The sequence below is a fragment of the Mesobacillus maritimus genome, from assembly GCF_019749255.1.
In the GTDB taxonomy this organism is placed as follows: domain Bacteria; phylum Bacillota; class Bacilli; order Bacillales; family Cytobacillaceae; genus Mesobacillus_B; species Mesobacillus_B maritimus_A.
This window is the reverse complement of the sequence record NZ_JACWFH010000001.1, coordinates 1-115,343: the sequence shown is the minus strand read 5'-3', so window position 1 is coordinate 115,343 and position 115,343 is coordinate 1. Positions and strand designations below refer to the sequence as shown.

Here is a 115,343-nt window from a genome sequence, read left to right as displayed (position 1 = left end):
CCAGTTTAGAGGGTCTTAGAGAACAAAGGTTCCACCATTTATTACGAAAGTGTGAACAATCTCACTGAAAAATCGTGACGATTTTTCAACAAGTGCGCTGCAACACGGATTTTCCACTATACGAATGTTATTATTATGAACAAGAAAGATAAATGGACTAAAGGATGGATGAGCATGCCTCAACTAAAAAAAGCAACACATTCCATTGAAATAAAAGAATTACTAAAATTTGCAGATAGAACAATACAGGCTAAGAAAGGGACTTACCTTTTCCAAGAAGGAATGGAGGCAAATGAGCTATACCTCATTCTTTCAGGAAAAGTCCAAATTAGTAAAGTAACGCAAGACGGACGTGAACTCGCCCTCCGTATTTGTGGAGAAAATGACATTTGTGGTGAGCTTACTTTATTTACAGAGTCTCCAAAGTACTTACTAAGTGCCCTCCTACTCGAGGACGCTGAAATCGTCAGCATAAAAAAAGAAGTTTTGGAAAAAGAGATCTTTCAAAACCCCTCACTCGCTTTCGAATTTATGAAATGGATGAGTGATCATTTCCGTAAAACACAAACAAAATTTCGAGATCTTGTTCTTAATGGTAAAAAAGGAGCGCTGTTTTCAACCTTAATTCGAATGACAAACAGTTACGGTATCCATCAAAAGGATGGGATTTTAATTGACCTTCCTCTAACCAACCAAGAACTTGCAAACTTTTGTGGAACATCACGCGAAAGCACAAATCGAATACTCAATGATCTAAAACGCGAACAAATCATTTCTATTAAAAAAGGGAAAATTATTGTTCATGATTTAGAGTTTTTAAAAACCGAAATTGGCTGTGAAAATTGCCCGGCTGTCTTTTGTAGCATTGAATAGGAGTGGAGCCCTTATAACGGTTCCACTCTTTTTCTTTCGTTTTACAAAGTACGATTATTTAAAAAGGGGAACCTGCAGTAGTTGCATTTCCCCTTTTACTTATGATTCTTGTCTTGCTTTTTGTTTTCTCATTGATTTTGGAATATACACACAGAACGGTTCGCTCTCAAGGTAATCCCCTGTCATGGCGTAAGCTCTAGAGCGTGATCCTCCACATACGTATCTAAATTCACATTGACCACATTTGCCTTTATATTCATCAGGATTTCTCAACGATTTAAAGATTGGTGATTCACGATAGATTTCAGCAAGTGGTGTTTCTCTCACATTTCCTGCTTTAACTGGAAGCAACCCACTTGGATACACATCGCCAATATGTGAAATAAACACAAATCCATTGCCATCATTTACCCCTTTAGGGGCTCGTCCCAATCCATCAATAGACCCTGTTAAACCTTGCTGTGTTAAAGCATCAAGATATTTAATATCTTCAGGCTGCTCTTTTGCCTCACGCATTTTATTTTGAATGACAACACGACGATAATGTTGTGCTGCAGTTGTTTTAATATCAAATTTCACTTTTTTACTTAGTTCATATAACCAAATAAATACTTTTTCGTGTTCAGCAGGAGTAATCATATCCTTTTCCTGCCCTCTTCCGGTCGGAACTAGGAAGAACACACTCCATAACACACAGTCCAACTCTTCAATCAGTTTTGCCATTTCATCTAGATAATCATAATTATATCTAGAGATAACCGTATTGATTTGAATTGGAATTTCTAACTCATGTAAATACTTAATTCTTTCCATCGTCAAATCAAATGATCCTGCCGTACCACGAAAATGGTCATGAATCTCAGCAGTTGGACCATCAAGACTAAACGCCCATCTGGAAAGTCCTACATCCTTTGCCTTCTCAATGGCTTCCTTCGTTACATTTGGAGTAGCACTCGGAGTCATGGAAACACGAACCCCTTTTTCTACCGCATATGCAGCAATATCAAAAACGTCTTCTCTCATTAGAGGGTCCCCACCGGTAAAAACAAGCATAGGATTATTCATTTCATATATTTGATCGATTAACGCTTTTCCTTCTTCAAAGCTTAGCTCCCTAGGGTCACGTCTATATTGAGCCTCTGCACGGCAGTGTAGACACTTTAACTGGCAGGCCCTTGTTAATTCCCATATGACAATAAACGGATCTTGATTAAAATCTCTTGAAAACATCTCTTATGGCCCCCTATAGATTATCTTTTATAAGGTAAAGTATAAATAACTTCTCCATAGTGTTAAGTGAGGTTCCTCACAGTAAAAAAACACCTTTTGACAGTTTTGTGAAGTCTTCGCTCAACTTTGTAATGTTGTACTGTAATGAAAGAATCCTTCTGGTCATTTTAATTCAAATAAAAAGAATCAGGGACAAACGTTCCTGATCCATTTTATAAAGAATTATTTAATTTTCACTTCAGCGTTTTTACGCTGATAATAGTACCAGTTAATTGCAATGGATAAGACATAAATAGCGACGAAAATATATAAAGCATTAATCGGTGTTCCAAAGTTGTCAGTAGACCAGCCAAATAACTTTGGAATTAGGAATGATCCGTAAGCAGCAAAGGCAGCGGTAATCCCTAAAACTGGTGCTGATTCTTTTGCTGAGAAAATATTAGGAATCATTTGGAACGTGGATCCTGAGCCCATACCTGCGGCGATAAACAAGAGTAGGAATGCAGTAAGGAATCCCGCAAAGTTCGCTGCATTGGTAAAGTAGATTACAACTAATGCACCTATAGACATAATAGATAAGGTAATAGACGTTACTAAAACGCCGCCGAATTTATCAGATAGCCAACCACCTACTGGTCGAGCAGCTGCCGCTAAGAATGCTCCAATCCAAGCAAGACTGATATATTCAGGAAAAAGATTCTTTAAGACTAACGGGAAGGCCGCACTATAACCAATAAATGATCCGAAAGTAGCAACATACAAAACAGTCATAACCCAAGTATGCTTTCTTTTCAAAACAACAAATTGCTGCGATACAGATTGCTTTGCACCCGGTAAATTATCCATTCCAAAGTAAGCAGCAACAGTCAAAATGACAATTGGGATAACCCATACAAAAGCAGCATTTTGAAGCCATACTTGCGTTCCATCAGGTAGTATTTGACCATCGGTGTTCCCACCGATAAAAGCAAATGTGCTACTTGCAACGACTAATGGAGTGACGAACTGAACTACTGAAACTCCCATATTTCCTAAACCGCCATTAATTCCTAATGCAGTCCCTTTTGCAGCCTTTGGAAAGAACATCGAAATATTTGAAGTAGAAGAAGAAAAGTTTCCTCCACCTAGCCCACATAGAGCTGCAAGTAACGCCATCACCCAAAAAGGTGTTTCAGGATTTTGTACAGCAAAACCAATTCCAAGTGCTGGTACCAGAAGGATACCCGTTGCAAAGACCGTCCAGTTACGGCCACCAAATGCTCCTGTTCCAAATGTATAAACAAATCGAAGCGTTGCTCCCACCAAACCCGGAAGCGCAGCTAAAGTAAACAACTGCTCCTGTGAAAAAGCAAAACCAATATCATTTAAACGAATTGCAACAACTGACCATATTTGCCAAATAATAAAAGCCATCATCAAGGACGGGACTGAAATCCAAAGATTTCGTTGAGCGTGTGCTTTGCCCTCCGCTTCCCAGAATCCTTTATCCTCTGGGTTCCATGTAGTGATTCTAGCCATTTTAATATACCCCCTGTAGGTTTCATATAAACATCATTTCTGTGATTGAAATCATATTAACATGGGGCATATTCATTTGGAGCACACCTCGGTAACAGTACACAATTTTGTAACAAGTGTCGACAAAATTTAGCCACAAATTTACCTTACTTAAATAAAAAAAACGCCTGAACATTCGTTCAGACGTTTAGCCTATATTGTAGATTAATCCCTAACCCCAAGTGCAATTTTAGCGTAACGTGACATCATATCTTTTGACCAAGGTGGGTTGAAAACGATATTCACTTCTGTATCCTTCACTTCAGGAAGGTCGGACATTGCGTGTTTTACTTGGTCAACAATTGTTCCTGCTAGTGGACATCCCATTGAAGTCAATGTCATCGTAACAGTCAATAAGCCCTCTTCATTTATCTCAACATCATACACGAGGCCAAGATTAACAATATCCACTCCAAGTTCAGGGTCAACTACCATTTCTAATGCACCCATGATGCTATCTTTCAGATCCTGATCCAAAACGACTCACTCCTTTTAATACTTCTGTCCCTAATATCTTAACAGTTTTTTCATCCTTTTACAGCCTTTTCACTTTCACAGCCTCTTTTATAAATTGATATGGGAATTACTCTTCTCTCAAAAAACCTGAAAACCGCTATATGAACCTGTTTCATTTGGCTAATTCAGCTAAGTGATTTAGACTTAAGATATATGTTTGCCCTAAGTAATAAAAAAGATAACTTAATTTCATTCGAAGAAAGTTGTTCCAAATGATTTTTCAAAGAAAAAAATGTAAAATGGAGTGCATAAGTTTTTCACCACAAATCATGTCCTCTTATTATACATACAATACACCTTACACCTATAGAATAATGACAAAAGCTAAAAAAAGGAGCTCTTATGACTGAAAAACATTTAATTGCCTTAGACTTAGATGGAACATTACTTACAGACAACAAAAAGATATCCGAAAAAAATAAACGCGTTTTACAAAAAGCCCGTGAGGAAGGGCATATTGTTATGATTGCAACTGGACGGCCTTTTCGCTCTAGTGAAATGTATTACCGTGAATTAGGACTTGATACCCCTATTGTAAATTTTAATGGAGCTTTTGTGCATCATCCAAAAAATCATCAATGGGGTGTACACCATTCCCCGCTCTCAATTGATGTTGCAAAAGATATTGTGGAAGCATTAGACTCTTTTAAATTTCATAACATCATCGCGGAAGTAATCGATGATGTTTACTTTCACTATCATGACGAGAAGCTCATTGATATTTTTAATCTCGGTGAACCTTCCATCACAACAGGGGATTTACGAAAATTCCTGACACAATCGCCAACGAGTATGCTCATTCATACCGAAGAAGATCAGCTTGCTAAAATTCGCAGCCACTTATCTGATGTCCATGCTGAGGTCATTGATCATCGTAGTTGGGCTGCTCCGTTTCACGTTATTGAAATTGTTAAATATGGTTTAAACAAAGCTGTTGGGTTGAAGAAAGCCGCTGACTACTTTAATATTCCGTCTAGTCGCATTATCGCCTTTGGTGATGAGGATAATGACCTTGACATGCTAGAATATGCTGGAAAAGGGATTGCGATGGGAAATGGGATTTCTGCGGTGAAAAATATCGCCAATGAAGTCACTCTTACAAATGAAGAAGATGGTGTCGGTGTTTACTTAAACGATTATTTAAACCTTAAAACCATTTAGAAATTATACATGCATTAATAGGAAAATGACTGTTGTACTAATCCCGGATGTCTAGAGCATACTAAAAAGGAAGCAGGATTCCTTTGCCTGTTTCGTAGCTTGCTCAGATATTGAATGGAGGGGTAAACAATGGGAAGATCGAGTAAATCTAAACGATTTGTCAAGCAAGGAGTAGACACCGTCTCTAAGCATGACGAGCGCATCCCGTACCATACCACTTACGCTGAAGCTGAGGCAAGGAAGATGTCCAATAACCACGATAGTTCCGTGGGAGGGATTTAATTATGGGGAATCGCCTCTTTAAGGAAGCGAAGAAGGCTGTAGCAATGGCACAAAACGATGGTTCCAATCAAGAAGCAATCCATCGCGCTGAGAATGCCCTTTCTTCAGCTTTTGCCAACTCCACCCTTGCTGAAAAAGAACAGCTGCACCAATATCAAGACGAGCTAGATAATCTTAAAGGACAATAAAGAAGAAAAAGGCTGACACTTTCATGTGTCAGCTTTTTTCTTCTACGATGTTAAATAGGATTGTTAAGGTCCATTTATGGAACTCACTCCAGTTACGTGGAATAGTAATAATCTTTAGTAAAACTTCTCCAAGACAACTGAATAATTATGAACAATCTTTTCGTTTTCTCGTTCATATAGATTCAAAATTAACGTACCGTTCTGTGGTAAATGATCATCTGGTATTTTTAATTCAAGTACAAATGTGTTCCATTCGGATGTATCTTTCGAGACGACTTTTTTCGTTTCTTGAATTTGTTGATGATGCCCATCTTCGACTGTATAGTAAAATGTCCCATTCTTCGGTTTTGCTTGACCTTGTACTCGATAGGAGCCATTTTCCCCACTGACCTCTATCTTTTTAAATACAGGGTTCTCAGCTGGAACTGTTACCGTTCTTGTTGTTGACAGCGGTTCGGATGCCACATGGTTAATTCTAACCGCCTTAAGTCCTGCAGATACTTGGTACTCTCCATCGGATAAACCATGATCCTTCCATGTCTCTTGCCAAGATATTTCTTTCCCTGGTTGAAGGTTGATCGTTTTAATTGCTTGTGCAAAAGATTTCCCTTTAGAGAATTGATACTTCTGTTGATTCTCCTGATTATGAACCATGATTTCATAAATTTGCGAACTTGGAAATTCTAAACTTATTGGAGTTTTCGTATCATTTCTTAGCACAAGCTCAAAAGTAATATTCTCTGCAGTTGCGATTGCATCCATATAGAAGATTACCCCTTCAGTATTTAGCTTTTCTTCTCCATGAGCGGCTGTTATTGGAATTAATACTAGTAAAATAAGAATAAAAATAAGAGAATGATTCTTCATGATTTCACCTCAATTCCTTTTTATACTATGATAGAATCTGCCAACTTAGTCCTTTCGAAAAAACCCTAATATCCCAGAGGTTTCAACGATATTCGTAAAAGCATGTGGATCAACATCATTGATGACTCTTTGTAAATCAAATAACTCATAACGGGTTATGACAATAAACATCATATCTTTCTCTTCTTCTGTGTAGCCCCCCTTTGCCGGGACCATCGTAATTCCTCTCGTTAATTTACTGTGAATAGCTTTCTTAAGTTCATTTGCCTTCTTTGTCACAATCATTGCGGTTAATTTCTCATGTCTTGTATGAATTGCGTCTATCACACGAGTCGATACATAAAGTTGAACCAATGTATACAAAGCTTTTTCCCATCCATATATAAAACCAGCAGTAATGATTATGATGCTGTTTAAAGTAAAAAAATAGGTGCCGACTGGACGATCATTTGTCCTTGAAAGAATCATTGCAACTATATCCATTCCTCCCGTCGAGGCCCCCCACTTCAATGTCAACCCTACCCCAACCGCCGCAATCACTCCGCCAAACACAGCATTTAAAAGAATATCTTGTGAAACGTGAATAATAGGCAACAGTTCAAGAAAAAGTGTTGAGAGCAATACAGAAATAAAGCTATAGATTGTAAAGGATCTGCCTACCTTTTTCCAACCAAGAATAATAACAGGAACATTTAAGAGAAAGAGCAAAATACCTGTTGAAAGTTCAAATGGAGTAAATTCATGTAAAATGCTAGACAATAATTGGGCAATTCCTGTAAACCCACTGGCATAAACATTGGCGGGGATTAAAAAGAAGTTCATTGCCATTGCATTTAAAAGTGCTCCGATAAGGACAATAAAGAGCTTTTTAGTATGTAACCAGATCATTTCTATCCTCCTAACCTCTAAGTCCTTATAAGGACAGTTCGCTTTATGTTAGGTTTCCCCTATTTTGTCTAATATCAGTACTTATAATTGTTTTTTTCAAATTTAACCATTAAACTAAAAGCATAAAGCGAGAGTCCATCTGTTGTTAATCCAAGGACAAGATGGTGAAGGTCTGTCGTTTGAATCAGAAAATAAGTTAGTAAGAAGGTGAATTCTTATGGAAGTGAAAATATTAGCAGATAGCGCTTGTGACTTGCCGCTAGAGTTCTACAAAGAAAACAATGTGGCTTTAATCCCATTGAAAGTACTTATAGATGAAGATGAATTTGAAGATTTAAGAACCATTAAACCAATTGAAGTTTATGATAGTATACGTGCGGGGAATCATCCAAAAACATCACAACCTTCCCAATTGGAATTTAGAAACGCTTTTGTTGAACTAGCAAAAAATAAGCAACAAGGGATCTACATAGCGTTTACATCAGAATTATCCGGTACCTATCAAACCGCTGTTATGATTCATGATCAAGTAAAAGAAGAATATCCAGATCTGGATTTAACGATCATTGATACAAAATGCGCATCCCTTGGGGTTGGCTTATGTGTGATGGAAGCTGCCCGTCTGGCAAAAAACAATGCTTCAAAGGAAGAAATCATTCAAGATGTAAAATTCAGAAGTAGCCACATGGAGCATTTATTTACAGTTGAGGATTTAGATTATCTTGCAAAGGGTGGACGTCTTTCAAAAGCGTCTGCATTTCTGGGCGGACTGCTCAATATTAAACCACTCTTAAATGTTGAGAACGGAAAACTTGTGCCAATTGAGAAAATACGTGGCAAAAAGAAGCTTCTTAACCGGATCATTGAAGTGATGAAGGAAAGAGGAACCAATTTTGAGTCCCAAGTAATCGGCATAAGTCATGCCGATGATTTAACCACCGCAAATGAAATGAAAGAAAAATTCATGCAAGAATTTCATCCTAGAGAGGTTATCATTACGTCCGTAGGAGCAGCGATTGGTTCTCATACTGGTCCAGGAACTACAGCATTCTTTTTCTTAAATAAATTGCCATCATAAATTGTTTAGGGCCACCTTTTGGTAGGCCCTTTTTGAATACTTCTTATATAAAAATGACAAGCTAATCTAGAATACAAAATGGAAGGAGATACATTATGCCCCATACTTCAGATAACGATAAAAAAGCGCAAGACCACAATGCCCTCCGCCATGAAAAAAATATGTTAGCTGAAAAAAATCGTAAAGCAGGTAAACATCAGTACTCAAAAAAGACTGATCATTTATAAGAAATAGTCCCTACAGATAGCAACATCAATGAAGGATTTGTCTAAAAAACAAGCGGCCACGTTCGAGGCCGCTTGTTTGCTTATTTTTTATATGTCCAACCTTCCTCCTGGTAGACCTTTCCATCCCTCATCAATCGGCCTAATGCTCTCTTGAAAGAAGACTTGCTCATACCAAATCGCACATTTATATCCTCAGCCATACTTTTATCACCATATGGCATTGCACCATTTCGTGAATCTAGATACTCTAGGATTTTGGTAGCATCTTCGTCAAGTGCCTCTTGTTTCCTTGGTAAAAGAGAGATATTTACGGTTCCATCTTCTTTTACATCAATAATTCTTCCTTCCACTTTTTCCCCGACCCTTGGTTCTTTACTTCTTTGCGATTCATGGATAAACCCTTTAAACCCTTCAGCTGTAATCATCCAACTACCAACTCTCGCAGTTCGATAAATATGCCCATGGACATTTTTATTAAAGTCACTTCTAGTAGCAGAATGAGAAATTTCCTGAATCACTTGATCGCTGGCCATTCGTGCATAGATAAGAAAACTTCGGTTCACTCGCAAGGTTATATAGAGCATATCTCCCTTTTGAGGCCAAACGGACTCCAACACAGGCAGATCATCTTTTCCTAGTAAGACGTCCTTGTTAATCCCTATATCTAAAAATACACCCGTATCTTGTTTCACATCCACGACAGATACCCAGGCATACTCCCCAACTGTAACATGTGGCTTCATCGTAGTTGCTGCAAGTCTCCCTCTCGAATCAACATATAAAAAAACCTCAACCCGTTCTTCTTCCTTGAATTCACGATTTGTATCATTATCATTATGATGAAGTAGAACATCTTCTTCTCCATCTGTTAAAAAGTAGCCAAAATCTGCGATACGCGCCACCGTTAATTCTACTATACGACCTGTATTTTCTTGTAGAGTCATAATCATCCTCCTGTACCTGTATGTAAATAGTATTATTCGGAAAAGTTGTTTGAACTGATTAAGTTTACTATAATAAAGCCAGAATGAAAAATGTTTTCGGAGGTTGAGTAAGTAATGTCTAAAGAGAGTTCATTTGATATTGTATCCAAAGTTGACCTATCTGAAGTCACAAATGCAATTAATATTGCTATGAAAGAAATTAGTACACGCTATGATTTTAAAGGCAGCAAAAGTGACATAAGCCTTGATAAGGAAGAACTCGTACTGATTTCAGACGATGAGTACAAACTTGAGCAACTAAAAGATGTCTTGCTTGGAAAGTTAATCAAACGTGGAGTTCCTGTAAAAAATCTTGATTATGGGAAAATTGAAGGCGCTTCAGGTGGTACCGTTAGACAAAGAGCGAAACTCGTATCAGGTATCGATAAGGAAAATGCCAAAAAAATTACTGCGATTATTAAAAACAGTGGGGTAAAAGTCAAAAGCCAAGTCCAAGATGACCAGGTTCGAGTCACTGGAAAAAGTAGAGATGATCTACAAAAGATTATTTCCTTAGTCAAAGAAGCAGATCTGACTGTTGACGTACAGTTCATGAACTACCGTTAATTGACTAACAAATCTAACCAACCTATGAAACAGTCCAAGTCGGGCTGTTTTTTTCATATATTACCACGTTTTTTCCTCCCTCTTTTAATGAACATTAGTAAAATGACCACTTAATAAGGAGTGACAATATGGCTAATAAACAAAACAACAATGAATTTCCTCCCCAACATCAAAACCACCCACCTGGTACTGAAGATGCGATGCATCCAGACCCTATTTCTGTTGATCCAAACTATACAGGGTCAGGAAAATTAAAAAACAAAGTTGCGCTCATTACCGGTGGTGACAGCGGAATCGGGAAAGCAGTCGCCATTTACTTTGCTAAAGAAGGCGCCGATATTGCCATTGTTTATTTGGAAGAAAACGAAGATGCCATGGATACCAAACAATTGATTGAGCAAGAAGGTCAAAAATGCCTTCTCATTCCTGGAGACATTGGCAATGAAAGCTTCAGTACAGACTGCGTGAATCAAACGGTGAAAGAACTTGGCAAACTTGACATCCTTGTTAATAATGCGGCAGAACAACATCCTCAGAAGAGTATCTTAGATATCTCCGCGGACCAGCTTGAAAAGACCTTCCGCACAAATATTTTTTCAATGTTTTATTTAACGAAAGCCGCTTTGCCTCATTTCAAAAAAGGAAGTTCGATTATCAATACATCCTCCATTACAGCCTATAAGGGAAATGAGCAGTTAATTGATTATTCTTCGACCAAAGGGGCGATTGTTTCGTTTACTAGGTCTTTAGCAATGTCACTAGCGAAACAGGAAATCCGTGTGAATAGCGTGGCCCCAGGACCAATATGGACACCATTAATTCCTTCAACTTTTTCGGCGGATCAGGTTGCAAGCTTTGGCTCAACTACACCATTAGGAAGAGCTGGACAACCATTTGAGCTTGCTCCTGCCTATGTGTATTTGGCGAGTGATGATTCTACCTACGTAAGTGGCCAAACCATCCACGTTAATGGAGGTACAATCGTTAACGGTTAAAAGAAAACGGTTGGACCAAATGCCTTATGCATTTAGTCCAACCGTTTGTCATTAGGAGTTGGTTGTTCCTCTATTAGCCCTTTTCTTTAGTAGGATGATAAATAGTATAAATAAAACTACAACAACCAACATCGCAGTTAGATAGGCGATGTTTATCCCTGCTTTTTCAGAAAGTACATAAATCTCTGCTTCCTCTCTATCCAGTACTAGATTGTACGCACCCTCGTTACTTCGAACTAAATCGCCCGCAAGCAGACCACGTAATTCCATGTCATCCTTTAAATCCTCAGCAGGAATACTTACATTTTTGGTTCCAGAGGTATTATTTATGGCAATCACTGAAATTTCATCTTCATATTCCCGTTTAAAAACAGCCATTCCATCTTGCTCATGCAATAATTCAAATGATCCTCTAGCAAGTGAAAGATTTTTCTCACGTACCTCTCCTAATTGTGTAAGATAATCAACTAACTCCTTATCAGTCAGAAAGTTCATTTGCCCAAAATTCTCTGGAGTTTCTCCTCCATCTAGCGCAATCTCACTTCCATAGAAAACGATAGGGATTCCTGGTGTGGTGTATAAATAAGTTAACGCCATCTTCCACCTTGCTCCTGGGTGTTCATTTAAAACAACGGTATCCCTTGTAAATCTCGACGTATCATGGTTATCCATAAATTTCGTAACTAAAGCAGGGTTTTGAAAAAGATTCTCCTTTTCTTCAAGGGCTGAAAATAATCCAGCCATTGACTGATCAGGCTGTGCAAATGCTGCTCTTAAAGGTTCATTCGATGGATAATCAAGAAACCCATCCAGCCCTAAATCTTCATACTCTACGATGGATGTAAAATCATTAGACCTTACTTCTCCGAGTAGATAAACATCTTCTTTCACACCTTTGACTTCTTCAGAAAATTCCTTCAAAAAGTCGGCAGGTACTTGATGGACATGGTTCACTCGATAACCATCAATCTTTCCTTCTACAATCCACCATTTAGCTGCATCTAAAAGATATTGCCTAACTTCTCGATTTTCATGATTTAACTCTGGTAAACCCTTTAACCAAGAATCCCCAAACTCTTCCTGATTATCGCCATTCTTGATGTCAGTTTCTTTTTGAAACCAATCCGATTTTGATGAATCACTTAACCACGGGTGATTCGGACCTACTTGATTGACGACTATATCAAGCATTATCTTCATATCGCGATTATGAACTTCATCTACCAATCTCTTGAATGTTTCCATTGTTCCAAAATGCTCTTCTGGCTTGGTAAAATCATGGGTCCAGTATCCATGGTAACCTTTGCTCACGTTATCAAAGACAGGGGATAATAGGATAGTGGTAAACCCCATATCCTTTATGTAATCCAACTGTTTGATGATTCCTTCAAAATCCCCACCATGATAGGCCTGTGAATCTTTTGTGTTTACTTCATAATCATTGGTATTATCACCATTATTAAAGCGGTCAACCAAAATGGAGTAAATTGTTTCATCCTGCCACTTACGCTCTTCATTTTCCACTGCTGCTGCAGGAAAGGCATAAAATAAAAGTAAGGACATGGTCATGAAAACAAGAATAATCTTTTTCATCCTGCTTCCTCCTCTAAAATTTCAGGCAAAAAAACGAGTACTTACATCTACCCTATATTAGAGTATCCCTTGTCCCCTAAGACGTCAAATAAGATCTCTACATAAAACAAAATAACCTATTATAAATACTCATATTAAAAAACCCCGTAATGTTTACGGGGGGTATAGTCATTAATCCACTATATTAACATTATAATCTTTAAACCAGATATGAATTTGAGCAATATGGGCGAGCAGCTGTGGTCCAGTCATCAACTGACCAAACCAAGGTGCCTTGAAGCTAGACCCATTTGTTTCGATCATTTCTTTTAATTGATCTCGCTCAAAGAATTCATGCAATGCACTATTAGAGTCTTCCAAATAACCTGTTAACATGTTTTTAACGGCGTCAGTATAAATTGGATTGTGGGTTTTAGGATAAGGACTTTTTTTCCTATATAAAATTTCATTTGGTAAGAGCCCTTCTAAAGCTTTACGAAGGATCCCTTTTTCTCTGTCTCCATGCATCTTCATCTCCCATGGAATGTTCCATACATACTCTACTAGGCGATGGTCAGCGAATGGAACACGTACCTCAAGGCTAGCTCCCATACTCATCCGGTCCTTACGGTCAAGCAAGGTCGTCATAAACCAAATGATATTCAAATAAAACAGTTCTCGCCTACGAGCTTCCTCCCTTGATTCTCCTTGGAGACTTGGCACCTCAGCAATGGTTTCATTGTATTTTTCCATCATATATTCTTTGAGGTTGAGCTTTTTCTGCCACTCGCTCCTAAGCAGACCTTGTCTAGCTTCTACCGATCTCATCCATGGAAAACCTGGGCGGTTAAGATCCTCTTCACGGCGGAACCATGGGTAGCCGCCAAAGATTTCATCCGCACATTCGCCGGACAATCCCACCGTAAAATCCTTCTTAATTTCCTTACAAAACCATAACAGCGAAGAATCAATATCCGCCATTCCAGGTAAGTCACGATAATGTACGGCATCTACAAGATAATCTGCAAGGTCCTGCTGGGAGATGACACAGTTATGATGGACCGTATTAAAAGCATCAGACATTTTCTTGATAAAAGCTCCGTCAGAGTTTGGTTGGAATTCATTAGCCTTAAAGTGCTCATCATTTCCCTCATAATCTACTGAATACGTATGGAGCTTCCCTTTTCCGTCTTTTGCATATTCATTAGCGGCAATAGCCGTTATTGCACTCGAATCTAAGCCACCGGATAAGAATGTAGTTAGAGGCACATCAGACACAAGCTGCCTTTTTACTGCATCTGTAAACAGAAAGCGAACTTTTTCAGCGGTTTCCTCGAGGTTATCCTGGTGAGCTTCACTCTTAACGTTCCAATACCTCCAAATCTTTAATCCATCTTTAGAAAATGTCAGCGAATGAGCGGGGCGAAGTTCTTTAATGCCTTTAAATACGCCACTTCCAGGTGTTCGTGACGGTCCAAGTCCAAATAATTCACTTAACCCCTCTCGATTAACCTCAGCTCGGATTCCTGGATTCGCGAGGATTGCCTTTAACTCGGATCCAAATAAAAGACCGCCCGTTGTTTCAGTATAGAATAACGGTTTTACACCTAAACGATCCCTTCCAATAAATAATTTCTCCTCTGTTTCATCCCAAACCGCGAATGCAAATATCCCATTTAAGTATTCAACACAATTTTCTTTCCATTCCATATATGCAGTTAATAAAACTTCTGTATCAGAATGACCCTTAAAGGAATATCCTATTAATGAAAGCGTTTTTCGTAGATCTTCTGTATTATAAAGCTCACCGTTGTAACAAATGGTAAAACGCTGATCGCCTTTCAATCGGGTCATCGGTTGCTTTCCACCTTCTGGGTCAACCACCACTAGACGTTTATGCCCAAAAGCAACGTGGGTATCAAGCCAAACATTCGTATCGTCCGGCCCCCTTTGAGCTAAAGATTCCGCCATCTTCGTTATCGTCTTCTGCTCATTTCTTAAATTTTTCCTATAATCGATCCATCCTGTTATTCCACACATCTAGCATCCATCCTTTCGTAGCGGAACATCAAAATTTGGGCTATGGTTAATAGTATGCAAGAAGCTACTATATGGTTAACGTCCATACAATCTCTGTGAAACTGTAAGGCCCGCTTCTCCCTGAATCAAATGGAGACATCCAAAATGACTGTTTTCGTAAAGAAGGTTCTTTACCCATTATTAAAAGGCTACCTAATAGTGAAACAAGGCTTCATTTAGCACTTTTGTATCAAGAGAAGAAAAGTTTGAAAAATGAGCTTCAAAATAGACGAGATAATTCTTCACAATGGTTATATTTTTTAATAAAACTGTCTAGAAAGGATGGTGAATAGCTAAATACGGAGGACAATGATGAACCAACAACAGAGATTAAAGCTAATTGAAAAGCAACAACGAGCTTATGAAACCGGTACTATTGAGTTTATCAACCAACAGTGGGTTTTTTTTGATGAAGAAACCGAAGAAGCTTCCCTGCTTGACCATTATCTTCATCAGGAAATAGATGTTTTGCGAAGCAAAGTATGGAACAAAGGGTTTTTGATAGAAGGTGCCCGAATTCAGTGTGGCAAAGAAATTTTTGAACTTAAAGACCGTGAAACCATAAGGATTAGAAAGCAATTGATTTATTCTCTCGAAAGGCTGTTAGATGAACTACAAGATGAAGCTTTTTTTTACTTTTTAACGACGCTTAACTCCCTCCAATTTTCGATACATGATTGTATTTACTGCTATAACCATCTGAACTTTTTAAATACAAATGAATCAGCTGGAGGAGTTAATTTTTTAATTTTTGATAACGAAGAGGAAATTTGCAGCATTCAGCATCACTTCGACTATGGAACAACGCGAAATGATCGCTTCGAATTCACGCTTAACAGTGGAAAACGGACTGTCATTGAGAAAATTTCTTGATGCTAAGAAAGAGCCTAAGATGGCTCTTTCTTTTGCTTTCTGGTTAGATATAAATCTCCCGATTAGCAAACACTTCAAATTCTTGCGAAACAAGAGGTTTTTGGATGAAGTAGCCCTGCGCGTAATCACATCGCAGATCCCGAAGAATATCTGCTTGCTCCCTTGTCTCTACTCCCTCAGCAATAATATCCACTTCAAGCCCCTCACCCATTGTAATTATTGCTTTTACTATGGCCTTATCTGTAGGGATTGCCTGGATATTTTTTATAAAGGAACGGTCAATCTTCAGTGAGTTAATTGGAAGCCTACGAAGATAGCTTAAGGACGAATAGCCAGTGCCAAAGTCATCGATTGAAATTCTTACCCCTGTTTTTTGTAGCGCTTTCAACAATCTTATACTAGTATTCAGCTTTTGGATCATCGCACTTTCCGTAAGTTCGAGGGTTAAGTAGGTAGAATTTAATCTTGATTGTTTAATGGCTAATCGAACTTCCTGAAAAAATGCAGGGTTTTGTAGTTGTTTTCCAGATACATTTACCGATACACCTAGATGGCGCATCCCCTTTTGTTGCCATTTCTTCGTCTGTCGGCAGGCTTCATTCAAAACCCATAAGCCAATTTCATCAATCAGACCTATTTCTTCAGCTAGAGGAATGAACTCAGCTGGTGACACTAGTCCTAGTTGGGGATGGTTCCAACGGAGAAGCGCCTCATTAGCATTAATATGACCAGTTTCTAAATCCATTAATGGCTGATAACAGAGGAAAAACTCATTTCTCTTCAGTGCCTTCCGCAAGGAATTTTCAAGTTCAAATCGTGATAAGATTTTCCTTTTCATTTCAGCTTCATAGAAGGTAATTTTGTTGCCACCAAGTTGCTTGGATTTATTCATTGCTGTATCTGCATTTCTTAATAGAGAGTGTTCATCAAGTCCATCCTTAGGGTAAATGCTTATTCCGATACTAGCCGTAAGCATAACCTCTTGATCTCCATATACGAAGGGGTCAGCCATTCGCTCCAGGATGATTGTTGCCAATTTCAGCACCTCGTGAGGATTGGTGATAGTTGTAATCAGCAGAGAAAATTTATCTCCCGTAAACCTACCCAGATAGGACTCTTTTGGAATATTCCTTTTCAATCTTAATGCCAGTTGTTTAAGAATAAAATCGCCCGCGGCATAGCCTAGACTCTCAATAATATACTTAAACTGATCCACATCGATAATCAATAATGCAAACACAAACTGACTTTTAGGAGTAGCTAATCCTATTAATTGTTTAAGATGTTCCGCGAACTTTATTTTGTTTGCTAATCCTGTTTCTAAATCATAGTAGGCAAACTTAAAGATTTTCTCGTCTAACAACGTAAAGGAAAGAAGTGTCTTTTCTTCAACAATACTCTTTGGCAGATTTCCCCCTTCAGGTTCCATTTGGATGATGATAGCTGAAGGAAAGTGTTGGTTTAGTAATTTAGTTACAGTTAGATTATGACATTCATTTCTAGAGGAGATTTGGATTAAAAGGTTGGGGACATCCATCAAACCATGCTCTTTTAGAAAAGATTCCAACTGTACATCATGCTCATATACGCAAGAAAATGTCTTCGCCATGATAATCTCCATTTTCATGTAATTTCCCCAATATCCCTATCTCTTAAATTACCATATTTTCATCGAAGTAATTAGCCTATATAAAAAAAAAGAAACGCTGACAAGTAAGTAGCAGCGTTTCTTTTTGTGATATTAAAATAAATCCGTTCCAAGGGGCAGAGAGAACCCTAGATAAAGGACAAGCAATAGCGCAATAATGAATTGAATCCATAACCCCTTTGTAGGTGCCCCTTTAGCTGTACGTCCTAAAATCATTTCAATCATAGCAATGACCCATAGGCCAACTGCCACTTTTACAATATAAAGGAAACTAATAGTAGTTAGGCTGAAGATTAGGCCCAAACCGGTAGCAAGAATCAAAATGTATAAGACTCTTAAAATCATCTTTAACACTTTGAAGCCTTTTTCTTTTCCACTTTTGTGTAACCCTAATGCAACAAAAAACAAAATAAGGGCTAAAAACCATGTGGTCATATGAGCATGTACCATAGAAAGTTGCCTCCTATATATAAAAATTCTTCATTATCATATCACAGAAGGCAGGAAAAGCCTAAAAATATGTTAGTAGAGCCACATTTTGTCTCACAATGAACATGAATCTACCATGATCCTCCCATCATTCACCGATGGTATTTTCTAATGTGCCGATTCCTTCAATCGTGATTTCCACTTTATCTCCAGCTTGTAAGAAGCGTGGGGGCTTATATCCTGACCCTACTCCTGCTGGTGTACCGGTTGAGATAATATCTCCCGGCTCTAGGGTCATTCCCTTGGATAATTCTGAGATAATTGTTTCTACTGAGAAGATAAAATGCTCTGTATTTGAGGACTGTCTGACTTCCCCATTTACCTTAGTGACAATATCCAACTGATTTGGATTTGCAACTGCTGACGCCTGCACAATGCATGGACCGATTGGACAAGATTCATCTAAACTTTTCCCAATAAAGTATTGCTTATGCTTAAACTGTAAATCCCTTGCAGTAATATCATTGATGATGGTATAGCCGAAAATATGGTCAAGGGCCTCTTCTTTTTTTATCCCTTTTCCTTGTTTACCTATGACAATCGCAAGTTCTCCTTCATAATCAAGACTGTCCGTCACTTCACTATGTAATGGAACCATTTTTCCATGACCCGTTACAGTTGTAGGAGCTTTTGTAAACACTAAAATATCTTCAGGAATATCGTCTTTGCTTCCACCAAGTTCAAGTGCATGGTCCACATAGTTTTTTCCTACACAAAAGATATTCTTGCTAGGTCTTGGAATAGGAGCAAGTAGCTCTACAGAATGTAAAGGAATATATAGATCCTCTGGTGCGGCATTCAACACAGTTTGTACATAATCAATAAATCGTGCTCCTGATGAGATACCGCTAACCAGACTTTCCGGGCAGTTGTTTGTACCGAAAAGCTTTTGTTCAGCCAGTGATAAAGGAAGCACATTCTCCTCCGTTTCATCCAGTAAACCTACAAATATTCCATTCACATCTTTTGCCGTTACGAATTTCATAAAAATATCGACTCCTCCCGTTGGATTATGACAAATTAAAAACAAGCTTCAAGAGAAGCTTGTTTTCTAGTTTACAAACCTTCCTGATTTCCCAACCGATTCCCAGTATTCATTCCGAAGCTGTACTTTTTGTATCTTTCCTGAAGCCGTTTTTGGAAGCTCGTTCACAAACGTAACACCAGTAATCGCCTTGAAATGGGCAAGTTTTTCTCTTGAGAATTGAATCAACTCTTGTTCCGTCACAGTCTTTCCTTCTCTTACGACTACATAAGCATGAGGGGTTTCTCCCCATTTTTCATGAGGGACAGCAATAACAGCTGCTTCTAGAACAGAAGGATGTTCATATAAAGCCCCTTCTACCTCAATAGAAGAGATATTCTCCCCACCTGAAATAATGACGTCTTTTTTTCGATCTACAATTTCAATATTGCCGAATTCATCAACATTAGCCATATCCCCAGTATGAAGCCACCCCGCCTGTATGGCCTGCATTGTAGCTTCATCATTTTTCCAATAGCCCTTCATGACCCCATTGCTTCTAACGACAACTTCACCGATTTCTTTCCCATTATGAGCGACCTCAGTTCCTAACTCATTCAGGACCTTTACTTCCGACCCAATCATTTGAATACCAGCTTTCGCCTTCATGCGATACTGCTCATTTAATGGCAAATCTTTTAAATGAGATCTAATGGTTGAAACCAAACTTAGCGGCGAGGATTCAGTCATCCCATATACTTGGATGAATTCCCACCCAAGCTCTTTCTCAACTCTTGTTACGAAAGCTGGAGGCGGTGCTGAGCCTGCAATGACTACGCGAATATTTTGGCTGAACTCAGGGACATTTTTCTCATAGTATTGAAGAAGAGAATTCAATACAGTTGGTGCCATGTGCATAATGGTCACTCCCTGTGTTTCAATAGCGTTAAATATCGCTTCTGGTGATGCCTTTCTTAAACAAACCTGTGTCGCCCCATTAGCAGTGTAATAGAATGGTGAGCCCCAACCATTCACATGAAACATAGGTAAGACATGGACTAACACATCCTCATCAGAAACGCGTAAATGGTGCATCGAACTTAAAGCATGTAGATAGTTGTTCCGATGAGTAAGCATGACCCCTTTTGGATTTCCTGTTGTCCCACTAGTGTATAGGAGACTACAAACATCCTGTTCATTTATATCTTCACGATTAAAGCGACTAGGGGAATGACTGCTTAACCATTTATCATAGTCGATTTCACCACAGTTTCCATCATGATAATGAACAATGATTTTTTCAACATGCTTCAATTTGTCTTTAATCGGGCTTATCAGATGATACAATTCCTGATCTACAAATAAAATTTTCGATTCGCTGTGATTCAGGATAAATAAATAGTCATCTGGTTTTAACCGAATATTTAATGGAACCATAATCGCTCCCAGCTGAAATACACCGTAAAATCCTTCGAGCATTTCAACTGTATTAGGAGCTAGATAAGCAACACGATCCCCCTTCTTAACGCCCAAATCTCTAAGACCATCCGAAAGACAGTTAACTCTGGCATTAAGTTCCTGGTATGTAAACACCCTGTTGTCACAAATAATGGCTTTCTTCTCTCCATAAAGTGAAACGGCACGATCTAAAAATTGTGTTAAGATCAACGGAACATCCATTCTAAACCCCTCCCTTATTGGTAGCGCTTTAATACAGAAAATTCTAATAATATAGTAACATATTAATCGATGATTTAGTATTCATTTCTTTTAAAATAGGCATTTTAATCACACCAACTTGGAAGCGACATAGGATATAAAAGAAATATATTTGCATAAGGGTGTTGTCGTATGCCAGCAATTGTTGGAGCAGTTCAGGTCATTTCAATTGGAAGTAGTGGCGTTTTTAATATTGGAGATGCTTATAAAATTATGCCTGTTTCTACGGCAAAAACATTTTCGGGAGCAGGTTCATTTAATACGGGGGATGCTATAACCCTTTATAATAACAGGAGCTCAACCAACACGTTTGACCAAGACGGTGTTGATCAAGGGAATTATTTTAATGCATGATAAGCAGGTGAGAAGATGGCCAATTACTACATTCAACAATCAATTAATATAAATATGCTTCGTATTGATGGAATAAGCAATTCTTCCGTCTTGCAAATAGGGAGCGCTGGAATCATCAAACCAGCCTCTTATCTTTATAATACCGGAGGCTTTACAGGACCAGCTCCACAGGCCGGTAGTGTGGCAACTCAAGAGGGATCGCCACCAGCACCTGTCGTACCACTCCAATCACCTACCGCAACATAGAAAAGCGGAAGCGCCCTGTTCAGCGGCGTATGGCCTGGAGCACTCCAACCGAGATATAGGAAACACGAAGAGCGGTAGCGCATTCGTGCTTGACGCAATCGTTGCGGCGGAGAGCGAAGGACACTAGCCGCTAGGGCGCTGGAGCTAGAAAAATTGAAAAGCGGAGGTGCCCTGGCCAGAGGCGTAATGCCTGGAGCACTCCAACTAATTAAGTATTGAGGTGAGTGCTTGTGAATGCTGAATTCTATCAATATATGAAAGAACTACACATCTTCATTGAATCTCAAGCAAAAAAGATAAAGAAATTAGAAAGTAGTGTAACTGAGTTACAACAAGAGGTAGCGAACTTAAAAGCTAGGCCACCTGTCCAAGTGGGAAACATCGAATATAAATTCGACCAATTAAAGGTAGAGACTCTTGATGGTACTTTAAATATTGGCTTAAACCCTTCCGATTTGGAAGGTATCACTGATTTTACAGTGGACAACAAAAACATCCAAACCCCAAATAACTCTTCGCCCAAAAAACTATTTAAACGAAGCATGGAAATTGAAAATGAGGTAAGGGATTACCTAGAAAGTCAACTTCCAGAGATTTATCAAGAAACTAAAGACAAACTCCAGATGACTATTGATGACGCTTATTATCAATTCATAAGAGAAGATATTCTTAAGCAACTTCCAAACCGGGTGCAAACCCATCTGAGCAATTTAAAAGATGGAGAAAGAGAAACTGACGAACATACAAAACAAATAGTTGTTGAGAATATGAAAAAGGAAATTCAGCAAGGAGTTTACTTATTTTTAGAGCAAGTCCACAAACAAACAGGGGGAGGAAACAAATGAACTTTCATGTCTATAACAGAGATATTTCGGTAGGCGCCATAAAAGTTAGTGCTGTAGCCAGTTCATCGCTTTTCCTCGTAGGTGATGCCGAGACCATTCAACTAGCTTCGACTTTTGATACTCCACCAGAGTCACTGATTATCGGCCCATTTGTTCCACTTGCTCCGGAGTCGGGGTCTAGGTAGGTATGTTGCAACGCACCGCATCAGTTAACAATGTAGAAATGGATAGTCTTGCGATAGCATCTGTCTTCCAAATTGGAGATTCAAACTTAATCCAGGGATTTTCTCGGGCTATAGCCGTGCAAAGAGAGGTAGAGCTATTCTTTGATAATGAAGGAAATTTTGCTAATTACCCAATTTTTTCTGAGCCACTCCCACTGATTCCCATCTCGGAAACAATCAATATGTCTCGCCAGAACATCAATCCATTTATTAAAGTGGGGAATATTGATATTATCGGGGTTTCTTCTTCATCCATTGTACATTTAGGAAACACCAACCATGTTACCTTGGAAACACGAGTCAAACATATTCGTCAGTTGTCTCCAAAAAAATAAACAAATTCACCCAGTTTTGCATAATGTACTAAGAGCCTAATTAAAGAAGGGTGTTTTTCAAATGCCAGCGATCATTGGTCCTGTACAAATTGTCAACGTGGGAGGGGGAACAGTCCAGTTCGGTGACTCCCTTTTTATTTCACCTAAAAGCAATTCTAAAACGAACTCAGGGCAAGGTGCCGGAAACACTGGCGGTTTTATTGTAGCAAATAATGGCCTAAACGCTAGTAATGTCGTCGATAGTAATCTAATTGACCAGCCAAATATTGGGAATAATTAATTGCTTACAAAAGAAGTGAAGCACCTGATAAAAATCTCCTGAGAAATAAAAAGCGGGTCCAGTAAAAAATCACTGGACCCTGCTTTTTTTGTTTTATCTACTCTTCCAATTTTAATAGATGCCCACCGTCGAAAAAGAATAAATAACGTTCCTCAACTGGTCTCTTCCAAATTTCTTCAAGTGCTTTTCCATAAAGGCTCAACTGAAGTCGGTAACGTTCTTCAAGAATTGGCTTTGCTTGTTCAAAACCACCTTTAAAGCGAGTCGTAATGGCATCTGTCTTAAAGTCAAGCAAGACTGTTCCTTGTGCATCCTCGAATACACAGTCAATAACCCCCTGGACAAAAATAGGCTCTTCTGGGCCATCCCAATGAGGATATACCTGTTTTGCTGAAAGCGATAAATAGAACGGAACTTCTCTATTTACTTTTTCAGAACGAGCGAGACGCTTGCCAATCTCGGTGTCAAAAAAGGCAAGAATCCATTGAAGCTCTATCGCCTCTCGCTGCTCTGGGTACAAAAGTTCTGAAGCTACCATCTCATCCAACTGCTGCCTTAAAGAAGCCTCCGTTACAGGTTTACTAAGATCAATATGTTGCATCACCATATGCATTGCTGTTCCTTTTTCTGCCGGAGTCAATTGTTTCTCTTGCATAAACCTTGGTCGATTCATGATTGGTTTAGAAAACTTTCGAACAAGTTCTGTGCCACTTTCTGCATCACGTACCTCATGATTCCTCTTCAACTCCGAAACAGACTGTTTAGATCGATGAGTGGCGGCATCTAGGTATTCGTATTCCCAAGTTAACCGATTGAAGATTTCATTCGCATATGGCGAATTCTGTTCGACTGGTTGCCCTTCGCGAACTTTCTCCATTCGGGTCTCTTGTTCTACTTTTTCTTCCTCCAAAAAGGTTGCAACTTCCTCGGCCTGATGAATATGGATTCTCCATCTTGATGGATGCCCTGCTAATTTTTCAGGGACCATTATGTTCCTTATTTTAGAAAACAAGCTCTGGAACACAGTGGATTCCTGGTGCCGAATTAAAGAAGGACCAATCCAGTCAAGGTACCGATTTGCGGAGGCGCGTAGGTGTTCTTCAAGAAGCCAATCAGGATGATTTGCTACCTCAGACCAATTATCAACCGTTTTTTCAGCATCCTTTACAGAAGCAATTAAATAGAGCCTTTCCTTCGCTCTTGTCAAAGCAACATAGAGAACACGCATCTCCTCAGCTAACATCTCCATTTTTTTCTTGCGCTTAAACGCTAGCTGCGGTAATGATGGATAAGATATTCGCTTTTCTGGGTTCACATACTTGGAAGCGAAGCCGAACTCCTTATCAAGCATATACTGCTTTTTTAAATCCATTGTATTAAACTGACGGGCTAGTCCTGCAACAAAGACGATTGGAAACTCCAAACCTTTACTGCTATGAATGGTCATGATCCGGACAACATCCTCCTGCTCTCCAATAGCCCCAGCAGCACCTAGGTCATCCCCGCGGTCACGCATTCGTTCAATAAAACGTAAGAATCGAAAAACCCCTCTAAAGGACGTAGCTTCATACTGTCTCGCTCGATCATACAAGGCTCTTAAATTTGCCTGTCGTTGCTTGCCAGCCGGCATCCCTCCGACAAAATCAAAAAATTGCGTTTCACGGAACAATTGCCAGATCAACTCCGACACAGAACCCATTCTTGCATTCGTCCGCCATTTCTTTAAGTTATCAAAAAATGGCCGAACCTTTGCGTAAAGCTCCTCATGCTCAGGTGTTGGTTTCCTACGACAAAAAGTAGTAAGAGCTTCAAAGAACGTGCCCTTTTTATCGGCAATGCGAACCTTCGCAAGTTCTTCTTCGTTTAAGCCGACAATCGGGGAACGAAGTACAGCCGCTAGTGGAATATCCTGGAACGGGTTGTCAATCACTTTAAGCAACGAAAGCATAATCGCCACTTCGGTTGCGTCAAAATATCCTGTTGAAAGATTCGCATAAACAGGAATCCCCTGTTGCTTAAATTCTTCCATAATCTGTGGTGCCCATGTCATCGACCGGAGAAGAATCACTACATCCCGATAATTTGCTGGCCTTTCACTTTTCGTTTTAGGGTTGTATACTCCTTGACGTTCTGTTACGAGTGCTTTGATTTGCTTAGCAATCAGCCTAGCTTCAAGTTGAGATTGTTCAAGGTCCTCGATATCATAGGTATCCTCACTCACTTCATTGCTACTGGACTCCTCTGACACCTTTCCTTCCGAATCAATCAACATCAATTCGACTGGATAGGATGCTTCTTCCGGATAAGAAGCTCCTTTAACTAACTCTGCACTCTGATCATAGTGAATTTCCCCAACCTGAACGCCCATGATCTGTTTAAAAAGATAATTGGTTCCATCAAGAACTTCGCCACGACTGCGAAAATTTCGCGACAAGTCAATCTTTAACCCAGTATTTTCCCCATCCTCAGTAAACCTGTTATATTTACTTAAAAACAAATTTGGCTCGGCAAGACGGAACCGGTAGATGGATTGCTTCACATCTCCAACCATGAATAAGTTCCCATTTTCCTCACCATCAGTGGTGACTAAATGAAGAATCGCTTCCTGAACCATATTGGTATCTTGATATTCATCGACAAGTACCTCATTAAATTTCCTACGATACGCCATGCCGGCTTCAGAAGGAATGAACCGCTGCTCGGCTTCTTTTCCCTGAGATAGGATATCAAGGGTATAATGCTCTAAATCGGAAAAATCAACAATTCCTTTTTCCTGTTTAACTAGGTCAAATCTCTTATTAAACTCTTTTACAAGCTCAGTTAAGGTGACAATGACTGGTTTCATTTCAATCATATCTTTTAAGAAACTTTCAGGTCGACGTGTGAATAGCTCCGCTTTTAAATCAAGCACCACTTTCTTTGCTTTATCACGCAGCTTGCTTGCTTTATCAATTAAATCCTTATCATATTGTTTCGGACTACACGGTTTTGCACGTTTAAAATCAACCAATTGAATAGCATCTGACAGTGCATTCCATGATTCCTTTTGTGCTGTCAGCAGTGTCTCGATGATATGCAAATCCTGCTCGAAATTTTCAGCCCTTGGGGCAGGTCCCTCCGGCATCCTCGTTATCTCTAACCCTTGCTCCAGCATTTTTTTTGCTCCTTGAAGCTGAAGTTCAATATCAAACAAGAGCGATTTCATAAATGGTAAAGCTTCAATCGGCATCTCCTGATGAATATCATACATCGCAACAATACAGTTTAAGTACTCTTCAGGCGAAGGGTTCGACTTTGCAAAATCATAGAGATCGAGAATAATATCCTTTAGGGCTTCATCACTTCGGTCATTGGTAAAGGTATCGACTAACCTAAAAAACGACTGGTTTTCAGGTTTTCCATATTCCTCTTCAAATAAATCATCGATGACTTCATCTCTCAACAACTGTCCTTCTGTTGTATCAGCAATCCGGAACCCTGGATCAATATCAATCATATAATAGTATTTGCGAATGACCTCTAGGCAGAATGAGTGTAGAGTTGAGATACTTGCTTTGTTTAGCAAGCTTAATTGCTTTCTAAGATGAATAGAATCTGGTTCCTCGTCTATTGCTTTCTCAAGTGCTTCCCCGATTCGATGGCGCATTTCTGCCGCCGACGCATTCGTAAAGGTAACAACTAAAAGCTCGTCCACATCAATCGGTTGGGCTTGAGAAGTAATTTTCTTGATAATCCGTTCAACCAAGACCGCTGTTTTACCTGAACCTGCAGCGGCAGCAACAAGGATGTCTTGACCACTGGCCATAATCGCCTTCCATTGATCATCTGTCCAGGTGGCACCTTCAGGCTTTGGTGGAATATTCATTTTAGTCAAGATTCATCCCCTCCCTCTTCATTTCTTCAAAGATATCTTCCTTTTTCTTTGGTGCAAGCTTTCTGAACTCGTTTGAATCTAACGAACGATCAAACTGGCACACCGACTTAAAGGGGCAAAATGTACATGGTAGACGGTCCTTTAATTTATAAGGATCAATATCGACAACCCCACTAATGATTCCATTCCCTGTCTCAACATATTTATTCCGGATAAAGTCCCTTAGATTTTCAAAGTCATCACGGCTTGCTACCTTCGATGCTTTTGTTAGACTTCCATCCTTCTTAAAACCTGCAGAAATGATTTGTGAATTTACGCCACTATCAAGAGTCCGGTCCATCATTTGAATCACATGTTCATCTGATAGCAAAAGTCCATTCATTTTAAACTGCTTTAAAATTTCCTCTTCAGTTTCATCAAGTGTGAGCATTTTTGATGAATTAATCATGGGATTGTGAACATGGAAATAAAGAACACCAGCAGGGTCTGCCTGCTTTCCGACAAGCTGGGAGGAGTGGCTGATAATAATATCAAGATACGTGAGCATTTGCAATGCAAGCCCATAATAGACTTCCGTTAGGTTTAGCTCTTTTTCACTAGACTTGTAATCTAGTACTCTTAAATAAATACCATTTGAGTCCTCCGCCTTATCGACTCGGTCAATCCTACCCATTAATTCCATCTGTGTCCCATTCTTTAACGTAAAACCTAGTGGAGGGAGTGTTCCTTTTTTCCCAAAACTAAGTTCAAGCCCAATAGGAGAAAAACCACTTGCCTTTGCATGATCACTCATGATAATCGAAGCTCGGCTAATAATGTTTTGTAGCTTTTGCTTTATATATTGATGTCTGTTCGAACTTAACAGAATTTCATTTTGTAGTTTAGGAGCAAGTGTATCGACAGCATCCTTCGCAAGACGTTGCACTTGTTCCATCGTTAAGCTAGCCCAAGATATATTTTCCTTCATAATCGTTTCTGCGATATGCTTTAGAGCTGCGTGAAATAGGTCTCCTATATCTGGTGCTTCTAATCGGAAAATTTGTCTGTCACGTAGTTTAAGTCCATGTTGAGCGTAATGGGAGAAAGCGCAGCTATTAAAAAGCTCCATTCTTGAGACACTTGCCTCAATTTCCTCTCCATATAGCTCCTGACTAATCTGTTCGGAAAGCTGTTGGGTCGTATTTTCATAAAACAAACTAGATAATACTTTCCTAGCACGATCTCGCCATTTAGGATGTTTCATATAATAGTCGTATACATCCCACCAGAAATCATAGACAGGGTAGTTACGCTTTTTCAACTGAAGTTGGCTTGCCAAATAGCTTAGTGCCGTATTCTCACCGGACGTGTACTCTAACTGCTCCAGTTCAGGTAATTCTGAAGGATCAGCAGTAAAATAGTGCTTAGGGTGATTCGGAAATAAATCACTGAATCGCTTTATATAAGTAGAAGGAATCAATGACTTTCCTTCTTCGTTTGCGATTGGGTAGCTAACATACAACAATTCCGAAGGCGTCGTAAATGCCTTATATGCAAAGAAGTTTTCATCCAGCAAACGCTGTTTACTTGGAGGAGCTAATGTTAATCCTTCAAGATGAAGGGCTTCTCGATCATCATCAGCTAAAATTCCTTCATCAGGTAATTTTGACGGCAATACCCCTTCGTTTACTCCAATGACAAAAGCAGCCTTAATTTCCGCAAGCCTTGATTTTTCAAGATTGGCTACGACCACTTGATCAATGGCCGGTGGAATTAAGGAAAAGGTTAACGATTCAAATCCTGCATCTAAAATTCCCATAAACTGTCGCGGCGTTACTTCTTCGTCTCCCATAATCTCGACAAACTGATCAAGAAGGTCAACAACTGCATTCCAGGCTTGGTCGTGCTCCCTAGCTTCAACAAGTCTTCCCTTGGATTCAGCTGCTACCCGCCACTCTTCCAATTTAGTTGGAATATTGAGTTCTTCGATGTAGAGATACACTGCTTCACAAAGCTTACGCCCATTATTAGCCCTTTTTAGACGCCTGGCCATTCGCTGAAGTGGTGCGGTTACCATGGATCGTAGATCATTTAATAGCTGTTCTGTTTCCTGCTCAGAATCTGTCTGTGAGGTTGATGAAAACTCTAATCCACGTATTCTTCGGTAGATCCAACGATCCTTCCTTGTCCACTTTTCTCCTTGAATTCCATAAGCGAGAACATAGTTTTCGAGTAGGTCCATTTGTTCTCGTGATTGATGAATGTCTGCTCCTACTGGAAATAATAAATCCGTTTTAATTGCTCTAAAGACAGGCTCATAACGCCAATTTCCAAGAACCGTTTCAAGACTGGAGCGAATCAGTTCGATCATTGGGTGGTTTAACATTGTTCTCTTTTGATCGATAAAATATGGAATCTTGTAATCTGTAAATACGGTTTCTAAAATATCGCGATAATCATGTTCATTTCTCATCAGAACAGCAATATCTCGATACCTAAAATCTTGTTCTCTTGTAAGTGCCTGAATTTTCCGGGCTACTCCTTCAACCTCAGCTCGACGATTTGCAGCCTCGGCAATATGAATATCTGAGTCTCCAAAGAACTTCTTCGTTGGTCGTGAATCAAATTCAGCTTCAAGATGTTTCAATGATTCGCTATTCCAGCGCTGTTGACTCCTAAGTATGACATCCTCTTCCTGTTCAAATCGTTTTCCTTGGATGATTTCATGAATGCTTCTGTATGTTTCCCCTGTCATTCTAAAAAGGTCAAGTTCTGCTGGACCATTCTGTTTGAAGGATTGATGAAGGGGCAGTGTAATCGTCACTCGTTTAGCTGTTTTCATTAACTGTTCTATGATTAAAAGTTCAAGTGGTGTGAACGAATAAAACCCATCAATATAAATTTCCGCGTTACTCAAATAATCTGAAGAAGGCACTTTTTCAGCTAGCAATCGAAAATAATCCTCTGAGTCAAGGTATTTTCCAAATAATTCTTCCTCAAATTGACGATAGATCAGCTCAAGGTCATGTAGCTTTTCCGAAAGTACTTTTTCCCCAATTTCTTCTCCATGTTTTGAGACAAGGTCCTCTGGTTTAACAGCATATCGCTTGAATTCAATCAGCATTTGTTCCAATTGCTGTATAAAACCATTTTTATCAGCTGTTCTTTGGAAGATTTTCAACTGGTCTTTTTTATCCTCAATAATCTTTCTAATCATCATACTAGTTCCAACACTTGTAAGATGATACCGGGTAAATCCTCCTGTATCCTGAAGGATTCTCCAAGCAAGTCGAGGGAAACTATAAACCTGAGCTCGAATCATTCCCCCAAGTCCAGGGGAAGTGGATAAACGATATTCCGACAAAAATGACATTTGCTCAGGGACAAGATAAATAATCGGGTCCCCAGCTGGGTTCGTCGTCAACCTTTCACGAATTTCCTCTAGACAGAACTCAGTTTTCCCGCTGCCCGACCGTCCTAATACTATACGAACAGACATCTTTGTTCCTCCCATCCTCAAGCGTAAATCTCTTATCTGATGATAACATAACAATCATCATTTATTGCTCAATAATTATTTCCAAAACAACCTTCATAACCTAACTAAATTGCATAATGTATCTTGGGTGATCTTTATGAATTCGATTGTATTAATCCGGACTACTTTTACGCTCATTACCATCATCTCTATCTTGGTAGCAAGTAATATTTATACTTTGATTCCCATTTATGATGAAGTGGCTGTAAGACTCGACATCTCATCAAGTGATGTTGTGATTGCCGGAAGCTTGTTTACCCTTTTTTATGCTGGTGGTCTCCTCTCCTTTGGTCCCATCTCCGATTATATGGGGAGAAAAAACATCCTTGTCTTCGGCTTGCTCGCTTCTGCGTTCACAACGCTTGCTGTAGGAGTTTCAACAGATGTTTTCAGCCTCTGGCTTACCCGCTCGATCCAAGGCTTTACCCTCGCATCATTCGCTTCGGTGGTGTTTACCTATTCTTTCGACCTATTCCCACTGAAGCAGCGAACCCTATTGGTCGTCCTAATTAATACCGGTTTCTTAATCGCAGGAATCTTCGGGCAGCTAATAAGCTCTGTCCTTACACAACTATTCTCATGGAATAGTGTGTTTTTCTTTTTTTCAATCTGTTACTTGTTACTATTTGCGGTAGCCTTTTTTCTGCTTACCGATTCACCCAAGCCAAAGAAAGAACACGAACCACTCTTGTTTGAATTCTTATCTCTCCTTAAAGATTCAAGGCTAATGAAATGCTACCTGGTTGCTTCAACGTTACTTTTTTCGGTTATTGCTTTTTATGATGCTCTTGGCCGGTTTTTCCCTGGTCCAAGTAACGAATTATTCATGATCCGTACTGCAGGCTTAATTGGTGCATCCTTGTCCCTTTTGACCGGAAAGCTTATTGGTAGGATAGGTGAAATAAAAACACTTGCACTTGGATTAGTGATCGGAGTGATTAGTTTTGTTGCTATGCTTTTTTTCAATTCTGTTATTGGGCTCACCACTTTATCCATTTGTTTCATTTCATCTATCTCCTTAGCCATCCCAACCGTGATTACGTTAGTGGGATCTTATGGAGGCAAGCGACGTTCCAAAGCACTATCGCTCTATTCTTTTATTCTACTTATCGGGGCAAGTTTCGCGCCAACAATTGCGGCTTTGTTTGATTTTACCTATATGCTGCTCGGATTAACTTTCCTATTTATCATCAATCTAGGAATCTGTTATAGATTACATGTTGAAAAGAATTAGCAGAGCAAAAAATAATTGCGATAAAATAGAAAAAGTGGGAGGCTACTTTTTCTGCCCCCCACATGAATTAAAAAGATACGTCCATTTCATCCAATGGCCAATATCGTAAGTTTACCTTTCCGACTACCTGGTCAATCGAAATAAGCCCAAAATGTCGACTATCCCAACTACCACGTCGGTTATCTCCCAATACAAATAACTTTCCCTCAGGTATTATTTGCTTGCCTGCTATTTCTTCGAGGGTAAAATCACCGGTCAAGGTGCCACCGAGTGCCTTTGGTCGATACTTCTCTAAAAATGGTTCTTCTACTTGTTTCCCATTAATATACAATTTATCATCGTGATAACTGATTTCATCTCCAGGAAGACCAATGATTCTTTTTACGTAATCTTCCTTTTCATTTGCATGAAAGACAATAACATCAAACCGCTGGAGGTCGCCCGCTTCGAAACCAATTTTATTCACTACCACCTTGTTCCCTTCCTCAAGGGTTGGCAGCATTGATTCCCCTTCCACTACATAGTTCGAAAAGAAGAAAATACGTATAAAAACGAAAATGATGATTCCTAGACCCAAAGCCTTCAGCCACTCGACCCCTTCTTTTCGTAATTCAGCTTTCATCTTGTATCTACCACCTTTTCGCAAAAGCTTTTCCGTACAGGAGATTTGCACAATTGTGACTATTTACCATTATGGTCTTTCTTCGTACTCATATTCATTCTTACTTCAATAATTTTCCCAACATACCAAAGAATAAAAATAATCACTAGCACAATAGCCGTCCGTAGTGGCTGCGTAAATAATGACCGAATGTCATGCCCCACAAAACTAATGGTAAAAATCATTACCATTTTTCCAGACATAACAGCAAGCATATACTGCGCCAAGCTAATTTTAGAAAGACCGGCCACAATATTTACAATCGCAGATGGTGTAAATGGGAAACATAGCAGTAAGAATAGTGGACCAAACCCATGTCTCTCAACCCAATTCATTCCTTTTCTTACCTGCTTATGCTTCTGCAAGAAACTCAGTAACCGCTTTTGACCATACTTTCTAAAAAGCAAAAAGACAATGATTGCACCAGCACAAGCCCCTATCCAGGAAAATAGAAATCCAAACCATAGGCCAAACGCGTTAGCATTTGCCATGACGAACAATACGAGCGGTAAAAATGGCAGGAAAGCCTCTATCATTGGAAGAAGAATACCTGGAATTGGTCCTAATGCACGGTACTCACCAATCAAATCCATTATATTCTCTAATGTGAACCATTCCTTCAGAACCTCAAACTCCATTGAAATCTCCTTTATCTATGCTAACATGGGCACTTAACCATATTCCCTTATACTCTATTTTACACCTAGATGATTTAATGAAAAAGAATCCAGCCTTAATTAGCTAAAAATTCATTTAATGCCCTCTTATTTTCTTCTAGGTCAATCGCTAAAACAGCTCCCGCACCACTTATTCGTTGGTTTTGGTAAGAGTTTTCAACTGGTATCCTAAGTGTATTGATGCTACGTCCCTCTTCTGAAAGGAAGCCCCTCGCCATATACAGAATATCACCTGTATCCATATTGGTATTTATATAAGGAATAACTACACCGATAAGTTTTGGTAGCTTCGGAATGGTTTGAACACTAGCTAATTGCTTTCCTAATTCCTTTACCACCTTTTGTTGCCTCTCAACTCTTCCAAAATCACCAACTGCATCTTGACGAAATCGGACATATCCTAAGAGATGTTCTCCATCCAGCGCTTGAATTCCTGGTTCGAGTGTAACCCCAATATTCTTTGACATACTTTTCTCTACTTCTATTTCAACGCCTTGTGGAAAGGCAGTATCAATCAAGCGAACAAATCCTTGAAAATCAATAATTGCATAATATTGTAGATCAATGTCAAAGTTTTCTTTAATGGTTTTTCTCACTAATTCTGGGCCCCCAGAAGCAAAAGCGGAATTGATTTTATTGTTCCCGTGTCCAGGAATACTGATATACGTGTCTCTCATAATAGAAGCTAGCTTATACGTGCCTTTATCTGGATTATAGCTAGCAATCATAATGGTATCCGCCCGAGAGTTTTCTTCTCCCCTCGCGTCACTTCCTAATATAAGGATATTTGTGTACCCATTTTCATCTCTGTTTCCGTGGAATGTGTAGTCTATCTTCGACTCACCAGTTTCTTCTTGAGAGCCTTCCAACCCTGCCTGAAATTGAAAATAACTATAGACCGCGATCAAACCAAACAGGAGGAGCAAACGAACGAACCATCTTCTTTTTTTATGATGCTTTTTTCTATGCCGGTCAGCCCTCAATACAATTCCCCCCTGCTTTTTCCTATTAATACAAGTCATTCGCTTCGTTTTCTTTTTTTCCTTCCTTCGGCCAATAATTCCCTTGATCTCAACTTAGTTTTATATAAAAAGCAAATTTCATTCCTCATTAACATGAATAACTCAAAAAACCGCAAAGATTCCTCCTTTGCGGTTAATATTTTTTATTTCCAGTTTAAATATTCTACAAACTAAAAAACTAAACCTAAAGCACTTTTATTCTTATGATTGCCAAATTATGAAAATAGGCTTGATAAAACCCATACCAATAAGGTAGTATATAAAAAGAACAAACGTTCCCTTTTATAAAAAGGAGTTAACGAAAATGACAAGAATTCCCGAGAAGGATCGAGATATCCTTGAGCAAGCTATTTATCTTCCAATGGTCCTAACAATATTAGAGCGGGACCTACAAATAATTGAAAAAAGTGCGTTCAAACTAAAAAGACCTTATTTAGATTTAGTTGAAGAAACAATGAAAGTGATTCAAATAAACCTGGCTGAGGTCAAGCGCTATATGAAACAAAACAAGCTCAAAGTCGAAAAGCTAAAACAAGACGAAGCTTTTACTATGTATTTGTTCCTCTACCAAGGTTACGAAGAACAACATAATTATTTCAATCCTCGTATACGGAACAAGGTGCAAGAGTTGATGACCTATTATTTGTTCAAGCGGCATTTAGCAAACTGAAAGATGACCCTTGCAACTTAATCATCAAATCGATATCGTTCATTCACCATCATTGAAAATCTGTCATCAGAATGCCGTCTACCGTAAATAATATAGGCAGCCTTGCGCTCGTTTTCCCTCATTTTCTGTAATACTTTCGTTCTTAGCTCAGACGTTCTCAATAGCTGCTTTTCAAACGATATATAGGAAATCGGAAGCACATACGTTTCCTTATTACGGAATGTTACCTTTGTGCTATAAGCATCGTGACGTCGATGGTCTACAACATGTTCGTGAGAAACCCAGATACAGCTTGATTTAGTTGGCGACTTAGTAGGCAGCAAAAAAACCGAGTTAGAAGGGTCAATGGCGATGGGGGCTTTGTGAGTGACTCTGGTTAGTCTACGAGTTACTTTTTTACTGGCATTATAATCGGAGAGGTTGTATTCACACCCTCTCTTCACCAATTCTGTTGGTCTAAGTGGTGATATGTAAGTGTTTTCAAATTCAATAATTTTTGAATACGTTTTATTGCCAACCTCATACGGTAAAATCATCATAGTGAAAGGATTAATTTCATACTCATCTACTAGCTCTTTTTCATCAATAACCAAGCTAATCATCTCCTTATCTGGGTATTTACCCAAGATAAATCATACCATTGATTTTTTCGTTGAAAATAGCTATCTTCCAAAGTTCTAAATTTATACATAATTACCACTATAAAATTTTCTAAAAATTTAAATAATTTAGTTGATTATCTCCTCGGAAATCCATATAATAAAAAAAAGGTCAAAGAGGTGAAATCAGTGAAGGAGAAATCGTATTCTGAAATCATGAAGGCCAGTGTAATGAAAAGAATTAAGGCAAAGGAAACTTTTGTACAGGATTTATACGTTGATATGCTCATTTCTGAAATTCAGCTCAAGAACCAAAAAGAAAAACTTCTTATGAAAATTGACAAAGCAATTGATGATCGAAACCGCACGCTTTTTTTCACTCTTACGGAAGAGTTAAAGGCACTTGATAAACAATTCGGCACATAATGATCTAAAGAAATCCCCCGCACGCACATGCGGGGGTATCTTTCTTTTATGGCTCTTTTTCTTACGAAACAGGATGCTCTTATATGCAAAAAATGTTCCATGAAGATTCATGGAACATTTTTTAAGCTAATCATTAATTTCTGGTGCCGGTATTCCCTCACTTGCCTCATTATTTCGCTGACTGATTTGATACTCTTCTATCCGGGAAATTCGCTCGAGCATCGTTGGATGCCCATATCTAAACACCTTTACAAGAAAAGGAGGGTTTACCTGACTTAGTCCGGCTTTCGTTAGCTCCTGGAATGTTGCAATAGCTGCCTCCGGTTGTTCGGTCATCTCGATTGCATAACGATCTGCCCGTGTCTCTTGATAACGCGACACAAAATTCGATAAAGGACTTGCCGTAAATGCTAGCAACGACAAAATCATTAAGAACAAAGGAAAGGCACGGATATCGTGAATTCCACTAACCTTAAATTCTGTTCCCCATTTTCTAATTGCCCAATTCATTATTCTGCTTGTGAGATATAACCCCACTAACGATAGCAGCAAATAACCTGCAATGCCGATATAGATATGCTTTTCAACGTAATGGGCCATTTCATGAGCCATGATAAATAATATCTGGTCATCATTTAACTTATTTAACGTGGTATCCCAAAGAACAATTCTAGAATTAGATCCAATTCCCGTAACATAAGCATTCAGTGCATTCGTTTTTTCAGCCATATTTACTTCAAATACATGTTCAGCTGGAATTCCGGCTTGACTAGCAAGGTCCAATATTTTTGCTTCTAATTCCTTATTTTTCAAAGGATAAAAGTCATTATATAGCGGGTCAATGACCACTGGTTGAACAAACATAAGAAACAGAGAAAATGGAACAGTTAGTAACCAAGCAAAAATCCACCAAAAACGCTTGCTCTTGTTGATTAACCAATAGAGTACACTGACAATAACCAGCATCATCGCAAAGTTAACCCAAAAGTCAATGAGTTCATCTTTCATCCAAGAACCAAAACTTTGAGTAGATATATTATAGGTTCTCGATAAATGATAGCTAAGATAACTTAATGGAAAAGTAGCCAAATAAGCAAACAGTGACAACCAGAATATATAAATGGCTCCCTGACCTAATTTATTTTTGGTCGTTTCGCCTGCCCATTTATGGAAAGCCTTCGATAACCCAACAAGTAAAATTAAAAAGTAAATGAGCCACTCTAATGGTGTCGATAAGAAAAACAACAGATTCCGGATTTGTGAGTATTCCGTACTTAGCATAAGCTCCCTACTATTCAAAAAGGTTGCCGGATCTGCACTTGAACCTTGAAATTCAAACGGTAAGCTTGAATCTGCTAAATAAAAAAGATACCAATACATCAGAAGCCCGTAAATTACGTAGGCTAGTACGGCAATGAAGCCCATTTTTCTCGCCACAGTCATCCCCCCTTTTTCGTACAACCTCTACATAACTAGTTTAGTCTTATAGGGATAAAATAGAACAAGCTTTTGTTCGTCAATTTTAACATAACCCGCGGGTGACATTTTTAGGCTTTGCGTTGAACGTTTATGACGGTTGTACTGGCATTAGCTGCGGGTATTTATTACGGCCTTTATTTTACCGTTTCTAGAGGTTCCCTCTTTCTCGTATGTAGAACAACTAAAAAAAGGCATCTAGAAATGATTTCTAGATGCCTTTTTAGGTACATTATTTACTTGCTGTCTTTTGGCTAGTAATAAATTGCTTATCAATTAAGTTTGTAAAGTCAGGTTGTTCTTTCAAGAATTTTAACGCGTAAGAAGAATCTGCAAATGCCTGAACGGCTTCTTGGTCAACTTCATACGTAAACCCAATTCTATCCCAAGCAAGATCAACTACTTCTTTTTCAAGACCCTGACCTGTTGTCTCTTCAATATCTTTCAGAGTAATCTCTTTCGCTTCCTCTGGGTTGTCTTGAATGAATTGAACAGCTTCTTTATGAGCATCAATGATATTTTGAACCAACGCAGGGTTCTCTTTAGCAAGCTTACCTGATGTAACCATTACAGACGCTGGTAAAGTTTCACCAAAGCTAACCTCGTTCCAAGGAATTACGACTTCTGCACCTGTTTCATTTTGAATAACTGCCGCCCAAGGTTCTGGTGCTACAGCGATATCCACTTTACCTGCTTGAAGCAATGCAGAATAAGTTGCTGGATTCCCTGTCATGTGCTTCATTGTACCTCCAATTCGCTCAGAAGTAATGCCACTTTCTTGAAGATAGGTTTCATATTGAACATCATGTGTGCAGCCCACTGCTGGTGTAACAAACACCTTTCCAGCGAAGTCCTCTGCTGAGTTAATTTCCACACCTTCTCTTGCCAAAACAACCGTTCCACCAGTAGATGCACCAGCGATAATTTTCACATCTGCACCTGTTGAATAGTTATTCATTGCCGGTCCTGGACCAACTAAACCAGCATCAACGTCCCCTGTTTTTAAAGCCGTCATGAAAGCTCCACCATCAGCAAATGTGCGATACTCAACTGTGGTCCCATCGCCAAGTTGTTTCTCATAAAGTGCTTGATCCTTCGCTACCATTGCCGGAACATGGTTGATATTAGGAAAATATCCGATTACAATCTTTTCTTTGCTCCCATTTGAACTTTCTTCGTTTGCCGCACCACATCCGGCTAGCAACCCAGCAAATAATATAAGTAAAGCAAAGCTCAATAATCCTCTTTTCATGTCTCTTCTCTCCTTTATAAAAAAATTAAGATTCCAATCCCCAACGTTTCAATACCGTCTTTTCTACTCGTTGGAAAATAAGTTGGTCAACAATATAACCAATAATTCCAATGATGATCATTACACCAATTACAAGAGCCATATTTCCAAAATCAGAAGCAAATCGAAGCGTATAGCCAAGTCCTGGACCGGTGCTTAATAATTCCCCAGCCATTAACGCCCTCCAACAAAAAGCCCAAGCGAGTCTGGCACCCGTCACTACGTGAGGAATAGATGCTGGAAAGATAACACGAACAAATAAATCCCAACCTCTTGAGCCCATTGTCTGTGCTGCTTTTATATAAAGAGGATGAACATTCTTTATTCCTGACCGCATGTTCAGTGTCATTACAAAGGTTCCTCCTAAAACAACTACGAAGATAACAGAAGTTTCGTTCATTCCGAACCACATAATCGCTAAAGGAAGCCAAACAATACTTGGTACAGCCTGCAACGCAAGAATAACCGTTCCAATCGTCTCATCCGCCGTTTTGCTTTTTGCTAAAAGAACACCTAAAGCAGATCCAATGAGCAAGGATAAAGCAAGACCTACTCCTAGTCTTTTAAAGCTAGCTACTAAATCGTAAATCAATGTTTTATCTTCAAATCCTGTAACTAATGCGTCCAATACCATCGTCGGTGAAGGAAGAATAATAGGAAGCCAAAGTTCCAGTCGGGAACCGATTTCCCAAAAGGCAATAATCGAAGTGAAAAATATTATTCTCTTAAGTGTTGGATGCATTGGCCAATTCCTCGCTTACTACTTTATCGATTTCCTTTTTTAGGTAGCCCATAATGTGCTCTTCAATTTCGAGCATTTCCTTCTTGTACTGTTCTCTAGGGCGTGGTAAATCCACTTGAATATCTTGCAGGATTGTTCCTGGCTTAGTTCCCATCACAATGATACGGTCTGAGAGTTTAATAGATTCTGAGATACTATGAGTAACAAACAAAATCGTTTTCTTTGTTTCGGTCCAAATCGTTTCAAGTTGACCATGCAGTCGCGAACGAGTTTGTTCATCGAGTGCCCCAAAGGGTTCATCCATTAGCAAGGTGTCAGGGTTCATCGCTAGCGCTCTGGCTATTGCCACCCGTTGTTGCATTCCCCCTGATAGCTCATGAGGGTAATGATGGAGATAGTTGCTAAGCTGAACCATTTGTAAGTATTTTTTTGCTTGGTCCTCAGCTTGTTTTTTCGACATTTCCTTTTTAAGAGGAAATGTTACATTTTCCATTACATTGAGCCAAGGAAATAAGGCAGCTTGTTGAAACACCATGCCTCGGTCTTTTCCTGGCTTTGTGATCTTCTGATTATTAACAACGATTTCTCCACTTGTTGCCTTGGTAAGCCCTGCTACGATTGAGAGTAAAGTTGACTTTCCACAACCAGAGGGACCTAAAATGGAAACAAACTCACCTTTTTCAACCTTTAAATTAATGTCTGTAAGGACATTTAATGGATTGTTGTCTTTATCTAAATATTGTTTTTGGATATCTGTTATTTCAATAAACATATTAAATCCGCCCTATCCTTATAAATCATATTAGTTTACTCGGAAATATATTCTCAATTATACTGTATTCTCTTTGCTTGTCAACATTTCTTGTTTTTTATTTCTTATATTTATAGAATAGCTGTTAATCTCCGTTTTAAGTTGATTACAAGAAAACAGGCCCCTCATTAGGAAGCCTGCATTTAAAAGAATAATGAATATGCACTTAAGACAGCAATCGAACCCATCACGACCACAATGACATTTGCTCCTAGAAAAGCAACAGCAAAGGCTGCCAATGCCCCAATAACTCCATACCAGATATCCTCTTGTATGTACAATACAGCAGGGAATATCAATGCACCGAGAGTAGCGTAAGGAACGTTTTTGAGTACTCCCTGAAGAAAAGGGGGAAGTTCTTTCCCTCTAAACATGATAAAAGGCAGCATTCTAGGAATGAAGGTGACCACTCCCATGCCGATAATCATCATAACAATCTCCTTACTCAACACCAGTCACCTTCCCTTTCTTCTTGATCAATTCAACCAACTCCACCAATACAGCAGATAGTAATGTTGCTGCCACAATGGCCCATCCAGTTGATAACCATTCAGTCATTGTAAAAACTGTATTAAAGCAGGCTGCTAATGCGGCAAGGAAAACAACCTTCACACCTTGTTTCATCGAAGGAACTAATAAGCCAATAAACATCGCATAAAGAGCAATTGACATGCTTTGCTGCAATGTCTCAGGAAGACCTGCACCAATTGCAAACCCTATTCCCGAGCCCATCACCCAGCTAGCATAGGAAATCAAATTCAGTCCAAACATATAACCAGTGGTAAGCTTACCAGGTTGGGTGGCAGCGACCGAAAATGTTTCATCGGTTATTCCAAACGAGTAAACAATCCGATTGAATACCCGGTCTAATTCCACCTTTTCATTTAAAGAAGCAGCCATTAGGAAATGCCGTATATTTACAATAAAAGTAGTGAGAATGATTTCAAGAATTCCTGTACCTAAAGCAATCAAACTTAATGACATATACTGAGAAGCCCCCGCGAAAACAATCATGCTCATCATGACAGTCTCTCCGATACTCAATCCAGTCGTTTTTGCCAGTAATCCGAATGTTAGTGCAATGGGAACATAACCGATTGCAATGCTAATCCCAGCCTGCAGACCTTTCTTAAACTCAGTCCCTTGATTCATAGACATTACATTTTCCACCTAAATCCCACCTTCCCTAAAAAATACAATATCTATTATACAAAGTTTTAAAAGTTTTATATATTAAAATTTTATAACCTACCTCACTTCATCCCCCAAAATAAAAAGCACATGGGCTCCCCCATGTACTTTTTAAATCAAGACGGCCCGGTCATTGTTCATCTTTTCACCGCGGATTCTTTGGAACTCATTTAGAAGCTTTTCAACCGTTAACTCTTGTTTGGCCGCTTCATCGACTTCAAATATGATTTGTCCTTTATCCATCATGATCAGTCGGTTTCCTAATTCTAACGCTTGCTGCATATTATGGGTAACCATTAAAGTCGTTAACCCATACTGACTAACAATTTCTTTTGTTAATTGAGTAACAAGCTCCGCTCTTGACGGATCAAGTGCCGCTGTATGTTCATCAAGAAGGAGGATTTTCGGTTCAGTAAAGGTTGCCATTAATAGCGAAAGCGCCTGTCTTTCACCACCGGAAAGGAGACCAACCTTTGCGTGCAAACGATTCTCAAGTCCAAGGTGAAGCGTTTCGAGCTTTTCCTTGAAGAAATCTCGTCGCTTCCGATTTACCCCTAACCCCAATCCTCGACTTTTCACTCGGCCGTAGGCGATGGCTAGGTTTTCTTCAATTGTCATCGAAGGAGCCGTACCAGCCATGGGGTCCTGAAATACTCTTCCGATAAAAGAAGAACGCTTATGCTCCGATAACTCGGTCAGATTTTTTCCATCGATGTTAACCGTTCCAAGATCCGGAGTTAGCTTACCAGAAATTACACTCATCACCGTTGATTTTCCGGCCCCGTTACTTCCAATCACAGTGACGAAATCACCGGGGGACATATTGAGATTTATATGGTTGATAGCAACTTTTTCATCAGGTGTTCCTTCATTAAATACCTTATAAATCTGATTTAACTGCAGCAAGGTTCTGCCCCCTTCCTTCAGCGTCAGCTTGTTTCATCGCTTTAAGTCGTTTCCGTTTTCTCTGCTTTTCTTTTTGGCGGTCAATCACTTTCGGCAGAATCAATGCGCAAATAACAATCAATGCCGTAATTAACTTCATATCTCCGGTCTCAAGGAATTCAACTCTAAGAGCCATTGTAACAATGATTCGATATAGAATCGCACCACCAATAACCGCTGCTGTTGCGCGAATAATATTCTTCGCTCCAAATACAGCTTCACCGATAATGACGGATGCAAGACCAATGACAATCATCCCAATTCCCATTCCGACATCACTGAAGCCATTATATTGGGCAACTAATGCTCCAGAAAACGCAACAAGTGCATTTGACAAGCCTAGGCCAAAGATTTTATAAAAGTCTGTGTCTACTGAAAAACTACGAACCATTGTTTCATTGTCTCCAGTCGCACGTAAAGCAAGACCTAATTCTGTTTTCAAAAACCAGTCCATTCCTACTTTAACAATAAAAGCTAGGATGACCATGAGAAATAAAATTGCCCAAGTTTTTGGAATAAAACCACCAATGCCAATAGCAGACAATCCTGTTTGGATCGCATCATCAATCTTTAATTGCTTCCAAAACTCTGTAATCTTTGTAATCACTGTTTCTTCAGACAATAAGGAGACATTTGATTTCCCCATAATTCGAAGATTGATGGAATATAAGGCAATCATCATCAAAATACCGGATAATAGCGCGTTAATTTTCCCCTTAGTATGGAGAAGTCCGGTAAAACAACCTGCTAAGAATCCTGCGACAATAGCAGCGATTGTGGCAATAAAAGGATTGAATCCGTTGACGATCATGACTGCAGCAACAGCACCACCCGTTACAAAGCTCCCGTCAACGGTTAAGTCTGGAAAATCAAGTATACGAAAAGACAAGTATACGCCCAATGCCATAAGGGCGTATAATGCACCTGCCTCTAAAGACCCAAAAATTGCAGTAGGCATAGTCAACTTCCTTTCTTGAGTGCTTAAACCTGTCCGAGGTTATAAACGTTCTTTCCTGGCTGTGGTCGGACAGGACAGGAAAGCACCAATCTTATTCAAGGTATTCAGCCAGGCTATCCCACTCTTCTTTCAATTCAATGCTCATTTCTTCGGCAGCTTTTTTATTGATGACAAGTTTCAAGTTTTGTGGGTATTGAACTGGGAGTTCAGAAGGTTGTTTTTCCCCTTTTAAAATCTGCGCCGCCATAACGCCTGCCTCATAACCAATGTCAGCATAGTCAAAGCCATAAGCTGCAAATCCACCTTTAGCAACTGAATCTAGTTCCCCAACAAACAGTGGAATGTCATTTTCATTTGCTACTAGAATGACAGAATCAAGACCAGAAACTACAGTATTATCCGTAATGATATAGATAACATCTGCCTTACCAACTAATGACTCAGTGGCTTGCTTCACTTCAGCCGTAGTTGAAACAGTTGCCTCTACGAATTTGAGGTCCGTATTTTTTCCTGCTTCCTTTACCATCTCGATTTGAGCGATAGAGTTCTGTTCACCAGAGTTATAGACTAATCCAACGGTCTTCCCCTCAAATTGCTCGTCTATAAACTTCACTGTATTAGGGATCGCTTCTGGGTGATTATCAAGTGTTCCCGTTACATTTCCTTCAGTGTTTTCCATTGATTTAACTAATTCAGCTCCAATTGCATCTGTAACTGAAGTGAACACGATTGGAATATCCTTAGTAGCATTTAATGCACTTTGTGCACTTGGAGTTGAGTTTGCGAAGATTAAATCGACTCCATCGCCTACAAAGTTTTGAGCAATTGGTGCGTTATTATTTGCATCTCCCTGCGCATTTTGTACATCATATTCCACTTCAAGGCCTTCTTCCGCCAATGCCTTTTTGAAGCCTTCAAAAGCAGCATCCAGGGAAGGGTGCTCAGCAATTTGGGTTACACCCACTTTAAACGTATTTTCTTTCTCTTTTTCTCCACCAGTGGATGAATCTGAGCCAGCATCTTCACTCCCACAACCAGCTAATAATAAGGCGCTAGTGATTCCTATTGCAGCCATCCATTTCTTTTTCTTCATCATTTTATTTCCCCCCTGTTTTTATTATTCTCTTTATTGCTTTTATGCTTTTATTTGTTAAATTATAATATTATCCTAATCTAGTTTTCAAGTAATTTTCAATAATTTTAGAAAATTTAAACTAGAAAAACTCTTTCTTAACAAAGAACCGTGAAACTTAGAGATGTATAAAACAATGGAGTTGATTTTCGTTCCAGGCGGCTTCGCTTACCGCGGGCGTGCCGTGGAAAGCGCCGCCTTCCACTCCAATCAACGACGTAAAAATCTAAAATTCACTTACATAAAGCATAATAAAAAAGTAGGCAGACTTTAATGATTATCTGCCTACTTTGAAGTGTATTTATTTAACTTGAAGGACTTGGTCTTTCAGTGATCTTCGAAGGATCTTCCCTGTCGTGTTTTTAGGTAGCTCTTCTAGGAAATCAATCGAGCTTGGTACTTTATACTTTGCTAAATGCTCTCGGCAGAATTCAAGCAACTGTTCAGCCGTTAAAGTTGGATTCTTGCTAACAACAAAAGCACGTACAGCTTCACCGAAGTTTGGATCAGGAACGCCTACGACAGCAACCTCGACCACATCCGGGTGCTCATATAGAACTTCCTCCACCTCACGCGGATAAACATTGTAACCGCCAACAAGAACAATGTCCTTTTTACGATCAACAATATAGAAATAGCCTTCCTCATCCATTTTAGCAAGGTCACCAGTGTACAGCCAGCCGTCTTTAATGGTCGCAGCTGTTTCCTCGGGCATTTTATAGTATCCTTTCATTACATTCGGTCCTCTAACGATTAGCTCGCCAACTTCTCCAGGAGGGAGCTCTTCCCCAAGTTCATTGACGACCTTATTCTCTACATGAATAATCGACTGTCCGATTGAACCAGCCTTTCTTGGACGGTCTAAAGGGTTAAAGCATGTTACTGGTGAAGCTTCTGATAGACCATATCCCTCTGAGACTAGAACATTAAACTTTCTTTCGAAGCCTTCAAGTAATGCCACTGGCATTGCGGCCCCACCTGAATTACATAAGCGTAACGACTTTAGATCTTCAGCTTTCCCTTCAGGGTACTGGAGGAGGAAGTTAAACATTGTTGGTACACCCGCAAAAACAGTCGCTTCATACTTCTTAGTAAGACGGAATATTTCAGCTGGTGAAAATTTCGGAACAATTAATATTGTTGCACCGTTCATCAATGGTGCATTTAAGGCGACCGTCAAACAGAAGACATGAAACATCGGCAGAGTAGCAATTACCCGGTCATTTTCATTCATTTTTAAATAATCGGCTACATCTCTTGCGTTGCTGTACAGGTTGCGGTGGGTTAGCATGGCACCCTTAGGTTTGCCTGTTGTTCCTGAGGTATAAAGTATAATAGCAACATCTTCCTCATTTAGCTCCACAGGTGCAAAGTCAAGTGTTCCAGACGCGATAATTTGATTAAATGTCTTTAGCTTTGGAAAAACGGATAGTTTAGAAATATCAATGCTATTGGCCTCTGTTTGACCTGATTCACAGATGATATAATTTTCGACTGCCGGTAAATGCTCATGCAACTTCTCTACCAACTGTACCATCAGATCAAGTCCGACAACGGTTTTTACATCTCCATTGCGGAGGATATAACCAATTTCATCGGCTGTATAAATTGGGTTTACTGGAATCACGGTTGCTCCCAACCGTAGCGCCCCGTACAATCCGATGACAAAATGTGGGGAGTTTCCTAAGATAAGTGCAACATGATCCCCTTTTTTTATTCCTAGTTGTGATAGACCTGATGCAAATTTGGTCACTGCAGCATCTAATTCCGCGTATGTACTAGCCTGATCCATAAAATAATACGCTGGCTTTTCTCCTAAACGTGCTGCAGTTTGATGAAGTTGAGTCGATAAATTCATTCTTCCATCCCCCTATTCGTATTTTCCCCTTTAGAAAGCGCTATCAATTTTCTAAATATATTATATTGAAAGAAAATTATACTTTCAAGAGAAAACTCCCAAAATTTAAAAAACAAGGGTGAAGGAACGAAAGAGGCTATTTTTTTGTATTTTCAATAAGAAACACGATGCAAATGTAAGCATCGTGTTGGTATTTGTTAATAGATTAACTCCAGAAAATCTTCTTTTGAAATATTACCGAAATAGTGTTGGATATTGACTTCAGCTAATGCATGCTCTAATGAAGCTCTTTCATACTTAACGCCCGTTAGTAATTTCTCAATCTCCGTCACATCCCCAACACCAAAAAAGTCCCCATAAATTTTGCAATTTTCGATTATCCCTTTATTCACTTCAAACCGAACATCCACTTGTCCAACCGGGAAGCGGTGAGAATGCTGGATGTTAAATTTAGGAGATCGTCCATAGTTCCACTCCCATGTCTGATACTTTTCCTTAGAAAGTTGATGTATTTTCTCCCAATCTTCATCGGTTAATTTATACTCAGGAATTTCGTCCATGCCTGGGAAGATATATTTTAGTATGAGACTCTTAAATTCCTCAATAGTCATCTTGTTTTCCATGAACTCTGAAATATTTGCAACACGGCTGCGAATTGATTTTATGCCTTTTGATTCGATTTTATCTTTTCTCACCTTAAGAGCAGAGACCACATGATCAATTTCTGAATCAAACATCAACGTACCATGGCTAAACATTCTTCCCTTTGTTGAATATTGTGCATTCCCTGATATCTTTCTGCCTTCCGCCATCAGATCATTTCGACCACTCAGCTCAGCATTAACCCCCATTTTCTTCAGAGCTTCAACCACTGGTTCCGTGAATTTTTTAAAGTTGTGAAAGCTATCACCGTCATCTTTCGTGATAAAGCTGAAATTCAAATTCCCTAAATCATGGTACACAGCTCCGCCACCTGAGACCCTTCTTACCACATGAATTCCATTTTTCTCGACATAGTCTGTATTGATTTCTTCAATGGTATTTTGGTTTTTCCCGATAATGATTGAAGGTTCGTTTATATAAAATAAAAGATATGTTTCGTTTATATCTAGGTTTTTTACTGCGTATTCCTCGATTGCAAGGTTTATTCGTGGGTCGGTAATCCCTTTATTATCAATAAATAACATACTACTATCTCCTTTTTTAAGGCTCTTTTCTCAAACATTGTTGCCTTCAGAGCTTAAATAAACCTTTAATGACCTGTTTTGCATTGAAGATTAAGATTAGCTTTAGCGTATGAGAAAAGAGCTGCAACCTTAGTTATGAATAAAATAGCTTTTCTTGCGTTAAAATCGACTTTAGAATTTTAACAAACAGCTTTACGAAAGCTGCCTTTTTACAGCGTAATCGTTAGACCTTCCTTCGCTAACTGAGTTGGTCCACTATATTTTTGGATCGCTTCCTCCACTAGCTGATTAAGCTGACCATAATGTGGTAAATGGGTAAGCACTAGTTGTTTTACACTTGCCGCTTGTGCAAAATGACCAGCATCAAAACTATTCATATGCCCAGCCCCTTTGCCACTCTGATTTCCGTAAAAGTTACATTCACATACTAGCAAATCTGCATCTTTCCCAAACGATACCAGTTCATCCTTATAAGCTGTATCTGCCGTGTAAACGAGGACCCTTCCTTCTACTTCAATCCTCATTGCAAAGCATGGCACAGGATGGACTGTTCGAAGAAACGTAACTTTAAATGGACCTACTTCCAAGGGTTGGTCCGGATTATAGGCTATTCCTCTTGTGATATTTTTATATGTAAGTTTTGCGAACTCCCTTTGGTCTAAATTATGTCCGTATATTGGAAGCTCTGGCGGTTTGGTGCCTAAGAACCCTTTGATTAAACGAGCATGATAAAGCACTCCTATATCAGCATTATGGTCAGGATGGTAATGTGAAAGCAAAAGCGCGTCTAGTTCTTCTGGTTGGATAAAGTTCTGGAGTTTAGATAAAACTCCACTTCCACAATCAATCAATACATTGAATCCATTATGTTCTAAAAGGTAACCTGAACTCGCTTCATTCTTATTTGGATAGCCACCCCAACATCCGATGACGGTCAGCTTCATTGTGATTCCTCCTAAGTCAATAGTCCATTTTCAACTATACTTCATTTTGCCCATTTTTTCATATTTTACGTTTTGTTATAAAACAACTATTGACACAAAGTAAACTGTTATAATACAATGAAACCAACTTAATAAATAAACACAAAAAACAAATGGGGGTTATCAGAATGCTAGAGAATGTCGTTGAGTTTTTCCGTAATTTGCCAGCTAAAAAGTGCGTGGAATGTGGAAATGAGATAGATGAACAGCATGAATGCTATGGTAGCAAATGTGATAACTGCATGGACCCTGGAAAACACTAAAAAGAATTTACTGAATCTTAAAATTAAACTTTCATCAAAAGAAGCCAGCCGCTTAAACGGCTGGCTTCTTTCTTATTTCAACATTCACTTTTTATTATGAAAGTTTCTTTAACACAATAGTAGCTAACGCATCTATGAACTCTGGCTGAGCATTCGGCATCTCAGGACGATAATAACTTGCACCTATTTCTTCAGTCACAACCTTGCATTCATAATCATTGTCATATAACACCTCTAAATGTTCCGCAACAAACCCTGCGGGAACATAAACAAACGCCTTATAGCCATGCTCCTCATAGAGACTTCTTGTTAGATCCTGTACATCTGGTCCAAGCCAAGGTTCTGGTGTTTGACCAGCACTTTGCCAACCTACTGCAAAGTTTTTAACTTTAGCACCTTCAGCAATTAAATCAGCTGTTTTTTGAAGCTGATCTGGATACGGATCTCCAGACTGAAGGATTTTTTCAGGAAGACTGTGAGCGGACACGATAAGGACAGCCTTTTCTCTTTCATCAGATGGCATGCTAGCAAATGTTTCACTTACACGGTCCACCCAATATTGAATAAACTTAGGCTCATCATACCAACTTTCAACTGAAACAATATTAAGACCACCTAGTTCAGCCGCTGCCGCTTGAGCTCTTCCATTATAAGATTTAACGCTAAAGGTAGAGAAATGCGGTGCTAGTACGATGCTTACTGCTTCCTCAATCCCATCCTCATGCATTTGTTTTACTGCATCTTCAACAAATGGTTCAATATGTTTCAATCCAAGATATGCTTTGAATTCGTATTGATCTTGGATGGCATTTAAATGCTCCTCTAGCTTCTCTGCTTGACTACTTGTAATCTGAGCAAGCGGAGAAATCCCACCAATTGCTTCATATCTTCTTTTAAGATCTTCAAGCAACTCGTCAGATGGTTTCCGCCCATGACGAATATGTGTATAGTATCTTTCTATATCTTCTTCTTTATATGGAGTACCATAGGCCATGACAAGCAAACCCATTTTCTTTTTGGACATTATTGCACCTCTTTTGACTGTATATATACTGTAAAATGGAAACACCTGGGACTATAGAAAGGTTATTGACATTGAAGAAGTGTCAACAGTCATGTTCTATCCTCCAGGTGCTTTTAGCTACAAATACTATTTTGCCAAAATATCGGCTAACTTTCCATTATCTTAACTTCCACGATAAATAAAAAGTTTTACCCTTTTAATTTATCGGCAGAATATTCATGAATGAAACTTGTTAACCTTTTTAATGTTGCCGGATCTACTGATGGGAATACTCCATGACCTAAGTTAAAAATGTAACCCGGCTGCTCCATCCCTTGATCAAGGATTGCTTTTGCTCTCTCTTCAATAAACTCCCAAGGTGAAAGAAGAATAGCAGGATCTAGATTTCCTTGAATGGTTTTATGAATCCCACTATCACGTGCTTCTTTTATTTGCATCCGCCAGTCAAGGCCAACTACATCAAGTGGTAGGTCATGCCATTCTTTAGCTAAATGACTTGCTCCAACTCCAAACATGATTAGTGGAACATTCTCTTCTTTTAATTCCGAGAAAATTCGGTGCATGATTGGCTTAATATAATAACGGTAGTCTTGTACATTTAAAGCACCTACCCATGAATCGAAAATTTGAATAGCGCTTGCTCCTGCTTTAATCTGTGACTTTACATAGGTGATGACTACATCTGCTAGCTTGTCCATTAAAGCAAACCAAGCTTTAGGCTCAGAGTACATAAAGGCTTTCGTTTTATTGTAGTTCTTAGAAGGCCCTCCTTCAATCATATAGCTAGCAAGAGTAAAAGGAGCCCCGGAAAAGCCGATTAATGGTACAGAAAGCTGCTCTTCTGTAAGAAGTTTAATCGTTTCCATTACATAAGGGACATCCTCTTCGGGGTTAATTTCACCAAGCTTTTCAACATCAGCTAAAGATTGAATAGGATTAGAGATGACAGGTCCAATTCCTGACTTAATTTCAACGTCAACGCCTATTGCTGGAAGCGGCGTCATAATATCTTTATAAAGGATGGCTGCGTCTACATTGTATTGCTCAACAGGTAATCTTGTTACATATGCACAGAGCTCAGGTTGATGAGTAATTTCAAATAAAGAATACTTTTCCTTTATCGCTCTATATTCTGGTTGGGAACGACCTGCTTGGCGCATGAACCATACTGGGACATGATCTGTTTTTTCTCCCTTAGCTGCTTTTAAAAATGTGTCGTTAGTTATTCTCGTCATTTGAAGCGTTCCACCTTTCAGGGACATCTATTTCTATCTTTTATTATTGGGATTATCTATAAAAAAACCCCTTTTAGGGCTATTTACACTATATCGGTTTTAACTATGTAGTGGATAGGCAAAGGTGTGAAATGTCACAAAATAGACAATTTTGTCAGTTGAAAACCCATTTAATGCCTTTTTGCATCGATACAAACATAGTTATAATATAAGAAAAGTTAAGCGAATAAGGGGTGATCATTTGAATTTTTATATAACGTCCGGAACGATTGATTATTTAACAAAGCTAAAAAACAAGTATCTTAATGAAAACATGTTGTTATTAACAGGGTCTGAAGATGATTTTCAAGCTGTTATCCTTCACGAGACAAAACATAAGACCGTATTTAATCACCCTCGTAAATATGAGGTCATTGACTCTATTGGTTCATTTGAAAAAGCCACTTATGTGGTGATGAACAATATTCCCGTCACTGATGAAGGAAAACCATTGTTCGAATATCAATTTAAAAATCGACAACGAAAGATTGAACATCAACCTGGCTTTGTTGCCATTCGATTGTTACGTCCTCTATCCTCAAATACCTATGTCATTTTAACATTATGGGAAAACAAACGAGCCTATGAGAACTGGAAGTCATCAGACTCTTTTCTTGAAAGCCATAAGAAGCAGACCAAAAGCAATGAGGCAAAATCTATAGCTATTTTTGCTGGACTATCTTATCTCACAACGTATAGTATAGCCGAAGTAGATTAACGTTTCAAAGAGGAGGTCCTCTCTCTTAGTCATTAAGGCTCTTTTCTATTCCATATAGTAAAAATCAGCTTACCTATACAGGCAAGCTGATTTTTTTATTATTCTTAAACTTTCTTGACAAAGCCTCATAAATGTAAATCCAACTAACCGTCCAAACTACTCCGATAGCAAACCCTGCCATAACATCCGATGGGTAATGAACATTGAGTGCCACTCTGCTTGCGCCATAAAAGAAGATGATGAGAAATGCCCCTAGTCCAATTACAAACCTACTTAAACCTGACTGAAAAGTTTTCATTAAATAATAGGCAGTCAAGGAATATAAAATGAAACCAATCATGGCATTTCCACTCGGGAAGCTAAGAGTAGTAACTTCCACAAGATGTTCAGAGGCTGGCCTTGGTCTGTTATGCCAATCTTTTAGAAAAGAATTTACAATATAACCTGATAGCAATGCAAACACAAAAACTCCAATCGCTAAATAATCTTTTCTTTTAAATCCTAACCAAATTAAAACCATCACTGCCACAATAGCAAAACCCTTAGTAGACCCTAATAGCGAAAAAACATCCAACCATCCTCCCCCAATGGTCTTCTTCACTACATCACTTATCGGTTTATCTAAGGGGATTGGACCTTCAGTGGGGATGCTAGATGAAAGGTATAGATAGGCTAGGACTGCCGCGATTCCGGCGACCAATCGTTTACTATGTATGTTTCCCATAAGTTCCTCCTTTTATAAATTGGTTCTATGAATCTTTTATTTTATCAATTACACACTTTTTTATGTTATTAAATTCTATAAATAAATCAACACAAAAATGTTATAATTGTTTAAATTAATAGACAACTTCGAAGGGAGAGATTGAATTTTGAAAGAAACATTGTTTAATAAGCTCGAAGGCTCATTTAATGAAATGGTTGATATCAGAAGACATTTGCACCAACACCCTGAGTTGTCCTTTCAGGAAGTTCAAACAGCTCACTACATCAAATCCTATTATGAGAAGCTAGGAATTGAAGTTCGAGGGAATGTAGGTGGAAATGGTGTGGTTGCTAAGGTTTATGGTGCCAAGCCAGGGAAAACCATTGCCCTCCGCGCGGACTTTGACGCTTTGCCTATTCAAGAAGAAAACGATGTCCCTTATAAATCTCTTGTACCGGGGGTTATGCATGCTTGCGGCCATGATGGACATACCGCGACCCTTCTTGTTTTAGCGAAAGCTTTGCATGAAATGAAAGAAGAACTATCAGGTACATATGTTTTCATTCATCAACATGCAGAAGAGTACGCCCCTGGTGGTGCGAAGGCGATGATTGAGGACGGATGTCTTGATGGAGTCGACCTTATTTATGGAACACATTTATGGGCAACCGTCCCAACAGGAACCGTTCATTATCGAGTCGGCCCATTTATGGCAGCAGCTGATCGGTTTGAAGTAACGTTTCAGGGAAAGGGCGGCCACGGTGCTCAGCCTCATACAACAAAAGACACGATTGTTGCTGCCTCGCAATTCGTCGTGAATCTTCAGCAGATTGTCAGCCGCAGAATAAAGCCGATTGACCCCGCCGTTGTAAGTGTCGGTTCATTTGTAGCTGAAAATGCTTTTAATGTCATTGCAGATAAGGTAAAACTTATCGGGACTGCAAGAACTTTCAGTGAAGAAAGTCGCAACTTAATTGAAGAAGAATTAGAAAAAGTGATAAAAGGCACCTGCTTTGCAAATGACTGCACCTATGAATATACCTATTTCCGCGGATATCCAGCAGTTGTTAATCATCCTGCCGAAACCGAAACAGTAATTACGTCTGCTTCAGAAGTACCTGACGTTGAAAAAGTGGAAGAAATGGAACCAGACATGGCTGGTGAAGATTTTTCTTATTATCTTCAGCATGTTAAAGGGAGCTTCTTCTTTACAGGGGCACAACCGGAAGGTGTCACCCAGGCCTATCCCCATCATCATCCAAGGTTTGAGATGAATGAAAAAGCCATGCTAATCGCTGCAAAAACACTAGGAACAGTCGCACTAAATTCTCAAAATTGAATATTTTCGTTAGAATGTTTACGTAAAAAAAGTTCCAATATGCTGATTGGAACTTTTTTATTCGTTCTCTAGTGACCTTCTTTCGTTAAACAACTGGAGGTGTCTTAAGTAGCCTTAGACGATAAGCATTCTTAGCAGTTTCTCCAAGTTGATCAAGAAGATTGTAGTTTGCATACGCACCTACAACGGCTCCAATTCCTGGAATCAGCTGAGCCATTTTAACCAAATCGATGTAATCCCGGTACTCTTGCTGGAAATCTTTCCAATCCATCTCTAATAAATCCTTCTTCCGTGTTTCCCAATTATCAATAATGGATAGTGTTTCCTGACGTTTTTGGTCGCTTGAAAAGGCAAGCTTAAAAACGTGAAGAATAAATAATCTTTCCTCATAATCTGCGGGATCATATCCATATATCGAGGCTGCTTCAAAAAGAAATTTCATTTTTATCGTTAATAACAACGGGAAATCAGCTAACCCCAGAAACAACCCACCAGCTCCGGTACCAGCCCCCTCCACAGTCGCTGTCTTACGGTAGGTAGAAAGCTTCTCACTTAACAACTCATCCTTTTGTTGCAAGGATAGCCCCGCCCCTTGGTTCTTCTTCGTTGTATAATTCGAACCTGTTAACGTTGCTTTTACCATATTTTTAATGGAATCCGTCATGACTTGATGTACTTTTTCAGGGATCATCTCATTGACTTTCAATTGTACCCTCTTTGAGGCCCTTGCCAACATATTCGATTTTTTCTTTAACTTTCGCTGCCATTCCATCAATTCATCATATATTTTAAGTTCGTATTCATTCATTCGCTTCCCCTCCATATTTATCCATACGAATAAAAGAGTAGATAGTTTCAAGTTAAAAAAATCCTTTTCAGCATTGACACTCTGGCTGAAAAGGATACTCATTATACTTGTCTTCTTTTTTTACTATAGATATGGACGAAAGCTAACGTAAAGAACATTCCAAGAATCACAGTGGATCCAGCAGTTAATAGATCTTGTTTTACTAAAATGACCAATCCAAAGACTACTGTCTGAATGAACATAATCATTGTTAACAGCTTTGTAAACGCCATTTCCTTTATAGCCGCTCCTACTGGATAGAGATCCAACCAAAGTTTATGTTGGTGATGATTCCATAACGGTAAAAGTTGAAAACCAGTTAGGTATAAAAATAGCAAAGCTAAGATGGTTTGCCCTGGTCCATACGTCAGAAAATAAATTCCAAGTGCACCAATTACCGTTAGTCTTAAGAATAACCCAAAGTAATCTCCTGAGCGAAAGAAAGTCCTTAGGTAAATATGGGAAAATGTATTCTTTTGACTAAAAGCAATATTCCCCAAAAAGATATCCAACCACTTTCTTCGTTTCACTCGATCCTTTAACTTAGGCACATCTGTAAACAAATTGGCTATTCGGTAAAAGGCTCCCATTCGTTTTTCTTCTTGTTCAATTAAGTGTTCCCATTTTAAGCCCTTGTCTTTCGCCTGGCGATTGTAAAATATAGCATAAAGGACCAACAGTACAGCTGGAACACCTATAAGGATGAACGATGCTTCTGAAAACAATAAATATAACATCACACCATTCACAAAAAATCGAACCACAGAGTCCACCTTATGTGTTGATGAATCAATGTCGTATTCCACTTTCCTGCGAATAAAAAGGTTTATTCCTTTTAAAATGACCAGCACAACCAGAAATGGAATAAAAAGACGAAAGCTTGTCCCAGTTACCTTTACATACATAGGCATAAACACAGCCAAGAAAATGAGCAGCAAATAGGATTGCAACACAAGGCTCAACATCATCCCACGCTTAAAATAATCCCCTAATTTTGTTTCAAGGGGCAATAGAAAGATTTTATCAGCCTCGGACAAGAAGGTTAAGGTTGGGCTATAAGTAAGCATGAATGCAAGAACCACAGCCATAATAATCGCAGCTGGAAACTCAGGATCAAGGGTCTTAATCCACTCTTGATAGTAAAACCCCGCTGTTCCCAGTAAAAATAAAAAGACAACGACTAGATGACCATTAAAAATATAGCGAAGGTAACGGCCGGTCTCCTTTGCAAATAACGCAAACCGCTCTTTCCATAACTCTTGCGCATTAAACATAATCTTCTTCCTTTGTAAGCTGAATATATAAATCATCTAGGGTTGCTCCCGGCATCCCAAATTGTGTTTGCAGCTCTTTTAACGTTCCCTTTGCACGAACTGTTCCTTCATGTAAGATGACAAAGCGGTCGCAATACCGTTCTGCGGTAGCTAAAATATGGGTAGACATCAAGATACCTGCGCCATTTTCTTTCATCTTTGTCATTAAATCGAGTAAAGATTGAATCCCTAATGGATCAAGGCCAACGAATGGCTCGTCTACAATATATAGGGAAGGCTGTACTAAAAAGGCACACATAATCATGACTTTTTGCTTCATTCCTTTGGAGAAATGAGCAGGAAACCACTTGAGTCTTTTTTCCATACGGAATTCTTTTAGAAGTTGAGCAATACGCTCCTTATAAACAGACTCCTCTATTCCATAAGCCATTGCCGTTATTTTTAAATGCTCCTCGAGGGTTAATTCATCGTAAAGGATAGGGGTCTCCGGAACAAATGTAAATTGCTTTCGGTATTGTTCACGCCCATCGTTAATGGCCCTGTCGTTAATTTTGATTTCCCCTTTTTGAGGCTCCATCAACCCAATCACATGCTTAATGGTGGTACTCTTCCCCGCTCCATTCAGTCCGATTAAGCCAACCATCTCATTCGCTTCTACTTCAAAACTAACATCTTTTAACACCGGATTTCTCGTATATCCACCTGTAATATTTTTTATCTCTAATAAAGCCATAGGCAACGTCCTTCCACTGGTACTTTTACTTATCATTTTAACAAATACAAAAGGATTTAAAAAATTTTTTAAAAAGGGATTATATTTTCCGAAAGAACGGGCATCATAATTCTTGAAGGGGAAAACAGTTAATCACTCGAAATGAGGTGTCTGTCAAAGACAATTTATTCGATGTTTAAAACGCTTCAACTAACCTTCAAGGAGCTGGTAGCATTGGACAACGTTCTTGCATACCAAAGCTTTTAAAAAACACACTTTAAATGAGGTGTTTGCCGAAGACACACATCCGCTTTATACGTTGTAATCAACTATAAAGAACAGGGGATGGTTCGATTGAACACAGGTCCGTTTTTAGACACATCACATTAAAAATGAGGTGTTTATCAAAGGCATACCTGCAGATTGTCACTAAAGGCATTTTTTGAAGGCATACGTCAATGAAGCAAGATTTCCCCTTCAGGGACAGGATTCTAATATGAATCCTGTCCTTTTTGTTGGATTAAAGAAACGTATGTTTAAGTTTATTTGATTATTGTGATAAAATGACAAAAAAGGTGTTATAGGAAAGGATGGGAAAAATGTCTGATTGTATTTTTTGCAAGATTATTAATGGGGAAATCCCAAGCGCAAAAGTATTTGAAAATGAGCATGTATATGCCTTCTTAGATATCAGTCAAGTCACCAAAGGACATACCTTGGTCATTCCAAAGATACATAAAGAAAATGTCTATGAATTAACCGATGATATTGCCTCTACCCTTTTTAAGGAAGTACCTAAAATAGCAAATGCCATCAAAGAAGCTTACAATCCAATCGGGTTAAATGTGTTGAATAACAACGGTGAACACGCTGGTCAGTCTGTCTTTCATTTTCATATGCACCTTATTCCTCGTTATGGTGAGGGAGACGGCTTTGGGGCAGTTTGGAAATCCAATCAAAGCCAATACACACCAGAAGATTTACAAAAGATCGCCTCAGATATTAACAATAAACTTTAACTTCTGCCTGTGCAGAAGTTTTTTTATTTTTTTCTTCTGAAAAATAGAAATTTTTCTGTTTATCTGGTACTATTGATTAAAAATTTTACCTCTTCACTGTACTACAGAAAAAAAAACTAGGGGGAATACCATGACACGCGCCTATAATTTTAATGCTGGGCCAACCGCTTTACCTGAGGAAGTGCTCAAAAGAGCAGAAAAAGAGTGGCTGAACTACAACGGAACAGGTATGAATGTGATGGAAATGAGTCACAGAAGCAAGCCTTATGAAGAAATCAATCATCAGGCCCAAAACTTGCTCCGAAAACTTCTTAACATCTCTAATGATTATGAAATCCTCTTTTTACAAGGTGGGGCAAGCCTTCAATTTGCGATGATGCCAATGAACTTATTAGAAGAAGGAAAAAAGGGCTATTATGTCTTATCAGGATCTTGGTCTGAAAAAGCCCTGAAAGAAGCGCAGAAAATTGGAGATGCAGAAAGCGTTGCTTCTGGAAAAGACAACAACTATACAACCATTCCAGATATCAAAGATCTAAGTTCTTTAGAAAATGGATCTTATCTTCATATCACATCAAATAACACCATTTATGGAACCCAGTGGCACGAAACGCCTAAGAACCTTTCCATTCCGCTTGTAGCGGATATGTCTAGTGACATTCTATGCAGACCGATTGATGTCAATTCTTACGGGTTAATTTATGCTGGTGCCCAAAAGAATCTCGGACCATCTGGTGTCACAGTTGTCATCATCAAAAAGGATTTATTAGCACGTTCAAAAGATAGCCTACCTAGTATGCTCGATTATCGTACACATGCGAACAACCAATCCCTTTATAATACGCCGCCAACACTCGCTGTGTATTTGTTAAAGCTTGTGCTTGAATGGGCCGATTCACTAGGTGGTGCCGAAGCACTAGAGAAAATCAACCAACAAAAGGCAGAGTTGCTTTATCATGAGATTGACCAAAGTAACGGTTTCTACAATGGGCATGCAAATAAAAATAGTCGCTCCCTTATGAATGTAACCTTTACCCTTAACAGTAAAGAACTAACAGATGCCTTCCTTGCTGAAGCAAAGGAACTTGGGTTTACAGGTCTTAATGGTCATCGCTCTGTTGGCGGTTGCCGTGCGTCTATCTACAACGCTGTCCCACTAGAACATGTTGAGAAATTAGCACAATTCATGAAGGAATTCAGAACGCGATAACAATAAGTTTACCCGCACACCCTGATTTTAATATGCTATAATGATAGCAACCTTTCGCTGTAGGCACTAGAGCACTGCAGGAGAGGCAAAATAGTTAGCTAGAATAGTAGAGGAGAGATGAGAAATGAATACAAAGAACCTTGTTGCACTTGCACTTTTGATGGGGATGGGAGTTGTGCTTCACGCTGTTGTACCGCCGTTTGTACTTGGAATGAAGCCTGATATGATGCTGACGATGATGTTTTTAGGGATTATTCTTTTTCCCGAGAAGAAAAATGTCTTACTAGTCGGTCTCGTTACTGGAATTTTGTCAGCAATGACAACTGGATTTCCAGGAGGTCAAATTCCAAACATTATTGACAAACTGCTTACAGCCTTTATCTTTTTCGGACTACTAATGGTCTTTAAGAAGTATCGTGGCTCAGTCGTCAATGCGGCCGTTTTAACATCTGTAGGAACCCTTGTTTCCGGAACCATATTCCTGACTTCCGCGTACTTTATCGTTGGATTGCCAGGAGCATTTGTTGGCATGTTTTCTTTAGCCGTACTTCCGGCGATTGCCTTCAATGCTGTATTTATGGTTATTTTGTTCCCAGTCGCATTAACCATTCTCAGAAGAACGAATCTTGTTGCAACACCTTAAATGTCTTTTTTAAAGAACCCGCCACTTGCGGGTTCTTTTTTTTGTTTGTTAGCTGGTGCTATAACTATAACGAACCGTTCCTCACTAAATTCGGCATCTGGATATTAGGGACATTTTTATGAAAATAGCCTATGCTCACAGCCTTGTTACCATCGAACGCCTAGAGTTGCATAGATTTCCTAAGCACGATACCAAGTTAAAATAGTGAAAAAATAAACCCTAGCACGAGCAAAAAAGCGCCCGTTGTAGCAAGTAAACCAGCCCTTTGTTTAAGGACCTTCTTGGAAGGATAGATCCCTGGCCGTTGCATCTTGACTAAATGATGGAACATTGCTAAAAAGGATGCTACACTACAGGTGAATAGTACAACAGTTAAAGTTTGCATTTTTCCCCACCTTATCCCAAAGAGTTTTTTCTGACGATCTAAGAGTTCATTTAGATTCAGTTAGATTATGTATATTTGGAAAACAAATAAGGTATACAAGACTATTTATGAACTTGTCATTTTAACAATTGAAGAGGTGATCACATTGAATGGGAAATCTTTGTTTTTAGGATTTCTGGCTGGTGGAGCGATTGCTGGGATTGCCACCTTACTCTCTGCCCCAGCAAGTGGAGAAGAAACTCGAAAGAAATTAGCAGAAAACAAGAATATAGCGCTGGCTGAATTTAAAGAGTTGAAGCATCGTCTTACTGAAATTAAAGATTCTATATCTGTTGCTTCCTTAGAAGGTAAGAGTGTTTTCGCTGATTTTATTCAGGACATTAAACTTGCTCTAAATGAATGGAAAACAGAAACGGCTCCCATTAAACAAGAGTTAGCAAAAGAACTGAAAGAATTAGAACAAACGATAGCGGAATTGGAAAAGAGCCTTTCCCCTCATCAATCATGAAATTCTTCTCCTTCTCTAAATAGAGAAGGATTTTTCACTATAAAAGCAGAACTATTAGTAAAAGTGAAGTTTGTCATTGACAGTTTTATTTATTTTTGATTAGGTCTCAGCAAAAAATATTTCAAAAATTTAGAAATTTAGCTTTATTATTTATTGTTTTATTGGCATAATGTTAATAGATACATTTTTTTAAAGTGGGTGAGTATGGGGATGACAGAAAAAACTTATTCAATGAAAGAAGCACTGATTTTCAGCCAAAGGATTGCACAACTGAGTAAAGCACTTTGGAAGTCTATAGAGAAAGATTGGCAACAGTGGATTAAGCCTTATGATCTTAACATCAATGAACACCATATTTTATGGATTGCCTATCATTTGAACGGCGCATCGATTTCAGATGTAGCTAAGTTCGGTGTTATGCATGTATCCACAGCGTTCAATTTTTCTAAGAAGCTTGAGGAAAGAGGTTTGCTGCAATTTTCCAAAAAGGAAAATGATAAACGTAATACCTATGTACAGCTAACAGAACAGGGGGAAGCTGTCTTACTAGGCTTAATGGATAGTTTTGATCCTGAAAGCAACGTCGTATTTTCAGGGACCCTTCCACTAAAGGAACTTTACGGTAAATTTCCGGATATTATCGAGATTATGGCAATCGTTCGAAATATTTACGGAGATGAATTTATGGAAATCTTCGAAAAATCTTTCTCCAACATTGATTCTAAGTTTGTTGAGGAAGAGGGTAAACTCCGAGCGAAGGAAACTGGAGAAAAAGAGTTTGTTTAAAGCTTAGAGTATTTCTTGAATTCCTGCATTAATGGAATAAAAAGTCCCTGCTCTAGACATGCGGAAATCACTTCTTCTGCCTCAAGCTTTGGTTGTAAAAAAGAACGAAATTCATTAAAAAGCGGATGAAAGTAGACAAACCCTTCCGCTTTCTGTTTTTTAAACTCCTTGCTCATCCTTTCACAATACTGCAAGATACCATCCATTTCTGATTGGGTCAGAGCTTTTTCAACCATTAAATAGTAAAATTTCAGGCTGGTGCCATCAACCATCTGCAAGAGCAGTTTTTGGTGGAACTCCAGCATTTTTAATTTTTCAGTGATTTCTTCAAACTTCATGAGTCTACCCCTTTTACATATACGGTCTTGTACATATATTACCATTATTCTCCTCCGATAGGTGACAAAAACGCCTTTTGAAGGATTTCTTTTAGTATAAAAAACTATCTTTTTTTATAAAGATTTGATATTGTAAATAACATACTAAGTATAATAAAGTGTAAGCTCCCCTTTTATCGTGGTCCTCTATTAAGAGGAAATGCCCTTATTAGGCTTTGGAGCTGGACATTTCTTAAAGTATACAATTTAATCTACTCTAAAAGGAGGGATTCTTGGATGATCTCCATTTTTATTGTGTTCCCTTTTTATGCTGGCATTATCCTCCTCATTATGAACAAGTTAACTGATTCCCTCTGTGTGCAAAAAGAAATACCTGAAGAACGTCAACCAAAGGTTTTTCAAACTATTAATATTCTTGTGACGATTCTTTTAATCTCGTCATTTGTGGAAATTTTATTCACACACTAAAAGCGGTGAGGAAACCCCTCACCGCTTTTTTCGTTCATTCCTGTTAATAGGTTACTTGCCTCTTATAGCCAAGCTGCACCTACAATAATCAACAGAATGAATAGTACCACGATCAACGCAAAACCTGCACCGTATCCTGCACCCATACCGACACCTCCTTCCAGTGTTGATAAAATATCCTATTCAGCTCAATCTTGGTTCGCATGGGCATATACCCTAGCTAACCTTTATTTTCTGGTTGATTAAACGAAGGCACAACCTACGATAATCAACAAAATAAACAACACAACGATTAACGCAAAACCTGAATGATAGTTGCCCATCTAACATTACCTCCTTTATCTCTTTACACAAATATCCTATGTGGACTGTTCTTTATCTGGTTGGACATATGCCCATTGTTTTGTTGGTAAAATTTATAAATATTCTTTTTGTTACAACATCACTTTGTGTTATAGTAATTCTTGTGGATTAAAAGCCACTAGAAACTTTTTTTAGGAGTTGTTCAGAGTGAAAAAATGGTTATTACCTTTAACCCTTGCAGCTGGGGTTTTATCGTTAGCAGCATGTAACGGAAGTGAAAATTCAGATGTAATTGTCGAATCCACTGCAGGCGATATTACGAAAGATGAGTTATATGAGGAAATGAAGGCGCAGGTAGGAGAAGCTGCTCTGCAACAGCTATTGTACAGAAAAGTTCTTTCAGAAAAATATGAGGTAACTGATGAAGAGCTTGACAAAGCTGTAAATGAAATGAAGGATCAGTATGGTGAAAACTTTGAACTAGTTCTGCAGCAAAATCAGTTAAAGGATGAGGAAGCTCTAAGAGATCTTCTAAAAGACCAATTGCTGGTTGAAAAGGCTGCCTTAAAAGATGTTAAAGTGTCTGAAGAAGAAGTTAAAAAGAAATATGAAGAATATACACCTGAAATTCGCGCAAGCCATATCTTAGTTGAGGATGAGGCGAAAGCGAAAGAGATTAAGGCCAAGCTTGATGCTGGTGAAGACTTCGCAGCGCTTGCTAAGGAGCATTCAACTGACCCAGGCTCAGCTGCTAAAGGAGGCGACCTAGACTTCTTTGGTAAAGGAGCTATGGTTCCGGAATTTGAAGAAGCAGCTTATGCACTGGATGTAAATGAAGTTAGCGAACCAGTGAAATCCCAGCATGGCTGGCATATAATCAAGGTAACAGAGAAAAAGGAAAAAGAATCTTTCGAGGATATGCGCGAAGACCTTGAGCATGAATTGAAATTGGCCAAGGTTGATTCTGCTAAATTACAAGAATCTCTTCAGCAAGAACTTAAGGATGCGAAGGTTGATATCAAAGATAAGGACCTTGAAGGAGTCGTACAAGCTCAATCCTAAGAGAAAAGCGGAAGCGCCTTGCCGAGGGGCTGAAGCTGGACAATCTCTAAGTTGAATTTTGATACCTTCTTATTCTTTTAAAATGAAAAGCTCGCCGTTTTGGCGAGCTTTTTTCTGTTATGTTCGGCACCTTTTAAGTACCTAAAGAACCTTGTCGTTTCTCTTTTTCTTTTTCTAGCCTTTCCATATAGATTTCACCTTCACGCTCGATGATCTCCATTTCTTGCTGTCTATCTTCTCTGCCACTCTTGATGGCCATAAAGGCACTAATGATAATTCCTGCAGCTACCGCAAAAACCCAAATTGGAACGGTCATATTTTTATCCTCCCACCATACTATGGTTGTCCTATTTGGTATTAAATCTATGAGAGTTAAATAGGAAGTATGCCTAAAAAAAGAAGGCCCGATATCGGCCTTCTTCAACAAAGCAAATTATTTATGAAAACTCGGTTTATAAAATGAACGATTATCCAGTGCAAATACCCTCTCCGTATATTCACCAGGTTTGACCCTCTCTAATGCCCGGTCCAACATATTCATCTTTGCATCCAAGTTATCTATATAGTGTAGAATTTCTGCTTCTTTGATGAGCGGAGGTTTTGGACTTCCCCATTCTGCTTTTCCATGATGACTCAAAACCATATGCTGAAGAACGATCACTTCTTCTCCAGATATCCTGAGCTCCTCAGCTGCTTTCCCGATTTCATTCACCATGATGGAAATATGCCCTAAAAGATTCCCTTCAACTGTATAGGACGCAGCAACAGCACCCGAAAGTTCATGAACCTTTCCAAGGTCATGAAGAATTACCCCAGCATATAGCAAATCCTTATCTAAGCTTGGGTAAAGTTCGGAAATATTTTTGGCAAGGTCCAGCATCGAAACCACATGGTACGCTAGTCCTGATACAAATTCATGGTGGTTTTTTGTTGCAGCAGGGTATTCATAGAACGCATCTTGATGTTTCTTTACTAAATGCCTAGTAATCCGTTGGATATTTGGATTACTCATTTCAAAGATATATTGAGTGATTTTAGAAGACATTAAGTCTTTCCCAATCGGAGCGGTTTCCAGAAAATCACTCACTTGAACAGAATCTGCAAAAGTAGCAGGGCGAATCTGTCTGAGTTTCAATTGCAGTCTTCCCCGGTAATTCTGGATATCTCCTAAAACTTTAACAATGCTTTCTGGAGCATAAGTACTTTCATCTGTATCAGAAACATCCCAAAGTTTCGCCTCTATATCACCACTTTGGTCTTGAAAAATTAACGTCAAAAACGGTTTACCGTTACTCGCAATTCCTTTTGTTGAACTTTTTATAAGTAAGAACTTTTCAACTTGTTCTCCGACACTATAATCAAGGATTCCTTTACTCACAAGCTCTACTCCCCTTCCCTTCCTGAAAATTATATCATACCATTTTAGCTCTAAATCTTCACAAGCATGTAGTCACCTTTCCTATCCAATTTTTTCTTGAATAGGATTCTGATTAAGTTTAACCAGTTCATCTGCATGAAAATGATGAAGGATGGAGTTATGGCAAGTAAAGAACAAAATCTGGTTATTCGTAAAACTTCGAAGCAAAGTAAATACTTTCTTTGTTCGCTTTTCATCAAAATTCACAAAACTATCATCTATAATAATCGGAAAAGGATATCGTGATAGCAATGTGGCAATTAAGGCTAATCGTAAGGAAACATAAACCTGTTCTGCAGTCGCTTGACTCAACTCATTTGCCTCGAATAAGGTATGATCTTTTCGTTCAATGATAAATCCACTACCACTTTCTTGTGGAATAATCCTTAGATACTCCTCATCTGTTAAAAATCGAAAGTACTTTCCAGCTTTTGAAAGAAGCTTCGGAAAAGCTTCAGTTTTATAGCTTTGTATTGTCTTAGATAAGATTTCTTTTGCTAAGGCGTATTTTGCCCATTCCTTTGACTCTTCTTCAAATTCATATTTCATTTGCCTGTACCTATGCAATAAATCAGCGTAAAGGCCACCCTCTTCTAGCAATCCCATCCGGTGTTTAATATCAGCAAGGGTATCTCGGAGCTTGCTTTGCTCTTTTTTATCATCCTCAACCTTCTTCAAAGCTCGCTGAAGCTCTTCATTAAGCTTCTTTCCTTGTTGAACCTCTATCCGATCTGACTTCGAGATTTCAGAGGTTTCCAACTGCAGGGAGATATCAGCCAGCCTAGTTTTCCATTTTGTAATCTGCTCCGCTTTCAACCCTTTGGTTCGGAAGGCCTCCTCGTCTTCTACCTTGGCAAGTTCATATAGCTTTTCTTCCTCAAGCCTAAATTGCTGCAACTCTTTTTCTAGTTGATCGTATTCTTCATTTATCTCCTTGAGCTTCGTAATGATCCCCTGATATTTTCCTTGTTTATCAATCTCTTCTCGGAGTTTCTTTTTTAATAAAATCGCCACTTCTGGAGTTGGAATATTCGTTAGTTGTAAAAATTGTTCAGCCATACCTTGAAATTTAGTTATCAGTGTTTGCTGTTGGTTTTGAAGATCTGTTAGTCGATTTTCCAACCGACTTTTTTCTCTAAAACGCTGCTTCAGTTTTTCTACTAGCCCAACAGCCTCATAGATTTTCCCCTTAGCAAATTCACTAGGAAGTAGTAAACTAGACGCAAGCTCCTCCTGCTCTGCTTCTGTCTCTCTTGACTCTCTTTCCCAGTTTTCAAAAGCCTGTATTACACGCTCATATCGAATATTCTGCTGGTCAATCCTTGCAGCAAGGTCATAGTATTTTTTACGGTTCTCTTCATCCTTTTCGATTGTAGCTCGAACATAATCACCATTTAAGCCTGTCGTGTCCTGCAATTCTGTTTTTAACTCTTGCTCTCGTTGTTTTAACTTTTTAAGGCTTCCGCTATCGGTTTTCTCAGAATGAGCGGGTTTAAAGCGAAAAAACATTAGAAGCGTCAGGACAAAGCCGACCCCACCAGCAATACTCAATATCCACTGATTCGTCAAATATCCACTGAAAATGAGGGAGAGAAAGATTACACCTAGCATGAGCATAAACAATCCTTGACGTTTTTGGTCCGCTTCTTTTTGTTTTTCCACAGACCTTTGCTGGGTGGTAAAAAGAGTTACCTGCCCACTAATAGCTTGTAGCTCTGCTTCAATTTTTTCTTGTTGCTCAATGGTCTGAAGCTGTTTCACTAGCTTTGCTTTTATATGCTTATCTAAAAGGTCCTTTTTGACTTCTTCAAAGGACTTTTCAAGCTCCTCCATAACCAACTTTTCATCATGGAAGTTTTCATCTAAAGCTTGCTTACGATCCTTTAGCTGCTGTTGCTTCAATTGAATTTCCTCTGCCTTCTCCTTCATCATCACGCTAGTGTTTACCAGTGAAATACTAGTCTCATTAAATTGGGTGTGAAGCTGATCATTCATTTGTTCAATATCTTCGTCTAACTCCTCTACCCTTTGCTGCAATTTTTCTTTTTCTATACGAATTTGATGATAAATTGCTAGCTCCTCCAACTGAGCAGTTACCTCAGTCTCATGTGCTAGCAGATTTGCATCTGGTTTGAGTTTCTCCGCTTCCAAATGGAGGATATCCTTTTGTTCTGTGAGCCATAACATTCTGGCTTCGACAGGCTTTTGCCAATCACGAATGCGGTCCAATCGGAGAAGTCCGTCAACTGGGTAAGGCACGTCACCCACATTGTGCAGATCATGCTCTAGCTGTTTTTCCTCCATAATTAGTGGTAAAACTCGTTCTAGCTTTTTTAACTGATAGACTTTTTCTTCAGTTTCCTCAAGTTCATTTGCAAGGTTTTCCAACTTGCTATTGGTTTCTTTATTCAGGTTAAGGAGTTCTCCATATTCGGCATTTTCTTTCTCCGCTTTTTTTAACGCATCATAAACTTTACGAATCTCACTAAGCTTCTCGTTTAGCTCAGGTCTTTTTCCACCAGGTTTAAAACGCTGCTCCATTTCCTTTTGTAAAGCTTTTTCTGTACTTAGTAGTTTATCAGTACCTAAAGCCCCAGCTGAAAATAAATATCTTCCTAGGTCCTCCCCTTTGAGTTGGTGAATATTCTGCAAACCATGCAAATTAAAAGAAAAAATCGATTGAAAGGTCCCTTTGTCCATTCCATTTAACAACTCGTTTAACAGCTCTTCGCCCCCAACAGAGCCATCCTCCAACGTAACCGTTACATCGCCCGTAGCCTTTCCCTTCACCCTCTCGATAACAGCCATTCCTCTATCGCTAAATGAAGCTTTTATGAGTCCCCCGTACTTGGAATTCTTTTTAGGTTCATAACGTAATTCTGACTGTTGCTTGGTTGGAAAACCGAATAAGATACTATGAATAAACGACATAATCGTTGATTTTCCAGCCTCGTTTTCTCCATAAAACACCTGTAAGTTTTCTAGGTTGGTTATTTTAATATTTTCAAGCTTTCCATAGCCGTAAATATGTAATTCTTTCAAATGCATTGTCATTGCCGCCTTTCCTTATTCCTGGCTAAGAAGCTGTAGCAATTTGGTTTCTGCCTCTTTAAGCAGATTTTCTTTCTCTTCTTCTCCTAATTCGCTTAGGTGCTTTCTCGCTAGATGATGACCATACAATGGTGAAAGTGCTTCTTCCCAGTGCTCAAAATCGTCAATCGCGGTGAATAATTCATGATAAAACTCCCCCTGAACAGACAGTTGTGAACGCTGAAGCTGCGTTGTTTCGATAAGCTTTATATCCCGAATCCAAACAAAATCTTGTTCCTCAGCTTCATGCTCATGAAGGGTTTCTAGTAATTCTTGAACAAACCCCGGAGACACAGATTCTGTTTCGAATTGACGTAGATTCTCAATTTCGAGTGTTAGAACAACGCCTTTTCCATCTACTCGATTTTCCTTTACTGCATGTTGGCATAGATCAAATAAACTACCTAGGCTAGAAATCGCTGAACCATCCAAGGTTCTATCAAGCCATAAAACATCATTCGTTTCTATAAACTCATAATCTGCCCCTTGTTCAGACAAGGAAACAAGGTAACAACCTTTTAAACCATTTTCCTTCCGATTTCTTCCTTGTGGATTTCCAGGATAAATCACTGGTGGTTCACTGGCGAGGACTTCTCTTTTATGAATATGGCCAAGCGCCCAATAATCAAATTGCTTTTGAAGCAATTCAGGAAGGGTGAACGGTGCATACATGCCATGTTCACTTACTCCTTCAACGTGACCATGCAATAGACCGATATGAAAATCCGCCCCAGTTTTCTTTCCGTATTTCTCGACCCAACGCTCTGTTACATGCCTTTTAGGATAACTAAATCCATATAGGTGTGCCGTGGTCCCATCATGCTTGATAAATCGTTTAACCTCAACCTCTGCACCAAAGACATGTACATTTTCCGGCCAGTTCATTTTCGTCCAAGTTCCAGCTAGATGATCGTGGTTACCATGAATGATATATGCCTGAATTCCATTCTGATTCAGTCTGACCATTTCTTTTCGGAATCTTGCCTGCGCACGGAGACTACGGTCTTCTCCATCGAAAATATCTCCAGAGATTAGAACAAAGTCTACATCCGTGCTTATCGCTATATCTGTTATATTCGTTAGCGCTTTAAAGGTACTATTCTGCAGTCTTTGAAAGATCTCTTCAGGCAGGTACTTTAATCCACTCATCGGACTATCCAAATGAAGATCCGCACAATGTAAAAATTTCACTGTTTTCATTTTAAATCCCTTTCCAGCCTTTTTCTCTATTTTACCATTCTACTAATGCGAATGCACGTTCTGTATTAGGTGTAGGGAGTAATACTTGTTTATTTGGTTTTTTGGGGCAGGGGGAAATCTTGTGTGACCTTTAACCTTTGGCAACCTCAGTTTGGGCACGGTAGAAAATCCTGCGTGACCTTTTTACCTTCGTCTACCTAAATTCAGTCACGCTGGAACGCCCTGCGTGACCTTTTAATCATTATCTACCTCATTCGGGCACGCTGGAATATCCTGCGTGACCTTTTAACTTTGCCTCCTTCACTTTGGGCACGCTGGAATATCTTGCGTGACCTTTTAATCATTGTCTACCTCGTTTCGGGCACGCTGGAACGCCCTGCGTGACCTTTTTACCTTCGTCTACCTAAATTCAGTCACGCTGGAACGCCCTGCGTGACCTTTTAATCATTGCCCCCCTCACTTTGGGCACGCTGGAATATCCTGCGTGACCTCTTTACCTTCATCTACCTCATTTCGGGCCCTCTAGAAAAAACCTGCGTAGCCTTTCAATCATTGCCTCCCTCATTTTGAGCACGCTGAAAAATAAAAAAACTAGACTACCAATTGGCAGCCTAGCAAAAATTCCTCTTATAAAAACCTATTCTTTCTTACTTAATTGTAATGCAGTCTTAATGTCCTTAAAGGAATTGGATTTTCCATACATTAAAACTCCACCTCGGTAAACACGAGCCCCGAAGATTGCCAGAATAATGATGGTTCCCACGAGAATCCCAATCGATAACCCGATTTCCCAGAAAGGAAGATTGAGCATCCCTACTCTTAGGAACATAATCATTGGCGTAAAGAATGGGATATATGAAGTAACTGTAATAAATCCAGCTTCTGGCGTACTTAAACCAACCATCGCAATCATAAATCCTGCTACCACTAACATCGTCATTGGCGTAATCATTTGGTTCACATCTTCAATTCTACTAACGAGTGAACCTAAGAATGCGGCCAAAGTGGCATATAGGAAATAGCCTAATATGAAGAAAATCACTCCATAGGCAATCGTCGCACCTGGTATATTTCCGAAGCCAAAGAACTCAAAAAATCCGCCTTCCATCGACTCTAGATTCTGTTTGATAGAGATGTAGCCTACAAGTAAAAATGCGGCCATTTGTGTGAGCGATAATAGCCCCACACCAAGAATTTTGGCAAACATCTGCTTAATCGGAGAGACACTAGAGATTAAGATCTCCATGACCCTAGATGACTTTTCAGTTGCAACTTCTGTGGCAATCATACTCGCGTACATAATCACCGCAAAATAAATGATAAACAACAACACATAAACAAGTCCTCGTGCTTGGTTTAACTCTTCTTCCGTTTTTGCATTCTCTTCAAGAGCTGCTCGTTCAAAAGGAACTGGTTCGTATAATTGCGCCAGTTGTTCTTGAGTCAAGTTAATTTGAGCAGAAGCCATCATCGTTTTCAACTGCTGAAGGCCTGATTGCAGTTCGGTAACGACCATAGAGTCTGCCATACTCATTGATTTATAGGCTGCTGAGGGTAATTGATCAGCAGTCAACGTTAACTCGAGAACTCCAGTAAATTCTTCCGCTTCTACTTGTTTTTCTGCTTCCTCTAAACCATCAGTAAAGTGAACCAATTCAATGTCACCATTACTAGCCTTTATTTGCTCTTTTAAAGGTTCAAAAAGCTGACCTGAGTTATCGATGACAGCGACTTTCTCCGCGTCCCCATCTTTATCAAAGAATTCAATAATTCGCGGAATATTGGTTAACCCAATTAAAAGAACAGCGGTCACGATTGTCGTTACTAGAAAAGATTTTGTTTTTAATTTTGTTAGATACGTATGGAATAAGATGATAAAGAAATTATTCATAGGAAGCACCTGCCTTTTCGATAAAAATATCATTCAAAGAAGGTTCTTCTAGGACAAACTTACGAATAAACCCTTTGCCGACAATATCTTGTAAAATTTCACCAGCAATTTCTTCGCCAGTAATTTGCAGGTGAACTCCTTCTGCAGTTCGCTTTGTATTGGTCACTCCATGAAACCTATGTAAGTAGCTAAGGTCAAAATCAGCATGAATCACCAAATTCTTTTTCCCAAAAGAACGTTTAATGTCTTTCAATGCCCCATGCACAATTGGCTTTCCTTTTTGCATAATACACAGATGCTCACACATCTCCTCGACATGCTCCATTCTATGACTCGAGAACACAATCGTTGTCCCTGCTTCCTTCAGGTCAAGAACAGCCTCTTTTAACAGCTCGACATTCACTGGATCCAACCCACTAAAAGGCTCATCAAGTATAAGTAGCTTTGGCTTATGGATAACAGCTGCTAGAAACTGTATTTTTTGTTGATTTCCCTTCGAGAGCTCCTCTACCTTTTTATCAAGATACTCAGGAACTTTAAACCTCTCAAGCCAATATTCAAGCTCCTTTAAGGCATCGTGCTTATTCATTCCTCTTAATCTTGCCAAATACACAATCTGGTCTTTGACTTTTAATTTCGGATACAACCCTCTTTCTTCAGGCAAGTACCCGATGATTGGGCTTGTGGAATAATCCACCTTTTTTCCATCAAGAGTAATCTTTCCATCCGTTGGATCCAACAAACCTAGAATCATTCTGAATGTCGTCGTCTTCCCCGCTCCGTTCGCCCCAAGAAAACCAAAGATTTCCCTTTCAGGTATGGCGAGCGATAAATCATTCACAGCAGTAAACTCGCCAAACTTTTTGGTTACATTTTCTAACTTCAAAACCATTGCAACTTCCCCCTTTCCATTATTCTACTACGAATAAACTACTAAAAAGTTCCATTAAATATTTTTTATTATCTTTGCACTTTTTCAAAAATTATGTAAAAATAGCACTAACAGAACAATATTAAACAAAGGGGCAATAGGGATGGAAACGTATAAACTAACAGCGTTTAAACCTGATGGGGAAAAGTTATTAGATGAGTCTTTCCAGGCTAGTAGTGAAGAGGAAGCAAAAACAATTGGCGAAAAGATGCTCTCTGAAAAAAATCTTCAAGACAACACCTATCGTTGCACTTCCCCACGAGGGAAATTGGTGCTCTTTCACCCGTAAAAAGTGAATACCACTTGCCCTCTAAGGGAATTGAAAAAGCAAAGATTCTTCTTTGCTTTTTCATGTTTGTACGCTTATTTATTTTCCAATAAAATTTGGCTGTCTTTTTTCAAGAAAGGCCTGAATCCCTTCCTTATGATCCTCGGTCTGCCTCATTTTCGTTTGAGCTATTTTTTCAAGTTCTAGGAACTTTAATAACGACAATCGATTTTCTTCCGCAAAAATTTTCTTTGTTTTGATCATCGCTTGAAGTGGCTTTTTCTCCCACTCTTCCACTTTGGCTTGAACAGAAGCATGAATATCATTTGCCACTTCGTCAATAAGTCCGTGCGCTAAGGCTTCATCTGCTTTCATCGGTTTTCCTTCCCAGATCAAATGCTTTGCCTTCGTTTCACCAACTCTTGACTTCATAAAGAAATGTCCGCCACCATCAGGAATTAAGCCAATTCCAATAAAATTCATCGCTAGTTTACTTGCTGAATCAGCAATAATATAATCGGTTGCCAAGGCAAGACTGAATCCTAGACCTGCAGCTGCACCAGTAATCGCACTAATGGTTACTTTTGGCATGCTATACAGCGTGACCACAAGCTCACTAATGCTGTCCATGATGCTTAAGAAATCGCTTTCATCTCCCTCCGAAAGCATCGTCTTAATGTCTCCCCCTGCAGAGAAGGCCCGTCCTGCACCTTTCAGCACGACAATCTCGACGTCATCCGAATTACAAAGTTCTTTTAAATTCCATGCTAATCCCCTAATCATTTCTAAATCCAAGGCATTCATTGACTCTGGTCTATTCAATTCAACCGTTGCTACTCTTCCCACTACGCTGACCTTGACAGTTTCTGTCTTACAATCAATATTAAAATCAGTTGTCAAACGTATCCCCTCCTTTGCTTCATCTCCATTATATAGGGTGGTGTCCCTTTTTTAAATCTATTTATCTGAATTGTTCTACACATTCGAAAATAATGCGATAAAACAACCCCAGTTGAAGGAAAAATCCGCAAAAAAACCCTATCTTATGATAGGGAACTCTTTGTTTCATATAATTCACTTAATATTTCAAGCTTTTGGTTCGTGTAGTCCGTAAAGCTATCATTATACGTCTTAGGATCCTTTGGATTCGCAAAGTGTGTAATTTTCCCAGTGACTGGGTCAATAAATTTACTTGATGCCCCACATCCAAGACCAATAATTGTCTGCTGCTCTTCCATGATAATGATGTTGTAGAGGCTTTCTTGACCTGGAATAGAATAGCCGACATTTTCGAGATTTCCGAGAATATTTTTTTGACGGTATAGATAATATGGAGCGTAGCCATGGTCTTTTGTCCAATTCTCCGCGAGTTCCATCATATCCTCAATTTCCTCACGACCGGCAACCTTATATCTGTCTTTATTCTTTGTCATTTCTGATGCTCGTTTGAAGCTTAGCGTATGAACAGTCAAAGATTCAGGCATCAGCTTCTCTGTCTCGTTCAATGTATGGGCAAACTCTTTCGTTCCTTCACCAGGAAGGCCAATAATTAAGTCCATATTGATATTGTTCATGCCCATGTCTTTTGCTAGCTTATATTTCTCAATGGTTTCTTCCACCGTATGATGGCGCCCGATTGCTTTCAGTGTTTCTTGGATATATGATTGCGGATTAATTGAGATACGGTCGATATTCCATTTATTCAAGACATCGAGTTTGTCTGGTGTGATGGTATCTGGTCGACCAGCTTCTACGGTAATCTCTCGGATGTTTTTCACATCGGGAAAGGATGTATACATTTCCTCATACAGCATATCCATTTCTTCAGCTGTAATCGAGGTTGGGGTGCCTCCCCCGTAATAAACGGTGGTAATTTTGATATTATTTTCTTTTAACCATTTGCCGATCTCACGCATTTCAAAGTGAAGTCCTCCAAGGAAGCTGTTCACAGATCCTTGACGCCCATTAATGGCATAAGCAGGGAACGTACAATAAGCACATTTGGTCGGACAAAATGGAATCCCAATATAAATACTAACTTCTTTGCGCAAATCATATAAGTCAGGCATAACCGCAAGCTGGCGATCAACAATCTGCTGCATAAGCTCAATTTTTTCTGGAGTAATTAAATATTCCTCTGTTAATTCGCGGTGAGCTGTCTCACGGTCTGTTCCTTCTTGTAACTTCTTGTGTAGAAGTTTAGTAGGACGCACCCCCGTTAAAATTCCCCACTTTTGGGTAATTCCAGTCCAATCCTGGAGAACAGTCAAATATGCGTGTGAAAGAGCGTTTTTAATAAGACGGAAACGTTCCTTCTCTGTTATGTTTTCTGGTAACTCTCGTTCATAGGAAGATGAAAAACTTGCGCCATCGGATGTTTCCATTTGGACGTTGGCTACAACGCTGGTAGCTATTGTTAAATCAACAGTTAGGGTTGCATCAACTTTATCTTCAGATGGTGAAAATGAAACCTCTGGCTCTTCAAAAAACAAGTTTGCAATCAACTGTAGAGGCCGGTGGAATCGCTCATCACTCAACCCTTTTATATGAATATACAATCGTATCACCTTTTTCAAATTTGCTTCCTTTAGTTTACTGGTTCACACATGCAAGGTCAATATAGTGGAAAAGCTTGGTAGGGGTGTGCACAGCAGAGAACTAGTGGATTTGGGTTACTTAAGGGATAGGGGGGAACGGATAAGTGGTGGAGTATACCCTACACCGTACAGTATTTATTCCCCTATAGAGAATATATCCTCCCTTACAGGGAATATATTGCTCCTAACGGGGAATAAAACGAAAGGTAAACAGAAAATCGAGCGCTGTGAGGGGTATTATCCAGTAGATTCCTTAGCTTAACAACCCAACCAGGCCAAAAATACCCTCCATATTTAGTGTTTTTCTATTATCGTGATTGGTTTTTGAACTAAAATGGCTTTTATTTACGATTTTCAGATTAAAAGCAACTTAGGATTGCTGAGTTTTGAAGTTAATACGGTATAGGGTATACAAATATATCCTCAAAATTTAACTGAACACCCCTTCTATCTACAAAAAAAACCTCAGATGGTCATCCCACCCAAGGCCTTTCATCATTACCTTTTAATAATATTCATTTTCCGCAAAAACTCAATTGGTTGTTGCTTGCGGAAGTGCTCTTTTACCATGTAAGCAACCCCATGTTGGGTATTGGACCTTGTTACCCAGTCCGAAGCCTTTTTGATTTCTGGAGAAGCGTTCCCCATTGCCACTCCGAGTCCGCAAGCTTCAATCATCTCAATATCATCCAGCCCATCCCCAATGACTACCATTTCCTTTAACTTAATCCCTAAATGATCTCCTAAAGACCGGAGGCCATTTAGCTTAGAGACGTCATGTGGAAGGATATCTAAGCGAAAATCATTTAATTTCGTCATATTGGTTTCTGGATAAAGCGAAGAAAGCGCCTCTTTCGCATCCTCTAAATCATCTTCATATTCAAAATATACTTCTATTTTCGGTGCGGTAATTGGGTCATCACGTAATGTTTCACTTATAGAATCAACAAACTGCTGGGAATAAAACATCGGGTCTCCAGTTGTAAAGACCGTCTTTGCTAAAAGATTATGATTTAATTTGTATTTATTCGCGAGCGAAAACTCATCCTGAACGATTCGAATCTGACAAGGAAAACCTTCAAGAAAACGAATGATATCATAAGTAATCTCTTCTGGAATAATTCTTTTCATAATGGGATTTCCTGGATTATCAGCTATATATGCTCCCTGATGTGTGACGAGAAGTGAGTTTATTTTAAGCGCCTTTGCAACTTTTTTAGCTGCCGGAAAACTCCGGGAAGTTACAAGCGTGACATATATCCCTTTTTGCTGAACATAGGCAATTGCCTCTTTGGTCGATTTATGAATTCTTCCATTCGGTTGGAGAACGGTCCCATCCACATTTAAGGCTAAAAGACGATAGATCATATTTTTGCCCCCATTTCATGATGTTCATGTCTTACCCTGATTTTTATGAATTGTGAGGACAAAATAGAACTTCCGTTATGAGACATAAAAAAAACTCCCGAATCTAGATTCGAGAATTTTTTATCACTTATTGCTGATCAGGTGCACCATAAAGTTCTTCTAATGGCTTCATGATTACTTTATTGATTTCAGTAATAACAACGCTCATTTGTTGTTCAGCTTGCATCAACTGCGAAATTTTTTCATGCTGTTGGACAAGTGCTACAGTTTTCTGAGCCTGTTCAACTTCCTCTTGGGAAATTTCTTCACCCATCATTTGTTTTTGTTGAAGCTGCATTTGAATATTTCGGAAGCTATCGAACATTGTTCGTGCAGATTCATCTGCATTTACCTCATCATATAATCTTTTTAAATTTACGTATTCGTTACTTGAACGAATCGCCTTTTCCATTTCGTATGCTGAATCATAAATATTTACTGCCATGTTATGCACTCCTTTTCCTTTTCGGAATCCTCTCCACTATATCAGACTATTGATGCGATTGCGAGGAGTGTGCGCCAAGGCACATTCTAATCATTGATTTCATACGATACGATATCAGCTTTTGCCTATCCCTAAAACAAGGGACAAATGAGGTGAATTGTACTTGACCCAACCAGTCATTGATCACACAAAACCAATCATTGCCGTTCTTACTGAAGTCTCCGAAAAGGATGGTGAAGGCCCATCCTTTAAAAATATCCATGCATTTTGTGAGGAACTGAATGAGTATGTAACCAAAAACGGGGGTTTCTTTTATGTTTTTACTCTAAGAAACACTTCAAAGGAAGCTTTTATTGGCTATTATTTTGAAGGTACACAATGGCAGAAGGCAAGTTTGCCGCTCCCTAACTTTGTTTACAATCGCATCCATTCTCGCAGAACGGAAGTGAGTGAAAAGTTCACTAGCTTCATGGAGCTGGCATATGAGTTTAATATAGAAGTTTTCAATCACCGCTTTCTATCAAAGTGGGAAGTTCATAAATGGGTATCACAGAAAAACCATCTTCATGCTTTTTTACCAGAAACCTATCTTTATAAAGAAGCTTTGCTTTTAGAGCTACTTGAAACGTATAACGCTCTCTATATCAAGCCCCTAAACGGAAGCCAGGGAAGAGGAATCTACCTGCTTCAAAAAGAACAGGGCTCCTTCAATCTCGCTTATACAGGAAAGGAAGGCTTAAAACAGCAACCATTTACAAATGTAGAGGATTTAAAAGCTGCTTTAGTACAGAAAATTGGACCAAAGCCACATCTCGTTCAACAGGGAATTGACCTGCTTAAGTGGGAAAAAAACAATCTTGATTTCAGGGTTCTTTGTCATAGAAAAAACACACAAGAATGGCAAGTTACATCTGTTGTTGCTAGGTCCTCAGCAGAAGGTCAATTCGCATCCAATCTCGCACTTGGTGGAAAACTTCTCCGTCCCCATATGGTTCTATCTTCATTCTTTGGCAAGGAAATGGCAGCTACTAAACTAGCATTAATGAAAGAACTTGCCTTAGAAAGTTCAGCTTGCGTTAGCGAACACGTTGACGGATTAATGGTAGAACTGGGCATCGATATTGGAATTGATGTGCTAGGAAACCTTTGGCTGATAGAGATAAACTCTAAGCCTTCTAAAAACCATGGCGAACGAAGTGGAAAGATTCGTCCATCTGCTAGGGCGATAATTGATTACTGTTTTACCAATATCGATTCCGAGTCGGAAGGAGAAATCTAATGTACAGCTTTGGCTTTATTTCCCTAAATCCAGAATTAGAAAACAGCTATTTTACTGAAGTAGCCAAGCACGCTTCAGACTACCATATCGAATGCTATCGATTTAGCCCGATTCAAATTAACCCTGTTACTCACCTTGTTACAGGAGAAAAATTTCACCCTGACCTTCAGGAATGGCAGCCTCAAAAATTTCAGCTACCAGATATCCTCTATGATCGCTGTTTTTATAGTGAACATCCCCTTGCCAAAAATGCACTTGCCATTATGAAGTGGTTAAAAAATAGAGGCGATTTACTTTTTATCGGGCATGGCTTACCTAACAAGTGGCAATTATATCAGACGCTATCGAACTCAAACCTAAGTCCATATGTAGTTAAAACCATTTCTGTAACAGATGCTTTCCAAACGCTCTCCTTTCTTGAAAAGGAAAAGAAGATTATTTTAAAACCTGCTTCTGGCTCAGGTGGAATGGGAATTGCCTGCCTTGAAAAAGAAGAAGAGACTATTTCCGTCATTGTTGAAAAACAGCAACAGATTCTACGGTCTACATTCCCAAGCATCAACGTTGCACAAAAATGGATCGATAACATAAGAACAAAGAAAGAGTATCTTGCTCAGCCGTTTCTTCAGCTAGTGGATCAAGCTAATCGTCCTTTTGACATCCGCATATTACTCCAAAAGAATGGGAATGGACAGTGGGTAGAACGAGGCCGTGGAATCAGAACCGGTCAAGCAAATGGAGTCCTTTCCAATCTTAGTGCAGGTGCTGAAACCGTGCCCTTTCACAAATGGTTAAACTCAATAGACCCTAAAAAAATTGAATTCCTTGAAAAGGAAATCAATGAAATCACGACTCAGCTTCCAATCATTCTCGAAGACACTTACCCTCCCCTATTCGAGATTGGCGTTGATATTGGGGTCGCACAAGATCTTTCCTTATGGATCCTTGATGTAAATTCAAAACCAGGAAGAAAAGTGGTATTAGAAACATCCCCTTCTGCTCAAGAATCCCTTTATACGGCCCCGCTCGAGTATGGGAGAATGCTTGCAGGACAGCAAGAACAAGGGAGGAAAAGTTATGAAAAAACGTTTTCGAATCGAAACCAATAAACAAAGCGCAGATAATAAAGTGTTTTTACCAATAGAATTAGCTACTCCGCAAATTGAAAAAGTTGCATTTGGCAATAAAATCGTAGAAGTCCAGTTTGTCCCACATAAAAAAGGGAAAATCATTATAAGTGAAGCGATCCGGAAAGCTCTCTTTTTACCAGAACTCGATATTTCGCTTCACGTATTTACCGACAAAGATACGATGTTTTTTGGACCTTTAATTGGAATCCTTACTTCAGGATTCACGTCCTATCCATTACAACCACTTGGAAAACGAACATCGTTTTTTTCTAAATTACTATCCGTAAACAAAATGGTCGGGGCACTCCCATTTCTGTTTGCTGAGGAACATATCGACTGGGAGCAGGGATTGATTAAAGGGTATTTCTATGAAGATTCATCATGGAAAACCATTCATGTTCCTTTTCCAAATGTTGTTTATGATCGCCTCCCGAATCGGAGAAGTGAAAAAAGGAAAAATAATCTTTTGCTAAAAGAACGACTTCAATCTGATTATCTTATTCCATGGTATAACCCTGGTTTTTTTAGTAAGATGGATGTTTTTGAGAGACTACAGCAGGATGAAGGCGCAAATGCTTTTCTCCCTGAGACCCATCCGTTTACTTCTTTTTCAATCATCGAAAGAATGCTATCAGACTATGGTCATATCTACCTTAAGCCTGAAAACGGCAGCTTAGGATTAGGGATTCATCAAATTCTTTTCGATCGACATGAAGGAGATTACTTCTGTCGGTATCGTGATGAGGAAGGAATTCAAAGACTTCGAAAATATCATAGCCTGGAGTCAATGTTTCATCAATTATTTAGTAAGCGAAAGCTATCAAACATGGTTGTTCAACAGGGGATTCATTTAATGAGGGTAGACGGTCGAATTGTTGATTTTCGCGTTCATACCAATAAGGATGAAAATGGTGAATGGCAAATGGCGGCGATTGCAGCAAAAATTGGCGGTAGTGGCAGCGCAACAACTCATATTAGTTATGGAGGCGAAGTCAAAACCATTGAAGAGATTTTCCCAAGTTCTGATGACCAAAAGCTGTACAAAGAGAAGCTAGTAGATGCTGCACTTTATTTGAGTAAGGTTCTAGAAACACAGGTTGAAGGCATTGTTGGAGAAATTGGGTTTGATTTCGGGATCGATAAAAGTGGAAAGGTCTGGTTATTTGAGGCTAATTCAAAACCTGGGCGCTCTATTTTTAAGCACCCCGACCTTCGTGACTTTGAACTATTAAGTAGGAAGCTGTCCCTTGAATTCGGCGTTTATTTGGCTGAAAAAGCAATTACACAACCAGAGGAAATCTTCAAATGAGGTTGTACTACGATCACTGGCATGATTTATGGTACCAAAGAGAATCAGAGGAAAGAATTAGCTTTGGGAAGAACAAAGTTCCTCTTCCTACCTTCAATGATGGCAAGGATTTGTTTTCCTTTGATTTAAATCTAGTAAATAGCAGTGTTGGACCGTTAATTGGCATTATGGCGTCTTTATCTAAAAATGGTGCAGTTTTAGGGAATATCCCTCTCTTTAAAACGCTCCAGCAGGAAGCAATGAAAAATGGCGGAGTATCGGTCGTTTTTGCTCCAGAAGAAATTAAGAATGAACGTTTATCAGGTTTTATCTTTATCCCTAAAACAGAATCTTGGTATCCGGTTATCACACCACTCCCCGATGTGGTATATAACCGGGTTCCTTTAAGAAAGACTGAGGAATCCACTGCGTTCATTCAGGCAACTTCTTTGTTTGAAGAATGGAAAATCCCCTTTTTTAATCCTTCCTTTATTGATAAATCAACGCTATATGAACTTGGTAGCAATCATCCATTTTTAAAACCATTAATGCCTGAAACCATCGTTGTCAATGAGGAGGATCTGTTAAAGGACTTTTTCGAAAAACATCAGGGCGTCTATTTAAAGCCTACACTCTCCTCACGTGGAAAAGGGATTTTTTTAATTCGCTCTAAGGACGGCGAGGTTGAGTTCAGAAGTCATAACCAACAAACGATTTACCCTTCCTTCGATCATTTTTGGAAAGAAAAAAACGCCCAATTATTAAAGCGGCGCTATATAGCGCAGATGGAAATCATTCCAGCGAAACTTGACGGCCACCGGTTTGATTTTCGAATTCATGCTCACGACAGCCTTGATGGATATAAAATAACTGGAATTGGCGTGCGTCAGTCGCAAAAGCAAAATATCACAACCCATGTTCCTAATGGCGGCGTATTGCTTCCGTATGAGCGGGTTCAAACCAAAGAACATGATCAGTTTTTTCAAGAGCTAGTGAAAAACGTTGGCCATATGCTAACAAAGGAACTTGGTTATTTCGGTGAATTTTCTATAGATGCAGGGCTGACAGAATCAGGTAAATATATACTGTATGAAGTGAATTCAAAACCGATGACCTTTGATGAAAAGAAAATCGAAAAGGAACGAATCCGACAAATGGTAGCACTATTATTTCGCAAAGCCAACTACAAGTGACGCTAATATCAATTGCCGTCCTCTCCCTAAAAAAGTTACAATGTATGGTAAGGGGGAATCAGTTATGTTAACTCATTTTCAGTATAAACCGCTATATGAGAACGCAGATATTCCAGGATGGCATTTTTCTTTTTATTACCTTAAACAAAGATATAATGGAATCTATCATCAAAACGGTGCGATCGAATGGTCTGAAACAAAACCAAACGAAGAAGACTTGAAAAAGGTTGAAACTCAAATACATGAACTCATGTTGTACCATGTATATGATAAATAGAAGTAACTATAGGAGTCTGAGATGGCTCCTCTTTTACCATTTCCTTTAAAATTTCATGACTATCAGCACTGAGAGGGCTTCTCTTTTACCATTCTCTTTAACAATCAACGACTATCGGCACTGAGACAGCCTCTCTTTTACCATACTCTTTATGATTCAATGACTATCGGCATTGAGACGGCTGCTCTTTTACATACTCTTTATGATTCAACGACTATCGGCACTGAGTGGGCTGCTCTTTTACCATACTCTTTATGATTCAACGACTATCGGCACTGAGAGGGCTTCTCTTTTACCATTCTCTTTAACAATCAACGACTATCGGCACTGAGACAGCCTCTCTTTTACCATACTCTTTATGATTCAACGACTATCGGCACTGAGAGGGCTTCTCTTTTACCATTCTCTTTAACAATCAACGACTATCGGCACTGAGACAGCCTCTCTTTTACCATACTCTTTATGATTCAATGACTATCGGCACTGAGACAGCCTCTCTTTTACCATACTCTTTAACAATCAATGACTATCGGCGCAACTCCTGGCTCCTAAACTTCCCATGAACCGCTAGTGCCTGGGACAGCCCTGCCTGATTTATAGTAAATGTAGCAAATCATACAAACCCTAAACATAAGGAATGAAAAAATGCTAAAGAAATTACAATCCTATTTTCCAACATCCATACTATTAAATTTACCTCCACAATCATCTTTTGATCAGTACTTTTGGATAAAAGATACTCAGGGTGAGCCTGTTTGGCTTGGAATTCCAAAGAATGATATTCAAGATGAGCAATTAGAGCTATTAAGTACTTTATTTGAGGTTGTTGACTCCAAGCCTTCTTATCAGTTAACAGAAGGAGAAAAGCAATGGCAACAATTCCTTTTCCACGAAGGGACTCCTCCGACAAACATTGGGAAAGAGATTCGATTGATCCACTTCCATATCAGTACTAAAAAAGCGGATTCCACGGAATGGGTCAAAGCCCTAAGAGAGTTTTTCCTTGATTCACCGTTTATCCAATTTGACGAAAAAAGTGGAATCATTATTCTTGATCAGATAGATCTTGGCTATGGTGAAGACGATTTCTATTCTATTAGTTCAACTCTTGAGAATGATTTTTTTATCCGTTTAGAATTTTACATAGGGAAAAAGCGAAATACAGCTCTGGAGATTCGCGATGCCTTCTTCCTCGAAAGAGAGCTCTTTATCGAGGGTCTTTCGCTCTTACCGAAAGAAAGAATCTTTACTTATGAAAAGATTTTTCCATCACTGGCTGCTGCAAGTCTTCCGGCGATTCCCATAAAGCTTCTAGAATCAGATGTGATTGATATTTTACGAAAAGATTCCGAATTATTGGAATCAATGAAAGTATTCCTTGAAAACAATTCAAATACTTCTCTAGCAGCTAAAAAACTTTACATTCATCGAAATACACTGCAATATAGGCTAGAAAAATTTACAGAACTTACCGGAATGAATATTAAAACGTTTAACAGTGCCATCACAATTTATCTTGCCTGTTTACTAGCAGAAAGACCTTCCTCATAATTCTACAAAATGCATAAAAGTGCACAAACTATATTTGTGCACTTTGCCGATGATTAAAACGCTTTCAATTGATAGAGTTAAGTTATCACATTACCACTACATGGGGAGGCAATAATCATGGCTGAGTTAAAATTAGAAAATATCTATAAAATTTATGATAACAATGTAACCGCTGTCACTGACTTCAACTTGCATATCCAAGATAAAGAATTTATCGTTTTCGTTGGTCCTTCTGGTTGCGGGAAATCTACTACACTTAGAATGATCGCTGGTCTTGAAGAAATTTCCAAGGGGGATTTCATGATTGATGGAAAGCGCGTTAATGATACTCCACCAAAAGATCGTGATATCGCAATGGTATTCCAAAACTATGCTCTTTACCCACATATGACTGTTTATGATAATATGGCATTTGGTTTAAAACTTCGTAAGTTTCCAAAGGATGAGATTGACCGTCGCGTGCAAGAGGCAGCAAAAATCCTTGGTCTTGAAGAATATCTAAAACGTAAGCCAAAAGCACTTTCCGGTGGTCAGCGTCAGCGTGTTGCGCTTGGACGTGCAATCGTTCGTGATGCTAAGGTTTTCTTAATGGACGAGCCGTTATCTAACCTTGATGCAAAGCTACGTGTTCAAATGCGTGCTGAAATCGCTAAACTTCACCGTCGTCTTGATACTACGACTATTTACGTAACACATGACCAGACTGAAGCGATGACAATGGCTACTCGTCTAGTTGTTATGAAAGATGGAATTATTCAGCAGGTTGGAGCGCCTAAGGATGTTTACGAAAAGCCAGAAAACGTGTTTGTTGCTAGCTTCATCGGATCTCCTTCTATGAACTTCTTCCATGGAAAGCTTGAAGATGGAAAATTTGTTGCAGGGAAATCAACAATTGCTGTCCCAGAAGGAAAAATGAAAGTCCTTCGTGACCAAGGTTATGTTGGAAAAGACATTATCCTTGGAATCAGACCAGAAGACTTACATGATGAGCAAGTTATGCTTGATGCATCTGTGGGAGCAACAATTAAAATCAATGTTGATGTATCAGAATTAACAGGAGCAGAAACAATGGTTTATTCTTCTTTTGAAGGACAGAATTTTGTTGCTCGTATTGATTCTCGTACAGACATCAAGCCAAACGAAAAAATGGATCTTGCTTTTGACATGAACAAAGTTCACTTCTTTGATAAAGAATCTGAATTAAGAATTCGTTAATAAAAAGGCATATACCTTTAAAAAATAGACCCCAAATTTTGGGGTCTATTCTTTTATCATCATGACTTGATCTTGTCCACAATTCGGACAGACAAAAAGATGTGGGCATTCGCCATTTTGAAAATTATTCGGATATCCATCTTCAAGTTTCATCTCATCGATTGGCATATAAGGGCTGTAGTCATCATAATACTCTGCTTCTCGCCCCTTATTCTCCATTTTACTTCCACAGTTTTGACACTGAGTAGCGTATTGCTCAAACCCATTACAAATTGGACATATCCCCATATTCCTTCCTCCTACTTTCGTTACATACCTTTAGTCTGCAACTTACTCTGATTAGATATGTACATGCAGGGGATTCGAAAAGGAAATAAATACCATAAAAATCAATCGCATAAAAGTGCAATAATCGACTCATAATACAATTAACAACACATCAACAAAACAAAACAGCGCAACACACTTTTAAAAAAGCAAGCCGTTTTACTCCAGAAAACATCATTCACATCGAGGGTTAGGCAGGTGCAATGACTTAAATATAAGTCATCTTGGTTCAAGTCCATACTAACCCAAAAACAACTAGTGAAAACACAAAGGAGGAAACATTAATGGCAAGTAACAATTCTAATCAATTATTGGTTCCTGGTGTTGAGCAAGCTCTTGAGCAAATGAAGTATGAGATTGCTTCTGAATTTGGTGTAAACCTTGGAGCAGAAACAACTTCTCGTGCTAACGGTTCTGTTGGTGGCGAAATCACAAAGCGTCTTGTAAGCATGGCGCAACAACAAATGAGCGGGTCACAACGCTAATAGCAAGATAAGTTCGACAAAGTACAATTTTATATAATGGCTAGCCTCCTTCCTTCGGGAAGGAGGCTTTTCATTTGGCTTTTGCTATTAATGAAAACAATCGACCTGAACACTCTAGATCCTCTGCTCGGTGTAAAAGTTCACAAAAATTTACCCTACTACTAACTCTGCTCTTGAATTTTAATAATTAACTCCACCAAACAGCGCTTATTTAAATCATTTTTTCGGGTTTCACCCATTGTTCGTATTCTTCTTCACTTAAATAACCGGTTTTAAGGGCAGCATCTTTTAACGTTGTATTTTCATTAAAGGCAATTTTGGCTATTTCCGCGGCCTTTTCGTACCCAATATGCGTGTTTAGTGCTGTTACCAGCATTAAAGAATTTTCAACATTGTTTTGAATGGTTTCACGATTTGCTTCCAGCCCCACTGCACAATTTTTATTAAAACTTTTCATTCCATCAGCAAGCAGTTTTACGCTTTGAAGGAAATTATAAATGATGACCGGTTTAAAGACATTCAATTCAAAATTGCCCTGACTAGCTGCAAAGGCAATCGTCGCATCGTTTCCAAAAACTTGAGTAACCACCATCGTTAATGCTTCACTTTGCGTCGGGTTTACTTTTCCGGGCATGATCGAGCTCCCTGGCTCATTAGCAGGTATCCTAATTTCTCCGATCCCACTTCTCGGACCACTTGCTAACCAGCGAACATCATTGGCAATCTTCATTAAATCTGTGGCCAATGCTTTTAACGTACCGTGCATTTGAACTAGTTCATCATGAGAAGTTAAGGCCTGAAATTTATTAGGTGCTGACTGAAACTCTAGGTTCGTTTGATGGGATATTTCTTTTGCCATTAACACTCCAAACTTTTCATCCGCATTAATGCCCGTTCCTACTGCAGTACCTCCGATTGCAAGGTCCTGGAGATACACCAATGAACTTTTAATCATCTTTTCATTCTTTTCAAGCATCGCCCGCCACCCACTAATTTCCTGACCTAAGGTTAAAGGAGTCGCATCCTGAAGATGTGTTCGACCAATTTTAATAATATCAGCGAATTCTTCTTCCTTCTTTTTAAACGTTAACGTCAAATGTTGAAGAGAAGGCAATAAGGTATTTATCATGGCAATTATGGCTGAAATATGCATGGCTGTTGGAAAGGTGTCATTCGAGCTCTGGGACATATTTACGTCATCATTTGGATGAATATTTTCCTTCAACCCTTTATGTTCAAGGATTTCAATTCCTCGCCTCGCAATAACCTCATTCACATTCATATTTGTCTGAGTACCACTTCCTGTTTGCCAAACAACAAGCGGGAAATGATCATCCAATTTGCCTTCTAGGATTTCTGTACAAGCTTGGACAATTGCATTCTTCTGTTGTTCTGATAAATGACCAAGCTGATTATTGACTTTAGCTGCTGCCATTTTAATATGAGCAAAAGCATAAATAACCTCAAGGGGCATGGTTTCAGTCCCAATTTTGAAATTCTGTTTGCTTCTTTGTGTTTGGGCCCCCCAATACTTATCCGCTGGAACCTTGATTTCACCAATTGTATCCTTTTCAATGCGGAAGTTGGTCAAAAGAACTCCTCCTCTGCTTTTTAAGTATTTCTATTCTCAAGCATACCCAGTTATTTCTACAGTTTATAACTAGCTGGTTGATTTAGCCGTCGTGCCGGATATCCTAGCTAACTCCAGTGCCAGATAAAAGAAAAAGCTGAAACCATTTTAGGCTTCAGCTCTTTCTGTGTTACTCTGGTTTGTCGGCAATTGTATATCCGATAAAATAAATTAAGACCATAATACTCGCAATGCTTAATGTAATAGAAAACTCTTCCATTACGTAGGCCCCCATTCATCATTCTTTTCCTTAAAATTATCATATTTATAAGGGGGAATCCGAACTTGAATAGGGCAATTATGTGACATTTTTATGAAGGTTTAACACCAACCATAAGTCCTTCCTTAGACTTCAAAAGTACCTTTTACAATAGCCTCCCCATTATCGACCATGATTTGGCCTTGAGCTATGACAGAGTCAATTTCTAAGCTATCTTTCCGTAAAAGAACAATGTCTGCATCTCTGCCAACTTCAACCTTCCCCTTTTGTTTTAATTTTAAAATCTCAGCTGGGTTTTGGGTGATGACTCGGAGAGCCAGTTCAACTGGTACATTTTCTTTCATAATGCTATCGCGCACTTCCTCATATAAGGAAGAAATCCGACCAATTTTTAATCCAATAAGCTCCCCGGATGAATCAAAATCTGGCAAGCTACCCTGAGCATCTGAGGTAAACGTAATTCTTGAAACATCAACATTAGCTTCTAGCATCCTCCGAAGCGCGATACTACACTTCACTTCACCCTCTTTTTGAAACTTTGGAATAGAGCTTGTCGTGAAATCAACATAACCGCCTTTTTGCGCATACCGAATCCCTGCCTCAAACAATGACTGATTGCGATTGATATGAGTTGGGTAGAATTGGCGAAGAGGAATAGCTGTCTCTTCTACAACCTTTTCAATCAGCTGAAGATGGTCTTCGCTATCTCCTACGTGGATATTCACAACTCCTGATTTTCCAGAAAGCATTCCGCCAATTCGAGCAGCTGAAGCAATCTTTGCCAACTCTTCGGATGTAGGCTGGGAAGACCGATGGTCAGCAATGGCGATCTCTCCTACACCAATAATTTTATCAATTAAAAGGATATCGTCTTCAATTTTTCCTGTTAACGTTTTAACAGGTACTTGATAGGAACCCGTTTGCACATAACAGGTGATCCCTTCTTCTTCAAGAGCACGGGCTTTTGCAATAAGAGAGGCCATGGAGCGAGTTGTTCCATCTGTCCCAATAACGCCAATAACAGTTGTAACACCTGCCAACGTGGCATCTGTTAATTGCATTTCAGGGGTTCTTGTTTTATAACTCCCTTCTCCTCCACCACCGATAATATGAACATGTGCATCAATAAACCCTGGAACAACTATCTTATCTGTTGCATCAATGACTGTTACATCAACAAAACCTGAAGGCTTTTCAATATGATCCTCAATAAAGCCAATCTTGTTCCCAACAAGGAGAAGATCCTTTTTCCCTAAATAGTTCGGAGCATACACTTCTCCATTTTTTATAATAGTTAGCATCCTCTGCCCCCTCTATTTCTCATTAAGCTTCTTCCTTAAGGATGGATATAGTCACCCGTAAATATTCCTTAGATCCATTAAAAATCCTTCTTGAATAACGACCATTGACCTAGTTTAAGATTGACATTCAGGGGTAAAAAACAATATATCGAATTAAAAGGAGTTAAAGATAATGAATGAGATCCTCTCATCCACCGTAATTGTCCGGAATCGGTTTTCCTTCAGGAATATGCTTGATATCCACCAAGTTGTAAAAAAGGTGAACGGGACAGTATTTTTATCTAGCAAACAGAAGGTTGTTGATGCGTCTTCCCTTCCTAAGCTCGTTTCCTTTTTATTAACCATTGACCCACAAACTCACTTGAAAATGATCATTGAAGGAACCAATATTGAACCACATGTCTCACAACTAACAAAGATGCTAGGAAGTGAAACACCATGCAAAAAATACTCTCGCACCTTCATTCAATCTTCCGATACATTCTAAATTTATACGAGTTAGACCATCGTCATAAAAATGGGAAGGCCCATGTCCCCCTTCCCATTTACAGGTTGATTATCATGGTTGCTTGTCTCCTACAGATTGCGACGGAAGTACTCTTTATTGAACATGTCGCACATTTTCTTTTTAATTTTGCAATCATACAAGATATTCCCCCTCTATATGCAGCCGCTTATCTATCCCCCCTGATACATAACCAAATCCAAGATATAAACAATGACAAGAATAACTGGCAAAACATGCATGACATTAGCACAGGTCAGGTCAAGCCAATCCTCTTTATGGCTTATCCCTTCCTCTCCCTATTCCTCAAAAATCCATAACAAACACGAACGCATGCCATATAGCCCGAGTTTTCTACCCAGGAATAATAAGTAAGATTCAAGGTAACCAAATCACAAAAAGCATGAATATAATGCAACTGTTTACCAAAGATTAATTCAGTAATCTATAAATAAAGGTATGTTTAGGCACAGGACAGAGAAAAATAGAATCTATTCGGATTGTGGACGCAGCGAAAAAGTATTTCATTAGGACAAAACTTCTTCCTGTCTCACACAATGTTTCTGTAGACCCACATGACCTTGGTTTGATAGATTTGAAAAGTGTATACATAGTTGGAGGAAATATAAATGGACAGACATGATCAAATAAAATCTGGGGAAAAAGGTGCATGGGTTAGTATTTTAGCGTACCTTGTTCTTGCATCGGTTAAGCTTACAGCCGGTTGGATCTGGCATTCTGATGCGCTTTGGGCAGACGGACTTAATAATAGTACGGATATCATTGCTTCAGTAGCCGTTTTAATAGGTCTAAGAATTTCTCGAAAGCCTGCAGACCAAAACCACCTATATGGGCATTACCGGGCAGAATCGATTGCCTCCCTCGTTGCTTCTTTTATCATGGTAAGCGTTGGGATACAAGTCATCATGGATGGCGTGCAGTCCATCTTTACTGCACAAACCGCAACCCCTGATCTCGTTTCTGCATGGGTTGCCCTTGGCTGCGCAGCAGCAATGTACGCGATATACCGCTATAACTTAAGCTTAAGTAAAAAAATTGATAGTTCCAGCATTCGAGCCATTGCCTACGACAATCGCTCAGATTCCCTTGTTAGCATTGGGGCATTTGTTGGGATTATGGGAGCACAATTCGGAATACCAGTTATTGATACGATTGCAGCTATTATTGTTGGTTTAATTATTTGTAAAACAGCTTGGTCCATCTTTTACGAATCTACCCATACTCTTACAGACGGGTTTGATACCCATTCTTTGGATAGAATCAAAGACACCGTCCAAACTACGAACGGTGTCCATGAAGTTACCGACATTAAAGCAAGGATGCACGGGAATCAAGTCCTAGTGGAAGCGACCATCCGCGTGAACCCAAAGTTAAATGTGATCGAAAGCCATAGTATTACGGAAAAAATAGAGAATCGACTTGAGAAAGAATGCAATGTCCAGAGCGCAACGATCCATATAGAACCACTCACGATTGAATAAGCGACTATCGCTGTCAGAACAAAGTCATAATGAAGATACTGCCATAGGACTCTGGCAGTATTTTTTATTTTAATCACCCCTTTTACAATATTTACTAAAGGATTTTTTAAATAAAGACAGAATAAAGTAGAATACCGTATTTGGTGAAGTGAGGGAGGAAGCCATGCATGCAATAACTCAAAAAAGGTTGCAAGAATTTCTTGAGTTAGAAAAAGATAATCTACTCCTTGAGTGGAATTCCAAGATAAAGGTTGATGGAGATGATCCATATAAAGATGACATGAAAGGGAACGCAACACAAATGTTCCAAATCATCTTAGGGATCTTTTCACAAACAGACCAAGAATTAACGCCTTATATTGAAAGATTAGCAGTAAAAATCGGTGACGAACGTGTACAAGCAAGTAGTAACATAGGGAATTTTGTTTATAATGTGAATCTCGGTCGATCCTTGATTTATGCAAATTTAAACAAACTAGATCTTGATGGAGAACTCCTTCAAGACTCTATTAACAGAATAAATTATTGTTTCGACCATTTCTTATATTACGCAGTGTCTTATTATTCCGAACATAAAAATAAAATCATTGAAGAGAAAACAGAATTTATCAACTCAACACATAAAGACAGATTGACACTCCTTGGGCAAATGACTTCAAGCTTTATTCATGAATTTCGCAACCCACTTACTTCCATCCAGGGGTTTATCCAACTTCTAAAGGCCGACCACCCAGAAATGAAGTATCTTGATATTATAAAAAATGAGTTAGACCAATTAAATTTCAGGATATCTCAATTCCTGCTCTTATCTAAGAAAGAGTTAATCGGAAAAGAGAAAACTCAATTTTCCCTTAATCAAATGATTGATGAAGTGCTAAACTTCCTCTACCCAAGTATTCTTGACACAAACGTGAAAGTCATAAAAGAAACACATGAAGAAATGGAATTAGTCGGGTACGCAGACGAGATCAGACAAGTACTTATTAATATTGTCTTTAATGCCATTGATGTACTAAGCCAATATCGAGAAGATCCAAAAATAGAAATTCGTGCATATACAATCAATCAAGAACATATTAAGCTAGAAATTGCCAATAACGGGCCATCGATTCCAGACAATATGGTGAAATCGATTTTTGAACCGTTTGTGACCACAAAAAAACTAGGAACAGGCTTAGGACTATTTGTATCACGCGAAATTATTGAGAAACATAAAGGTTTTTTAGCTTGTTCTTCTATCCAAGACCGAACGGAATTTGTCATTCTTCTCCCCCTGGCGAAACCTTAATGAACAAAAACCCGTGAATTGGATTCACGGGTTTAATTGCTTATCTCATACAATAGGAATATGCATATCAAAAATTCCTTAATTTAAAAAATCATGAGTGAAAAGAAGAGAATATGGAGGGCCATATGATGTTTACCTTAAAAGTAGATGATGAAATTGAACTTCAACTTTTTGAACTCCAGCACGCTACCGAGCTCTATTGGCTCGTGGACTCAAATAGGCTGTATTTACGTGAATGGCTTCCTTGGGTAGACAATATGGTCTCCCCTGCTTCCTACCATAGTGTTATCCCTTTATGGTTAAAGCAGTTTGCCGAAAACAATGGCTTTAATGCTGGTATTCGTTACAAGGGAGAGTTGGTAGGAAGTATAGGCTTACACCATATTGATTGGAATCATTCACAAACAAGTATCGGATACTATCTGGCACATTCCGCACAGGGAAAAGGCATTATGACACGCGCTGTTAAAGCTTTACTAAATCATCTTTTCTTCAGTTTAGGCCTAAATAGAGTAGAAATTCGCTGTGGAGTTCGCAATTATAAAAGCCGAGCTATCCCTGAGCGTCTTGGCTTTAGTCAGGAAGGAATTATCCGTGACGGAGAAAATCTCTATGGAAAATTCCATGACCTAGCAATTTATGGAATGTTAGCTAGAGATTGGCATAACCTAATATCACCAAATCATTAAAAAATAAAAAAAGAAAAAATTTTCCAGGCAGTTTTCCATCGAAGCTTCATATACTATGCTCCCTACACATACAATATTATAATTAAGCGAGATACCTCAAATTGTGGTATAATAATAGGTAAAATAAAAAAGCTGAGGTGATAGGATGGGGTAATTTGTCGTATCGTTGTCCTAGCAGCAAAAGCTTCGGTCCTGAGTTGGAACTAACATCATTCCTTTCTCTGCCGAAGATGTATGCACTAGGAAACGGCAGAAAGGTAATATATTACATTAGTATTCTATAATTATCGTACGTTTTTTACGGATTACAGGCTTTAATCTTAGTTTATTGGGAGGTGACTCCTTACCTGTAAATCCTTACAGGCTAAGGGATCTATTTGGACATATTTAACTTGGTTTGGATAGCCATTTTAATTGCTTTTACAGCATTTTTTGTTGTATCAGAATTTGCGATTGTGAAAGTGAGAAGTTCCAGGATCGATCAGTTAATTGAAGAAGGTAAGAGGAGTGCAAGTACAGCAAAAAAGGTGATTTCCAACTTGGATGAATACTTGTTAGCTTGCCAGCTCGGAATTACAGTAACCACACTAGCCATTGGATGGCTTGGAGAAACGACTGTTGCTCGAATGTTAGAGCTTGTCTTTCGAAATGTTGAAATCCTTGCCGGCGCTAGCTATGTTCTTTCAATAGGCATCGCGTTTTTATTAATAACCTTCGTGCATGTCGTTGTTGGAGAACTTGCACCAAAAACGCTCGCTGTTCAAAAGGCTGAGGTCGTAACACTTTTAACAGCTCGTCCACTTACTTTGTTCTATAAAATCATGTACCCCTTTATTTGGGTCTTGAAACGCTCTGCGAGAATTTTAACACGTTCTGTGGGGCTAAAAACTGTCTCGGAACATGAACTTGCTCACTCTGAGGAAGAGCTTCGCGTCATTCTATCTGAAAGCTTTAAAAGTGGCGAGATAAACCAATCAGAGTTTAAGTATGTAAATAAAATTTTTGAATTTGATAATCGTATCGCCAAAGAAATTATGGTTCCGCGAACAGAGATCATTTCAATGGAACAAGAAGATACACTTGAGAACTTCTTAAATATCGTGAAAGAAGAAAAATTCACCCGCTACCCAATTATTGATGGCGACAAGGACCATGTTATTGGGTTAGTGAATCTAAAAGAAGTAATGACTGATTTAATTTCGAACCCAGGCGTCCGCAACAAAACACTTGCTGACTACTGTAGACCTATTATTCGGGTGATTGACACGATTCCGATTCATGACCTTTTGGTAAAAATGCAAAAGGACAGAATCCATATGGCGATTCTAATGGATGAATACGGTGGTACCTCAGGTCTAGTTACGGTCGAAGACATCCTTGAGGAAATTGTTGGCGAGATTCGAGATGAGTTCGATATGGATGAAGTACCAATGATTCAGAAGATGAATGATAACCAGTTTATTATCGATGCAAAATTACTAGTAACGGAGTTAAATGAACTTCTAAACATTGAAATTGAAGAAGGCGAGTTTGATACGGTTGGTGGGTGGATGTTGACGGAGAACTTCAATGTTAAACAAGGGGACTCCTTACATTTCGAGTCATATACATTTAAAATTCTCGAAATGGAAGAACATCACATAAAATATATCGAGGTAACCAAACAGGAGCAACAACCGACCACGCTTGAGTCGAATGTTAACTTAAAGAAGTCCGACGGTCGTGATTCCTTTCAAATTCCAAATTCTGAAGTACTTTCATAAGAATTACTTAAGGGGGCTGGATTTCCCCCTTTTTTATTTGCATACAAATCTATAGGATTATGGAATTTACAAAGCCATCTAGGACGACGTCAGTGAAGTCAGTAGCCTGGATGGCTTTTTTACTTGGCTCTTTTTCGAAAAACCGCTAATTTCTACTCGATTTTAAATTTGTGTGCCACTGTACAGATTCTTTATATCATTGGTTCATTTCAATACACATGAAAAAAGAACCTACAATAACTGCAGGCTCTTCCTTGACTATTGATTCTTTTCTTCTTTTAAAATTAATACATCCTCTTCCATTCGCCCCATCATTAGGAGATGGGAATCTAACCGCTTTCGAATCGTATTGATTTGCCTAGTACTTTTATGATCGAGGCTTTCCACGACTCCCTTAAGAATATGTTCAATCTTCTCGTTTTGGAGTTCTTCCATTCGTTCAAGAGCTTCTTTAATATCTGTAATATCAATCTGATTTGAGGTCACACGATGCTCAATGCTATCGACCTTTCCAAGACCATTTAAACGTTTTTCTATTTTATCCACTTTATCACCTAATAGATCCATTTTCGTTTTTACATCTAAAAGAGTTTCAAAAAGTTGGTCTAATTTTTTGTCCATAGTTTAGCTCCCCGTTGTTACTAAATTTAGCCTTATTTTAACATCGTTACCTACTTTAATATGTTACAAAACAAAGAAATCACATTTTTTTATAGCTGGTTTAGAAGAAATGTCATGAAGTATTCAAAACTACTACCCAAAACCTTAGGTTATTAATAAAATTAACAGGGAAATTTTGTTTAAGTATTAAAGGTAATGAAAATTCAAAGTATTTTTTATATAATGGATATAGATAAACGTAACCTCAGCTCCCTCTCTACTTTCTGTAATCACTGCAGAAAGGGTATTAATATGTACTCTAACACTCCCCCTCTTATTTCGAACTTTTGGAATTACCCTTTGATGTTTCTATCATTTTGATTGTATTGATATGATGCTCCGCTCTAGAAACTCCTAAGAAAGTGGCAAAACTTCTTATCATTAGGGGCGATATTGAAAAGCACGCATATATATTTAGAATGAGTTATTTTTCAATGAGAATGTAGGATTGCTAAAAAAACTAAAGCCAAACGAGACTTTATAAAAAACCTTCAAGGTGATGCAGAATTAAATTTCCTTAGATTTAATTATCCTTGGAGGGTATAAGGGAGGAAGTAGATTGGACGGAATACTTAACTTTCATCCAACATTTATCATAATTGGAGTGCTAGTATTTTTAGTAATTGGTGGGTTTATTTATTATTTACTGTTTAATAAATCCTTAAAAAGCTCTGACAAAAAGAAAAAAGAGGCACAGATAAATAAGAAAAATTCTAATAGTAAAAAGGACGAGACACCTGAGTGGCCGGTTATTGATGTCACACTCGATGAAGTTGTAAAAGCGGTCAGGAAGTTTTCTGATAAACTCCCAAAAGGTGTGTATCGAACGATTCTAGTCAATGACGACCATAGCATTGATTTCAAACAACTAGCACACACATTAAAAGGAATTCCATCTAAGACATTCTATATGTCCAAGGAAACCTACGATATTTTTGAAGAAATGGATAAGGATATCCCGCCAGTCATTGATAAGGTGCAAAAAGCAGTTGATCAATTTGTGAAAGAACAAAAGAAATATCCTATGCTTCCATACGATCCACTTCGAAGAGTTAATTATTATTTATTAATGCAAGAACGCTATCTTGAACAGAAACCAGATATTGATTTGTATATAACCGATTATGATGGCTTGTTAAGTCATGAAAAACCAAAAGGAAAAAAGGCAGAAGAGTAGGAAAAACACGGGAGTACATCCCGTGTTTTTTAGTATAGTTTAGCAACTTTTTGGCATCCTAACCATGAAAAAGCTGGAAAAAGGATGATGCACTTGATTAAGAAAACTTTAATACTGGGTTTGCTCTTATTTTTAACTTTAATTTCTGCAGGGTGTTCCGTTAGTATGGATGAAGAGGTAAATCCTAAAACCTTAGATTTTACTGGAAGAGATACAATTGGGGAAGATAATTCCTTTGATACTACAAACGGAGTTGAAATCAACAGCGACCACACTGGTGACCATCTAGATGATAAAAGAATGAAAATAACGAAGGTGGAGCCATCTCCGCAAATTACGAACACTCAAACTCAAGTCTCCTTAGAGGAAGTTACCGCGGACCAAGTCGCACTGATCGATGATGTTAGTGATGCGATTATTGTTGAGACAGATAATAATGCCTTTGTTGCAGTTCAATTAGATTCCCATCATAAAAATATAACGGATGATCTTCGAACGAAGATTACCCAGATTGTAACAGCAAATGTAGAAAATGCGGAAGCTGTTCACATCGCAAATAACCCTGAATTTTATCGTAAAATGGAAACCTATGAACGATATTTAAAGTCAGGGACACCTACTAGTGATTATATCGATGATTTTTCCGAAACAATTAGAAGAATCTTTCCAGATGCTCGTTAACAAGAAAGAACCTTCAGCCCTAGCCTACTCTCACTAAAGCTAAACAATACGATAGAAAAAAGCAGCAGTTCATTCACTGCTGCTTTTTTTTCGTATTTTTTAACAACAGTCACTTTCATTCCCCGTAAGAACAAGACCGTTTTGTTGTTTATCGAAATCTAACGTTAATCCTTCAATATGATCCTCAATCTGTGGATCAATTGCAACTTGGATTTCGTTAATCGTTGTTACTTTATCCTCTGCTTCCGGCTCATCCAGAGCCAGTCCAATTTGTGGGCCTCCTCAGCCAAAGCCTGAGAAAAAGACGCGAATACCAGCAGTGTTTTTATCTTGAAGTATTTCTTTCAATACTTCTTTTGCATCATCAGTGATATGCATATTGTCATTCCTTCCTATCGATAGTGCCATCGGTACTGTTTCCCGATTATATCATCCTTTATAATTTGAGTCACAGTAAATTGCTTACAAATTATGTGGTTAAAAATGGGAAGTTATCATAGCTTCCCCTCTTTCCAATGATGGTATATGTATCATATTATACTTCTATGGTGTTGACGATTTTACAAAGTCACAAAAAGCAGTAAAACCATGAGGTTTTACTGCTAGTTAAGGTTATAAATATTTTCTGTGAATTCCTTTTCCATCATAGGTAAACAACATCGTCCGATCTTCTACAATCGTTTCGATATGCGTCTTCCGGCCCCATAGTTGATGCATATAAGGAAGAACCTTTTCAAGATACTTGATGTCTAGTTCAATTCCCTCATAACTATGCTTGATGTACAGTTCTCCATTCTTTTGGTAATCTCCATCTACAACCATTAAGTATGGGAAACCACCATTCACTCTCATCCCAACCAATTGATCTCGGACCTGTTCCCATTCTTTATCAACAATTTTATATTCCTTGCCTTGTTTTTGGAACAGGTACATATCCTCGCGCATGACAAGGTCCTTTGTTAAATAGTTCCTTAAAAAAGAGATATCGGACTCAATTTCCCGTACTTCAAATATTTTCTCTCGCCCAGAACCAGGTTTAACTCCACGCTCAATCATTTCTTTTGTTGGGTTATTATACCGCTCTTCAATATCTTCTAAAACCTTCAAACCGAGGTAATACGGGTTGATTCCTGTCTTAGATGGCTGGACAACTCCAGCATTTAACTTCGCAAATTCAATTGCTTCTCCAGGGGTTAAATCCATTTCTCGAATGATTCGTTGATGCCAATAAGAAGCCCAACCTTCATTCATAATTTTGGTTTCTAATTGTGGCCAAAAATAAAGCATTTCTTCTCTCATCATCGTTAGGATATCCCGTTGCCAATCTGTAAGCTCCCGGCTATAACTTTCAATGAATAATAGCAGGTCTTTCTCTGGTTTAGGAGGAAACTTTTTCATTTTCTTAACACGTTTTTCAACTGGTTTTTTCTGTTCATCAAGGCTCCATAAGTCATCATATGGAGTCTCAATTACTGTTTCTTCTTCAAAGTCAACGTCGTCCATTGACCAAGATAATTTTGGCCTCATTAAAGACGGATCTATATGCTCTTCAATAGCAAGGACGGCGTCTAAGAAGTTCTCCACTTCTTGCTTCCCATGTTCAATTTCATAACTCCTAATCCGCTCTGCAGTTGCCGCCATACTCTCTACCATGTCCCGCTTTGTATTTTGAAAACGGACATTATTTTTAAAGAAATCACAATGAGCAAGAACATGTGCCACTATAAGCTTATTTTGAATTAAGGCATTCGAATCCAGTAAAAAGGCATAACAAGGATTCGAATTGATCACGAGCTCATATATTTTCGATAAACCCAAATCATAATGCAACTTCATTTTGTGGTATTGCTTTCCAAAGCTCCAGTGCGAGAATCGCGTAGGCATTCCATATGCCCCAAACGTATAAATGATATCGGCTGGACAGACCTCATATCTCATTGGATAAAAATCTAAACCGAATCCGCGGGCGATCTCAGTGATTTCAGATATCGCATACTCTAACGACTTGCTATCAGCTGACACCGGCTCTCCCCCTTTCTTTTCTTATACTCAATGTATGAGAAAAAAGTGAGAAAGATGAGCGAGCTTGTAACTCTGTCTAAAAAAACCAAGTAAAAAACTTAAATAACGATAAAAAGACACCATACCTTTCCACTAAATCACCTATTTTATACAGGCAGATATTGAAAGTCCTTATATGACAACAAGACCAAGTTTTTCACAGTTGATTTCCTCATGAAAGTCATATAATAGTATCAACTCCTCGTAAGGAGGAATGCTTAATGAATAAAGTGGATTATGATCGCGCGCTTTACTATACCCACCGTTCCCAATGGGATAATTTATTAATCCTTATGGTTCGAACGGAGGATCAGTTCCTTTCCAAAAAAATTGAGCATTTTCTACATGCATACAATTTTGAAAAGGACTATACAGTTATTGAAAAACACTTGTATTCCCTGCTAAGGTACATCGACCATGCCAACGGAATGACGGAGCCAGATACACTCGAGCCTGTGGATGAAATGAGCATGAATACGACAATTTGACTGGTTTTTCCATAACGCACCGAATTCCACCAATAAAAAACGGCACCTGCTAAAGGTGCCGTTTTTCATTATTAATTTTTTACTGCTTCCATCTTTTCTTCCACAAGGTCCATTAGCTTTTGCTCAATATCAGATAATTTTTTCTTACTTTCATCAAAACTGTTGCTACTTACCCCAAAATAAAACTTAATCTTTGGCTCGGTTCCTGATGGACGAAGGCACATCCAAGATCCGTCCTCAAGGAGATATTTTAGAACATTGGATTTTGGCAAATCAATCTGTTCTTCTCCACCATTTGTTTTGATTCGTGTACTTGTTAAATAATCTTCAATTGCAGCAACTTTTAAGCCATTGATATTGGTCAACTTTTCAGCTCGGAAGGCAGCTAATGTTTTTTGAATGAGTTCTGCCCCTTCCTTGCCCTTAAGAGTCAACGACCGCAGGCCTTCCTGGTAATAGCCAAACTCATCAAAAATATTTAGCAATGCGTCATATAAAGATAAGCCCTTCTTTTTGTAATACGCACAGACCTCAACTGCAAGAACAGCAGCCTGCACTGCATCCTTATCACGTGCAAAATCCCCTATTAAATATCCGTAACTCTCTTCATATCCAAATAAGAACTTGTACTCATTTGTTTGCTCAAACTGATTTATTTTTTCAGCAATAAATTTAAAGCCGGTCAACACATCCATTGTTTCAAGTCCAAATGATTTAGCGACCGCTGCTCCTAATTCTGATGTGACAATGGTCTTTAAAACTAATCCATTGTTCGGAAGCGTTCCTTTTTCCTTTTTCTGCGTAAGAATATAGTGAAGTAACAAAGCCCCAGTTTGATTACCTGTTAGGACGGTATATTCGCCTTGGTTATCTTTAACAGCTATCCCCAAGCGATCAGCATCTGGATCTGTCGCAATTAAAAGATCCGCATCTACTTTTTTTCCTTCTTTAATTGCAAGTTCAAAGGCAGCGTGTTCCTCTGGATTCGGACTTTTCACCGTTGAAAACTCTGGGTCAGGTTGTTCCTGTTCCTTAACTATCGTTACATTCGCATAGTTCATCGCCTCTAGGCCTTTTCGAACAGGGATATTAGCCGTTCCGTGAAGTGGTGTAAAGACCACTTTAACCTCTGTTTCATTAGGAAGTTCGGGGTTCTCAGAAATCGTTAATAACTTTTCTAGATAAGCTTGATCAACGTCTGAGCCAATCATTTGAATGAGACCCTCATCGATTAGCTTTTGCTCATCAGAGACAGTAATATTTAACTCGTTTTCAATCTGATTCACTCTGTCAATGACTGTATCCGCTGAATTTGGCGGTAATTGAGCACCATCTTCTCCGTATACTTTGTACCCATTATATTCCGGAGGATTGTGACTAGCTGTTATCACAATTCCTGCGAAAGCATTCAGGTAGCGAACAGCGAAACTTAAAACCGGTGTGGGACGTAATTCTTCAAAAACATATGTATGTATGCCTCTTGTAGCAAGAGTTTTAGCAGCCTCCATCGCAAACTCTGGAGATTTATGTCTACAATCGTATGCAATCACAACGCCACGTTTTTTCGCTTCTTCCCCATTTTCCTCGATGAAAGTTGCTAAACCGGCTGATGCTTTTCTAATTGTATATAAGTTCATCCGGTTGGTTCCGGCGCCAATTTCTCCTCTCATCCCACCTGTCCCAAATTCTAAGTCTTTGTAAAAAGCCTCTTCAAGGCCAACTTCATTATTCTTTAATTGTTCTAACTCTTGTTTAAGTTCATGATCTAAATTTTCGTATTCAAGCCATTTTTGGGCCTTTGCCTTCCAATCCATAGTAAGTCCTCCCATTAAAAAATCATATAATTTACATTATAATATAATCTTCCAGTAAACGGAAAGGAGATTTCAAAAACCACCGCATTCTTTATTGGATAGAAAAAAACGCCTACAATTTTGTAGGCGTCTAATGTCTAATGTATACTAATCGTTATTTGAATTAAACCAAATAATGATTAGCCGCTTTGGAATATATACTTATAAAATCGTTCCCAGTCCGCAGAGCAGCAATAAACTCATTAAATTGAAAAGGAAAATAAATTCCGAACTCCCTTAAGGTTTGTGCATTTTTCTCAAACACTGGTGAATACTTGTGTGAAAGATCCTGAGACTCTAAAATAGAAATGATTGTCTGCAGGCTTGTGATAACACGGAAAGCATCTCCTAGTGTATTAAAATTTTCAATTTGCTCCTTTGTTGTATAAAGGACCTTATGCTTTTCAAATTCTTTGATGTCTTCATCAGTAAAATAGAGTGGTAAAATACTACTATAAAAATAATTAGCAAGCTCTACCACTTTTTCTACTTGACCTGGTGTTGACGCAAATACAATCTTCAATGATAACCCACCTTTAGTACCTTTTTCTCCACTTAGATAAAACTAGGATAACATAGAACCAAGTTATTATAGTGTGGTAATTATGACCATAGAAAACCGAAAAATGCTGGTCTAGCAGTGGTTTCAACCTAGAAGCCAGCCAAATGGAAAAACAAGTATAAAAAGGAGAAAATTTATGATAGCAACTAGAAAAAAAGGACAGTGGTGTGAATTTACGGTCCCAGTACAATGGACCACTTTTACGCTAGACTTTCTATTAAGAAGTGTTTGGAAAGCACCTAAAAAGTTGATGCATGCTTTAAGGATGGAAAAGAAGATTCAGATCAACGGCGAACCGCCAAACTGGAATAAGCAGCTAATCACAGGCGATAAGCTGCAAATAAAACTTTTTCAGCCCGAAGCATACCAGGTTTCCCCTACCTTTTTAGATGTTGAACTTTTGTATGAAGACGATCATCTAATGATCTTTAATAAACCAGCCAATATGGATACGCATCCTAACGAGCCAGGTGAAAAGAATACCCTGTTAAATGCTGCGGCCTTCCATTTGGAAGCAAAAGGTGAAAGTTTAAATCCTCGCCATATTCACAGACTCGATCGTGACACAACGGGAACGGTTCTCTTTGCCAAACATGCACTGATTGGCGCCATTCTAGATAGAATGCTTGAAGAGCGTAAAATTAAACGTACCTATCTTGCAATGACTGATGGTCTTATGATGAAGAGCAAAGGAACAATTAACAAACCTATTGGACGAGATCGCCATCACCCGGTTAGGAGGAGGGTATCTCAGACTGGTCAGCCTGCAATAACCCATTTTGAAGTCATCCAGCGCCTTCATAAGGAAAAAAGGACACTTATTCGCTGTTCACTAGATACAGGGCGAACGCATCAGATACGTGTTCACTTAAGCGACCTCGGATATCCACTTTCTGGTGATGTTTTATATGGTGGCAGTAATGTCTTTAAACGTCAGGCACTACATGCAGTTAAAATTGAATTCATCCATCCTTTTACAGGCGAAACCATTGTATGTCATGCACCATTTCAAGATCAGCCGCCGATTTTTAGGGATATCGATCCTTACTCTTTATAAAAATAATAAGAAATCCTACTGTCAAATTTCACGTACGCTTAGCTACCTTGTAGGTTCCAAGTTCTATCTACGAAATATCCACAAAAAAATCCTTCCGTAGCCGGAAGGATTTTTTTATGAGATTTGACCCGCTCTTTCGATAACGGAATGCCAAATTATTCAATTACTTAATCTGTTGATTTTTTCATACTTCTGAAAATCAGGCTAGCAATAAAGACAATCGCAAGAGCTCCAATTAAAGCTGGAAGAACCGCAAAGCCTCCGACAATTGGACCCCATGAGCCTAAAATCGCCTGCCCTAGCCATGCACCAATAAAACCAGCAATAATATTTCCTATGACTCCACCTGGGATGTCTCTCCCCATGATTAGTCCTGCTAACCAACCGATAATTCCTCCAATGATCAATGACCACAGAAAACTAAACATTCAATGATCCTCCTTTAGTAATTGAAGTGATTGATTCCAATATCAATGGTCTACCTGAATGGACTTTTACAATCTTTAAGGATGAAAACATCCCTTATCCACAAGTATGTGAAAGTTAAATCTAATTTACTCACTTTCATAACAGGGAATATTTACAATATAAAAAGCGACTGCCTTGGTAGCAATCGCTTCTATCTATGTGAACGGTATTAAAACCGGGATTTTCACTTTTTTTGTATTGTACTTTTTGTGTTCCCGGTTCAAATTTGTCCTAAACTTTTCTTATATAAATTGGGCTTATCTTTTCATTTTGGAAATAATAAACGGGATGGATAACTAGCCAACAAAGACTGAAAAAACAAACTGCAATTTTCCCTTGAAATTTTATGGAAAAGCGAATATTATATTATTCGTGCTTTAAAAATGTTCGTATTATTGGAGGACCTCATGTTTAAACTTACTGAAAACAACACGAATGTCAAAACTGAACTATTAGCAGGAATGACAACTTTCTTTACAATGGTTTATATTGTGGTTGTAAACCCTGTTATTCTTGCAGATGCGGGTGTTCCGTTTGAACAAGTATTCACTGCTACCATCATTGCCTCAGTGGTTGGAACCCTTTGGATGGCCTTATTTGCAAATTATCCTATTGCCATCGCACCGGGAATGGGGCTTAATGCATACTTTGCCTATTCTGTGGTAGGAACTAACAATATTACTTATGAAACGGCTTTTGCAGCCGTTTTTATCGCAGGATTAATTTTTGTTCTGTTGAGCCTAACATCCTTCCGGGAAAAGTTAATTGAAGCGATTCCAGAAACACTAAAGCATGGAATCACAGCAGGAATCGGACTCTTCATTGCCTTTATTGGACTAAGGTTAACTGGGATTATTACGTCACATCCAACAAATTTAGTTGCTTTAGGTGATTTACATTCGCCGGTAGCGGTCCTTGCCCTCGTTGGACTTGCCATTTCGTTAATCCTTATGGTTCTTAATGTTAATGGAGCTCTCTTTATTGGAATGGTCATTACAGGGCTAATTGCGTATTTTACGGGCCATCTCTCTTTTGAACAAGGATTTGTTTCCCGGCCAACACTTCCAGAAGGACTAATTGTCTTTAATCCTTTTACGGCTATCGGCGAAGTGATTTCACATGGGCTTTACGCTGTCGTCTTTTCCTTTATTCTTGTCACGATATTCGATACAACAGGCACAATGATTGGCGTTGCTCATCAAGCTGGGTTAATGAAAGGCAAAAGTCTACCAAGAGCTAAACAAGCCTTACTTTCAGATTCAATTGCTACAGGCGTTGGCGCCATGTTTGGAACAAGTCCAACAACCGCCTTTATTGAATCCTCATCTGGCGTGGCTGCTGGAGGACGTACAGGATTAACCTCCCTGACAGTAGCTGTATTGTTCATCATTGCCGCATTCTTTAGTCCATTAGTTGGTGCAGTTTCAGGATTGTCGGCAATTACCGCTCCTGCGTTAATCATTGTAGGAAGCTTAATGATGGGAAGTATTGCTGAAGTCCGTTGGAATGAGCTGGAGGAAGCTTTCCCTGCCTTCTTAATTATCTTAAGCATGCCGTTAACATCTAGTATTGCAACCGGGATTGCTCTTGGCTTTATTTCTTATCCATTACTCAAGCTTGTGAAAGGCAAAGGACGCCAAGTTCACCCACTGCTTTACATCTTTGCTGTTCTATTCTTTTACCAACTTGCCTTTTTACCACATTAATATATGATCTATGACAAAAACCGCATAAGCGGTTTTTTGTCGTTTGTCGATTTTTAGTGCATTCCGCCTAAATTATTGTAAACAAATCAGAATATATGTAACTTTTTACACAACAATGGTTGAACTCTGTAAATTTTCTGTTATACAATAGGTTTAATAGTATATGAGCGGAATGGGGAAGTTTGATGGTACTGTTCAAAGACCTGTTATTTAACCTTCTTTTTATCCTAATTACATCATTTATTGTCCAATACTTCTTTATGAAATATAAAAACAACCTTCCAAAAAACCTTGCGAATTGGTTGATTATTATTGCTGCCGCAATCCAGGTTTTCTTTTGCATTCACTTTTCTTACACTGAGGATAATCAAATTTTTTATGACCTAAGAGTTATTCCAATTATCCTTGTTGGCCTCTATAGTGGAATTCCTTCAAGTATATGTATTTTCTTCCTTTCCCTATTATTGAGGGTTCCATTTGGAGGCGTAGGTATCTGGCTTCATGTTGCTCTTATGGTCTTTATTACACTAACCGTTTCTGTTCTTTCAAAGTACTTTCGAAGGAACCCAATGTCGCGCAAACTAAGCTTAGTCGCTGTGATTACAGTTAGCTATTCTTTATTGTCCTTCATCTTTGCGTCCTTACTTGATACAAATCAATTAGATGTATTCCTCTCCATTATCTACACAATGACCCTTTTAGCAGGCGTAATGATTGTCGTCTTTTTAATTGAGTTAATTCTTCAAAATATTATCCTGCGTGACGCTGTAGTCAAGTCTGATAAAATTGAAGTCATTTCTCATCTTGCTGCTAGTGTCAGCCATGAGGTTCGGAACCCACTGACGGTTACTAGAGGGTTTCTACAGATGTTAAAAGATCCAAGCATTCCAGAAGAAAAAAGACAGTTTTACCTTGATACGGCGATAGATGAATTGGACCGTGCAGAAGTAATCCTAAAAGACTATTTAAGTTTCTCCAAACCTCAACATCACCAGGTTTCAATGTTAAATGTCAAAACCGAAATTGAAAAATCACTCGAGCTACTATCTCCCTATGCGAACCACAACAGTGTAAAAGTGACTAAAAACCTCACAGAAGGTCTTTATATTAATGGAGATGCAGCAAAATTTCAGCAGTGTTTATTAAATATCCTAAAGAACGGGATTGAAGCAATGCCCAACGGTGGAACTCTTACGGTTCAGGTACACCAATCCAAAACCTCCAAAAGTATTATAATCAATATTGAGGATACAGGTATTGGGATGTCAGCTAGTCAGTTAGCCAAACTCGGCGAGCCCTATTTTTCCACTAAAAAAGATAAGGGAACAGGACTCGGCATGTTGGTTGCTTTCAAAATCCTCAAGGAAATGAATGGGTTTGTGGATTCATCAAGTGAAGTCAATAAAGGGACTCGTTTTACCTTAATCTTTCCGATGATCAATCTTCCTTATAAAAACGAAATTTTGTCCAATACTACCGTTAAAGGAATCAACTACTGATAGTTGGTTCTTTTTTTAAGGCTTCTTTCTAAACCTTTGCTGTTTTTGGGTAAAATACTGATTATAAGAAAAGAGCTTGCAATCTTAGTAAACCAACAATTTTATCCAGCCTACTCACTTTAGAATTTTACAATTTCTTATGAAACAGCCTTTTCAAATTTACTGGAGGAGTCATGAAAAATAACAATATAGAATTGTTACCTTTAAGCGTGGAATTTTTTGATCAACCTACTCTATCACTTGCAAAATCACTTCTCGGTTGCCAACTCGTTAAATTAACAAAAGAAGGTTTAACAGCGGGATACATTGTTGAGACAGAAGCATATATTGGGCCTGATGATCGAGCTGCACATAGTTTTAATCATCGCCGGACAGCTAGAACTGAAGTCATGTACCACCGCTCAGGGCTAGCATACACCTATCAGATGCATACTCATTGCCTTTTTAATGTTGTTAGTGGCGGTGAAGGGAAACCTGAAGCGGTTTTAATTCGGGCCATACACCCCTCTAGTGGAATTGAGCTCATGCAATCACGAAGAAAGTCACAACAAGGAGTGAATTTAACAAATGGACCTGGAAAGTTTACAAAAGCGATGCAAATTACAATGGAAGATTACGGACATCTCCTAACCTCTCCTCCCCTTTATATCGCCGCAGGTTACAAGCCAGCCAGCATTTCCATTGGCAAAAGAATCGGGATTGATAACTCTGGCGAGGCCGCTGAATATCCTTGGCGCTTTTGGATTACTGGGGATAAGTTTGTTTCAAGGCATCAGGAAGCAGACAGAGTTGAAATAATTGAGTAAAGATATCTATCTAATTGAAACCTAGAATGTATGTACTGGAGGGCGATGAACCAATGAAGAAAGCCATCTTTCTTGACCGAGACGGGGTATTAAATGAGGTACTGTCCAGTAGAGTTAAGTTTGTCAATCATCCAAACGACCTCTATTTACTAGAAGGCGCTGCAGAAGCCGTAGCTGAACTAAGTAAAGCTGGATATGATATTTTTGTTGTTACTAATCAAGGTGGTGTCGGGTTAGGATTTTTAAAAGAAAAGAACCTGAGGAAGATTCATGATCATTTAATCAAGGTCATTAAAGAGCAAGGTGGGTTGATAAAAGAGGTTGTTTACTGCCCACATAAACCAAAAGCAGGTTGCCAGTGCCGGAAACCCAATGCTGGGTTATTGCTAGATCTTGCCCAACGACATGATATCGCTCTTACAGAAAGTGTGATGGTCGGCGACCATGAGCGAGACATTGAAGCAGGAAAAAAGGCTGGATGCAAAACTGTATTCATTGGGGATGAAGAAACGGCTGCTGATCGAAAAGCCCCATCCCTTCATGCTGCTGTGCCAGCGATTTTAGAGTTGTTAGAAACTGTTTAAGAAGAATGTTTTCGGAAGGAATGTTGTTAGACTAAAATAGCTTTTCAAATACATTCTTAATTACATCGCATGAAGTGGAAATCAGCAGCCATAAAAACTAAAAAAAAGAGTTGACCTTTTTCTTAATAGCTGTTATTATCTCTATTATTATTCTAAAATAACAAACACATATCTTACCTTGTATATGTTCAAGAATATGGCTTGAACGTCTCTACCATGCTTCCGTAAAATGCATGTCTACAAGGGAAAATGTCCCCTATATTTTTGGTGACCTTTTTTCCTTTGTAGGCTCTGGATGCATTTGCTCCAGGGCTTTTTTGTTCAACATACCACTACTAGGAGGTCACCATGAAAAACTTTTTTATGTTTGAACAACGTAATACAAATTATCGAACAGAAACAGTAGCCGGCATAACTACCTTTCTATCAATTGCTTATATCTTGGTTGTGAATCCGATGATTCTCAGCCAAGCTGGTATGGATAAAGGAGCTGTTTTTACCGCTACGGCTCTCTCTGCCATTATTGGATCTTTACTCATTGGCTTATTAGCAAACTTCCCAGTTGGAATCGCACCAAGCATGGGCTTGAATTCCTTTTTCACATTTAGTGTTTGTATTGGAATGGGTGTTGAATGGGAAATTGCGCTTACTGGTGTGTTTATTGCAGGTATTTTATTTATGATTCTTAGTATTTTAAAAATACGAGAGAAAATCATCAATGTTATTCCTCAAGACCTCAAATATGCCATTGCCTCGGGGATTGGTTTCTTCGTTGCATTCATTGGATTAAAAAATGCTGGAATCGTCGTACAAAGTGATGCCACCTTCGTTACCATTGGCGATTTGACATCACCTGGTACACTCTTAGCCCTTTTTGGTTTTGGACTAGCTGTCATCCTGATGGTACGTGGCGTCTCAGGAGGAATCTTCTATTCTATGGTCATCACCACCATCGTCGGAATGCTCTTTGGTCAGATTTCTAGACCTGAAGCGATCATTGGTGAGATTCCTAGCTTAGCCCCCACATTCGGGGTTGTATTTACCCGTCTTGGGGATATCTTCTCCCTAGAAATATTGGCGGTCATTTTCACCTTCCTTTTTGTCGCCTTTTTTGATACAGCTGGTGCATTGATCGCAATCGCTAGTCAGGCAGGTTTAATGAAAAACAATGAAATTCCCAATTCCGGCCGTGCTCTTTTAGCGGATGCAACGACTGCAGTTGCTGGGAGTGTGCTGGGAACCTCCACAACGGCTTGTGTAGTTGAATCCTCTGCAGGAATTTCTGTTGGTGGACGAACTGGGTTTACATCAGTAATCATTGCTGGCTGTTTTGCAATCGCATTGTTTTTCTCTCCACTGCTATCGATTGTTACACCAGAAGTAACAGCTCCTGCATTAATCATTGTTGGGGCCTTAATGGCAAGTGAGATGAGTAAAATAAATTGGGGCAACCTGACAGTGGTGCTTTCGGCTTTTATCACCATTATTATGATGCCTCTTACCTATAGCATTGCAACTGGTATTGCCATGGCCTTTATTTTGTATCCAATTAGTATGGTTTCCTCCGGTAAATGGAAGGATGTCCATCCGATTATTTACGTCTTAGGAATCATGTTTATTGGATATTTCATCTTCCTTTAAGCCACTACGATAAACTGCCTAACCATAAAAATCCCGCCAGCAACCTTGGCGGGATTTTCTTTAAATTATTTATTTATCCATGCAAACCCGATGGTCCCTTGTCCGGTATGAGTACCGGCAACTGGACTGAACATTGTCGTAGTGAAGGTAATTCCTGGGTATTTCTTTTGTAATTCTGCACGCCATTCTTCAGCCGTTTCCTTAATATTGGCATGGATGATGCTTGCTTCTTCGATTAAATGGGAAGCCTCCTCAAAAATTTGGAAGAGTCTCTCCTTTACTTTCTTTTCCGTTCTAATTTTATCAAATAGGAGCACCTTTCCATCCTCAAACTGTACGATGAGCTTAAGTCTAATTAGGCTTCCGATAAACACTTGTGTCGTGGAGAGACGTCCCCCTTTATGAAGCTGTTCTAAGCTTCCAGGAGCCATAATAAGTCTCGCCTTATCTGGAAGAGTTCTAAGGTACTCAACGATCTCCGAATAAGACCTACCCTGCTTTTGCATTTCAACGCCATCATAAACCATCTTCCCTAGTGGGTACGAACCAATTTTGGAATCAATGACTTCAACTTTATATTCAACCATACTAGAAGCCGCCACCGAAGCTTGATATGTTCCTGTGAGGGAGCTTGAGGCGTGTATAGCAATGGTATGCGTGTACTTTTCTTTTAACTTCTTATATAGCTCTACAAATTCACCAATCGCCGGTTGAGATGTCTTAGGCAGTACCTTAGAAGATGCTAGCTTTTGATAGAAATCCTCAGCAGTTATGTCCACACCTTCAAGATAAGATTCATCTCCAAAGCTGATGCTTAATGGGACCACGTATACATGGTTATTTTTAATAAATTCCTCTGGTAAGGTTGCTGTACTGTCTGTCACCCAGGCAATTTCGTGTTTTTGTGTCATAGTGCCTCCTGTTTTAACAATTCATAACTTATTATCTTTTATCACAATACTAATATTATAAACGAAACTTTAAAAAATTCTAAAGATATCCCCATCATATATGAAAAAGTCACATAAAAGCTATGAGTATTTACACTAAATCCAAAATGTTTATGAACTTTTCCGCTTTCCTTCTTTTGTCATTCTTTCCCCTTGGTACCATTTGTATAATATGAGAAAATATAGTTAAGCTTCATTATTAGATAGGAGGAACATAGGTTATGCCAAATAGTTTAAAAGATTCAACTGTCTTACATAATGGTGTGAAAATGCCTTGGTTAGGTCTAGGCGTTTATAAGGCACAAGAAGGATCAGAAGTCATCAATGCCGTTAAAGCAGCCATCAAACATGGTTATAGAAGCATTGATACTGCTGCTTTTTACCATAATGAAGAAGGTGTCGGGGAAGCAATTAGAGAGTCAGGGATTCCACGAGAAGAACTATTCATTACAACGAAGGTTTGGAATACTGACCAAGGGTATGAGCAAACTCTTAAAGCATTTGAAACTAGTATTCAGAAACTAGGCTTAGACTACTTAGACCTCTATTTAATTCATTGGCCGGTACCAGGAAAATACGTTGAGACATGGAAAGCACTCGAGCAATTATATAAAGAGGGAAAAGTGCGTGCAATTGGGGTAAGCAACTTCCAGATTCACCATCTAAAAGATTTAATGAGCCAAGGTGAAATAAAGCCAATGGTCAATCAAGTTGAATACCACCCAAGTCTTACTCAAAAGGAACTTCTTACCTTCTGTAAAAACGAAGGCATCCAGCTAGAAGCCTGGGCACCGCTAAAAAGAGGCCGATTCCAAGAATATCCAACTATTTTAGAAATTGCCCAAAAGTATGGAAAATCACCAGCACAGATTATTATCCGCTGGGATTTGCAAAACGAAGTGGTTACAATTCCAAAATCAGTCAAAGAACACCGAATTATTGAAAATGCAGATGTATTTGATTTTGAGCTAACAGCAGAGGAAATGAAAACAATTGATAGCTTAAATAAAAATGAACGAACTGGTCAAGATCCAGACAATTTTTCTTTTTAATTATCTTCTTTTTCCAAAACCTTTTTGCACTAGCTGATAAGGAATATATACTTTAACGCAAAAATAGTTTCGTTAAACAACGTAACAACTGAATGAGAATCAACAAGCGAGGGAATCACTCCTCGCTTTTTTTAATTCCATTTTTATATAACCAACCTTTAGTACCTAGTAATAAAAGTCACATCCTATTTTAATCTTACGTGGTAAACTTCAAAGGAATATCCACACTATTAAAATAAGAAACGGGTGAGAAAAATTGAGTTTTCCACAATTAAAAATCGGTCATATGATCACAGAATATCCAATTATACAAGGTGGAATGGGGGTTGGCATATCACTTAGTAAGCTTGCCTCGGCCGTAGCAAATGCAGGAGGTATCGGTATCATATCTGGCACAGGTATCTCTGTTTCCGAATTGCGAAGTCATATTAGAAAGGCTAAAACACTTACTAAAGAATCTGGGTATATTGGTGTTAATGTATTATTCGCCATGAATGATTTTGCTGAAAAGATGAAAGCTGCCCTAGAAGAAAAAGTAGATTTCATTATCTCTGGTGCTGGAATTTCGCGGGATATGTATGCCTGGGGGAAAAAAGCAGGAATTCCAGTTCTATCAATAGTCTCCTCTGCAAAATTAGCTAGAATTTCTGAGCGATTGGGGGCAGCAGCAGTTGTTGTTGAAGGATTTGAAGCTGGCGGACATTTGGGAACAGATCGGCCACTGTTCGACATCCTGCCTGAAGTTGTAGATGCAGTTCAGATTCCTGTCATTGCTGCTGGAGGGATTTTAACTGGTGCAGATATTGCAAGAGCAATTAAATTTGGGGCTGCTGGAGTTCAAATGGGGACAAGATTTGTGGCTAGCGAAGAATGCGATGCCCCGCTCACATTTAAACAAAAATATATAGAAGCCAATGAAGAGGACTTAAAATTATTCAAAACCACAGTGGGTCTAAATGGGAGGGCAATCTCTAACCATTTTACACAGTTACTCTTAACCTCAGATAAACTAAGAATTACAAAGTGCCAAGATTGCCTAAAAAACTGTTCCTACCGTTTTTGCACGCTTGACTCACTGCTTACATCTATGAATGGTGATGCCGAGAATGGACTAGTATTTGCTGGGGCACGAGTGGGCGAAATAAAGGAAATCCTGTCAGTAAGGCAAATCTTTAAAAACCTTAGCAGAGAATACGCTGAGGCGACTTGCTAATTAGCATGTTGTCAACCGTAAAAGAAGACAACTCAAATTAACTAGAGTTGTCTTCCTCTGATTACAATGGAATGGTAAATTCCCTGTCGCGAATCTTTTCATTAGAATAAATTCTTTCTGCATAATATATTTCCTGTTCGCCCATCAAACATACCGTTGAACTTCTAGTGCCATACCCTTCACTTTTAATAAAAAGTGGCGAGAGAACGCGTTCCATTTGTAAGCCTACCCCTGTATCTGGTAGCATATCATCTGGTGCAGGGTCTGCATTCTTTAATAAGTCAAAAAGGTCTGTAACCAGTTCAGACTTTCCCTCGCTTACATCCCTATGAGCATGTATGATCCTCTCTAGACCTGCTTTCCCTGTGTTAACTTTTGGCCAATCGCTATCTAGTAGATGATTGCTTAGACCATAAACCCCGGGTTGTGTTTTTATCATTTCTTTTCCTTTGTTGGAGTAATAAAATAGCTCCTCGGTAGTTCCTGCCAATAGATTATAACCAGGATAGATACAATCCTGATTAGACACTTTTTCTAGATATCTTTTAGGAAGGTCGTTCCCTTTTAGAAATTCTGAAACCAACTCCCCTCGAGAGGACTTTCCTTCAGTCGTTTCATTAGGGTCTCGGTAGTTTGTGAGAGCTGCAAACCGCCCTGTTGTTGTAATTCCCATCCATGTTCCCATCTTCTCCAGATCCCGACCGGCAAGTATATGTGGCGCATCGTTCCAAAAATCAGCGTCTGCTGTTGGTCGAGCATGTGCCTCATCACGATTCGCTGCAACAATTAGCTTGTAGACTGGATGTGCGTCAAAAGCAAAGAGAATTAAACACATTTGGTACACCTGCTTCCTATTCATGTCTTCTTCTCATTATTCTATCGCAGTAAATCGACAAGTACCATGTTCGTTTCACCATTTTGACACTCAAGACTGTTTCTTTCTATCATCTTTATCCTTAATAAGTGGTATCCTATAATAAATACAATCTAAAAATCCAATAATTTAATATCGTTTTTTTCTATGGAGGTCGTAAAGTGGATTTACACCAGTTATATATTTTTACTAAAGTTGTTGAAAATAAAAGCTTTTCTAAGGCAGCTGAAGAAGTTTTTCTTAGCCAATCCACTGTAAGCTCTCATATTGGTGCACTTGAAAAGAGTTTGGGTGTTAAACTCTTTGATCGAGTGGGCCGAGAGAGTGTATTAACCCCACATGGAGAAAGACTTTATCATTGGGCACAACAATTGCTCTTAATGAAAGATCAGGCCTTGCTGGACTTAAGCAATGGCATGACGGAGTTGAAGGGTGTAATCCGAATGGCGGCTAGTTCTGTGCCAGGACCATTCTTAGTTCCCCAAATGATAAAACAGTTCAGAAGAGACTACCCTTCGGTTACCTTCCATATTCAGGAGGCATCATCGAAAATTACAGCAGAAAAGGTCCTAAACGGCAGTGTAGATATCGGTATTCTTGGTGAAAAGTATGAAGATGAGCGCCTTCACTATACCCCCTTATTAAAGGAACATCTTGTTCTGATTACTGCAAATGACATTAACATTCCAGACCCTGTTACCATCCAGGACCTAATAAACTACCCTTTTGTAATGAGAAGTTCTGACTCGGGGACCAATGCACTCTTAGAAAGACTCCTAAAGAAGAATAATATTCCAAAGGAACAGTTAAATATTATTGCCTATACTGACTCAGGACAAAGCTTAATACAATTCGTCAAGCAGGGGATTGGGATTGCGATTATTTCGGAATTTGCTGCAAATGAATATTGTTCAAACCAACTAATAAGGAAATACACCATTAAAGACTTTGATGAAGAACGCTTTTTTTATCTTGCTTATAATAAAAACAAAACCTTATCCTTGGTAGCCAAATTGTTTATTACTAATGCAAAGAATCTTATCTAAAAACGAAGAAAGACAAAAAGTTTGATTAACTAGATTGTTGATATATAATCAAAGGCGGGTTCAATCATATCCTAAAACCAGAAAGGGGAATTCTTATGAGTAAAATGAACAATTATATTAGTGGTTGGATGAGTCATCGAAAAGCGCTACTTGAATTAATCGATAATCTTAGCAACGATCACCTACAATACAAACCGTGGGACGGGGCCATGACACTCTCTGAGCTTTTCTTACATATTTCTACTTCAACAAACATGTTTGCCAGCACTGTTAAACAAGGTGCGTTTGTACCTCCATCTACGCCAAAGACTCCAGAGACGGTTAACGAATTAAAACAAATCGTACAGTCTGAAACGGACCAAACAAAGAATATCTTAGAAGCAATCACTGAGGAGCAACTAGACCAGTTAGTTGAATTTAGTGGGATGAAGATGTCTGGCATGGCGATGCTTGAGACTGCAAAGGATCACGAGATCCATCATAAAGGGCAACTGTTTACCTATGCTCGATTAATCGGAATTGAAGAGCTTCCGTTCTTTGTTAGCCGTTAATTTAGGAGAGTTCGATAGAATGTAAAACCGGTGAGAGTTTCTTACCGGTTTTTTTGTAATAGATTCTTTCTAGAGGGAATCTATTGCCCATTTAATTCTTCCCCTAACTCAAGGTATTTTTATCCTAGGACTAGGCATGGTTTGACTAATCAACCTTTTATAAAACATCGGCTGTGTTAATGATGGGTGTTGATTTACGCTCCAGTCACATCGCTTTCCCAGGGCTTGCCGGGCGCTTAAGCACCTACGGACCTAAGGGGTCTCCCTTGCCCCGTACTGGGCTATGTGTTCGGACTGTCGCGGGCAGAAAACTGAAATTGGAGTCCGAATGAAGGATGTGTTCGGACAGTCC

Annotated in this window: 116 protein-coding genes and 1 riboswitch; of the genes, 55 read left to right on the top strand and 61 right to left on the bottom strand. The window is 38.9% G+C overall.

The genetic code is table 11. The annotated features are described in order from the left end of the window. Positions 1-174 precede the first annotated feature (174 nt). Positions 175-873 carry a Crp/Fnr family transcriptional regulator gene (locus H0185_RS00580; protein WP_425515800.1) on the top strand — a complete coding sequence of 233 codons (699 nt, stop codon included), beginning with the start codon at positions 175-177 and terminating at the stop codon, positions 871-873. A 99-nt stretch (positions 874-972) separates the two neighbouring features. Here H0185_RS00580 and H0185_RS00575 read toward each other — a convergent pair whose 3' ends face one another. The 3 genes from H0185_RS00575 to H0185_RS00565 all read right to left on the bottom strand — a co-directional run bounded on the left by H0185_RS00575 (position 973) and on the right by H0185_RS00565 (position 4,137). Further along, the gene (locus H0185_RS00575; protein ID WP_221870164.1) at positions 973-2,103 is read right to left on the bottom strand and encodes a TIGR04053 family radical SAM/SPASM domain-containing protein; all 1,131 of its coding nucleotides are present in this window, start codon (positions 2,101-2,103) and stop codon (positions 973-975) included. 222 nt (positions 2,104-2,325) lie between these two features. Continuing rightward, entirely contained in the window at positions 2,326-3,621 is a 1,296-nt protein-coding gene (locus H0185_RS00570) for an MFS transporter (protein ID WP_221870162.1), read from the bottom strand. Between the two features lie 204 nt (positions 3,622-3,825). Further along, complete coding sequence (locus H0185_RS00565) at positions 3,826-4,137, bottom strand: metal-sulfur cluster assembly factor (RefSeq protein WP_221870160.1); 312 nt, start codon at positions 4,135-4,137, stop codon at positions 3,826-3,828. Between the two features lie 381 nt (positions 4,138-4,518). Here H0185_RS00565 and H0185_RS00560 point away from each other — a divergent pair, with 381 nt between their 5' ends. The 3 genes from H0185_RS00560 to H0185_RS00550 all read left to right on the top strand — a co-directional run bounded on the left by H0185_RS00560 (position 4,519) and on the right by H0185_RS00550 (position 5,807). Continuing rightward, positions 4,519-5,337: a Cof-type HAD-IIB family hydrolase gene (locus H0185_RS00560; RefSeq protein ID WP_221870158.1), complete on the top strand. Its 819-nt coding sequence runs from the start codon at positions 4,519-4,521 to the stop codon at positions 5,335-5,337. 129 nt (positions 5,338-5,466) lie between these two features. Further along, positions 5,467-5,619: a hypothetical protein gene (locus H0185_RS00555; protein ID WP_221870156.1), complete on the top strand. Its 153-nt coding sequence runs from the start codon at positions 5,467-5,469 to the stop codon at positions 5,617-5,619. A 2-nt stretch (positions 5,620-5,621) separates the two neighbouring features. Next, entirely contained in the window at positions 5,622-5,807 is a 186-nt protein-coding gene (locus tag H0185_RS00550) for a DUF3813 domain-containing protein (protein WP_221870154.1), read from the top strand. 114 nt (positions 5,808-5,921) lie between these two features. Here H0185_RS00550 and H0185_RS00545 read toward each other — a convergent pair whose 3' ends face one another. Both H0185_RS00545 and H0185_RS00540 read right to left on the bottom strand, forming a co-directional pair. After that, positions 5,922-6,674 (bottom strand): BsuPI-related putative proteinase inhibitor, encoded by a 753-nt coding sequence (locus tag H0185_RS00545; RefSeq protein WP_221870152.1) that lies wholly within the window; start codon positions 6,672-6,674, stop codon positions 5,922-5,924. A 45-nt stretch (positions 6,675-6,719) separates the two neighbouring features. Continuing rightward, positions 6,720-7,562: a YitT family protein gene (locus H0185_RS00540; protein WP_221870150.1), complete on the bottom strand. Its 843-nt coding sequence runs from the start codon at positions 7,560-7,562 to the stop codon at positions 6,720-6,722. 217 nt (positions 7,563-7,779) lie between these two features. Between H0185_RS00540 and H0185_RS00535 the strand changes: the two genes are divergently transcribed. Continuing rightward, positions 7,780-8,640, top strand: a complete 861-nt coding sequence (locus H0185_RS00535; RefSeq protein WP_221870148.1) for a DegV family protein — start codon at positions 7,780-7,782, stop codon at positions 8,638-8,640. Between the two features lie 95 nt (positions 8,641-8,735). After that, complete coding sequence (locus H0185_RS00530; RefSeq protein ID WP_221870146.1) at positions 8,736-8,867, top strand: DUF3941 domain-containing protein; 132 nt, start codon at positions 8,736-8,738, stop codon at positions 8,865-8,867. A gap of 80 nt (positions 8,868-8,947) precedes the next feature. Here H0185_RS00530 and H0185_RS00525 read toward each other — a convergent pair whose 3' ends face one another. Continuing rightward, positions 8,948-9,811, bottom strand: a complete 864-nt coding sequence (locus H0185_RS00525; protein WP_221870144.1) for a CvfB family protein — start codon at positions 9,809-9,811, stop codon at positions 8,948-8,950. Between the two features lie 114 nt (positions 9,812-9,925). Here H0185_RS00525 and H0185_RS00520 point away from each other — a divergent pair, with 114 nt between their 5' ends. Both H0185_RS00520 and H0185_RS00515 read left to right on the top strand, forming a co-directional pair. Beyond that, positions 9,926-10,417, top strand: coding sequence for a YajQ family cyclic di-GMP-binding protein (locus H0185_RS00520; protein WP_221870142.1), 492 nt, complete (start codon positions 9,926-9,928; stop codon positions 10,415-10,417). A 128-nt stretch (positions 10,418-10,545) separates the two neighbouring features. Further along, positions 10,546-11,412 (top strand): SDR family oxidoreductase, encoded by an 867-nt coding sequence (locus H0185_RS00515; RefSeq protein ID WP_221870141.1) that lies wholly within the window; start codon positions 10,546-10,548, stop codon positions 11,410-11,412. A gap of 51 nt (positions 11,413-11,463) precedes the next feature. Here H0185_RS00515 and H0185_RS00510 read toward each other — a convergent pair whose 3' ends face one another. Then, positions 11,464-13,005, bottom strand: coding sequence for an alpha-amylase family glycosyl hydrolase (locus H0185_RS00510; protein ID WP_221870139.1), 1,542 nt, complete (start codon positions 13,003-13,005; stop codon positions 11,464-11,466). A gap of 171 nt (positions 13,006-13,176) precedes the next feature. After that, positions 13,177-15,024: an asparagine synthase (glutamine-hydrolyzing) gene (gene asnB, locus H0185_RS00505; RefSeq protein WP_221870137.1), complete on the bottom strand. Its 1,848-nt coding sequence runs from the start codon at positions 15,022-15,024 to the stop codon at positions 13,177-13,179. Positions 15,025-15,375: 351 nt separating this feature from the next. Between asnB and H0185_RS00500 the strand changes: the two genes are divergently transcribed. Then, the gene (locus tag H0185_RS00500) at positions 15,376-15,936 is read left to right on the top strand and encodes a DUF2777 domain-containing protein (RefSeq protein WP_221870297.1); all 561 of its coding nucleotides are present in this window, start codon (positions 15,376-15,378) and stop codon (positions 15,934-15,936) included. Positions 15,937-15,979: 43 nt separating this feature from the next. Here H0185_RS00500 and H0185_RS00495 read toward each other — a convergent pair whose 3' ends face one another. From H0185_RS00495 to H0185_RS00480, 4 genes are all read right to left on the bottom strand, one after another. Then, positions 15,980-17,563, bottom strand: coding sequence for a putative bifunctional diguanylate cyclase/phosphodiesterase (locus H0185_RS00495; protein WP_221870135.1), 1,584 nt, complete (start codon positions 17,561-17,563; stop codon positions 15,980-15,982). Positions 17,564-17,677: 114 nt separating this feature from the next. Continuing rightward, positions 17,678-18,034 carry a YisL family protein gene (locus H0185_RS00490; RefSeq protein ID WP_221870134.1) on the bottom strand — a complete coding sequence of 119 codons (357 nt, stop codon included), beginning with the start codon at positions 18,032-18,034 and terminating at the stop codon, positions 17,678-17,680. 127 nt (positions 18,035-18,161) lie between these two features. After that, on the bottom strand, positions 18,162-19,058 hold the full coding sequence (locus H0185_RS00485) for a fumarylacetoacetate hydrolase family protein (protein WP_221870132.1): 897 nt from the start codon (positions 19,056-19,058) through the stop codon (positions 18,162-18,164). A 66-nt stretch (positions 19,059-19,124) separates the two neighbouring features. Next, positions 19,125-20,717 (bottom strand): long-chain-fatty-acid--CoA ligase, encoded by a 1,593-nt coding sequence (locus tag H0185_RS00480; protein ID WP_221870131.1) that lies wholly within the window; start codon positions 20,715-20,717, stop codon positions 19,125-19,127. A 171-nt stretch (positions 20,718-20,888) separates the two neighbouring features. Between H0185_RS00480 and H0185_RS00475 the strand changes: the two genes are divergently transcribed. The 6 genes from H0185_RS00475 to H0185_RS00450 all read left to right on the top strand — a co-directional run bounded on the left by H0185_RS00475 (position 20,889) and on the right by H0185_RS00450 (position 23,040). Beyond that, positions 20,889-21,110 carry a spore germination protein gene (locus tag H0185_RS00475; protein WP_221870129.1) on the top strand — a complete coding sequence of 74 codons (222 nt, stop codon included), beginning with the start codon at positions 20,889-20,891 and terminating at the stop codon, positions 21,108-21,110. A gap of 15 nt (positions 21,111-21,125) precedes the next feature. Continuing rightward, positions 21,126-21,356: a spore germination protein GerPB gene (locus H0185_RS00470; RefSeq protein WP_221870127.1), complete on the top strand. Its 231-nt coding sequence runs from the start codon at positions 21,126-21,128 to the stop codon at positions 21,354-21,356. Positions 21,357-21,586: 230 nt separating this feature from the next. Beyond that, the gene (gene gerPC, locus H0185_RS00465) at positions 21,587-22,201 is read left to right on the top strand and encodes a spore germination protein GerPC (protein ID WP_343223053.1); all 615 of its coding nucleotides are present in this window, start codon (positions 21,587-21,589) and stop codon (positions 22,199-22,201) included. Next, positions 22,198-22,386 (top strand): spore gernimation protein GerPD, encoded by a 189-nt coding sequence (locus tag H0185_RS00460; RefSeq protein WP_221870125.1) that lies wholly within the window; start codon positions 22,198-22,200, stop codon positions 22,384-22,386. The genes gerPC and H0185_RS00460 overlap by 4 nt, the downstream gene beginning before the upstream one ends. 2 nt (positions 22,387-22,388) lie before the next feature. Further along, positions 22,389-22,760, top strand: coding sequence for a spore germination protein GerPE (locus H0185_RS00455; RefSeq protein WP_221870123.1), 372 nt, complete (start codon positions 22,389-22,391; stop codon positions 22,758-22,760). A 61-nt stretch (positions 22,761-22,821) separates the two neighbouring features. Next, the gene (locus tag H0185_RS00450; protein ID WP_221870121.1) at positions 22,822-23,040 is read left to right on the top strand and encodes a spore germination protein; all 219 of its coding nucleotides are present in this window, start codon (positions 22,822-22,824) and stop codon (positions 23,038-23,040) included. Positions 23,041-23,137: 97 nt separating this feature from the next. Here the strand turns inward: H0185_RS00450 and addA are convergent, their stop codons facing one another. Together addA and addB are read right to left on the bottom strand one after the other, a co-directional pair. Next, positions 23,138-26,905: a helicase-exonuclease AddAB subunit AddA gene (addA, locus tag H0185_RS00445; protein ID WP_221870293.1), complete on the bottom strand. Its 3,768-nt coding sequence runs from the start codon at positions 26,903-26,905 to the stop codon at positions 23,138-23,140. 1 nt (position 26,906) lies between these two features. Further along, positions 26,907-30,392 carry a helicase-exonuclease AddAB subunit AddB gene (gene addB, locus H0185_RS00440; RefSeq protein ID WP_221870119.1) on the bottom strand — a complete coding sequence of 1,162 codons (3,486 nt, stop codon included), beginning with the start codon at positions 30,390-30,392 and terminating at the stop codon, positions 26,907-26,909. 136 nt (positions 30,393-30,528) lie between these two features. Here addB and H0185_RS00435 point away from each other — a divergent pair, with 136 nt between their 5' ends. Further along, positions 30,529-31,665 carry an MFS transporter gene (locus H0185_RS00435; protein ID WP_221870117.1) on the top strand — a complete coding sequence of 379 codons (1,137 nt, stop codon included), beginning with the start codon at positions 30,529-30,531 and terminating at the stop codon, positions 31,663-31,665. A 67-nt stretch (positions 31,666-31,732) separates the two neighbouring features. Here the strand turns inward: H0185_RS00435 and lepB are convergent, their stop codons facing one another. From lepB to H0185_RS00420, 3 genes are all read right to left on the bottom strand, one after another. Then, a complete protein-coding gene (gene lepB, locus H0185_RS00430; RefSeq protein WP_221870115.1) occupies positions 31,733-32,287 on the bottom strand; it encodes a signal peptidase I in 555 nt (184 codons plus the stop codon). A gap of 59 nt (positions 32,288-32,346) precedes the next feature. Further along, positions 32,347-32,964 carry a TVP38/TMEM64 family protein gene (locus H0185_RS00425; RefSeq protein ID WP_221870113.1) on the bottom strand — a complete coding sequence of 206 codons (618 nt, stop codon included), beginning with the start codon at positions 32,962-32,964 and terminating at the stop codon, positions 32,347-32,349. Between the two features lie 95 nt (positions 32,965-33,059). Then, positions 33,060-34,025 (bottom strand): LCP family protein, encoded by a 966-nt coding sequence (locus H0185_RS00420; protein ID WP_221870111.1) that lies wholly within the window; start codon positions 34,023-34,025, stop codon positions 33,060-33,062. Positions 34,026-34,329: 304 nt separating this feature from the next. Here H0185_RS00420 and H0185_RS00415 point away from each other — a divergent pair, with 304 nt between their 5' ends. Continuing rightward, positions 34,330-34,695 (top strand): YhjD family protein, encoded by a 366-nt coding sequence (locus tag H0185_RS00415; protein WP_221870110.1) that lies wholly within the window; start codon positions 34,330-34,332, stop codon positions 34,693-34,695. Between the two features lie 17 nt (positions 34,696-34,712). Here H0185_RS00415 and H0185_RS00410 read toward each other — a convergent pair whose 3' ends face one another. Beyond that, entirely contained in the window at positions 34,713-35,288 is a 576-nt protein-coding gene (locus H0185_RS00410; protein ID WP_246628934.1) for a competence protein ComK, read from the bottom strand. 195 nt (positions 35,289-35,483) lie between these two features. Between H0185_RS00410 and H0185_RS00405 the strand changes: the two genes are divergently transcribed. Further along, complete coding sequence (locus tag H0185_RS00405; protein ID WP_221870108.1) at positions 35,484-35,720, top strand: IDEAL domain-containing protein; 237 nt, start codon at positions 35,484-35,486, stop codon at positions 35,718-35,720. A 126-nt stretch (positions 35,721-35,846) separates the two neighbouring features. On the opposite strand, the gene H0185_RS00400 is transcribed toward H0185_RS00405, so the two are convergent. The 12 genes from H0185_RS00400 to H0185_RS00345 form a co-directional block, all read right to left on the bottom strand. Further along, entirely contained in the window at positions 35,847-37,157 is a 1,311-nt protein-coding gene (locus tag H0185_RS00400) for a M48 family metallopeptidase (protein WP_221870107.1), read from the bottom strand. Positions 37,158-37,428: 271 nt separating this feature from the next. Beyond that, entirely contained in the window at positions 37,429-38,448 is a 1,020-nt protein-coding gene (locus tag H0185_RS00395; RefSeq protein ID WP_221870105.1) for an aliphatic sulfonate ABC transporter substrate-binding protein, read from the bottom strand. A gap of 25 nt (positions 38,449-38,473) precedes the next feature. Continuing rightward, entirely contained in the window at positions 38,474-39,229 is a 756-nt protein-coding gene (locus tag H0185_RS00390; protein WP_221870103.1) for an ABC transporter permease, read from the bottom strand. Beyond that, entirely contained in the window at positions 39,213-40,001 is a 789-nt protein-coding gene (locus tag H0185_RS00385) for an ABC transporter ATP-binding protein (protein ID WP_221870102.1), read from the bottom strand. The genes H0185_RS00390 and H0185_RS00385 overlap by 17 nt, the downstream gene beginning before the upstream one ends. Positions 40,002-40,183: 182 nt before the next feature. Next, entirely contained in the window at positions 40,184-40,489 is a 306-nt protein-coding gene (locus H0185_RS00380; RefSeq protein ID WP_221870100.1) for an AzlD domain-containing protein, read from the bottom strand. After that, positions 40,482-41,198, bottom strand: a complete 717-nt coding sequence (locus H0185_RS00375) for an AzlC family ABC transporter permease (RefSeq protein WP_221870098.1) — start codon at positions 41,196-41,198, stop codon at positions 40,482-40,484. The genes H0185_RS00380 and H0185_RS00375 overlap by 8 nt, the downstream gene beginning before the upstream one ends. Positions 41,199-41,342: 144 nt before the next feature. Further along, entirely contained in the window at positions 41,343-42,137 is a 795-nt protein-coding gene (locus tag H0185_RS00370; RefSeq protein WP_221870096.1) for an ABC transporter ATP-binding protein, read from the bottom strand. Then, the gene (locus H0185_RS00365; RefSeq protein WP_221870094.1) at positions 42,112-43,134 is read right to left on the bottom strand and encodes an ABC transporter permease; all 1,023 of its coding nucleotides are present in this window, start codon (positions 43,132-43,134) and stop codon (positions 42,112-42,114) included. Before H0185_RS00365 ends, H0185_RS00370 begins: the two co-directional genes overlap by 26 nt. A 91-nt stretch (positions 43,135-43,225) precedes the next feature. Further along, on the bottom strand, positions 43,226-44,230 hold the full coding sequence (locus tag H0185_RS00360) for an ABC transporter substrate-binding protein (protein ID WP_221870092.1): 1,005 nt from the start codon (positions 44,228-44,230) through the stop codon (positions 43,226-43,228). Between the two features lie 337 nt (positions 44,231-44,567). Continuing rightward, complete coding sequence (locus H0185_RS00355; RefSeq protein ID WP_221870090.1) at positions 44,568-46,124, bottom strand: fatty acid--CoA ligase family protein; 1,557 nt, start codon at positions 46,122-46,124, stop codon at positions 44,568-44,570. A gap of 197 nt (positions 46,125-46,321) precedes the next feature. After that, the gene (lplA, locus tag H0185_RS00350) at positions 46,322-47,311 is read right to left on the bottom strand and encodes a lipoate--protein ligase (protein ID WP_221870089.1); all 990 of its coding nucleotides are present in this window, start codon (positions 47,309-47,311) and stop codon (positions 46,322-46,324) included. A 209-nt stretch (positions 47,312-47,520) separates the two neighbouring features. Then, the gene (locus tag H0185_RS00345) at positions 47,521-48,255 is read right to left on the bottom strand and encodes an MBL fold metallo-hydrolase (RefSeq protein ID WP_221870087.1); all 735 of its coding nucleotides are present in this window, start codon (positions 48,253-48,255) and stop codon (positions 47,521-47,523) included. Positions 48,256-48,422: 167 nt separating this feature from the next. Here H0185_RS00345 and yhfH point away from each other — a divergent pair, with 167 nt between their 5' ends. Then, on the top strand, positions 48,423-48,557 hold the full coding sequence (gene yhfH / locus H0185_RS00340) for a protein YhfH (protein WP_221870085.1): 135 nt from the start codon (positions 48,423-48,425) through the stop codon (positions 48,555-48,557). Between the two features lie 94 nt (positions 48,558-48,651). Here yhfH and hemH read toward each other — a convergent pair whose 3' ends face one another. Both hemH and hemE read right to left on the bottom strand, forming a co-directional pair. Beyond that, positions 48,652-49,581, bottom strand: a complete 930-nt coding sequence (gene hemH, locus H0185_RS00335; protein WP_221870083.1) for a ferrochelatase — start codon at positions 49,579-49,581, stop codon at positions 48,652-48,654. Positions 49,582-49,769: 188 nt separating this feature from the next. Beyond that, entirely contained in the window at positions 49,770-50,816 is a 1,047-nt protein-coding gene (gene hemE, locus H0185_RS00330) for a uroporphyrinogen decarboxylase (protein WP_221870081.1), read from the bottom strand. A gap of 241 nt (positions 50,817-51,057) precedes the next feature. On the opposite strand from hemE, the gene H0185_RS00325 reads away from it, so the two are divergent. Then, positions 51,058-51,573 (top strand): antibiotic biosynthesis monooxygenase family protein, encoded by a 516-nt coding sequence (locus H0185_RS00325; protein ID WP_221870079.1) that lies wholly within the window; start codon positions 51,058-51,060, stop codon positions 51,571-51,573. A gap of 73 nt (positions 51,574-51,646) precedes the next feature. On the opposite strand, the gene H0185_RS00320 is transcribed toward H0185_RS00325, so the two are convergent. Then, positions 51,647-52,297, bottom strand: coding sequence for a phosphatase PAP2 family protein (locus H0185_RS00320; RefSeq protein ID WP_221870077.1), 651 nt, complete (start codon positions 52,295-52,297; stop codon positions 51,647-51,649). A gap of 148 nt (positions 52,298-52,445) precedes the next feature. Between H0185_RS00320 and H0185_RS00315 the strand changes: the two genes are divergently transcribed. Beyond that, positions 52,446-53,618, top strand: coding sequence for a M20 family metallopeptidase (locus H0185_RS00315; protein WP_281427483.1), 1,173 nt, complete (start codon positions 52,446-52,448; stop codon positions 53,616-53,618). Between the two features lie 85 nt (positions 53,619-53,703). On the opposite strand, the gene H0185_RS00310 is transcribed toward H0185_RS00315, so the two are convergent. The 3 genes from H0185_RS00310 to H0185_RS00300 form a co-directional block, all read right to left on the bottom strand. Next, the gene (locus tag H0185_RS00310; RefSeq protein ID WP_221870075.1) at positions 53,704-54,426 is read right to left on the bottom strand and encodes an EcsC family protein; all 723 of its coding nucleotides are present in this window, start codon (positions 54,424-54,426) and stop codon (positions 53,704-53,706) included. A gap of 101 nt (positions 54,427-54,527) precedes the next feature. After that, a complete protein-coding gene (locus H0185_RS00305) occupies positions 54,528-55,739 on the bottom strand; it encodes an ABC transporter permease (protein WP_221870074.1) in 1,212 nt (403 codons plus the stop codon). Further along, positions 55,732-56,472, bottom strand: coding sequence for an ABC transporter ATP-binding protein (locus H0185_RS00300; protein WP_221870072.1), 741 nt, complete (start codon positions 56,470-56,472; stop codon positions 55,732-55,734). The genes H0185_RS00305 and H0185_RS00300 overlap by 8 nt, the downstream gene beginning before the upstream one ends. 578 nt (positions 56,473-57,050) lie before the next feature. Here H0185_RS00300 and H0185_RS00295 point away from each other — a divergent pair. The 3 genes from H0185_RS00295 (at position 57,051) to H0185_RS00285 (ending at position 59,323) form a co-directional block, all read left to right on the top strand. After that, on the top strand, positions 57,051-57,470 hold the full coding sequence (locus H0185_RS00295) for an HIT family protein (RefSeq protein ID WP_221870069.1): 420 nt from the start codon (positions 57,051-57,053) through the stop codon (positions 57,468-57,470). Positions 57,471-57,600: 130 nt separating this feature from the next. Beyond that, entirely contained in the window at positions 57,601-58,680 is a 1,080-nt protein-coding gene (gene serC, locus H0185_RS00290; RefSeq protein WP_221870067.1) for a phosphoserine transaminase, read from the top strand. Positions 58,681-58,804: 124 nt separating this feature from the next. Continuing rightward, positions 58,805-59,323: a tryptophan transporter gene (locus H0185_RS00285; RefSeq protein WP_221870065.1), complete on the top strand. Its 519-nt coding sequence runs from the start codon at positions 58,805-58,807 to the stop codon at positions 59,321-59,323. Positions 59,324-59,519: 196 nt separating this feature from the next. Here the strand turns inward: H0185_RS00285 and yhzF are convergent, their stop codons facing one another. After that, positions 59,520-59,708: a membrane protein YhzF gene (gene yhzF / locus H0185_RS00280; protein WP_221870063.1), complete on the bottom strand. Its 189-nt coding sequence runs from the start codon at positions 59,706-59,708 to the stop codon at positions 59,520-59,522. Between the two features lie 145 nt (positions 59,709-59,853). Here yhzF and H0185_RS00275 point away from each other — a divergent pair, with 145 nt between their 5' ends. Further along, on the top strand, positions 59,854-60,216 hold the full coding sequence (locus H0185_RS00275) for a YtxH domain-containing protein (protein WP_221870061.1): 363 nt from the start codon (positions 59,854-59,856) through the stop codon (positions 60,214-60,216). Between the two features lie 210 nt (positions 60,217-60,426). After that, positions 60,427-61,002 (top strand): HTH-type transcriptional regulator Hpr, encoded by a 576-nt coding sequence (locus H0185_RS00270; RefSeq protein ID WP_221870059.1) that lies wholly within the window; start codon positions 60,427-60,429, stop codon positions 61,000-61,002. On the opposite strand, the gene H0185_RS00265 is transcribed toward H0185_RS00270, so the two are convergent. Further along, a complete protein-coding gene (locus H0185_RS00265) occupies positions 60,999-61,340 on the bottom strand; it encodes a DUF1878 family protein (protein WP_221870057.1) in 342 nt (113 codons plus the stop codon). The two genes, H0185_RS00270 and H0185_RS00265, sit on opposite strands and share 4 nt — an antisense overlap. A gap of 276 nt (positions 61,341-61,616) precedes the next feature. On the opposite strand from H0185_RS00265, the gene H0185_RS00260 reads away from it, so the two are divergent. Beyond that, a complete protein-coding gene (locus H0185_RS00260; protein ID WP_221870055.1) occupies positions 61,617-61,808 on the top strand; it encodes a hypothetical protein in 192 nt (63 codons plus the stop codon). A 62-nt stretch (positions 61,809-61,870) separates the two neighbouring features. On the opposite strand, the gene H0185_RS00255 is transcribed toward H0185_RS00260, so the two are convergent. Further along, positions 61,871-61,954, bottom strand: a complete 84-nt coding sequence (locus H0185_RS00255; protein WP_090746485.1) for a YjcZ family sporulation protein — start codon at positions 61,952-61,954, stop codon at positions 61,871-61,873. A gap of 96 nt (positions 61,955-62,050) precedes the next feature. After that, complete coding sequence (locus tag H0185_RS00250; RefSeq protein WP_221870286.1) at positions 62,051-62,131, bottom strand: YjcZ family sporulation protein; 81 nt, start codon at positions 62,129-62,131, stop codon at positions 62,051-62,053. A gap of 187 nt (positions 62,132-62,318) precedes the next feature. Between H0185_RS00250 and H0185_RS00245 the strand changes: the two genes are divergently transcribed. After that, positions 62,319-63,173 carry a peptidylprolyl isomerase gene (locus tag H0185_RS00245; protein WP_221870053.1) on the top strand — a complete coding sequence of 285 codons (855 nt, stop codon included), beginning with the start codon at positions 62,319-62,321 and terminating at the stop codon, positions 63,171-63,173. A 133-nt stretch (positions 63,174-63,306) separates the two neighbouring features. On the opposite strand, the gene H0185_RS00240 is transcribed toward H0185_RS00245, so the two are convergent. The 6 genes from H0185_RS00240 to H0185_RS00215 form a co-directional block, all read right to left on the bottom strand. Then, positions 63,307-63,489 (bottom strand): sporulation YhaL family protein, encoded by a 183-nt coding sequence (locus tag H0185_RS00240; protein ID WP_221870051.1) that lies wholly within the window; start codon positions 63,487-63,489, stop codon positions 63,307-63,309. Positions 63,490-63,606: 117 nt separating this feature from the next. Further along, positions 63,607-64,551, bottom strand: a complete 945-nt coding sequence (yhaM, locus tag H0185_RS00235) for a 3'-5' exoribonuclease YhaM (protein WP_221870049.1) — start codon at positions 64,549-64,551, stop codon at positions 63,607-63,609. 81 nt (positions 64,552-64,632) lie between these two features. Beyond that, positions 64,633-67,638, bottom strand: coding sequence for an ATP-binding protein (locus tag H0185_RS00230; RefSeq protein WP_221870048.1), 3,006 nt, complete (start codon positions 67,636-67,638; stop codon positions 64,633-64,635). An 18-nt stretch (positions 67,639-67,656) separates the two neighbouring features. Then, on the bottom strand, positions 67,657-68,880 hold the full coding sequence (locus H0185_RS00225; RefSeq protein ID WP_221870047.1) for a metallophosphoesterase family protein: 1,224 nt from the start codon (positions 68,878-68,880) through the stop codon (positions 67,657-67,659). A 637-nt stretch (positions 68,881-69,517) separates the two neighbouring features. Then, the gene (locus tag H0185_RS00220; RefSeq protein WP_221870045.1) at positions 69,518-70,771 is read right to left on the bottom strand and encodes an ABC transporter permease; all 1,254 of its coding nucleotides are present in this window, start codon (positions 70,769-70,771) and stop codon (positions 69,518-69,520) included. Further along, a complete protein-coding gene (locus H0185_RS00215; RefSeq protein ID WP_221870043.1) occupies positions 70,764-71,663 on the bottom strand; it encodes an ABC transporter ATP-binding protein in 900 nt (299 codons plus the stop codon). Before H0185_RS00215 ends, H0185_RS00220 begins: the two co-directional genes overlap by 8 nt. Before the next feature lie 142 nt (positions 71,664-71,805). Here H0185_RS00215 and H0185_RS00210 point away from each other — a divergent pair, with 142 nt between their 5' ends. Further along, positions 71,806-71,991 carry a YhzD family protein gene (locus H0185_RS00210; protein ID WP_221870042.1) on the top strand — a complete coding sequence of 62 codons (186 nt, stop codon included), beginning with the start codon at positions 71,806-71,808 and terminating at the stop codon, positions 71,989-71,991. A 78-nt stretch (positions 71,992-72,069) separates the two neighbouring features. Here the strand turns inward: H0185_RS00210 and H0185_RS00205 are convergent, their stop codons facing one another. The 4 genes from H0185_RS00205 to H0185_RS00190 form a co-directional block, all read right to left on the bottom strand. Next, positions 72,070-72,870, bottom strand: a complete 801-nt coding sequence (locus tag H0185_RS00205; RefSeq protein WP_221870040.1) for an enoyl-CoA hydratase — start codon at positions 72,868-72,870, stop codon at positions 72,070-72,072. Positions 72,871-73,013: 143 nt separating this feature from the next. After that, a complete protein-coding gene (locus tag H0185_RS00200; RefSeq protein WP_221870284.1) occupies positions 73,014-74,528 on the bottom strand; it encodes a coproporphyrinogen III oxidase in 1,515 nt (504 codons plus the stop codon). Between the two features lie 537 nt (positions 74,529-75,065). After that, positions 75,066-75,935, bottom strand: coding sequence for a Cof-type HAD-IIB family hydrolase (locus H0185_RS00195; protein ID WP_221870038.1), 870 nt, complete (start codon positions 75,933-75,935; stop codon positions 75,066-75,068). A gap of 127 nt (positions 75,936-76,062) precedes the next feature. Then, positions 76,063-76,419 carry a YlbF/YmcA family competence regulator gene (locus H0185_RS00190; RefSeq protein WP_221870036.1) on the bottom strand — a complete coding sequence of 119 codons (357 nt, stop codon included), beginning with the start codon at positions 76,417-76,419 and terminating at the stop codon, positions 76,063-76,065. Positions 76,420-76,582: 163 nt separating this feature from the next. Between H0185_RS00190 and H0185_RS00185 the strand changes: the two genes are divergently transcribed. From H0185_RS00185 to H0185_RS00155, 7 genes are all read left to right on the top strand, one after another. Then, positions 76,583-77,698: a YheC/YheD family endospore coat-associated protein gene (locus H0185_RS00185; protein ID WP_221870034.1), complete on the top strand. Its 1,116-nt coding sequence runs from the start codon at positions 76,583-76,585 to the stop codon at positions 77,696-77,698. Further along, positions 77,698-78,807 carry a YheC/YheD family endospore coat-associated protein gene (locus H0185_RS00180; RefSeq protein ID WP_221870032.1) on the top strand — a complete coding sequence of 370 codons (1,110 nt, stop codon included), beginning with the start codon at positions 77,698-77,700 and terminating at the stop codon, positions 78,805-78,807. Before H0185_RS00185 ends, H0185_RS00180 begins: the two co-directional genes overlap by 1 nt. After that, on the top strand, positions 78,776-80,137 hold the full coding sequence (locus tag H0185_RS00175) for a YheC/YheD family endospore coat-associated protein (RefSeq protein WP_221870030.1): 1,362 nt from the start codon (positions 78,776-78,778) through the stop codon (positions 80,135-80,137). Before H0185_RS00180 ends, H0185_RS00175 begins: the two co-directional genes overlap by 32 nt. Next, the gene (locus tag H0185_RS00170) at positions 80,134-81,309 is read left to right on the top strand and encodes a YheC/YheD family endospore coat-associated protein (RefSeq protein ID WP_221870028.1); all 1,176 of its coding nucleotides are present in this window, start codon (positions 80,134-80,136) and stop codon (positions 81,307-81,309) included. Before H0185_RS00175 ends, H0185_RS00170 begins: the two co-directional genes overlap by 4 nt. A gap of 64 nt (positions 81,310-81,373) precedes the next feature. Beyond that, the gene (locus H0185_RS00165; protein WP_221870027.1) at positions 81,374-81,586 is read left to right on the top strand and encodes a YheE family protein; all 213 of its coding nucleotides are present in this window, start codon (positions 81,374-81,376) and stop codon (positions 81,584-81,586) included. Between the two features lie 645 nt (positions 81,587-82,231). Beyond that, entirely contained in the window at positions 82,232-83,137 is a 906-nt protein-coding gene (locus H0185_RS00160; protein ID WP_221870025.1) for a PucR family transcriptional regulator, read from the top strand. Positions 83,138-83,254: 117 nt separating this feature from the next. After that, positions 83,255-84,352: an ABC transporter ATP-binding protein gene (locus tag H0185_RS00155; protein WP_221870023.1), complete on the top strand. Its 1,098-nt coding sequence runs from the start codon at positions 83,255-83,257 to the stop codon at positions 84,350-84,352. Positions 84,353-84,397: 45 nt separating this feature from the next. Here H0185_RS00155 and H0185_RS00150 read toward each other — a convergent pair whose 3' ends face one another. Continuing rightward, a complete protein-coding gene (locus H0185_RS00150; RefSeq protein ID WP_221870021.1) occupies positions 84,398-84,640 on the bottom strand; it encodes a hypothetical protein in 243 nt (80 codons plus the stop codon). 323 nt (positions 84,641-84,963) lie between these two features. On the opposite strand from H0185_RS00150, the gene H0185_RS00145 reads away from it, so the two are divergent. After that, on the top strand, positions 84,964-85,164 hold the full coding sequence (locus tag H0185_RS00145) for an alpha/beta-type small acid-soluble spore protein (protein WP_221870019.1): 201 nt from the start codon (positions 84,964-84,966) through the stop codon (positions 85,162-85,164). 211 nt (positions 85,165-85,375) lie between these two features. On the opposite strand, the gene fumC is transcribed toward H0185_RS00145, so the two are convergent. Both fumC and iadA read right to left on the bottom strand, forming a co-directional pair. After that, positions 85,376-86,755 (bottom strand): class II fumarate hydratase, encoded by a 1,380-nt coding sequence (fumC, locus tag H0185_RS00140; RefSeq protein ID WP_221870017.1) that lies wholly within the window; start codon positions 86,753-86,755, stop codon positions 85,376-85,378. Between the two features lie 384 nt (positions 86,756-87,139). Continuing rightward, complete coding sequence (gene iadA / locus H0185_RS00135; protein ID WP_221870015.1) at positions 87,140-88,315, bottom strand: beta-aspartyl-peptidase; 1,176 nt, start codon at positions 88,313-88,315, stop codon at positions 87,140-87,142. Positions 88,316-88,487: 172 nt separating this feature from the next. Here iadA and H0185_RS00130 point away from each other — a divergent pair, with 172 nt between their 5' ends. The 5 genes from H0185_RS00130 to H0185_RS00110 all read left to right on the top strand — a co-directional run bounded on the left by H0185_RS00130 (position 88,488) and on the right by H0185_RS00110 (position 94,062). After that, positions 88,488-88,802 carry an HPr family phosphocarrier protein gene (locus H0185_RS00130; RefSeq protein ID WP_221870014.1) on the top strand — a complete coding sequence of 105 codons (315 nt, stop codon included), beginning with the start codon at positions 88,488-88,490 and terminating at the stop codon, positions 88,800-88,802. Between the two features lie 647 nt (positions 88,803-89,449). Beyond that, the gene (locus H0185_RS00125) at positions 89,450-90,322 is read left to right on the top strand and encodes a cation diffusion facilitator family transporter (protein WP_221870012.1); all 873 of its coding nucleotides are present in this window, start codon (positions 89,450-89,452) and stop codon (positions 90,320-90,322) included. 163 nt (positions 90,323-90,485) lie between these two features. Further along, positions 90,486-91,610, top strand: coding sequence for a histidine kinase N-terminal domain-containing protein (locus H0185_RS00120; RefSeq protein WP_221870010.1), 1,125 nt, complete (start codon positions 90,486-90,488; stop codon positions 91,608-91,610). Positions 91,611-91,738: 128 nt separating this feature from the next. Then, entirely contained in the window at positions 91,739-92,299 is a 561-nt protein-coding gene (locus H0185_RS00115) for a GNAT family N-acetyltransferase (RefSeq protein WP_221870282.1), read from the top strand. A 377-nt stretch (positions 92,300-92,676) separates the two neighbouring features. Then, positions 92,677-94,062: a hemolysin family protein gene (locus H0185_RS00110; RefSeq protein ID WP_221870008.1), complete on the top strand. Its 1,386-nt coding sequence runs from the start codon at positions 92,677-92,679 to the stop codon at positions 94,060-94,062. Between the two features lie 258 nt (positions 94,063-94,320). On the opposite strand, the gene H0185_RS00105 is transcribed toward H0185_RS00110, so the two are convergent. Beyond that, entirely contained in the window at positions 94,321-94,683 is a 363-nt protein-coding gene (locus H0185_RS00105) for a hypothetical protein (protein WP_221870006.1), read from the bottom strand. A gap of 598 nt (positions 94,684-95,281) precedes the next feature. On the opposite strand from H0185_RS00105, the gene H0185_RS00100 reads away from it, so the two are divergent. Together H0185_RS00100 and H0185_RS00095 are read left to right on the top strand one after the other, a co-directional pair. Beyond that, positions 95,282-95,899 carry a DUF3939 domain-containing protein gene (locus tag H0185_RS00100; RefSeq protein WP_246628932.1) on the top strand — a complete coding sequence of 206 codons (618 nt, stop codon included), beginning with the start codon at positions 95,282-95,284 and terminating at the stop codon, positions 95,897-95,899. A gap of 93 nt (positions 95,900-95,992) precedes the next feature. Then, positions 95,993-96,580, top strand: a complete 588-nt coding sequence (locus tag H0185_RS00095) for a YhcN/YlaJ family sporulation lipoprotein (protein WP_221870004.1) — start codon at positions 95,993-95,995, stop codon at positions 96,578-96,580. Between the two features lie 282 nt (positions 96,581-96,862). Here the strand turns inward: H0185_RS00095 and H0185_RS24175 are convergent, their stop codons facing one another. Together H0185_RS24175 and H0185_RS00085 are read right to left on the bottom strand one after the other, a co-directional pair. Continuing rightward, positions 96,863-96,988, bottom strand: a complete 126-nt coding sequence (locus H0185_RS24175) for a hypothetical protein (protein ID WP_281427479.1) — start codon at positions 96,986-96,988, stop codon at positions 96,863-96,865. A gap of 204 nt (positions 96,989-97,192) precedes the next feature. Then, positions 97,193-98,602 (bottom strand): SpoVR family protein, encoded by a 1,410-nt coding sequence (locus H0185_RS00085; RefSeq protein ID WP_221870002.1) that lies wholly within the window; start codon positions 98,600-98,602, stop codon positions 97,193-97,195. A 260-nt stretch (positions 98,603-98,862) separates the two neighbouring features. Between H0185_RS00085 and H0185_RS00080 the strand changes: the two genes are divergently transcribed. Beyond that, a complete protein-coding gene (locus H0185_RS00080) occupies positions 98,863-99,129 on the top strand; it encodes a YhdB family protein (protein WP_221870000.1) in 267 nt (88 codons plus the stop codon). 71 nt (positions 99,130-99,200) lie between these two features. Here the strand turns inward: H0185_RS00080 and H0185_RS00075 are convergent, their stop codons facing one another. Both H0185_RS00075 and H0185_RS00070 read right to left on the bottom strand, forming a co-directional pair. After that, positions 99,201-100,943: a phospho-sugar mutase gene (locus H0185_RS00075; RefSeq protein ID WP_221869998.1), complete on the bottom strand. Its 1,743-nt coding sequence runs from the start codon at positions 100,941-100,943 to the stop codon at positions 99,201-99,203. A gap of 163 nt (positions 100,944-101,106) precedes the next feature. Next, positions 101,107-101,505 (bottom strand): YhcU family protein, encoded by a 399-nt coding sequence (locus tag H0185_RS00070; RefSeq protein WP_221869996.1) that lies wholly within the window; start codon positions 101,503-101,505, stop codon positions 101,107-101,109. A gap of 175 nt (positions 101,506-101,680) precedes the next feature. Here H0185_RS00070 and H0185_RS00065 point away from each other — a divergent pair, with 175 nt between their 5' ends. Next, entirely contained in the window at positions 101,681-102,601 is a 921-nt protein-coding gene (locus H0185_RS00065) for an RluA family pseudouridine synthase (protein ID WP_221869994.1), read from the top strand. 167 nt (positions 102,602-102,768) lie between these two features. Here the strand turns inward: H0185_RS00065 and H0185_RS00060 are convergent, their stop codons facing one another. After that, complete coding sequence (locus H0185_RS00060) at positions 102,769-103,029, bottom strand: GlsB/YeaQ/YmgE family stress response membrane protein (RefSeq protein WP_221869992.1); 261 nt, start codon at positions 103,027-103,029, stop codon at positions 102,769-102,771. 447 nt (positions 103,030-103,476) lie between these two features. Between H0185_RS00060 and H0185_RS00055 the strand changes: the two genes are divergently transcribed. From H0185_RS00055 to H0185_RS00035, 5 genes are all read left to right on the top strand, one after another. Continuing rightward, positions 103,477-104,775, top strand: a complete 1,299-nt coding sequence (locus H0185_RS00055; protein ID WP_221869990.1) for an NCS2 family permease — start codon at positions 103,477-103,479, stop codon at positions 104,773-104,775. 185 nt (positions 104,776-104,960) lie between these two features. Then, positions 104,961-106,274 (top strand): ATP-binding protein, encoded by a 1,314-nt coding sequence (locus H0185_RS00050; RefSeq protein WP_221869988.1) that lies wholly within the window; start codon positions 104,961-104,963, stop codon positions 106,272-106,274. A 173-nt stretch (positions 106,275-106,447) separates the two neighbouring features. Further along, entirely contained in the window at positions 106,448-107,080 is a 633-nt protein-coding gene (locus H0185_RS00045; protein ID WP_221869986.1) for a DNA-3-methyladenine glycosylase, read from the top strand. Positions 107,081-107,133: 53 nt separating this feature from the next. Further along, positions 107,134-107,664 (top strand): D-glycero-alpha-D-manno-heptose-1,7-bisphosphate 7-phosphatase, encoded by a 531-nt coding sequence (locus tag H0185_RS00040; RefSeq protein ID WP_221869984.1) that lies wholly within the window; start codon positions 107,134-107,136, stop codon positions 107,662-107,664. A gap of 158 nt (positions 107,665-107,822) precedes the next feature. Then, a riboswitch (purine riboswitch) is annotated at positions 107,823-107,924 on the top strand. 88 nt (positions 107,925-108,012) lie between these two features. Next, positions 108,013-109,305: an NCS2 family permease gene (locus H0185_RS00035; RefSeq protein WP_221869982.1), complete on the top strand. Its 1,293-nt coding sequence runs from the start codon at positions 108,013-108,015 to the stop codon at positions 109,303-109,305. Between the two features lie 65 nt (positions 109,306-109,370). On the opposite strand, the gene H0185_RS00030 is transcribed toward H0185_RS00035, so the two are convergent. Continuing rightward, positions 109,371-110,216, bottom strand: coding sequence for a DegV family protein (locus tag H0185_RS00030; RefSeq protein ID WP_221869980.1), 846 nt, complete (start codon positions 110,214-110,216; stop codon positions 109,371-109,373). Positions 110,217-110,476: 260 nt separating this feature from the next. On the opposite strand from H0185_RS00030, the gene H0185_RS00025 reads away from it, so the two are divergent. Both H0185_RS00025 and H0185_RS00020 read left to right on the top strand, forming a co-directional pair. Beyond that, a complete protein-coding gene (locus H0185_RS00025) occupies positions 110,477-111,307 on the top strand; it encodes an aldo/keto reductase (RefSeq protein ID WP_221869978.1) in 831 nt (276 codons plus the stop codon). Positions 111,308-111,593: 286 nt separating this feature from the next. After that, positions 111,594-112,520: an NAD(P)H-dependent flavin oxidoreductase gene (locus tag H0185_RS00020; RefSeq protein ID WP_221870277.1), complete on the top strand. Its 927-nt coding sequence runs from the start codon at positions 111,594-111,596 to the stop codon at positions 112,518-112,520. A gap of 61 nt (positions 112,521-112,581) precedes the next feature. On the opposite strand, the gene H0185_RS00015 is transcribed toward H0185_RS00020, so the two are convergent. Beyond that, positions 112,582-113,379 carry an NRDE family protein gene (locus H0185_RS00015; protein ID WP_343223049.1) on the bottom strand — a complete coding sequence of 266 codons (798 nt, stop codon included), beginning with the start codon at positions 113,377-113,379 and terminating at the stop codon, positions 112,582-112,584. Between the two features lie 176 nt (positions 113,380-113,555). Here H0185_RS00015 and H0185_RS00010 point away from each other — a divergent pair, with 176 nt between their 5' ends. Together H0185_RS00010 and H0185_RS00005 are read left to right on the top strand one after the other, a co-directional pair. Further along, a complete protein-coding gene (locus tag H0185_RS00010) occupies positions 113,556-114,440 on the top strand; it encodes a selenium metabolism-associated LysR family transcriptional regulator (protein ID WP_221869976.1) in 885 nt (294 codons plus the stop codon). Between the two features lie 95 nt (positions 114,441-114,535). Then, entirely contained in the window at positions 114,536-114,991 is a 456-nt protein-coding gene (locus H0185_RS00005) for a DinB family protein (protein ID WP_221869974.1), read from the top strand. The last annotated feature ends 352 nt before the right edge of the window (positions 114,992-115,343 follow it).

Coding starts and splice junctions, on each gene's coding strand:
- H0185_RS00175 (WP_221870030.1), top strand. CDS start 78,776: ATGAAAAAACGTTTTCGAATCGAAACCAATAAACAAAGCGCAGATAAT.
- H0185_RS00480 (WP_221870131.1), bottom strand. CDS start 20,717: ATGGATGTTCCGTTGATCTTAACACAATTTTTAGATCGTGCCGTTTCA.
- serC (WP_221870067.1), top strand. CDS start 57,601: ATGACACGCGCCTATAATTTTAATGCTGGGCCAACCGCTTTACCTGAG.
- H0185_RS00555 (WP_221870156.1), top strand. CDS start 5,467: ATGGGAAGATCGAGTAAATCTAAACGATTTGTCAAGCAAGGAGTAGAC.
- H0185_RS00320 (WP_221870077.1), bottom strand. CDS start 52,297: ATGGGAAACATACATAGTAAACGATTGGTCGCCGGAATCGCGGCAGTC.
- H0185_RS00580 (WP_425515800.1), top strand. CDS start 175: ATGCCTCAACTAAAAAAAGCAACACATTCCATTGAAATAAAAGAATTA.
- H0185_RS00030 (WP_221869980.1), bottom strand. CDS start 110,216: ATGACACAAAAACACGAAATTGCCTGGGTGACAGACAGTACAGCAACC.
- yhfH (WP_221870085.1), top strand. CDS start 48,423: ATGCTAGAGAATGTCGTTGAGTTTTTCCGTAATTTGCCAGCTAAAAAG.
- lplA (WP_221870089.1), bottom strand. CDS start 47,311: ATGTTATTTATTGATAATAAAGGGATTACCGACCCACGAATAAACCTT.
- H0185_RS00155 (WP_221870023.1), top strand. CDS start 83,255: ATGGCTGAGTTAAAATTAGAAAATATCTATAAAATTTATGATAACAAT.
- H0185_RS00390 (WP_221870103.1), bottom strand. CDS start 39,229: ATGCATCCAACACTTAAGAGAATAATATTTTTCACTTCGATTATTGCC.
- H0185_RS00080 (WP_221870000.1), top strand. CDS start 98,863: ATGAATAAAGTGGATTATGATCGCGCGCTTTACTATACCCACCGTTCC.
- H0185_RS00195 (WP_221870038.1), bottom strand. CDS start 75,935: ATGATCTATCGTCTTTTAGCCTTAAATGTGGATGGGACCGTTCTCCAA.
- H0185_RS00150 (WP_221870021.1), bottom strand. CDS start 84,640: ATGGGGATATGTCCAATTTGTAATGGGTTTGAGCAATACGCTACTCAG.
- H0185_RS00075 (WP_221869998.1), bottom strand. CDS start 100,943: ATGGATTGGAAGGCAAAGGCCCAAAAATGGCTTGAATACGAAAATTTA.
- H0185_RS00365 (WP_221870094.1), bottom strand. CDS start 43,134: ATGCCTACTGCAATTTTTGGGTCTTTAGAGGCAGGTGCATTATACGCC.
- H0185_RS00345 (WP_221870087.1), bottom strand. CDS start 48,255: ATGAAGCTGACCGTCATCGGATGTTGGGGTGGCTATCCAAATAAGAAT.
- H0185_RS00500 (WP_221870297.1), top strand. CDS start 15,376: ATGAACCAACAACAGAGATTAAAGCTAATTGAAAAGCAACAACGAGCT.
- H0185_RS00360 (WP_221870092.1), bottom strand. CDS start 44,230: ATGATGAAGAAAAAGAAATGGATGGCTGCAATAGGAATCACTAGCGCC.
- H0185_RS00355 (WP_221870090.1), bottom strand. CDS start 46,124: ATGAATTTATCGACTCAACTTCATCAAACTGCAGCACGTTTAGGAGAA.
- H0185_RS00115 (WP_221870282.1), top strand. CDS start 91,739: ATGTTTACCTTAAAAGTAGATGATGAAATTGAACTTCAACTTTTTGAA.
- H0185_RS00515 (WP_221870141.1), top strand. CDS start 10,546: ATGGCTAATAAACAAAACAACAATGAATTTCCTCCCCAACATCAAAAC.
- H0185_RS00045 (WP_221869986.1), top strand. CDS start 106,448: ATGAAAAATAACAATATAGAATTGTTACCTTTAAGCGTGGAATTTTTT.
- H0185_RS00250 (WP_221870286.1), bottom strand. CDS start 62,131: ATGGGCAACTATCATTCAGGTTTTGCGTTAATCGTTGTGTTGTTTATT.
- H0185_RS00475 (WP_221870129.1), top strand. CDS start 20,889: ATGCCAGCAATTGTTGGAGCAGTTCAGGTCATTTCAATTGGAAGTAGT.
- H0185_RS00105 (WP_221870006.1), bottom strand. CDS start 94,683: ATGGACAAAAAATTAGACCAACTTTTTGAAACTCTTTTAGATGTAAAA.
- H0185_RS00485 (WP_221870132.1), bottom strand. CDS start 19,058: ATGAAATTCGTAACGGCAAAAGATGTGAATGGAATATTTGTAGGTTTA.
- H0185_RS00575 (WP_221870164.1), bottom strand. CDS start 2,103: ATGTTTTCAAGAGATTTTAATCAAGATCCGTTTATTGTCATATGGGAA.
- H0185_RS00520 (WP_221870142.1), top strand. CDS start 9,926: ATGTCTAAAGAGAGTTCATTTGATATTGTATCCAAAGTTGACCTATCT.
- H0185_RS00260 (WP_221870055.1), top strand. CDS start 61,617: ATGATCTCCATTTTTATTGTGTTCCCTTTTTATGCTGGCATTATCCTC.
- hemH (WP_221870083.1), bottom strand. CDS start 49,581: ATGTCCAAAAAGAAAATGGGTTTGCTTGTCATGGCCTATGGTACTCCA.
- H0185_RS00490 (WP_221870134.1), bottom strand. CDS start 18,034: ATGGTACATGCTCATATGACCACATGGTTTTTAGCCCTTATTTTGTTT.
- H0185_RS00065 (WP_221869994.1), top strand. CDS start 101,681: ATGATAGCAACTAGAAAAAAAGGACAGTGGTGTGAATTTACGGTCCCA.
- H0185_RS00495 (WP_221870135.1), bottom strand. CDS start 17,563: ATGAAAATGGAGATTATCATGGCGAAGACATTTTCTTGCGTATATGAG.
- H0185_RS00470 (WP_221870127.1), top strand. CDS start 21,126: ATGGCCAATTACTACATTCAACAATCAATTAATATAAATATGCTTCGT.
- H0185_RS00230 (WP_221870048.1), bottom strand. CDS start 67,638: ATGCATTTGAAAGAATTACATATTTACGGCTATGGAAAGCTTGAAAAT.
- H0185_RS00015 (WP_343223049.1), bottom strand. CDS start 113,379: ATGAATAGGAAGCAGGTGTACCAAATGTGTTTAATTCTCTTTGCTTTT.
- H0185_RS00285 (WP_221870065.1), top strand. CDS start 58,805: ATGAATACAAAGAACCTTGTTGCACTTGCACTTTTGATGGGGATGGGA.
- iadA (WP_221870015.1), bottom strand. CDS start 88,315: ATGCTAACTATTATAAAAAATGGAGAAGTGTATGCTCCGAACTATTTA.
- H0185_RS00055 (WP_221869990.1), top strand. CDS start 103,477: ATGTTTAAACTTACTGAAAACAACACGAATGTCAAAACTGAACTATTA.
- H0185_RS00525 (WP_221870144.1), bottom strand. CDS start 9,811: ATGACTCTACAAGAAAATACAGGTCGTATAGTAGAATTAACGGTGGCG.
- H0185_RS00570 (WP_221870162.1), bottom strand. CDS start 3,621: ATGGCTAGAATCACTACATGGAACCCAGAGGATAAAGGATTCTGGGAA.
- H0185_RS00145 (WP_221870019.1), top strand. CDS start 84,964: ATGGCAAGTAACAATTCTAATCAATTATTGGTTCCTGGTGTTGAGCAA.
- H0185_RS00295 (WP_221870069.1), top strand. CDS start 57,051: ATGTCTGATTGTATTTTTTGCAAGATTATTAATGGGGAAATCCCAAGC.
- H0185_RS00305 (WP_221870074.1), bottom strand. CDS start 55,739: ATGTTTAATGCGCAAGAGTTATGGAAAGAGCGGTTTGCGTTATTTGCA.
- H0185_RS00125 (WP_221870012.1), top strand. CDS start 89,450: ATGGACAGACATGATCAAATAAAATCTGGGGAAAAAGGTGCATGGGTT.
- H0185_RS00020 (WP_221870277.1), top strand. CDS start 111,594: ATGATCACAGAATATCCAATTATACAAGGTGGAATGGGGGTTGGCATA.
- H0185_RS00395 (WP_221870105.1), bottom strand. CDS start 38,448: ATGAAAAGAGGATTATTGAGCTTTGCTTTACTTATATTATTTGCTGGG.
- H0185_RS00060 (WP_221869992.1), bottom strand. CDS start 103,029: ATGTTTAGTTTTCTGTGGTCATTGATCATTGGAGGAATTATCGGTTGG.
- H0185_RS00455 (WP_221870123.1), top strand. CDS start 22,389: ATGTTGCAACGCACCGCATCAGTTAACAATGTAGAAATGGATAGTCTT.
- addA (WP_221870293.1), bottom strand. CDS start 26,905: ATGAATATTCCACCAAAGCCTGAAGGTGCCACCTGGACAGATGATCAA.
- yhzF (WP_221870063.1), bottom strand. CDS start 59,708: ATGCAAACTTTAACTGTTGTACTATTCACCTGTAGTGTAGCATCCTTT.
- H0185_RS00120 (WP_221870010.1), top strand. CDS start 90,486: ATGCATGCAATAACTCAAAAAAGGTTGCAAGAATTTCTTGAGTTAGAA.
- H0185_RS00510 (WP_221870139.1), bottom strand. CDS start 13,005: ATGAAAAAGATTATTCTTGTTTTCATGACCATGTCCTTACTTTTATTT.
- H0185_RS00255 (WP_090746485.1), bottom strand. CDS start 61,954: ATGGGTGCAGGATACGGTGCAGGTTTTGCGTTGATCGTGGTACTATTC.
- H0185_RS00450 (WP_221870121.1), top strand. CDS start 22,822: ATGCCAGCGATCATTGGTCCTGTACAAATTGTCAACGTGGGAGGGGGA.
- H0185_RS00530 (WP_221870146.1), top strand. CDS start 8,736: ATGCCCCATACTTCAGATAACGATAAAAAAGCGCAAGACCACAATGCC.
- H0185_RS00545 (WP_221870152.1), bottom strand. CDS start 6,674: ATGAAGAATCATTCTCTTATTTTTATTCTTATTTTACTAGTATTAATT.
- H0185_RS00025 (WP_221869978.1), top strand. CDS start 110,477: ATGCCAAATAGTTTAAAAGATTCAACTGTCTTACATAATGGTGTGAAA.
- H0185_RS00550 (WP_221870154.1), top strand. CDS start 5,622: ATGGGGAATCGCCTCTTTAAGGAAGCGAAGAAGGCTGTAGCAATGGCA.
- H0185_RS00300 (WP_221870072.1), bottom strand. CDS start 56,472: ATGGCTTTATTAGAGATAAAAAATATTACAGGTGGATATACGAGAAAT.
- H0185_RS00180 (WP_221870032.1), top strand. CDS start 77,698: ATGTACAGCTTTGGCTTTATTTCCCTAAATCCAGAATTAGAAAACAGC.
- H0185_RS00220 (WP_221870045.1), bottom strand. CDS start 70,771: ATGAATAATTTCTTTATCATCTTATTCCATACGTATCTAACAAAATTA.
- H0185_RS00215 (WP_221870043.1), bottom strand. CDS start 71,663: ATGGTTTTGAAGTTAGAAAATGTAACCAAAAAGTTTGGCGAGTTTACT.
- H0185_RS00240 (WP_221870051.1), bottom strand. CDS start 63,489: ATGACCGTTCCAATTTGGGTTTTTGCGGTAGCTGCAGGAATTATCATT.
- H0185_RS00535 (WP_221870148.1), top strand. CDS start 7,780: ATGGAAGTGAAAATATTAGCAGATAGCGCTTGTGACTTGCCGCTAGAG.
- H0185_RS24175 (WP_281427479.1), bottom strand. CDS start 96,988: ATGGCACTATCGATAGGAAGGAATGACAATATGCATATCACTGATGAT.
- H0185_RS00435 (WP_221870117.1), top strand. CDS start 30,529: ATGAATTCGATTGTATTAATCCGGACTACTTTTACGCTCATTACCATC.
- H0185_RS00385 (WP_221870102.1), bottom strand. CDS start 40,001: ATGTTTATTGAAATAACAGATATCCAAAAACAATATTTAGATAAAGAC.
- H0185_RS00420 (WP_221870111.1), bottom strand. CDS start 34,025: ATGACTTGTATTAATAGGAAAAAGCAGGGGGGAATTGTATTGAGGGCT.
- H0185_RS00210 (WP_221870042.1), top strand. CDS start 71,806: ATGGAAACGTATAAACTAACAGCGTTTAAACCTGATGGGGAAAAGTTA.
- H0185_RS00130 (WP_221870014.1), top strand. CDS start 88,488: ATGAATGAGATCCTCTCATCCACCGTAATTGTCCGGAATCGGTTTTCC.
- H0185_RS00270 (WP_221870059.1), top strand. CDS start 60,427: ATGACAGAAAAAACTTATTCAATGAAAGAAGCACTGATTTTCAGCCAA.
- H0185_RS00170 (WP_221870028.1), top strand. CDS start 80,134: ATGAGGTTGTACTACGATCACTGGCATGATTTATGGTACCAAAGAGAA.
- asnB (WP_221870137.1), bottom strand. CDS start 15,024: ATGTGTGGAATAACAGGATGGATCGATTATAGGAAAAATTTAAGAAAT.
- H0185_RS00190 (WP_221870036.1), bottom strand. CDS start 76,419: ATGGCAGTAAATATTTATGATTCAGCATACGAAATGGAAAAGGCGATT.
- H0185_RS00415 (WP_221870110.1), top strand. CDS start 34,330: ATGACAAGAATTCCCGAGAAGGATCGAGATATCCTTGAGCAAGCTATT.
- H0185_RS00225 (WP_221870047.1), bottom strand. CDS start 68,880: ATGAAAACAGTGAAATTTTTACATTGTGCGGATCTTCATTTGGATAGT.
- H0185_RS00310 (WP_221870075.1), bottom strand. CDS start 54,426: ATGAATGAATACGAACTTAAAATATATGATGAATTGATGGAATGGCAG.
- H0185_RS00460 (WP_221870125.1), top strand. CDS start 22,198: ATGAACTTTCATGTCTATAACAGAGATATTTCGGTAGGCGCCATAAAA.
- H0185_RS00560 (WP_221870158.1), top strand. CDS start 4,519: ATGACTGAAAAACATTTAATTGCCTTAGACTTAGATGGAACATTACTT.
- H0185_RS00375 (WP_221870098.1), bottom strand. CDS start 41,198: ATGTCTATGAATCAAGGGACTGAGTTTAAGAAAGGTCTGCAGGCTGGG.
- H0185_RS00040 (WP_221869984.1), top strand. CDS start 107,134: ATGAAGAAAGCCATCTTTCTTGACCGAGACGGGGTATTAAATGAGGTA.
- H0185_RS00540 (WP_221870150.1), bottom strand. CDS start 7,562: ATGATCTGGTTACATACTAAAAAGCTCTTTATTGTCCTTATCGGAGCA.
- H0185_RS00005 (WP_221869974.1), top strand. CDS start 114,536: ATGAGTAAAATGAACAATTATATTAGTGGTTGGATGAGTCATCGAAAA.
- lepB (WP_221870115.1), bottom strand. CDS start 32,287: ATGAAAGCTGAATTACGAAAAGAAGGGGTCGAGTGGCTGAAGGCTTTG.
- hemE (WP_221870081.1), bottom strand. CDS start 50,816: ATGACGAGAATAACTAACGACACATTTTTAAAAGCAGCTAAGGGAGAA.
- H0185_RS00050 (WP_221869988.1), top strand. CDS start 104,961: ATGGTACTGTTCAAAGACCTGTTATTTAACCTTCTTTTTATCCTAATT.
- H0185_RS00165 (WP_221870027.1), top strand. CDS start 81,374: ATGTTAACTCATTTTCAGTATAAACCGCTATATGAGAACGCAGATATT.
- H0185_RS00265 (WP_221870057.1), bottom strand. CDS start 61,340: ATGAAGTTTGAAGAAATCACTGAAAAATTAAAAATGCTGGAGTTCCAC.
- H0185_RS00425 (WP_221870113.1), bottom strand. CDS start 32,964: ATGGAGTTTGAGGTTCTGAAGGAATGGTTCACATTAGAGAATATAATG.
- addB (WP_221870119.1), bottom strand. CDS start 30,392: ATGTCTGTTCGTATAGTATTAGGACGGTCGGGCAGCGGGAAAACTGAG.
- H0185_RS00160 (WP_221870025.1), top strand. CDS start 82,232: ATGCTAAAGAAATTACAATCCTATTTTCCAACATCCATACTATTAAAT.
- H0185_RS00035 (WP_221869982.1), top strand. CDS start 108,013: ATGAAAAACTTTTTTATGTTTGAACAACGTAATACAAATTATCGAACA.